The organism is Pseudoalteromonas sp. MMG013 (assembly GCF_018100885.1).
GTDB classification, from domain to species: Bacteria; Pseudomonadota; Gammaproteobacteria; order Enterobacterales; family Alteromonadaceae; genus Pseudoalteromonas; species Pseudoalteromonas aurantia.
Map to the genome: position 1 here is coordinate 1 of NZ_JAGJEE010000008.1, position 115,343 is coordinate 115,343.

82 protein-coding genes and 5 tRNA genes (1 of these 87 running past the window's edge) are annotated in these 115,343 nt (G+C 42.6%); 27 read left to right on the top strand and 60 right to left on the bottom strand.

Annotation, left to right across the window (positions count from 1 at the left end; all coding sequences use genetic code 11):
- Positions 1–210: 210 nt before the first annotated feature.
- Positions 211–678: an RNA-binding protein gene (locus J8L98_RS10060; protein WP_210996302.1), complete on the top strand. Its 468-nt coding sequence runs from the start codon at positions 211–213 to the stop codon at positions 676–678.
- Here the strand turns inward: J8L98_RS10060 and murI are convergent.
- Both murI and J8L98_RS10070 read right to left on the bottom strand, forming a co-directional pair.
- Positions 668–1,456 carry a glutamate racemase gene (gene murI, locus J8L98_RS10065; protein ID WP_210996303.1) on the bottom strand — a complete coding sequence of 263 codons (789 nt, stop codon included), beginning with the start codon at positions 1,454–1,456 and terminating at the stop codon, positions 668–670. The genes J8L98_RS10060 and murI overlap by 11 nt on opposite strands.
- A 73-nt stretch (positions 1,457–1,529) precedes the next feature.
- Positions 1,530–2,624, bottom strand: coding sequence for a DUF5610 domain-containing protein (locus J8L98_RS10070; protein WP_210996304.1), 1,095 nt, complete (start codon positions 2,622–2,624; stop codon positions 1,530–1,532).
- Between the two features lie 186 nt (positions 2,625–2,810).
- On the opposite strand from J8L98_RS10070, the gene trmA reads away from it, so the two are divergent.
- Complete coding sequence (trmA, locus tag J8L98_RS10075; protein WP_210996305.1) at positions 2,811–3,908, top strand: tRNA (uridine(54)-C5)-methyltransferase TrmA; 1,098 nt, start codon at positions 2,811–2,813, stop codon at positions 3,906–3,908.
- 9 nt (positions 3,909–3,917) lie between these two features.
- Here trmA and J8L98_RS10080 read toward each other — a convergent pair whose 3' ends face one another.
- The 5 genes from J8L98_RS10080 to ccoG form a co-directional block, all read right to left on the bottom strand.
- Complete coding sequence (locus J8L98_RS10080) at positions 3,918–4,373, bottom strand: DUF523 domain-containing protein (RefSeq protein ID WP_210996306.1); 456 nt, start codon at positions 4,371–4,373, stop codon at positions 3,918–3,920.
- A 59-nt stretch (positions 4,374–4,432) separates the two neighbouring features.
- Positions 4,433–5,062, bottom strand: a complete 630-nt coding sequence (locus tag J8L98_RS10085) for a thiol:disulfide interchange protein DsbA/DsbL (protein WP_210996307.1) — start codon at positions 5,060–5,062, stop codon at positions 4,433–4,435.
- Between the two features lie 15 nt (positions 5,063–5,077).
- Complete coding sequence (locus J8L98_RS10090) at positions 5,078–5,701, bottom strand: thiol:disulfide interchange protein DsbA/DsbL (RefSeq protein WP_192508989.1); 624 nt, start codon at positions 5,699–5,701, stop codon at positions 5,078–5,080.
- 15 nt (positions 5,702–5,716) lie between these two features.
- Entirely contained in the window at positions 5,717–6,691 is a 975-nt protein-coding gene (locus J8L98_RS10095; RefSeq protein WP_210996308.1) for a serine/threonine protein kinase, read from the bottom strand.
- A gap of 67 nt (positions 6,692–6,758) precedes the next feature.
- Positions 6,759–8,186 carry a cytochrome c oxidase accessory protein CcoG gene (gene ccoG / locus J8L98_RS10100; protein ID WP_210996309.1) on the bottom strand — a complete coding sequence of 476 codons (1,428 nt, stop codon included), beginning with the start codon at positions 8,184–8,186 and terminating at the stop codon, positions 6,759–6,761.
- A 281-nt stretch (positions 8,187–8,467) separates the two neighbouring features.
- Here ccoG and J8L98_RS10105 point away from each other — a divergent pair, with 281 nt between their 5' ends.
- Together J8L98_RS10105 and J8L98_RS10110 are read left to right on the top strand one after the other, a co-directional pair.
- Entirely contained in the window at positions 8,468–8,815 is a 348-nt protein-coding gene (locus J8L98_RS10105; RefSeq protein WP_210996310.1) for a hypothetical protein, read from the top strand.
- 11 nt (positions 8,816–8,826) lie between these two features.
- Positions 8,827–9,030: a hypothetical protein gene (locus J8L98_RS10110; RefSeq protein WP_192508993.1), complete on the top strand. Its 204-nt coding sequence runs from the start codon at positions 8,827–8,829 to the stop codon at positions 9,028–9,030.
- A 197-nt stretch (positions 9,031–9,227) separates the two neighbouring features.
- Here the strand turns inward: J8L98_RS10110 and J8L98_RS10115 are convergent, their stop codons facing one another.
- From J8L98_RS10115 to gspC, 13 genes are all read right to left on the bottom strand, one after another.
- Positions 9,228–9,821: a UPF0149 family protein gene (locus J8L98_RS10115; protein WP_210996311.1), complete on the bottom strand. Its 594-nt coding sequence runs from the start codon at positions 9,819–9,821 to the stop codon at positions 9,228–9,230.
- A gap of 2 nt (positions 9,822–9,823) precedes the next feature.
- The gene (locus tag J8L98_RS10120; RefSeq protein WP_192509207.1) at positions 9,824–10,582 is read right to left on the bottom strand and encodes a type II secretion system protein N; all 759 of its coding nucleotides are present in this window, start codon (positions 10,580–10,582) and stop codon (positions 9,824–9,826) included.
- A 2-nt stretch (positions 10,583–10,584) separates the two neighbouring features.
- Positions 10,585–11,058: a type II secretion system protein M gene (locus tag J8L98_RS10125; protein WP_210996312.1), complete on the bottom strand. Its 474-nt coding sequence runs from the start codon at positions 11,056–11,058 to the stop codon at positions 10,585–10,587.
- Entirely contained in the window at positions 11,055–12,263 is a 1,209-nt protein-coding gene (gene gspL / locus J8L98_RS10130; protein ID WP_210996313.1) for a type II secretion system protein GspL, read from the bottom strand. The genes J8L98_RS10125 and gspL overlap by 4 nt, the downstream gene beginning before the upstream one ends.
- Positions 12,260–13,240 carry a type II secretion system minor pseudopilin GspK gene (gspK, locus tag J8L98_RS10135; protein ID WP_210996314.1) on the bottom strand — a complete coding sequence of 327 codons (981 nt, stop codon included), beginning with the start codon at positions 13,238–13,240 and terminating at the stop codon, positions 12,260–12,262. Before gspK ends, gspL begins: the two co-directional genes overlap by 4 nt.
- Positions 13,237–13,878 carry a type II secretion system minor pseudopilin GspJ gene (gene gspJ, locus J8L98_RS10140; RefSeq protein WP_210996403.1) on the bottom strand — a complete coding sequence of 214 codons (642 nt, stop codon included), beginning with the start codon at positions 13,876–13,878 and terminating at the stop codon, positions 13,237–13,239. Before gspJ ends, gspK begins: the two co-directional genes overlap by 4 nt.
- A 2-nt stretch (positions 13,879–13,880) precedes the next feature.
- On the bottom strand, positions 13,881–14,255 hold the full coding sequence (gene gspI / locus J8L98_RS10145; RefSeq protein WP_192508998.1) for a type II secretion system minor pseudopilin GspI: 375 nt from the start codon (positions 14,253–14,255) through the stop codon (positions 13,881–13,883).
- Positions 14,252–14,839, bottom strand: a complete 588-nt coding sequence (locus J8L98_RS10150; RefSeq protein ID WP_210996315.1) for a prepilin-type N-terminal cleavage/methylation domain-containing protein — start codon at positions 14,837–14,839, stop codon at positions 14,252–14,254. Before J8L98_RS10150 ends, gspI begins: the two co-directional genes overlap by 4 nt.
- A 14-nt stretch (positions 14,840–14,853) precedes the next feature.
- A complete protein-coding gene (gspG, locus tag J8L98_RS10155) occupies positions 14,854–15,279 on the bottom strand; it encodes a type II secretion system major pseudopilin GspG (RefSeq protein ID WP_192509000.1) in 426 nt (141 codons plus the stop codon).
- A 62-nt stretch (positions 15,280–15,341) separates the two neighbouring features.
- Positions 15,342–16,568, bottom strand: coding sequence for a type II secretion system inner membrane protein GspF (gene gspF / locus J8L98_RS10160; protein WP_210996316.1), 1,227 nt, complete (start codon positions 16,566–16,568; stop codon positions 15,342–15,344).
- Positions 16,569–16,570: 2 nt separating this feature from the next.
- Complete coding sequence (gene gspE / locus J8L98_RS10165; protein ID WP_247670991.1) at positions 16,571–18,106, bottom strand: type II secretion system ATPase GspE; 1,536 nt, start codon at positions 18,104–18,106, stop codon at positions 16,571–16,573.
- Positions 18,099–20,168, bottom strand: a complete 2,070-nt coding sequence (gspD, locus tag J8L98_RS10170; protein WP_210996317.1) for a type II secretion system secretin GspD — start codon at positions 20,166–20,168, stop codon at positions 18,099–18,101. Before gspD ends, gspE begins: the two co-directional genes overlap by 8 nt.
- A gap of 27 nt (positions 20,169–20,195) precedes the next feature.
- Positions 20,196–21,092 carry a type II secretion system protein GspC gene (gene gspC / locus J8L98_RS10175; RefSeq protein WP_210996318.1) on the bottom strand — a complete coding sequence of 299 codons (897 nt, stop codon included), beginning with the start codon at positions 21,090–21,092 and terminating at the stop codon, positions 20,196–20,198.
- Positions 21,093–21,304: 212 nt separating this feature from the next.
- Between gspC and hslR the strand changes: the two genes are divergently transcribed.
- From hslR to J8L98_RS10190, 3 genes are all read left to right on the top strand, one after another.
- Entirely contained in the window at positions 21,305–21,715 is a 411-nt protein-coding gene (gene hslR, locus J8L98_RS10180; protein WP_192509004.1) for a ribosome-associated heat shock protein Hsp15, read from the top strand.
- A 10-nt stretch (positions 21,716–21,725) separates the two neighbouring features.
- A complete protein-coding gene (gene hslO / locus J8L98_RS10185; protein WP_210996319.1) occupies positions 21,726–22,571 on the top strand; it encodes an Hsp33 family molecular chaperone HslO in 846 nt (281 codons plus the stop codon).
- A 262-nt stretch (positions 22,572–22,833) separates the two neighbouring features.
- Positions 22,834–24,372, top strand: coding sequence for a phosphoenolpyruvate carboxykinase (locus J8L98_RS10190; protein ID WP_192509006.1), 1,539 nt, complete (start codon positions 22,834–22,836; stop codon positions 24,370–24,372).
- 155 nt (positions 24,373–24,527) lie between these two features.
- On the opposite strand, the gene J8L98_RS10195 is transcribed toward J8L98_RS10190, so the two are convergent.
- Both J8L98_RS10195 and J8L98_RS10200 read right to left on the bottom strand, forming a co-directional pair.
- Positions 24,528–25,643 (bottom strand): hypothetical protein, encoded by a 1,116-nt coding sequence (locus J8L98_RS10195; RefSeq protein ID WP_210996320.1) that lies wholly within the window; start codon positions 25,641–25,643, stop codon positions 24,528–24,530.
- Positions 25,644–25,714: 71 nt separating this feature from the next.
- A complete protein-coding gene (locus J8L98_RS10200) occupies positions 25,715–26,302 on the bottom strand; it encodes a hypothetical protein (protein WP_210996321.1) in 588 nt (195 codons plus the stop codon).
- A 405-nt stretch (positions 26,303–26,707) separates the two neighbouring features.
- Between J8L98_RS10200 and J8L98_RS10205 the strand changes: the two genes are divergently transcribed.
- Positions 26,708–28,738 (top strand): methyl-accepting chemotaxis protein, encoded by a 2,031-nt coding sequence (locus tag J8L98_RS10205; RefSeq protein WP_210996322.1) that lies wholly within the window; start codon positions 26,708–26,710, stop codon positions 28,736–28,738.
- Positions 28,739–28,850: 112 nt separating this feature from the next.
- Positions 28,851–30,221, top strand: a complete 1,371-nt coding sequence (gene hemN, locus J8L98_RS10210) for an oxygen-independent coproporphyrinogen III oxidase (RefSeq protein ID WP_210996323.1) — start codon at positions 28,851–28,853, stop codon at positions 30,219–30,221.
- A gap of 64 nt (positions 30,222–30,285) precedes the next feature.
- Here hemN and J8L98_RS10215 read toward each other — a convergent pair whose 3' ends face one another.
- Complete coding sequence (locus tag J8L98_RS10215) at positions 30,286–31,911, bottom strand: cyclic peptide export ABC transporter (protein ID WP_210996324.1); 1,626 nt, start codon at positions 31,909–31,911, stop codon at positions 30,286–30,288.
- Positions 31,912–32,034: 123 nt separating this feature from the next.
- Here J8L98_RS10215 and fhuF point away from each other — a divergent pair, with 123 nt between their 5' ends.
- The 6 genes from fhuF to dhbA all read left to right on the top strand — a co-directional run bounded on the left by fhuF (position 32,035) and on the right by dhbA (position 38,658).
- Complete coding sequence (gene fhuF, locus J8L98_RS10220) at positions 32,035–32,760, top strand: siderophore-iron reductase FhuF (protein ID WP_210996325.1); 726 nt, start codon at positions 32,035–32,037, stop codon at positions 32,758–32,760.
- A gap of 110 nt (positions 32,761–32,870) precedes the next feature.
- Positions 32,871–34,085 (top strand): isochorismate synthase, encoded by a 1,215-nt coding sequence (locus J8L98_RS10225; RefSeq protein WP_247682503.1) that lies wholly within the window; start codon positions 32,871–32,873, stop codon positions 34,083–34,085.
- Positions 34,082–35,689 carry a (2,3-dihydroxybenzoyl)adenylate synthase gene (locus J8L98_RS10230; protein WP_210996326.1) on the top strand — a complete coding sequence of 536 codons (1,608 nt, stop codon included), beginning with the start codon at positions 34,082–34,084 and terminating at the stop codon, positions 35,687–35,689. Before J8L98_RS10225 ends, J8L98_RS10230 begins: the two co-directional genes overlap by 4 nt.
- 14 nt (positions 35,690–35,703) lie before the next feature.
- Positions 35,704–36,570, top strand: a complete 867-nt coding sequence (locus tag J8L98_RS10235; protein WP_210996327.1) for an isochorismatase family protein — start codon at positions 35,704–35,706, stop codon at positions 36,568–36,570.
- Positions 36,570–37,907 (top strand): condensation domain-containing protein, encoded by a 1,338-nt coding sequence (locus tag J8L98_RS10240; RefSeq protein WP_210996328.1) that lies wholly within the window; start codon positions 36,570–36,572, stop codon positions 37,905–37,907. The genes J8L98_RS10235 and J8L98_RS10240 overlap by 1 nt, the downstream gene beginning before the upstream one ends.
- Entirely contained in the window at positions 37,894–38,658 is a 765-nt protein-coding gene (gene dhbA / locus J8L98_RS10245; RefSeq protein ID WP_210996329.1) for a 2,3-dihydro-2,3-dihydroxybenzoate dehydrogenase, read from the top strand. The genes J8L98_RS10240 and dhbA overlap by 14 nt, the downstream gene beginning before the upstream one ends.
- 136 nt (positions 38,659–38,794) lie before the next feature.
- On the opposite strand, the gene dapE is transcribed toward dhbA, so the two are convergent.
- A complete protein-coding gene (dapE, locus tag J8L98_RS10250) occupies positions 38,795–40,021 on the bottom strand; it encodes a succinyl-diaminopimelate desuccinylase (protein ID WP_210996330.1) in 1,227 nt (408 codons plus the stop codon).
- A 294-nt stretch (positions 40,022–40,315) separates the two neighbouring features.
- Between dapE and J8L98_RS10255 the strand changes: the two genes are divergently transcribed.
- Complete coding sequence (locus J8L98_RS10255) at positions 40,316–41,551, top strand: lysine N(6)-hydroxylase/L-ornithine N(5)-oxygenase family protein (RefSeq protein WP_210996331.1); 1,236 nt, start codon at positions 40,316–40,318, stop codon at positions 41,549–41,551.
- A gap of 252 nt (positions 41,552–41,803) precedes the next feature.
- Here the strand turns inward: J8L98_RS10255 and J8L98_RS10260 are convergent, their stop codons facing one another.
- The 4 genes from J8L98_RS10260 to J8L98_RS10275 form a co-directional block, all read right to left on the bottom strand.
- The gene (locus J8L98_RS10260) at positions 41,804–58,126 is read right to left on the bottom strand and encodes a non-ribosomal peptide synthase/polyketide synthase (RefSeq protein WP_210996332.1); all 16,323 of its coding nucleotides are present in this window, start codon (positions 58,124–58,126) and stop codon (positions 41,804–41,806) included.
- Positions 58,127–58,307: 181 nt separating this feature from the next.
- Entirely contained in the window at positions 58,308–60,398 is a 2,091-nt protein-coding gene (locus J8L98_RS10265; RefSeq protein ID WP_210996333.1) for a TonB-dependent receptor, read from the bottom strand.
- 276 nt (positions 60,399–60,674) lie between these two features.
- A complete protein-coding gene (locus tag J8L98_RS10270) occupies positions 60,675–61,565 on the bottom strand; it encodes a formyltransferase family protein (protein WP_247682504.1) in 891 nt (296 codons plus the stop codon).
- Positions 61,566–62,323: 758 nt separating this feature from the next.
- Positions 62,324–64,471: a TonB-dependent receptor gene (locus J8L98_RS10275; protein WP_210996334.1), complete on the bottom strand. Its 2,148-nt coding sequence runs from the start codon at positions 64,469–64,471 to the stop codon at positions 62,324–62,326.
- 127 nt (positions 64,472–64,598) lie between these two features.
- On the opposite strand from J8L98_RS10275, the gene J8L98_RS25170 reads away from it, so the two are divergent.
- Entirely contained in the window at positions 64,599–65,585 is a 987-nt protein-coding gene (locus tag J8L98_RS25170) for a helix-turn-helix transcriptional regulator (protein ID WP_210996335.1), read from the top strand.
- On the opposite strand, the gene sdhD is transcribed toward J8L98_RS25170, so the two are convergent.
- The 6 genes from sdhD to J8L98_RS10310 all read right to left on the bottom strand — a co-directional run bounded on the left by sdhD (position 65,553) and on the right by J8L98_RS10310 (position 78,857).
- Complete coding sequence (sdhD, locus tag J8L98_RS10285; protein WP_210996336.1) at positions 65,553–65,894, bottom strand: succinate dehydrogenase, hydrophobic membrane anchor protein; 342 nt, start codon at positions 65,892–65,894, stop codon at positions 65,553–65,555. The genes J8L98_RS25170 and sdhD overlap by 33 nt on opposite strands.
- On the bottom strand, positions 65,885–66,265 hold the full coding sequence (gene sdhC / locus J8L98_RS10290; RefSeq protein ID WP_192509027.1) for a succinate dehydrogenase, cytochrome b556 subunit: 381 nt from the start codon (positions 66,263–66,265) through the stop codon (positions 65,885–65,887). The genes sdhD and sdhC overlap by 10 nt, the downstream gene beginning before the upstream one ends.
- Before the next feature lie 64 nt (positions 66,266–66,329).
- A complete protein-coding gene (locus J8L98_RS10295) occupies positions 66,330–70,781 on the bottom strand; it encodes a type I polyketide synthase (RefSeq protein ID WP_247682505.1) in 4,452 nt (1,483 codons plus the stop codon).
- A gap of 2 nt (positions 70,782–70,783) precedes the next feature.
- Positions 70,784–76,030: a non-ribosomal peptide synthetase gene (locus J8L98_RS10300; RefSeq protein WP_210996337.1), complete on the bottom strand. Its 5,247-nt coding sequence runs from the start codon at positions 76,028–76,030 to the stop codon at positions 70,784–70,786.
- Between the two features lie 148 nt (positions 76,031–76,178).
- Positions 76,179–76,382 (bottom strand): MbtH family protein, encoded by a 204-nt coding sequence (locus tag J8L98_RS10305; RefSeq protein WP_192509029.1) that lies wholly within the window; start codon positions 76,380–76,382, stop codon positions 76,179–76,181.
- 60 nt (positions 76,383–76,442) lie between these two features.
- Positions 76,443–78,857 (bottom strand): penicillin acylase family protein, encoded by a 2,415-nt coding sequence (locus tag J8L98_RS10310; protein WP_210996338.1) that lies wholly within the window; start codon positions 78,855–78,857, stop codon positions 76,443–76,445.
- Between the two features lie 212 nt (positions 78,858–79,069).
- Here J8L98_RS10310 and J8L98_RS10315 point away from each other — a divergent pair, with 212 nt between their 5' ends.
- Positions 79,070–79,579: a sigma-70 family RNA polymerase sigma factor gene (locus J8L98_RS10315; protein WP_192509031.1), complete on the top strand. Its 510-nt coding sequence runs from the start codon at positions 79,070–79,072 to the stop codon at positions 79,577–79,579.
- 35 nt (positions 79,580–79,614) lie between these two features.
- Here the strand turns inward: J8L98_RS10315 and J8L98_RS10320 are convergent, their stop codons facing one another.
- Positions 79,615–80,052 (bottom strand): TerB family tellurite resistance protein, encoded by a 438-nt coding sequence (locus J8L98_RS10320; RefSeq protein ID WP_192509032.1) that lies wholly within the window; start codon positions 80,050–80,052, stop codon positions 79,615–79,617.
- 54 nt (positions 80,053–80,106) lie between these two features.
- Between J8L98_RS10320 and J8L98_RS10325 the strand changes: the two genes are divergently transcribed.
- On the top strand, positions 80,107–80,475 hold the full coding sequence (locus tag J8L98_RS10325) for a hypothetical protein (protein ID WP_210996339.1): 369 nt from the start codon (positions 80,107–80,109) through the stop codon (positions 80,473–80,475).
- A 112-nt stretch (positions 80,476–80,587) separates the two neighbouring features.
- On the opposite strand, the gene tuf (J8L98_RS10330) is transcribed toward J8L98_RS10325, so the two are convergent.
- From tuf (J8L98_RS10330) to deoC, 14 genes are all read right to left on the bottom strand, one after another.
- Entirely contained in the window at positions 80,588–81,772 is a 1,185-nt protein-coding gene (gene tuf / locus J8L98_RS10330; RefSeq protein ID WP_192509034.1) for an elongation factor Tu, read from the bottom strand.
- A 59-nt stretch (positions 81,773–81,831) separates the two neighbouring features.
- A complete protein-coding gene (gene fusA, locus J8L98_RS10335; protein ID WP_210996340.1) occupies positions 81,832–83,946 on the bottom strand; it encodes an elongation factor G in 2,115 nt (704 codons plus the stop codon).
- A 27-nt stretch (positions 83,947–83,973) separates the two neighbouring features.
- Positions 83,974–84,444 (bottom strand): 30S ribosomal protein S7, encoded by a 471-nt coding sequence (rpsG, locus tag J8L98_RS10340; RefSeq protein WP_010367661.1) that lies wholly within the window; start codon positions 84,442–84,444, stop codon positions 83,974–83,976.
- Positions 84,445–84,547: 103 nt separating this feature from the next.
- Positions 84,548–84,922 (bottom strand): 30S ribosomal protein S12, encoded by a 375-nt coding sequence (gene rpsL, locus J8L98_RS10345; RefSeq protein ID WP_010367657.1) that lies wholly within the window; start codon positions 84,920–84,922, stop codon positions 84,548–84,550.
- Positions 84,923–85,466: 544 nt separating this feature from the next.
- Complete coding sequence (gene rpoC / locus J8L98_RS10350; protein WP_192509036.1) at positions 85,467–89,648, bottom strand: DNA-directed RNA polymerase subunit beta'; 4,182 nt, start codon at positions 89,646–89,648, stop codon at positions 85,467–85,469.
- A gap of 116 nt (positions 89,649–89,764) precedes the next feature.
- Complete coding sequence (gene rpoB / locus J8L98_RS10355; protein ID WP_210996341.1) at positions 89,765–93,790, bottom strand: DNA-directed RNA polymerase subunit beta; 4,026 nt, start codon at positions 93,788–93,790, stop codon at positions 89,765–89,767.
- Positions 93,791–94,052: 262 nt separating this feature from the next.
- On the bottom strand, positions 94,053–94,415 hold the full coding sequence (gene rplL, locus J8L98_RS10360) for a 50S ribosomal protein L7/L12 (RefSeq protein ID WP_119860665.1): 363 nt from the start codon (positions 94,413–94,415) through the stop codon (positions 94,053–94,055).
- A 71-nt stretch (positions 94,416–94,486) separates the two neighbouring features.
- The gene (gene rplJ / locus J8L98_RS10365) at positions 94,487–94,981 is read right to left on the bottom strand and encodes a 50S ribosomal protein L10 (RefSeq protein WP_010367644.1); all 495 of its coding nucleotides are present in this window, start codon (positions 94,979–94,981) and stop codon (positions 94,487–94,489) included.
- A 340-nt stretch (positions 94,982–95,321) separates the two neighbouring features.
- Positions 95,322–96,023 carry a 50S ribosomal protein L1 gene (gene rplA / locus J8L98_RS10370; protein ID WP_192509038.1) on the bottom strand — a complete coding sequence of 234 codons (702 nt, stop codon included), beginning with the start codon at positions 96,021–96,023 and terminating at the stop codon, positions 95,322–95,324.
- Between the two features lie 4 nt (positions 96,024–96,027).
- Positions 96,028–96,456, bottom strand: coding sequence for a 50S ribosomal protein L11 (rplK, locus tag J8L98_RS10375; protein ID WP_010367640.1), 429 nt, complete (start codon positions 96,454–96,456; stop codon positions 96,028–96,030).
- 180 nt (positions 96,457–96,636) lie between these two features.
- Positions 96,637–97,194 (bottom strand): transcription termination/antitermination protein NusG, encoded by a 558-nt coding sequence (gene nusG / locus J8L98_RS10380; RefSeq protein WP_192509039.1) that lies wholly within the window; start codon positions 97,192–97,194, stop codon positions 96,637–96,639.
- 4 nt (positions 97,195–97,198) lie between these two features.
- Positions 97,199–97,576 carry a preprotein translocase subunit SecE gene (gene secE / locus J8L98_RS10385; RefSeq protein WP_192509040.1) on the bottom strand — a complete coding sequence of 126 codons (378 nt, stop codon included), beginning with the start codon at positions 97,574–97,576 and terminating at the stop codon, positions 97,199–97,201.
- A gap of 134 nt (positions 97,577–97,710) precedes the next feature.
- Positions 97,711–97,787, bottom strand: a tRNA-Trp gene (locus J8L98_RS10390).
- A 131-nt stretch (positions 97,788–97,918) separates the two neighbouring features.
- Positions 97,919–98,662 (bottom strand): deoxyribose-phosphate aldolase, encoded by a 744-nt coding sequence (gene deoC, locus J8L98_RS10395; protein WP_210996342.1) that lies wholly within the window; start codon positions 98,660–98,662, stop codon positions 97,919–97,921.
- A gap of 350 nt (positions 98,663–99,012) precedes the next feature.
- On the opposite strand from deoC, the gene cysG reads away from it, so the two are divergent.
- From cysG to cysQ, 6 genes are read left to right on the top strand one after another with little or no spacing between them, the layout of a single operon-like run.
- A complete protein-coding gene (gene cysG, locus J8L98_RS10400) occupies positions 99,013–100,434 on the top strand; it encodes a siroheme synthase CysG (RefSeq protein WP_210996343.1) in 1,422 nt (473 codons plus the stop codon).
- Between the two features lie 45 nt (positions 100,435–100,479).
- Positions 100,480–101,379 carry a sulfate adenylyltransferase subunit CysD gene (cysD, locus tag J8L98_RS10405; protein ID WP_192509043.1) on the top strand — a complete coding sequence of 300 codons (900 nt, stop codon included), beginning with the start codon at positions 100,480–100,482 and terminating at the stop codon, positions 101,377–101,379.
- On the top strand, positions 101,380–102,795 hold the full coding sequence (gene cysN / locus J8L98_RS10410; protein WP_210996344.1) for a sulfate adenylyltransferase subunit CysN: 1,416 nt from the start codon (positions 101,380–101,382) through the stop codon (positions 102,793–102,795).
- Positions 102,796–102,828: 33 nt separating this feature from the next.
- A complete protein-coding gene (locus J8L98_RS10415; RefSeq protein ID WP_210996345.1) occupies positions 102,829–104,553 on the top strand; it encodes an SLC13 family permease in 1,725 nt (574 codons plus the stop codon).
- Positions 104,554–104,565: 12 nt separating this feature from the next.
- Positions 104,566–105,162: an adenylyl-sulfate kinase gene (gene cysC, locus J8L98_RS10420; RefSeq protein ID WP_210996346.1), complete on the top strand. Its 597-nt coding sequence runs from the start codon at positions 104,566–104,568 to the stop codon at positions 105,160–105,162.
- A gap of 3 nt (positions 105,163–105,165) precedes the next feature.
- On the top strand, positions 105,166–105,939 hold the full coding sequence (gene cysQ / locus J8L98_RS10425; protein WP_210996347.1) for a 3'(2'),5'-bisphosphate nucleotidase CysQ: 774 nt from the start codon (positions 105,166–105,168) through the stop codon (positions 105,937–105,939).
- A 70-nt stretch (positions 105,940–106,009) separates the two neighbouring features.
- Here the strand turns inward: cysQ and J8L98_RS10430 are convergent, their stop codons facing one another.
- Both J8L98_RS10430 and J8L98_RS10435 read right to left on the bottom strand, forming a co-directional pair.
- Positions 106,010–107,338 carry a hypothetical protein gene (locus J8L98_RS10430; protein WP_210996348.1) on the bottom strand — a complete coding sequence of 443 codons (1,329 nt, stop codon included), beginning with the start codon at positions 107,336–107,338 and terminating at the stop codon, positions 106,010–106,012.
- Between the two features lie 85 nt (positions 107,339–107,423).
- Entirely contained in the window at positions 107,424–108,254 is an 831-nt protein-coding gene (locus tag J8L98_RS10435) for an arylamine N-acetyltransferase (protein WP_210996349.1), read from the bottom strand.
- 172 nt (positions 108,255–108,426) lie between these two features.
- Here J8L98_RS10435 and J8L98_RS10440 point away from each other — a divergent pair, with 172 nt between their 5' ends.
- Complete coding sequence (locus J8L98_RS10440; protein ID WP_192509050.1) at positions 108,427–108,597, top strand: DUF6435 family protein; 171 nt, start codon at positions 108,427–108,429, stop codon at positions 108,595–108,597.
- Positions 108,598–108,674: 77 nt separating this feature from the next.
- Here the strand turns inward: J8L98_RS10440 and tuf (J8L98_RS10445) are convergent, their stop codons facing one another.
- From tuf (J8L98_RS10445) to murB, 8 genes are all read right to left on the bottom strand, one after another.
- A complete protein-coding gene (gene tuf / locus J8L98_RS10445; protein WP_192509034.1) occupies positions 108,675–109,859 on the bottom strand; it encodes an elongation factor Tu in 1,185 nt (394 codons plus the stop codon).
- Between the two features lie 127 nt (positions 109,860–109,986).
- Positions 109,987–110,062: transfer RNA gene (locus J8L98_RS10450), tRNA-Thr, on the bottom strand.
- Positions 110,063–110,075: 13 nt separating this feature from the next.
- Positions 110,076–110,150, bottom strand: a tRNA-Gly gene (locus J8L98_RS10455).
- 46 nt (positions 110,151–110,196) lie between these two features.
- A tRNA-Tyr gene (locus J8L98_RS10460) sits at positions 110,197–110,281 on the bottom strand.
- Between the two features lie 46 nt (positions 110,282–110,327).
- A tRNA-Thr gene (locus tag J8L98_RS10465) sits at positions 110,328–110,403 on the bottom strand.
- Positions 110,404–110,527: 124 nt separating this feature from the next.
- Entirely contained in the window at positions 110,528–111,229 is a 702-nt protein-coding gene (locus J8L98_RS10470; RefSeq protein WP_210996350.1) for a type III pantothenate kinase, read from the bottom strand.
- Complete coding sequence (gene birA / locus J8L98_RS10475; RefSeq protein WP_192509052.1) at positions 111,226–112,218, bottom strand: bifunctional biotin--[acetyl-CoA-carboxylase] ligase/biotin operon repressor BirA; 993 nt, start codon at positions 112,216–112,218, stop codon at positions 111,226–111,228. The genes J8L98_RS10470 and birA overlap by 4 nt, the downstream gene beginning before the upstream one ends.
- Entirely contained in the window at positions 112,211–113,224 is a 1,014-nt protein-coding gene (gene murB / locus J8L98_RS10480; protein ID WP_210996351.1) for a UDP-N-acetylmuramate dehydrogenase, read from the bottom strand. The genes birA and murB overlap by 8 nt, the downstream gene beginning before the upstream one ends.
- Positions 113,225–113,381: 157 nt before the next feature.
- Here murB and J8L98_RS10485 point away from each other — a divergent pair, with 157 nt between their 5' ends.
- Positions 113,382–115,229 carry a M1 family metallopeptidase gene (locus J8L98_RS10485; RefSeq protein WP_210996352.1) on the top strand — a complete coding sequence of 616 codons (1,848 nt, stop codon included), beginning with the start codon at positions 113,382–113,384 and terminating at the stop codon, positions 115,227–115,229.
- A gap of 32 nt (positions 115,230–115,261) precedes the next feature.
- Here J8L98_RS10485 and J8L98_RS10490 read toward each other — a convergent pair whose 3' ends face one another.
- Positions 115,262–115,343, bottom strand: partial view of a DUF2057 family protein gene (locus J8L98_RS10490; protein WP_210996353.1) — the final stretch only. It continues 557 nt past the right edge of the window; only the last 82 of its 639 coding nucleotides appear in the window; the start codon falls outside the window, past its right edge — the gene reads right to left on this strand; its stop codon occupies positions 115,262–115,264.

The window sequence follows — 115,343 nt, forward strand, 5'->3', positions numbered from 1 at the left end:
ATCCTTTTTTTGATCAAGCCTTTTTTTAAACTTTTTGTTCGTTCGAACAAAAAAAAAGCAAAGTTCGCAATATTTTCCATTTTCGCTTACTTTTAATGCAGTATTCTTCGTTAATTGCAGTTTTATTATTGCGAAGTTTATATATATCGCTAATATAGCCACTCGTTTTGTTAAATTAATGTTTATCCCCTGTTTATTGGTAGATCAATTATGAAATCATCGGATCAAAAGCCTTTTATAATCACCATTGCACTTGCTGTACTTGGTTTTCTTACGTTGCAATTTGTTTTTCCTAATATTGCATTAAGCGCACCTATCTTATTTGCTGCTGGTATTCTTTTTGGAGGTTTAGTTGTTATATTTACTTCTAATGAGCCGCAAGAAGCAAAGCAAGAAGTTAAAACTAAAACTCTCTACGTGGGCAATTTGCCTTATAAAGCCAATGAAGGCATCGTACGAGAATTATTTTCAGAACAAGGACAAGTTTTTAGCGTTCGTCTATTAAAAGACAAAAACACAGGTAAACGTCGTGGTTTTGGCTTTGTAGAAATGGCTGAGCAAGATGCTGACAAAGCTATTTCAGCATTAAACGACCAAGAGTTCCAACAAAGAACACTTAAAGTAAGAGCTGCAAAACAAAAGCAGTATGATGCGGAAGAAGAAGAGGCTAATAGCTAAGGTTTAACTGCAAGATGACACGATCATCAGATCTTACTTTATCAGGAGCCGTTGCATAAAATTGTAATGGCTTTTTTATTCTCTCTTCGCTGGACCCTTTTGTATTATTTGGAGGTGCCAAAATAGACAACACACGTCGAGCAATTGCCTCTCCTGAATCCACAAGTTTAACGTTACTGCCATAAAATGATGCCAAAGCAGCTTTTAAAATAGGGAAATGCGTACAACCAAGTACAATGACGTCTACACTCTGAGCAATATTGAGTGTTTGAAGTTCAGAAAACACCATATTATTGTCAAGCTCTTGTTGCCAATAAGCAGCTTCAGCTAACGACACTAAAGCGGTTGAATGATGTGAGTCAACTTTACAATTCTGTGCAAACTCCTCAATGAGTCCGTACGTATATGCATTGCTTGATGTTGCGGGCGTTGCCAACAAGGCGATATGCTTTGAGCTACTCAGCAATACACCGGGTTTGATCGCTGGTACGACCCCAACAATTGGAATATTCGTTAATTGACGTGTTGTATTTAGTGCTGCGGTTGACGCCGTATTACATGCAATAACAATGAGATCCACTTGAAGATCTAATTCTTTAATGCGTGTAACTAACGCTGCAAGTCTCGATTTAATAACAGCTTCTGATTGTAAACCATACGGTAATAGTGCGTTATCCATCACATAACTAAATTGTGCATGTGGGAGCTTAGATTCAAGATGCTGTAAAATACTGGTTCCACCAATCCCCGAATCAAATACCAATACATGTGGTGACACAACTATACTCCGCCATTATAAAGTGACGTGCAGTGTGCCACGCACAAAGCAGAAAATGAATCCCTAATTATCGCTAACGCTCTTGAGGCTTATTCAATTGCGTAAAAAAACCCTCAGCATAATCTAAAAAATTATTAAGCCTATCTTGACCATGATTCATCCATTCCAAAATATCTGGCAGTTGGCTCTCTAATCCAAACGACTTTGCACTTTCATTGATCGTTTCTAATTGTTTATCTAGAGGTTGTAGTGCTTTCTCTAAATCTTTAAGCGGATTACTTTGTTGATATTGGCTAATTGCCGCAGTAGTTTTAGTCTGTCTCAAATCCATCGTAAAGTTAGCTATTTGATCACTGCCTATATTCAACTCTTTTGCTTTGTCGAATGCTTCATCATAATCGCCGCCGAAGAAAGAGTCGCTGACGTCTCGAATATCTTTCATCATCTCATTAATGGCTTTTTGCTCATCTTCGTTCAGATCTCCGTTCACACTGATCGAAAAGCTCACTTCTTGCCTATTTTGCTCAGCATACGCAAAGCCTTCTCGGTTGCCCTCTTTTGCATAACTCGCACCTTGGCTCTGAGAATAAGCGTCACTAAAAGTAATTTGTACTTCATCCCCTTCTGCCGTCGTAAAAGTATAATCAGCTTGGTTTGCTAAACTCGCATATTGCGCTGCACTTACTGACATTTTATCTGGTTGAGGTTCAAACAATGACTTTTCGAATTCATCTAAGCCATTAAAAATACCCTCTTTAGACTTCGCAATACCTTCGCCAATCTCATCATTAAAAATACTACTTTCTTTTAGCTCATCCGTTGCTTCGTCTATGCCCATCAGCACACCTTTGCGCGCCTCCCCTAGCATATTTCGTAGTTCGTCATCGTCTTTACCGTCTGCTTTAGCTTTGTTAACTGCGCCTTTCACAAAATCCAAAACATTTTTGACAATCGACTCAAAGTCAAACAGCGGCTTCTCTTTTTCAGGTTTTTTCTCAATACCAAGAGCTTCAGCAAGCTTGTCGTCTAAAAACTTTGCAGCCAATTTACTTTTGTCTCCAGAGTAACTATCTGCATTATTCTGAATGGTCGGCATAAATGGTTTGCTATTACCTGCTCTAAACGAGCTAGCAGGGTTAAGTAATTGATTAAGTTGTCCTATTTTCATGATGTGGCTCCACACGGTGAAACTAGTAGGCTAAAAGAGCCAACTACAATGCCTTCATTATCGGCAGATTTAAATAAAGCTTAAGTTATTTAGTATAGAAAATAAGCGCGTTTTTCGCGATACACTGGACAAATCTCTAACGGTGCCTAAAATAGCGCGTCTCTATACAGTAAGGTAATTCTGATCATGGCCGTCATAACAATTGATACTTCCACTTATGCCCAGCAACTTGAAGAAAAGCAGCAGCGCATTTCTCAACAATTCGCGCGTTTTGATGCTCCTGATTTAGAGGTATACGATTCTCCGAAAACACAGTATCGCCAACGCGCTGAATTTAGAGTATGGCATGAAGGTGATGATCTATACCACATCATGTTTGATCAAGCGACGAAACAGAAAATACGCGTTGAACAATTCGATCCAGCTGCCCCCCTTATCAGTGAGTTAATGTCCGTTATGATGGACAAATTACGTCACAATGAAATACTACGTCGTAAGCTGTTTCAGATTGATTACCTATCTACGCTAAGTGGAGAGATTCTCATTAGTTTACTTTATCACAAACCACTAGACGAACAGTGGCAAGCAGCAATGGAGACGCTACGGACTGAATTAAAGCAAACCTATAAAGTTGATTTTATTGGGCGTGCGAGAAAACAGAAAGTGATCTTCGAACATGATTATGTGACCGAACAATTAAATGTCAATGGCCAGACCTATATCTACCAACAAGTTGAGAATAGCTTTACCCAACCTAATGCCGTTGTGAATGAGAAGATGCTCGCCTGGGCACAGTCACTCTGTGTACCATTAGAGAACGATTTACTTGAGTTATATTGTGGTAACGGGAATTTTTCGATTGCTCTGGCTGGTAGTTTTAATAAAGTGCTCGCAACAGAAATATCTAAACCGTCAGTTCACTCAGCACAATTTAATATTGCCGCAAATAAGGTAAACAACTTGGATATCTTACGAATGTCTAGTGAAGAATTTACCCAGGCGATGAAAGGCGAGCGTAGTTTTTCGCGATTAAATGGCATTGAACTTAAAGATTACAACTGTCAAACAATCCTAGTTGACCCACCCCGAGCAGGCATGGACGAACTAACCTGCCGTCTTGTCGCCAATTACGACAATGTGATTTACATTTCATGTAACCCAGACACACTCGAACGTGATTTAGAGTTACTCTGTGAAACGCATAGTGTTTCGCGTATCGCTATTTTTGATCAGTTCCCATACACCCACCATGTTGAGTCAGGTGTATTTCTACAACGTAAATAAGCGCTTTCATTAAAGTGATCTCAGCGCTTTGCTCAGTGCTGGGATCTGCTCCTCACTAAAAACACGAATACCATTTTGCTCTAAGAGCTTCGCAGTCCAACCCATGCCTGCAACTTTATTACCTGTAAACGACCCATCATAAATCGTATTTCTGCCGCATGATGGGCTCGACTCCTTCAACAAAGCAAAACGTATATTGCTTGCTAAACAGTGAGCTAAAGCCAATTTTGCACCTCTTGCAAATTCATCTGACACGTCAACTCCTGATACAGTAATTATCTGTGACATCAAAATTTCGGCTGCGTCTCTAGGAGTAGGTAACCCACCGGCCACCTCTGGACAAAATGATACCACGCGTTGTTGCTCACACAGCTGAGAGATAAACGGGTCGCTCAGCCGCTGTGCCTGACCATCATATCGAACCGGCTGCCCAAGCAAACAACTCGACACCAAAACCTTTTCCATCGTGACTCTCCTAAACAAAAAACCCCGCTTATGCGGGGCTTTTTAAGTCTAACAAATATTTACTTTGCAGCAAGGTAATTGATTAGTTCACTAATTTGCTCTGGTGTGGTTGTTTTAGACTCGCGTAAACGCAGCTTATATTTACCATTAACAATAAAAGTAGGAACGCCAGTCAAAGCACGCTTATCTTGCATTTGCTTTTGCATTCTGACCATTTTCGATGCTTTTGTACGTACCGAAAAGCTCTTATACAGTTTATCAAACTTCTCACCATCAACGCCTTGCGCGACAAAAATATCTTTCATATCAGCAAGTTCATTAATTTTACCGCGCGTACCGTGTAAATGAGTGAAAATAGCAGTCACGATTTTATCTTTTTGTGGCAGCACCTCTGCGGTAGCTAACGCATTGCTCATAATTTTCTGCAATTTTTCATCTCGCGTACCAACAAAGTCAACATGGCTTTTTTTGAACTTAACACCTTCATTTAGTTTCGGCTTAACTTTAGCAATCAAGGGTTCAAATGCATTACATGCTGGGCAATAGAACGAAAAGTACTCCGTTACTTCTGGTTTTTTAGTACTGCGTTCTGAGATCACTTCATAATGAACGCCCTCTTCAAATACAGCCGCATTGGCCAGCATAGGCATCATCATCGCTATCGCTGCCGCTTTAATTACTTTTAACATTAAATTCTCCAATCCTTATTTTTTTAATAAGTGTTTTACTAAGTCATTTAATTCGTCTTGGCTTTGTAACTCACTCACATTAATTTTATATTTATCATTTACTATAAAAGTAGGTACACCTGTTAGCGCTCCCGCCTTTGAAAACTTTTCTTGTGCATCTTGCATCGCTTTTTCTTCACTGATCACTGGCATGGTTGCTAATGCGGCGTCAAACTGTGCGCCCGTAATACCATTCACCTCTAATAACTTCTTTAAATCAGTAATGTTATCTAATGGCACTTTTTTCACATGAATACTATCGAACAGTTTCGCAGCAATATCATCACCCTTACCGGCATTTTTAGCCACAATGTAGGCATAACTTAAGTTACTTTGTACGTCTGCAGACAAGCCACCAAGGAAATTTACATGACTTTTTTCAAACACAGCCCCTTTTGGTAAATTATCCGCTAAAGCCTTCGCTACAGGTTCAAAACGAAAACAATGAGGACAATAAAATGAGAAAAATTCAGTTACCTTTGGTGAGGCACTTTTTTCAGTGGTCAGTGTTTGGTAATGTTTACCATCCGTAAAATCGGCTGCCATAACAAATAAGGGCAAACAAAATAATAATACTGCAAATTGTAATTTCTTTAACATCGGTCTCTCTCAAATTTATGGAATTAGTTTTATAGCGGGTTCATTTAATACCGCATATTGTTCTTTTAACGCTAAGACCTGCTGCTCCCAGTATTTGTCTGTAGCAAACCACGAAAAGTTCCGTGGAAATGCAGGATCTTGCCATCGAGTCGCAAGCCAGCCCATATAATGCACCATTCGCATCGCTCGTAAAGGTTCAATCAAACCTAATTGACGGTGATCAAAACTTTGAAATTCTTCGTAGCCACACAGAAGTGTATCTAACTGCATCGCTTTTTCTTGTCTATCTCCATTTAACATCATCCAGAGATCTTGAATCGCTGGACCTTGTCGACAATCATCTAGGTCGACAAGTAACAATTTATCATTTGACCACAAGATATTGCCAGCATGACAGTCTCCATGCAAACGGATTTGGTCAGTTTTATAATATGTTTGTTCCGTTTTATCTATCAGCTGATCTAATATTGTCAAAAAAGGCGTTTCCATATATTTTGACAACAACTGGCTAGATAAAATAGCCTCTCGGGCATGATGTAAATAATCTTGTGTGTTAACTGTTGGCCTATGAGTGAACACATGATTTCCTGCAACACTATGTAAACGACCAATATAGCGCCCTAGCATCTCAAGCTGATCTAAGTTATCCATCTCAAATTGTCTTCCCCCCACACTTGGAAACAGCGTAAAACGGTAACCTTGATATTCAAATAAACTGGTGCCATCTCGCACAATTGGCGCAACTACAGGAACTTCAGCTTCAAGTAGATTAAGAGAAAACGAGTGCTCCTCATGTATTTGCTCGTTAGTCCAACGCTGGGGTCGATAGAACTTAACAACATAGCGGCAATTATCATCTGCTTTAAATTGATAGACTCGATTTTCGTAGCTGTTCAATGCTAACAAACCCGATTCTGGATAAATGCCAATGCTTTCTATCGCATCGAGAATTAAGTCTGGTGTTAAATTGGCAAAGCTAAATTCACTCATAGTACTCTCAAATATTAAAAAAGCGGGGTTAACCCCGCTTTTAACTCATACTAGGTAGTGTACTGAATTATCTTCCTTTAAAGAAGTTAGTCTGTTGTGATAACTGCTGTTCTGGGTTATCTATTGGCGCAATAACGAATGTAAACTCTGTTACTGGCTTGTTTAAGTCATACGGATCAATGATCACTGATAAAGGTAAATTCATAGAGCGGCCCGCTTCGACATGAAGTGATAATTTACCAATAACTTGGTAATGACTGAGCCCTTTAATCTCAACAGTATATGTTTGCGCGGATTGTGCTTTATTAATCACTTTTAGTGTGTAGGTATTTTCTACTAAGCCATCAAAGTTAACCCGATAAAGTTGATTTCGATCGCGAATAATATCTAGCTCCATCGGTTTGCGCATAGCAATATTCATCACTAATGCTGCACATAAAACGATGAGGATGAGCAAGTACCCAACCAATTTCCCTCTGATGGGCTTAGTGCGTTCCGCTGAGCTCTCTAAATTCCGCTCTGTTGTGTAAGAAATAAGACCCGGAGCATAGTTCATTTTTTCCATTACGCCATCACAGGCATCTATACATGCCCCACAATTGATACACTCATATTGCAACCCGTTTCGTATGTCTATCCCTGTTGGACAAACTTGTACACACAAATTACAGTCAATACAGTCGCCAAGTTCTAACTCCTTTGGATCTTGCTTACGAGAACGAGGACCTCTCGACTCACCTCTGGCTTCGTCGTAACTTACCGTGAAAGTATCTTTATCAAACATCGCTGACTGAAAACGTGAATAAGGACAAATATGTAAACACATAATTTCTCTCATCCACCCTGCATTGCCATAAGTACAAACCGTAAAAACAGCAATACTCCAAAAGGCATAGCTGCTTGCTGTCAGCGCCAATAACTCAGGTAATAACGTACGAATAGGCGTAAAGTAGCCTGCAAACGTAATTGCGGTATACAATGAAAACAGCACCCAACTAATATGCTTAGCGGATTTTCGCCAAAATTTATCAAAGCTCATTTCTCGTTGATCGAGTTTTTTACGCTGATTAGCTTTGCCCTCAAACTTTTCCTCAAACCAGATAAAAATGAATGTCCATACCGTTTGCGGGCATGTATAACCGCACCATACGCGACCATAGAAAGTCGTGACCAAAAACAAAGCAAATGCGGCAATCATTAAAATAAAAGCCAAAATAGTTAAATCTTGGGGGAGCAGTGTTAAGCCAAAAATATTGAACTTTTGCTCAAACAAATCAAATAATACCGCTTGCTGTCCATGAAAGCTGATCCACGGTAACGCCATAAATGCCAGCATGCCAATAAACCCGATTCTTTGCCGTAGTAACTGATGTAATCCTTTCACCGCACGTACATAAATACGATTACGAGGGTTGAATCTATCAGGTTGGAGGTCATCCGGTTTCTGTATTTTGACCTCGGATGGGATATTCTTAATCTTTATTTGCTTGTCCATCTAAGCTCCTTAAGCCGCTACGATCGACAGGTTACTTGCTACAGTGACCCTATTATTCATATGGATATTATAAGCAAGCTTAGTAAGTTATGGATACAAAATCACACAAGAATCTCTAAACTGAGCAACACTTTACGATAAAACGATGCGCTTGGTGGTTAATTAATAAATAAAATGGCATTATTTGATCCAGTCTCTGAGCACTAAACTTGCTTTTAAAAGCAGCATTTTATTACACTAATAGCCGCAATTAAGCTATCAAGATCAAGGTTACTACCGCTATGAAGAAATTTTTACTACTCGTGATCATTATATTAGGGCTATTTACCATTGATCACCCGTCGATTAAAGGACCTCGCGACACACTACTAAATCAAGGGATAGATGTATTAAGCGAGTCCAGTAAAATAACACGCAGCCCTGCGGCACAACAAGCGAGGGAAAGCGTTACACGCACTGTCTCTCTAAGCACTCAAGAACAAAATTACATTAATGAAGCACTGGCCACCGATGAAAAATTACGTGAATTTCATTTACGTTATTGCGAAGAAAATGGCGTCAACCTTGACTTATACGCGCCTACTCTCATGCAGGTATGTAACGTTACTAGCAGTATATTGAATAAATAAAAAGGCAGATAATGGACTTTAGTCAATTAAATAAGCAGCGCGCGCACTCTTTCGATAAGCAACGCACTATTCTAAAAAAGCTGGGGAAAGGCAAAACTATTTTATGTGAAACGTGCCAACAGCCATTAACGCTTGATCTGGCGACAAGTAACACTCAACAGGGCATTATTTGCTGCGCTCAAGGCTGCACACATATTGAGTTAGAATTAGGTTAGTTAACCTCAGCTCTGGATGATCGACTTTGCCCAATAAAGCTATTTTTCTCACTCTCGGCGTTGCGTTCATTTGTAATAGCCCGCTATTACTGCATAAAAGCGCCTTGATGTTGAACAAAATACCATCATTGGATTGTACGTAAGTTTGTTTACAAAACATTTTCTATTCCAAAACCCTTACCCAAACCTGAGGTTAGTTAAAAGTCATTCTCAGAGTCATATAAACCACTACTTATTGCGGTGGCTTCAATTAACTGTGCATAGCCACCCGCAAACTCGCCCGCCAGTTGCATTTGTTGTTGGATAAATAATGTCATATCGGTATGTGTTTGCTGACAATATGTTTTAACTTGCGACTCTTCTAAGGTAAAAAAGCTCAGTTGCTCAGTAGACATTTGTAAAGCTTGTTTCAACTCTTCACTGACTTCTTGGGCATGTATGAGTCGCTCATAATAAGGGGTAACCCCCAATAAAAACCCTCGACTCCATTGCTGACAATCAAGGTAATGAGTGTCTTCATGCCACTTTAAACAAAAGCAATCGCTATAAACTTGCTCACTAATGTCATGATGTAATGCCATTAATGCAAAGACCACGTCTTCAGAAATCGCATCATCTTCGGCGGTGATTACCTTCATCCATTGTTCAACTTCCGTTGCATCTGGTGAGCAAATTTGAGCAAAAAAATAACCAGCCACCTGTTCTAAATTAAATGCCGTATCACGCGTTGAAAAATACTGATTTAACACCGCTTGTTGCTGTGCAGTATATTTAAAATCAATGCCATCCATAATTATAAGTTCACCGGATAACGGCCATCAGAGTCTGGTCTACCAAGAAACTTTACCGCATCGTGCACTTCTTTTGGTAAAGAGGCCTGTGGCTTTATATTTCCTGCTACACGGAACTGAAAATGCTCTGCAAGTGTCGCATCCGCCTGTAAGCCTAGTGAATTATCTGGATCAACCAAAACCGAAATATTACCTGATTTACAACTCAAAGACCCGCCTAAAGCTCCAATGTCAAACCAACCACTGAGTCCTTGTACGCTAATACCCGGACTACGGATCTCGCCAGCTAACGCATTGCAATAAGGTGCACCGGTATTGAACGTATCAATATCCAGTAATACTCGTCCTTTCGCCTGTACAGGTAACGGCAGCGTAACTTGAGACATTGCTTGTTCAACGCTAAATCTCACTGTGGTATCACTGAGCTCAATAGATTGATTTGTGAGCCCCACAACGAATTGGCCATTTCCCGAAATCTCCTGCTTGTCTCGGGCATTACCAAAATTAATTTTGCCTTGCAAGTTGCCGGTAAGTAAAGCACTCGCCTGAACATCCCAGCGAACATTATTGAGCTGGATATTATTGACACGAATTTCACTCACTTTACCTTGCCAAACAGTCCCTGATACCGAGCCTATATTTAGCGTAGGCGGAAGCTCTTTTTCTAATAACTGTAAAAGTATCGCTGCCGGCATGCTATAGATTGTAAATACAACAAATGCGAGTACAAACGCCAACAATAGACCCATTATATTTTTCATCATCACTTCTCTAAAACCAATCTGCTAACGCGAACAAATCCGGGTAAATCATCTTGTGCAATATCAAGATTTTCAACCGTTAAGCCATGCGTATTCGTTAACTCATCAATCCATGCAATAAGCTGATTAAATTCAACCGTATCAATATTCACCCGCAGTGAGCCATCACTTGGCTGCATCTTACTAATACTAATGCCATATTTCCCACGAGTTCGATTCACCAATTGTGACAAGTTAACACGGTTCGTATTCTTAGTTGAAGCGCTCGATTTTAAGGTGCCAACACTTGCATTTACCCAAGCAACGAGCTCTTGTTGACGAAGTTTGTCTTTTTTTGCTTTTTCAACGCCCTCGTTTAACGGCCTAAAGATCCCCATCACTAAAATGAAAATAATAAATATACCGCCAGCAACCATCACCAAGCGTTGTTCTTGCTCTTTTAGCGAGTGCCAATACTTCATAGCTTGTTGCTTCATGATTCACCTCTCAAGCGGATCTCACCAATAACCACATCGCCATCATTATTAAGTGATCCTTGCTGCACATTTAAGCCTCGTTGTTCTAAAATCGCTTTTACTTGGCCAAATACCTGAAAGCCACCGGCTTGCGCACGTACTCTCAACTCATTAAGACGACGATCATAGCGTATCGTTTCAGGCGTAAAGCTTTTAACCTCACCATACACGGCAACAAAATGATTTGTGAGCTCTAAAAACCCACCCTGCTCTGAGCCGCTCAATCCCGCTAACTCATTTTTTATTTGCTGTCTTAATAAGTGGGGACGAACCACTTTGCCAGGGAACGCTTTTTGATATACCGTCACAGCTTCAGCCTTGTATGCATCCGCTTGTGACTGCAACATAATTAATTGCGTACTTTTCACCCCAATAAACGACACAACGGCAATACTTGCTGCGATAAGCCCACTGCGCCAATCACGCCACCATTGAGGCTGCTTTTTCTTACCAGCAAATATCCCTTGTCTCAGTGTAAAGCCTTGGTGCTTTAGTTGCTTAGCAAATATTGCCAACGGTAAATCATATTCGCTTTCTTTGGCTACCTTGGGGGCAATATCTGGCAAAGTATCAGCAGGACTGTAATGCGCTATTTCAGCAGGAGCAAGTGCATGTAAATAATCTGCACCCCAGCTCTTTTCAATGGCACTCACCTGCCATTGCCCAAATCTACATAACCATTGATCTGCCAATTCAACCATCGCTAAAGCATTTTCTTCCGGTTCTGGCAATAACAGCGCATCAGGCACAATGCTATGTAACTCAATTTCGGCGGAATCAAATATCTCCAGCCAATCTTGTAGCCACTTTTGATCACATAAAGCAATTTGAATACTGTGTTGATCACCATCAGTGACGGGCTTACCTATGGCGATAAAAACATCATCAACATCACAGGCCAGCTGCTCTTCAAGCATAAATGGCAAAGCTTGTTCTAGCTTACGGTTCCATTTAGTGGGCAATGCCACTGACTTGAGCTGCACCTGTGAACTCGGTAATAGCAACACGGTATCTCGTGGTGCTGCTTTTTCTGTCAGTGCACCTATCTCTGCACCCTTTGCCAGTTCACCACTGGCGATTATTTGCTCATCATGCGTTGAAAAGATCAACCAATGCACTGAGTTTTGGTGTGACTGTCCGACTCGGATCACCAATTTTTCTGTCACTGTACGCCTCCAAATTTGCGCGCTAGTATAGTCGCCTGACCTTGGTTTATTTGTATAATTGAGGTCATAGTAAAAAGCCGTTCATCAAACTCGGCCTTCGCGCGTAACTTAAAATAATTACTATCTACGGTAAATACCTTATCCGATTTACTGTCTTTGGAAGCGCCTTGATTGGCAGCTTCCGTGTAAAACTCATCGACTGAATCAAAGCCCTTTTCTGGCCGCGCTGAAATAATCGCTTCAGCTTCGGACTTAGATAGTCCTTTCATCAACGCACTGAGTAATAAAGCTTGCTCTGATTTAATGGTATTTACATTCACTTTTAATTCGGTATTGCCTGGTATAACACATACATAGGGCAACAGCTTTTTCATTACCAACGGATTAAACCCCTTAATCACCCGTAATTCAGAAACTGAGGCAAGCAAGTTATTGGCTGTCAGATAAGGGGTCCTACGAGACATATATTCATCTTCTTCGGCGCCTGAGCGATATGTAATACTGTCTTGATCCAACCAATCAAACACACTATCTGCTAACGCTTCTTCACTCTCATCTAAGGGAAGGTCTTCAATATTTTTAAGCAGCTCTAATAACGCTTTGTGGGCTGGATTCGTTTGATTGTTCGCTTGATTTTTATCTTTTGGCGCTGCTAACGCGTTCAAATTCAAACAAGCTTGTAAGTCTGTCACTTCCCCACTTAATGTCCCTTGATCAACAGGGTAAGGGACTTCTTCACGTGCCCAAGGCTGATCAAGGTGTACTTTTTCGGTGTCTTCTTTCTTACTTTCCAGTAAGACCTTTTTCACTAATTCTTCTGCACCGTAGCTATACCATTTTGCTTGTTGATGGGTTTGAATATTTTGTGCTCTTTGCACTTGTACCATTAAGTTAGCGGCCATTTCAGCTGCGATTGTCGCAGCCAAAGCGACAATAAATAATACAATGATAAGTGCTGCGCCGCGCTGCTGCTTCATGAGCGATCTCCACTGCTCTGCTCATTCCCACTCTGCTCTTTCCCATCTCCAGGGGTTAAAAATAAACGCCTAATAGGATCTGCATCTTTAAGTTGCAGCGTGACGGCAACCGCCAACGGCAAGGCTTTTTTCTTCCAATCTTCTTGCCATTTTTGCTTATCATCTAAAAACTCAAATTTTAGATCTTCCACATTTTTTAATACGATTTGTGAGCGAGGTTCTGAGCCATCAAGCTCATCCACATAAATTCTATAAATACGCTCTAAGTTATCATCAACCACCCGGTACCCAACGGCTTGTAACTCAGACCTTGGTAATAAGCTAATCGGATTTGTCCAACCATCACGAACAAAGACAATACCATCGTATTGGCTATTCATCTCATAACGCCCGTGAATGATATAACTTTCGTTGCTATCACCTGACTCGTTGCGTACTTCACGCTTGGTCATTTGATTAAAGTCTTGGTCCATTAACCTAAACGTCGTTTGTAATGATTCTAATTCACCAATAACATCCTCAGAGGCTTCTTTGGCTTTCAACGTCGAGTCTAATATTTGATGAGTCGCTAAAATAACAAACGCTAAAATGCCCAGCGCAACCATCACTTCTAATAAGGTAAAACCTCGTTGGCGCATCATCATTTGCCTTTCAACATAAAGGTAGTGAGATCATAAACCGACGTTTGTAATGCTTCATCTTGATAAACGGTGACCGTCACCTTAACGAAACTGGGATCTTCTGTCGCTATCACTGATTGCTGCCAAAACCACTTCTGTCCAGCCAGTTCTTCTTCCCCTTTGGCATTATTCTTCCCTGACCATTTTTTACCACTGGCGCGCATCATGACCATTTGATTTTCCGCGACCCAAGAGGCATAAGTTTGTTCTTCTAACGCGCCAATGTGGGTAATGTGCTCTCCAGTGACCTGCATTGCCGCAATACCTGCCATCGCACATATGCTTAGCGCAACCATCACCTCTAGTAAAGTAAAGCCTAATGTATTCTGCTTCATTCTGGCTCTCGGCGTAAATTAACAGGCGCTACAAACTCACCTTCCACAAAGTAAACGCTTTGTGGGTCGTCATCCAACTCAAGGCTTAGTTGAAAGGCACTGACTTCACCCGATGATAACAAGAGGACTTGAGGTACTTTTAGCTTCTTCAGTTCAAGCAAGCTTTGCTCATCGCCAGTCCCCATTAATGCGCGCCAATTTGATTGCTCTAATAAGTTATCTTGTGCCCAATCTAATCCTTCAATGTTCAAGTTCACCTTGTAATCATCTTCAAATTTAATTGGCTTGTAGAGTTCTTCCGCATCAAAAGCTATCCAGTTTTCCCCATCAAACACTAAAAACTCTAGGGTTTTCTTATCTAGGTGAAACCCAAGTTCAACTTGATTCAGCACCGCAAATTCCGATGCTAAATTGATAATACCATGTGTTCTGAGCGCCTGCTTTTCTAGCTCTTCTTCCATGTCGCCGCCAAAACTATAGGTCACCAACTTGGTCGCAAAAGCAATGATCGTCAGTACCACGAGGATTTCGATTAAACTAAATCCTCGTTGGTATTTATGCGTTAGGGTAGGATGCTTTATCATAATCTATGCGGCTTTTATTGCTGCTCTTCTTGATCCCAGTTACCAATATCATCTTCGGTACCCACTTCACCGTCTGGCCCCATTGAAAAGATATCAATTTTACCCATTTCACCTGGGCTAACTAACTGGTAAGGACTACCCCACGGATCTTCTGGTAATTTAGAAATAAAGCCACCATCAGGGAAACGCTTTGGCACAGGGTCTATTGTTGTTTCATTTACCAATGCTTCAAGGCCCTGCTCTGTGGTAGGGTATTTTTTATTTTTCAACTTATACATACTCATCGCATCTTCAAGTTGCTGAATATCTAAGTGGGCTTTATCAATTTGCGCTTCTTCTTGCTGACCCATGATATTGGGTGCCACAATAGACATGATCATACCAATGATCACAAGTACTACCATCACTTCTAATAGTGAGAAACCTGACTGTTTATTCACAATTTATACCTCAAAAGTTATTAATGTCTTTGTATTTTTATATACATTATCGATATTTTTGACTACAAACCAATTGCTTGGTTCATTGCCATAATAGGTTGTAAAATAGCCATAACAATAAACAGTACGATTACTGCCATGCTGGCAATCATTGCTGGTTCTAACAATGCCAATGACACACTAACCATACTTTCAAATTCACGATCTTGGTTATTAGCTGCTCGCTCCAACATCTGTTCTAATTCGCCTGATTTTTCACCACTGGCGATCATATGTAACATCATTGGCGGGAATAATTTCGTTTGATGTAACGCCGCTCTTAAACTTGCACCTTCACTTACTCGGGTTGCAGCTTCAGCCACAGCAAATTTAATCTTTTGATTCTCCAGTACTTTACCGGCAATTTTCATTCCTTCTAATAAAGGGACCGAACTCGAGGATAAAATACTTAAAGTCCGTGCAAAACGCGCTGTATTGATACTGCGACTGACTTTGCCGATACCGGGTAAAATCATAAGTTGACTATCATACCAAAAACGCACTTTCGGACGCTTTAACGCTTGCTTAATACCAAAAATGCCACCCACAATAATTACGAGACTAATCATCCAATAATTTTGAACAAAGTTACTGGCGGCCATGACCCATTCTGTCGTCCATGGCAATACTTGCTTAGACTTTTCGAAGGTTTTTAATATCTGGGGTACCACAGTACCTAGTAATACAGAGACAATGGCAATCGCAAATATCACCAAAATGGTCGGATAAACCATCGCTTGGGTAATTTGGCTACGCATATGTTGACGTTGTTCAGTGTAATCAGCAAGACGATTCAATACTTGATCTAGGTGCCCTGATTTTTCACCCGCAGCAACCATAGCCCGATATAGGTTATCAAATACATGAGGAAACTCTGACATACCATCAGCAAGGGTGTAACCCTCAACGACTTTAGAGCGCACCGACATCAGCATGCGCTTTAGTCTGGGTTTTTCACATTGTTCAGCAACCGCCATCACTGCGGCTTCAACCGGCAACGATGATTGAATTAATGTCGCAAGCTGACGGGTCACCAATGCCAAATCAGCAACTGAGGGCTTATAACCTCTAAATAGCTGTATTCCCTCAGAAGACTGCTGCTTATCTTTCTCCGCCGCAGGTAATACCTCTAAAGGCATCATGGCTTTTTCGCGCAGCATTTGTCTCACTTGCTTAGCGGTATCCGCCTCTAATATGCCTTTTTTTTCTTTTCCCTTGCCATCCAAAGCTCGGTATTCAAATGCTGCCATGCTTATCCTTCCTCGCGAGTCACTCGCAATACTTCTTCTAGCGTTGTTTTACCGTCTAAAACACGCGAACAACCATCTTGACGAATACTCGGACTGTGCTGACGAATATACTTCTCTACCGCCTGCTCACCTTTACCGTTATGAATAAGCTCACGAATATGTTCATCAACAATCAGTAACTCATGAATACCGGTTCGGCCTTTATAGCCATTATAATTACACTCTTCGCACCCTACAGCGCGGTAAATTGTCGTTTGCTGACCGCTCGGTATACCTAACAATTCACATTCACCGTCATCAGCATGATGACCGGCTTTACAGTTTGAACATAAAGTTCTGACTAAGCGCTGTGATAACACCCCTAATAAAGAAGAAGACAGTAAGAACGGTTCTACCCCCATATCTTCCATACGGGTGATGGCACCCGCCGCTGTATTGGTGTGTAGTGTCGACATTACAAGGTGACCCGTTAATGAAGCTTGTACGGCAATTTGGCCTGTTTCTAAGTCTCGGATCTCACCGACCATCACCACATCTGGATCTTGACGCAAAATAGCGCGTAGCCCCCGAGCAAACGTCATGTCAACTTTCGCGTTAACTTGCGTCTGACCAATACCAGGAATTTCATATTCAATTGGATCTTCAACCGTCAGAATATTACGATCTTTTGAGTTTATCTGACTCATACCTGCATATAACGTGGTACTTTTACCTGAACCGGTCGGGCCCGTCACTAAGATGATACCGTGAGGCTTACTAATAATGCCGGCAAATAATTCTCGGTTACGCTCTGTCATCCCTAAGTCTTCTAAGTCTAATCGAGCATTGTTCTTATCCAGTAAACGTAATACCACTCGCTCACCAAAACTTGAAGGCATGGTTGACACCCGCACATCTACCGCACGCCCAGCAATGCGTAAACTAATACGACCATCTTGTGGAATGCGTTTTTCGGCGATATCAAGCTTAGCCATTACCTTAATACGCGACACGAGTAACGAGGCGAGTTTACGGTTTGGTTTGAGTACCTCTTTAAGCACCCCGTCAACCCGAAAGCGGATCACGAGATCTTGCTCAAAGGTTTCAATGTGAATATCAGACGCACCTTCTTTGATTGCTTCACTGAGCATGGCATTGATCAATTTAATGATGGGTGCATCATCATCCGCAGCCAACAAATCTTCTGTTTGCGGTAACTCTTCCGCCAACGAAAACAGGTCAACTTCGTTGCCAATGTCTTCCATCATTTGCTGCGTTTCAGAGCTATCACGCTGATACGATTCTTCAAGCAATAACTCAAATTTATCGTCTTCAAGTTGTACCAGCGTAAAAGGTTCTGCCGCAACTCGGCGTACTTCCAGTAATGCCGGAACTGACAGCTCGCCACGATAAAACACTTTTAAACCATCAGGCGTGTCACTGAGCAAAATGCCTTCGCGGCGCGCATAAGCAAATGGCAAGCGTAAACGAATTACCTGCGCATTATCTAGTTCGGCAGTATGGTCCTCTGCGAGAACATCAACTTGGCTATCAGTCATTGTTTTCTTGCTCTTGCTTGTTTTTGCCACTTAAAAACTCTTCGTAAGTCGGTGGTAATACCAAGGCATCATTCCACTCTGGTAGCACAGGGGTATCTTCTGACGGCATTAATTGAATGCCATCTTCATTACGCTTTACCTGCTCACTGCGAATAAAGTTATATTTCGCATGACTCAACTCATTCATACTGCGACTGTCACGCACAATGGTCGGGCGAATAAAGACCAATAAGTTACGCTTGCTCTTTTTGGTATTGGTTGATTTAAATAAATGGCCAATAAATGGAATATCGCCTAGTAACGGTACTTTTGACACGCTTTCTTGCACATCTTCATCTATCAAACCACCGAGAATAACCATGCCACCGTCATCTGCAATCACCGTGGTATTAATGGCGCGCTTATTCACAGAAATATCAACCGCAGTTGCACCACTGACACTCGACACTTCCTGTTCAATGGTCAGCTGTACTGCGCTGCCGTCATTGATTTGTGGTGTCACTTTGAGCTTAATACCCACTTCTTGGCGGTCAACCGTTTGGAATGGGTTAGAGTTATTGTCACCCGACGTAGATCCGGTAATAATAGGCACTTCTTGACCCACAATCATCGACGCTTCTTCATTGTCCATGGTGGTAATAGAAGGCGTCGCTAAAATATTAGATTTCGTATCAGTCGAAATCGCTTGGACTATTGCACCCCAATCGTTTTTGACAATCCCCATCGCGAGGCCATTTACACCACCAAGCAATTGACCCAATGGGCCTAAGTCACCTTCTTCTGTGCGCACCGTATTAGAAACCGCGTTATCATCCGTCCCGACGATTGTACCTTTAACTTCTTTATCTTGTGCTAATTTTGCCGCAACGGCTAATGACCCTACAGGCACCGTACTGCCATTATTAAACTGCAGCATACCGCCTTTTTCAGAGATCCACTGTAGTCCAAAGTTAACACCGTCACCTTCTTGTACTTCCACCACAATGGCTTCAACCAATACCTGTGCACGGCGAATATCTAACTTTTCAATGACCGAGGTGAGTGAACGCATGGTATCTGGCTGTGCTGTGATAACCAGTGAGTTTGAATCTGGATGCGCTTCAATACTGGTATCGTTACGATTACTGCGTGAACGGGTTTTGTTATTGCTGCCCTTAGATTCTTCTTGCAAGGTTTTACTCACGCCTTGCAATACTTTGACTAAATCTTCAGCCTTAGCATAATTTAAATAAAATACTTTAGTATTACCTTGGCTTTCCAACTCGCCGTCTAATCGTTTAATCAATTCAGTCGCACGGCTGCGTGCTTGAGACTCGCCACTGACGATAACACTGTTGGTTCTGCCATCGGCAACGACTTTAGGAATTAAGAACTCAGGCACGCTGTTTTTACCGGTGCCTTTATAAATACTTTCAACTACTTTAACCACATCATCGGCGGTGGCATGGTGTAGTTTAATAATTTCAACACGCTTATCACCTGCTTGGTCCACTGACTTAATAATATCAACAAGCCTATTAACCGATGCCGCATGCCCTGTTAGCATCATCACGTTCGCAGAACTAAAATTGGTCACATGACCGCCATCTTTTTGGTCACTGAACTGCCTGATCAAGGGCCCGAGCTCTTGCACGCTGACGTTCTTTACACGTACAACGCGCGTCACCATCACATCGCCGTTACCAAATTCTTTGCCTTTGACTAATGGCACATTCCCTTTTTTACCATCAGAACTACGGACAACTTTCAGTACCCCGCTGTCCATCTCCATAACAGAGTAGCCATACACTTCTAACACATTCAGGAAGAACTGATAATAAATTGACTCATCCATCAACTCATAACTACGTACATTGATATTGCCACGCACGTTTGGGTCGATAATAATGGTTTTGTTTAAGTTTTTACCAACGATATTAATAAATTCGTTGATGTCAGTTCCTTTAAAGTTGGCAGCGTACTCAATGGCAGACACCGATAAAGACAGACCAGCGGCAATCATTAGAGCTGCATACTTAGCTAACCCTTTTTTGATTTTTGTGAGGTGTAGCTTATTACCCATTTTATTTAAACTCCAAAAGTAGTAACTTTACAGGCTGAATTGTACTGAAATGGTTTGACCATCTCGTTCAATGGTGATGCTTGCATCTGAGCTATTTCTCAGCTCATTCATTGCAGACATAGCCTGTTTCATATCCGTGAGTTGATAGCCGTTGATGGCAACAGCTAAATCGTTATTTTTGAGCCCCATTTTGCGGAAAAGTTCAGGATCTTTACCTGGACTCAAGCGATATCCGATCAATTGACCTTCCTTCATGGCGCGTGAAATTCTTATATAATCAAATAACTTGCCTGGTTCTTTCAACAGTTCATCGCGCTGTGAAGATATGTCAGCACTGGCAACCAGCTGAGATGATTTTTTACGGTTGGGGCTTTTACCTGTCGATTTTGAAGCCACTGGCATTGCCACATTTTTTGAATACTCAATACCATCTAGCATCAGTGTTTCAAATCGACCACTTACATCCAAAATAACGCGGTCAGGCAACACCCGCGATAATGTTGCGCGCGTACCTTGAATTGATTCTTTGACTTCATATGTTAACTGCTTCCCTTGCGATTCAATAATCGCAAATCCGGCTGCATCATCTAAGCTTACAGCAACAATACCCGTCAATCGCACATTCAACGTTGTTTCTGGTGCATCAGACACAACGGGCTTCGGCTTTTCCTGCGCCTTGGCATCTGCACGGCCAAATAAATGTTGGTTGGTAATCGCTTGCGTATTAATCACATTACTGCTTGATGAATACAGCGCTGATTGACTAGGAAGTGGTTGATTCGCAGGTTGTGGCCACAATAGCCAAAACATTTGTGATAATAAATAAGCAATATAAATAACAGCTAACAATACGACCATGCGGCTTAGTTTAGCGTGAGGCAATCCTAATAAGGCTTTTTGTAACTGTTGTAACTGTAATTCCATATGCAATTTTTCTTATTCTACATTAAGCAGCTCAGTGTACCCTTTAAGCAAAAATTCAACAAGCGCACAAATATGACACGAGTGAGAACTTGAATACACACCTTTTCTACAAGCCTAACACCAATACTGGCAACGATTAAGCCTGCTTTTTTTGAATGCCAAAATATGATAGATTTCAGCTTATACTACACAATCTACATGGTTAATAAATTGTGACTAAAAATTCACCTGTACAAGCAACCAAAAACACCGGAGTAAGACTCGACAAGTGGCTTTGGGCTACTCGGTTTTATAAAACCCGAGCGCTTGCGCGTGAAATGGTACAAGGTGGTAAAGTACACTATAACGGCCAGCGCTGTAAACCCAGTAAAATCACTGAAGTAGGCGCTACTGTGAAGCTTGCGCAAGGATTTGACGAAAAAGAAGTGACTATTTTAGTGCTTTTTGAAAAACGCCAAGCGGCGGCAATCGCCCAAACGGCGTACCTAGAGTCGGAATCTAGCGTTCGTAAGCGAGAAGAAAATGCCATTGCTAGAAAAAATAACAGTTTCTTTGCACCACATCCTGTTAACAAACCAGATAAAAAGCAAAGACGTGAACTATTGAAATTAAAATCAAGCTAGGATTTTATTAATGCAACCTGATTTATTACATCGCTATATTTTTGACGAACTAGACGTACGCGGCGAATTGGTACAAATTGAAAAAACATTCAGTGACATCATTGCAGGCCACAATTACCCAGAGCCCGTTCAGCAATTGCTTGGTGAGCTGCTGGTTGCGACCAGCCTTTTAACGGCCACACTCAAGTTCGAAGGCGATATTGCCGTGCAGCTGCAAGGTGATGGCCCGGTGAAATATGCCGTGATCAACGGTGATCATAAACAAAACATGCGGGGCATTGCGCGCTTACAAAGTGACGTAACGGGTAACAAAATTGCAGACTTAATCGGTAACGGACATATGGTCATTACTATTACCCCTGTCAAAGGTGAGCGCTACCAAGGAATCGTACCTTTAACTGCCGACACGCTTGCTGGCTGTATTGAAGACTACTTTACCCAATCAGAGCAATTAACCACGCGTTTATGGTTCGCAACCAAAACGGGCTCTGAAACGGTAAAAGCAGCAGGTTTGTTCTTACAAGTATTGCCGGTCAATAAAGAAAAGTCACAGCAAGACTTCACCCATCTAGAAGCACTTAGCCACACAGTAAAAGATGACGAATTATTAGAGTTAGATGCACAAACAGTGTTAACGCGTTTGTATCATGAAGACAATCCGCAACTGTTCGAGCCGCAAGAAATCAATTTTGTGTGCGGATGTAGCAAAGAGAAAACCATTGCTGCCTTAGTGAATGTTGGTCAAGAAGCGCTTTTAGAAGATGTGCAACAGCACGGTAACGTGACCATCAGCTGTCATTATTGCCTCACCGATTACCGCTTCAATGAACAAGATATCAAGGCTATTTTTAACTAAATACCCACTTGCACCTAATTTGAATACCAAGCCATCATTTTGATGGCTTTTTTATGTTTAAAAAATGATACCGGTGTCATTTAAAGTCTCTTTTTTATGACACCGGTATCATTGAAATTATTCAAGTTTTTTCACAAATTAATGTGATTTCAGGTCCTCCAAAGGCTCGAATATCTCAATATCATCTGTTACTATAAATTCAGCTTAAGGTTAGTAAGAACTCAGAGCTATCCCGTTCAATTCTCACATTTTAGGTAATAACATGACTTCAAGCGCTACTCGTTTTGTCGATTTAACTGCAGCTGAACTTGTCGAACTCGCTATTTCTCGTGGCGAGGGTACTTTGGCCGCAAACGGAGCTTTCGTTGCAAAAACTGGTCGTCGCACAGGCCGCTCTCCAAACGATCGTTTTATCGTTAAAGAGCAAAGCACTGAAAATGACATCCAATGGGGCAAAGTAAACCGCCCATTCGATGCTGATAAATTTGATGCCCTTTGGACACGTGTGGAAGCACATGTACAAGGCGGTGACCACTTCGTCTCTCACCTTGAAGTGGGTGCTGATCCTGAGCACTATTTACCAGTTGTGGTTACAACCGAAACTGCGTGGCACCACATTTTCGCTAAAAACATGTTTATTGAACCTAAAAAATATAACACGGCTGATTTACCGCAGTGGCAGGTAATGAACGTACCTTCATTTGTATGTGATCCAGAACGCGACGGCACAAACAGTGACGGTACCGTGATTATCAACTTTGCAGAGCGCAAAGTCTTGTTAGCTGGTATGCACTACGCTGGTGAAATGAAAAAATCAATGTTCTCTGTCCAAAACTTTTTGTTACCAGCAAAAGGCGTTTTACCTATGCACTGTAGTGCAAACGTGGGTGAAGCCGGTGATACCGCATTGTTCTTTGGCCTATCTGGTACAGGTAAAACAACCTTATCAGCGGATCCAACGCGTTTTCTTATCGGTGACGATGAGCACGGTTGGGCACCAGGCAGTGTTTTCAACATTGAAGGCGGTTGTTACGCAAAATGTATCGACCTATCTCAGAAGAACGAGCCTGTTATTTGGAATGCTATCAAGTTTGGTACCATCCTAGAGAACGTTGTATTAGACGAAAATCGTGTTCCTGATTTTAACGATACCAGCCTAACGCAAAATACCCGTGCTGCTTACCCACTTGAGCATGTTGAGAAGCGTAAAGTAGAGAACCGTGCCGGTGAGCCGAAAGCAGTTGTATTCTTAACGTGTGATGTCAGTGGCGTATTGCCTCCTGTTTCTGTGTTATCTGAAGAAGCGGCGGCATATCACTTCCTAAGTGGCTACACTGCAAAGGTTGGCTCAACTGAAATAGGCTCAACGTCAGACATTGAATCAACCTTCTCGACTTGTTTTGGCGCACCGTTCTTCCCACGTCCTGCTGGGGTTTACGCTGAGCTACTGATGAAACGTGTGCGTGAATTCGACGCTAAAGTATATCTGGTTAATACAGGTTGGACTGGCGGGCCATATGGTATTGGTAAGCGCTTTGATATCCCAACCACACGTGCAGTGATTGATGCGATTGTATCAGGTACGTTAGCGGGTGTTGAAACAACGCATATTGAGTCATTAAACTTAGACGTGCCTGTTGCGGTACCTGGTGTTGACAGCAAACTGCTTAACCCAATTAACACGTGGGAAGACAAAGCGAAGTATGCTGAGTACGCTGCAAAATTAGCGGCTGACTTCCAAGAAAACTTTACCAAGTATGACGTCTCAGACGCCATCAAACAAGCAGGCCCTCGCAGCTAACTTGTTATCGAGTTTGACTAAAAACGCCCTCAGTGGGCGTTTTTTTGTTTGTACAACACCCCCACCCATCATTATCAGGGTCAGCTCACATAAGCTTTAGTTTGCGCTATTTGTTTAAACACGCACAATAATGATGTGACATCGTCATATTCCGCTTAAGGCACTGTATCGAAATGGTTTTGTAAACTGCGGATCTCTTCTTGTATCGCCGGAATTAAATGAAAATTAGCCTCTCGTGTGGCAATACGCCGTTTAATACAAGGTGTATCCAAATATTGAACTTGCCAATAACCTGGGAATAACGTTTTATCTTGCAGTAACCTTAAGAACTCTGCATTACCGCCTTCATCGTACATCTTTGCAATTGACTGTTGAAAAACACTTAACGCGACTCTTGGTACTGTCATCTCTTCAAAAGGCCTTAACCCCTCAGCCAGTCTGGTCTTATCAAGTTCAGCAATTAAACGGCTTACTGACCCCTCAACCAGACTCTCATCAATTCGACTCATCAACCTCTGTAGCTGCGGGCTATCTTTAAGCACAATCAGTAAAGAAGATAACCCTGCAGTACTGGCTTGTTGAAACGCTATTTCGGCATAGCTGAGTGCACGAACGATATGCTGCTGTGCTTTGGTCGCATCTTCGTCCATGATAAATTCGGCTTCAGAAAGATCATCAATAACTAATGTACTTATTCCTGCATCCCACTCGCCAATTGCCGTTAGCCTTTGTGCTGCTTTATACGACAATGCTCGGCTTATTTCATCATTCACTCCTGAAGCCAAAGCGCGTAATGCACCTATATCACCGCCAAATGCAGCGTCCTGCAGCGCTTTAACATCCATTTGTAGATAATTCTGCATATTGTCAGAGACAAGGTTGTTATTTACATATGAAAGAGGCCCCATTTCTTTCTTTTTTAACCAATCTTGATATTGATTGTAAGCATACGCTTGATCCTCTTTTGACAGGTCTTCTGCCGCAATACACCACAGCTCTTCATAAGCCAAAGTGTTGGTGTTTGAGCGTCCACCCATTATTCGAGCCTGTGCATAAATATCTTTCATTTTCTGCTCTAACGCTAGAATTCTTTGGTTAGTAACGGCTTTGACATCAGTATATCTTGGTATTGATACCACTTTTGTGTTCAATGAAGTCTCTATTTTATGCTGAATAGCTTTATCAGGCTCCTCTAGCGCTTTACACACTACGTATACAATGATAGATATTATAGTTGCACTAAACATGCCTAGTAACACTTTGTTTTTCATATTTTTATGATCACTTTACAATCTAAAGTAGGGTGAAAACACCCTACTTATTTTGATAACAAATACCACGTTTACTTCATGCAGTTTAAAACTCTGACCTCTTTACTGTATTCACAGAGTTTATTATTTTCTCGAAGTGTGCCTTCAATAGGCGCTTTACATCTGTTGTAATTACTCCAAGAAACACTTCCTCCCCCTCCTATCACACCAATGCCACCATGGCCATCTACCGATGTTGAATCTGGCGCATTACCACATGCAGACTCTATAGAAGAGTTTGCAGATCGCAAAGCACTGTATTCACACGCTCTTAATTTAACGACCGCGTTCTGAATACATTTTTTTTCTTCTTCCGCTTTCTGCTGCTCCGGTGTTGGCTCATTCGTACCTGGGGAGCCACCACCACCGCCTCCGCCTCCGCCTCCGCCAGTATTACTAGAGCCGCCACCGTTACCAACGCCAATCACTGGAGTTGCCCCACCACTACCACCTCCACCACTGCCTCCACCATCTTGCTTCGAAGTACATTGCTCCTGCATGATTCCACCTGGGCCAGGTATCATTTTACACGTCATTTCAGCATGAGTGTATGTTGACGCACAGCATAGTAGTGCGGCGACAGCGAGTTTAACATCGCTATTCAGGGTTCTTTTTTTCATTATTTTATTATTAATCCTTTTGAATGATGATTCTCTATTGAGGTTGTTAACTCCTTGAGCTTCAATCTATTCCATGATTTGTACTCATTTTAACAACGCGCAAAGTATATTGTATACAATTTAAATCATCAACCTTAAAAAGGAACAGTTTTCGCTGTCGTCATGGATGGTGGTGGTAATAGTCAAAAAGTGACTCTCGATTCTGTGGTTTAATACCTAATTGTCATTTGAAAGCGGGTAAGATCTTTATTTCACTGTAAATAATGCAATAAACAGTTACAACTGTGAACAAATACTGACAAAACGTGTCCCTATATTGTTCGTCATCCATACCTAAAAAGTGGTAAAGCAACCTCAGTTATGCTTTGATTAAGGTTTGCTCAACCCTAATAAAAAGAATATGTCATGCTTAAGAATTTATCTTTGAGGAAGAAGATCCTCTTACTGATTGGCGGCACCATTTCCATTTTACTTGTCATCGCCTCTAGTTATTTTGTTAATCATATTGCCACTTTGTCACGGGATAGCATCCAGCGAGAAGCACAAAGCTATCTTTATTCTGAAAAGCTCTCAATGGAAGGCTTCTTTGCACAATATGGCAAACTGGTGAGCACTTTTGCCAACAGCACCCACTTAGTCAATTTTTTCAGTGACTATAACCAACGAGAAAGCGCTCTTGATAATCAACTAGGCTATCAAGAAGTCAACCAAGATTTTGTCAATCTGACCGAGAACGATGAAAATGTCCTGTCTACTTTCTTTGCCTCTGCCATTACCGGGGAGTATTTCAAGGAAAATGAACGGACATCGCGTTTTGCTGATGGCCGAGAATACTATGCTTATAAACGCGGGTGGTGGCCAGAGGCCATGAAAAAAGGCGGCTTACATGTGAGCCCAGTGTCGGTTGATGCCAATACGGGGGATGTTTCTGCGGTTATCAAAGAGCCCATCTATAATGCAGAGCGCACCCTCATTGGTATCGCAGGTATCGACTTGCAAATGAACAAGGTCAATGATTTAGTTGAAGATATTCGCTTCAATAATCAAGGTTATGGATTTTTATTAGACAGTGACTTAAAAGTTGTCCATTTATCAGCGCAAACCAGTCATAAGCTCTCTATTACAGATGAAGGCCCCAAAGGAAAAGAAGGCTTAGATGGATTAGAGACACAATTTAACGATACATCAGGCTTCCAAGCCCTTAACCGTGCAATCAAAAGTACGCAAGCGGGCACCGCCTACGTGACCTTAAAAGGCCGGCAGTATTACGTTATTTTCAATAGCGTCAAACTCGACAGCCCCATTCTCGATTGGCATGTGGGCATTATGATCCCTGTTAGTTTAATCGAAGAGCCGGTAGAAGCAGCAGTTATGACCACCATCATTGCGGTGCTTGTGATCATTTCAATTATTATTTTGATGATTTTGTGGGCAACGCAGTTAATCACCAAGCCAATAGAAACACTGGCTGAAACCATGAGAGAAATAGCCTCTGGGGATGGTGACCTCACTCGTCGCATCGATATTCACAGTAAAGATGAAGTGGGCCAGCTGGCGGAACACATGAATACCTTTATTGATAAGTTGCGCGCCATGATGCTAGATACGGCTGCGCAGGCATCCCAACTGGGTAATGCCTCTGAACAACTCAGCGCGGTATCTTCAAGTACCAACAATGAAATACAACAAGAAAAAGAGCAAGTGGATAGTGTGAGTGCAGCAGTGACCGAAATGGCCGCCACGGTCACTGAGATATCGCGTAATGCCCAAGAAACCAATCAAGCTGCTGAGCTTGTCCAACGTATAACCACCGATGGCACCACCCGCTCAACCCGTGCTCAAGCCGACATGACTGAGCTGGCGGGTCATATTGGAGAAGCCGCCAAAGTGGTGGCCGGATTAGAGCAAGAAACCAGTAATATCGGTGCCGTGATTGATGTTATCAATAGTATTGCAGAACAAACTAACTTACTGGCATTAAATGCCGCGATTGAAGCCGCTCGGGCCGGCGAACAAGGCCGTGGTTTTGCTGTTGTTGCTGACGAAGTCCGCTCTTTAGCCAGTCGCACCCAAGAGTCAACGGACGACATCCAAAAAATGATTTCACGGTTACAGCAAATTGCGCAACAAGCTTCTACCATGATGCAACAAGGCCAAGAACAAGCTGAAGGCTCGGTATCACAAACTCAAGGCGTACTTGACTCACTGCGTGATATTACCAGCTCGGTAACGACGGTGCAGGAACAAAGCCACCAGATTGCCACCTCAACAGAGCAACAAACCGTCGTTGCAGAGGATATCAATAGCAGTTTAAGTGCCATCAATGATTTGGTAAACAGTACCGCTCATCACGCACATACCTTAGCCGATGAAGCGAAAGATCTGAATGATTTAGCCCGAGCACTTAATAGTACGGTCAACCAATTTAAGCTCTAATGAAAATGACCAACACGTGCCGAACATTGGCATGTGTTGGTTTGCGATAGATCAAAGCCTCCACCTACATTCCCTTTTACACTACCCTCTTCTAGTAAGAGTGAGTGCCGTCGTGATAAATTTACCTACATGGGATGATTCCCTAATCAAAAAATACAATGTCTCTGGTCCAAGATATACGTCCTACCCCACCGCATTGTCGCTGCAAACAGGCTATCAACAAGCCAATCTTGAGTCTGCCATTACGCAATCGAACAACCGGTCTTTGTCCTTATATATTCATATTCCATTTTGTCATCAGCTCTGTTATTACTGCGGCTGTAATAAAATAGTGACCCGCCATCAATCTAAAGCTGACCTTTATCTCGATAAGCTGGAACAAGAAGTCCACGCTCAATCAAAACTGTTTAAACAGTACACCATAGAGCAACTTCATCTTGGCGGAGGCACACCCACCTTTTTAGATGAGGCGCAAATGACCCGACTCATTGCCCTACTTGAGCATCACTTTACCTTTGCAACAAACGCACAACGCAGTATTGAAATCGACCCGCGTTCATTGGCTGACACCATGCTTTGTACTTTAAAGTCGCTGAATTTCAACCGGGTCTCATTCGGTATTCAAGACTTTAATGACCAAGTCCAAGCCGCTGTCAACCGCCCTCAAGATGTTGATAAAGTCATAGCCTTAGTACGCCAAGCGCGTGCGCTGGGGTTTAAATCAATTAATGCAGACATGATTTATGGTTTACCACACCAAACTCCTGACAGCTTTGCGCAGAGCATAGAACAACTCATTGCGCTTAACCCTGATAGGGTCTCTGTGTTTAATTATGCGCATTTACCAGAACGATTTGCTGCACAGCGCAAACTCAAAGAGGAAGATATGCCAACGCCTCAGCAAAAGCTGCAAATATTCAAAAATACCCTGTCACAAATGACCCAAGCCGGTTATCAATTTATTGGCATGGACCATTTTGCTAAAAAAGATGACGCGCTGGCGATTGCACAACGCCAAGGCAAGCTGCATCGCAATTTTCAAGGATATACGACGCATGGATCGTGCGACCTACTAGGGCTGGGCGTATCCTCTATTTCTCAAATAGGGCATGCGATTTTGCAAAACCATAAAGAACTAAAAGCGTATTATCACGCGGTCTCTGATACAGGCAGTGCAATAACGAAAGGCATGCAATTAAACCACGACGATACACTCAGAGCTGATGTGATAAAACAGCTTATTTGCCACTTTGAGCTGAACATCAATACCATAGAAAGTCGTTACAACATTCATTTCCCAGACTATTTCTCTAATGAACTACTCGCTCTACAGCCACTTGTTGATGATGGCTTGGTACAACTGTCTAACACACACATCACCATTACCAGCAAAGGCAATTTATTCATTCGTATTATTTGTATGTGTTTTGATGCCTATTTACAGAAGCAATTACAACAAACCCGCTTTTCACGGGTCATCTAAGCAGTTAATGCATTAAAAAAGCCCACTGGATTCAGTGGGCTGTTACTTAACGTCTGCACATTAACTACGCAATACTTTGCTGCTCTTTGCCCACGGCAACTTCACTTAAGTGGCCATTCTCCATTCGTAACAATCTATCAGCCATATGAAAGTACTTATCATCATGGGTGATCACTAAAACGGTTTTTCCTCTGGCTGTCAGTTCTGGCAATAACTCCGTATAGAATACATCTTTAAATAACGGGTCTTGGTCAGCGGCCCATTCATCAAATAAGTAAAATGCACGATCTTCCAAATAAGCCACTACCAAAGCCAAACGTTTTCTTTGCCCTTGCGAAAGCGCTCGTGTGGTGAATGCGCCATCTTTAATGGCCACTTTATGATGCAAATTCAGTTTTTTGATCAGCGCGTTGCCTTTGTCTTCTAATGCTTGATTGGCAACGCCCAACAAACGGTCAAACAAATAAAAGTCGGTAAATACCGTGCTAAAGAGTTGACGATAGTTATCTAAACTTGGCGCTTCTATAATAGTGTTATCAACAACAATATGGCCATCGTTAGCAGCATACAAGCCACTAAATACTTTCGCAAAAGTGGTTTTTCCGCTGCCATTGCCACCCACTAAGTAAATCAACTCACCGGCATTAATCGTCAAATTAATGGGCGAAAGCGCAAAGACTTCATCACTTTGTTCATGATAATAACTATGGCTCAAATCTTTAATATGCAGCTGAGTGAAACTGTCTATTTGCTGATGCGAATTTTGCTCTATTTGTTCAAGGTCATCTTGAAACTCCGCAATGGTCTTCGCCGATGCTTTGGCTTCAAAAGCACGTGGGATCGCTTCCAGCATCACCTCCAATGGCGTTAGCATATACAAAAATAACAATGCAAACCCAGACATTACCTTGCCACTATCTGAGTCAACGCCTGACAAGTAATACAGTGTCCCGCCAATGAAAGCAAAAATACTGAACCCACCCCACGAAGCGGCTAAATGATAAATACTCGCGCCTGCTACTCTACGCGTTTTCAGTTTTTCAATGGCTTGGTCCAATACATCATTCAAAAATACCTGTCGTTTACTCTGGTTCAATTTAAGCTCTTTTGCGCCTTCAACAATCGCATCAAAGTGCACGAAGAGTTCATCCTGCAACTTTGCTGCTTCTGAAACCTTCTTATACGCTTTGGCATTTGCCAGACTGTAGCCTGCCGAGCCCAAAAATAACGTTAATAAGGCGAATAAAAATACCTGCCAATCTAGCCAAGCCATATATCCCAGGCTGCCCAGCACAATCATTGCATTCGTAAGTATGTTAGGTAAATTTTTAAAGAAGGTAGCTACTTTTAAACTATGTTCCGTGAGACATGATTTAATTTTAGCGCCACCTTGCCTTTCCATACTCTCTAATTTAGCGGAAATAACCAGCTCTGCCACCTGGCTTCTTATCACTGCCTGACTTTGTTCACTCAATTGCTCAGAAATAAGTTTAGAAAGTAATTGTAAGCACACCCCTGATATCGCCAAAATAGCAAAATAAATAAACTTTTGATCTAGCTGGTCACTTTCACTATTAATGATCTCATTAATCAATGCGACAAGTGACACACTGATCAAACCAAACAGCACACTGCTGGTTGCGGTAGCGAGAAAACGCCAACGCGTTTTTTTTATTAAATGCCCTAACACAATTAACCCTAACTTAGTTCAATTAGATACAAGACGAGGATCCAGTAAAAAAATTCAGGGCCAATTCGTCTTTGTCGTAGAAAGTTCACTTATCCACTTAAACTAAAGGCCTAATACCGTCATATGCTGCCCATTCTATCCCCTTATTTAAGCGGTCCTTTTGCCAACTATGGTAAAGGGGTCGGCTTACACACTGAACATACCTCGCTCACACTGGATGAACAGATGAAAAATGGCATGTTACGTCATGAAATTAGTACTTTTTCGCAGCGTAAAGGAGTGGGGAAATCAAGAAGCCAAGCCTCGGTTTGGCATATGCATTACACTTTGCAAATACTCCCCAGTATTATTGTCGCACAGAGTGTTTTACAGCAATCGCTGCCTTTATCGTTAAAAGATGTCCTTTGGCACACAAAATTACAGCAACTACAACTGCCAAATCAGGGCATAAATTTATCTGGAGGCCCAACAGAAATTCGATATTACGACCTTATTTTCAAGCACCTAGCGCCATTGCATACATGGTTAAATCAGCAATTTGGGATCTCAAGCAAAGTACTTTGGAGTAATTGTACTTTCAGGATCAACCAGTTTTTACATGCTATCGAGCACGCACTTGGTCATTCCGAACATTTAAAAAACGAAAGACGCATATTGCTGAGCGAATGCCATATAAACGACCAAACTAACCCACTGTATAGTAAACCCATTATGCTCACAGACTCTCTCAACACCTATCGGATCCGTGATCACTGCTGCCTATTACATGATGTACCGAATAAATCTCACTGCAGTGACTGCCCTAAATTGCCAAAACATATTGCCCATTACAGTGCAAATCGTATCTAAGAGACTAAATCTTTTGCAATGACCCTCGTCTTGAAAAAATAATATTTGCGTCAGATTACCACGGTTAATCTGCGCACAGCTGTACCATCACGACAAGGTGACTTATGTATATGAAGCATGCTTTTGAAATGCCAGAACCCAGTAAAGCATTAAACTTTCAGAGTAATCGAGATTGTTTATTTATGTCTGGTGAACGATGTATCGTCACTCACGGTATTAAGAAACGCTTCTCTTCTTCTATTACACAAACAACACAGTTGGTCACTCGGGTACAGTCTGAACTGGCCAATCAACCCGATGAAGCTATCGCGTTTGGTGTACTGCCTTTTTGCAAAACCCAACAAGCACACTTTATCATCCCAAGTAAAACCACATATTGGGAAAAGCCAGCTATCAGTAGTTGGCTCAATGCCGAGCTAAGTACACTCACAAAGCAGCCGAACCCTTTACAGTCTGTCGAATATCTACAAGGTCAAACACAATTTGAATCATCTGTGAATGCTGCAAAAAAACTCTTTGATGCCCAACTTCTTGAGAAGATTGTATTGAGTAAACAGGTTGATATGACCTTTGAAAATACCATTCAAAAAGAGCGGGTGCTGTGTCAGTTATTACAGCAAAGCCGCAGTGGCTATCACTTCTCTTTTCCTGTTACTGATAGCGCAACTTTAATGGGCGTCAGCCCTGAATTATTACTGGCAAAACACCACCAACATATTATGACTAACCCGTTAGCCGGCTCTATCCCTAGAGCATCTACAGAAGAATTAGAAGCGGCAAATAAACAGGCACTATTTAACTCAGGAAAAGACCGATTTGAGCATGCTGTTGTCATTGAAGATATGGAAAAAGTACTTGCGCCATTTTGTACAACTTTAGAGGTACCTGCGCAACCTTCTTTACTTAGTACGGCCACTATGTGGCATTTATCCACTGAGTTAAAAGGCACCCTTAAAAATGCACAGACCCATATCTTAGAGATTGCAAATCAATTACACCCTTCTCCTGCGTTGTGTGGAAAACCAACTAATCCAGCCTACCAGCATATTCAATCTTTAGAGAAACATAGTCGAGCTTTGTTCTCAGGCATTATTGGCTGGTGTGACAAACACGGTAACGGTGAGTGGGTTGTGGTAATTCGATGTGGTCAACTTGAGCACAATCAAGCAAGGCTATTTGCAGGTGCTGGTATTGTTGCAGCTTCAGATCCAACATTGGAATGGCAAGAAACAAACGCAAAATTAAAAACGATGCTGAATGCATTGGGTTTAACTTTAGATGACATTCAACAACTTTCGAACCCTATAGAAAAGGCTGAATTATGAGCATTGAATATACGCCTTGGCCGGCCGACTTAGCAAAACTATACCGTGAACAAGGGTATTGGCAAGACAAGCCATTAACCAGCTTATTAAGTGAGCAACTGACAAACAATAGCAACGGTATTGCGCTTGCGGATGGAAAACGCTCAATTAGCTATCTACAACTGTCGCAATACAGTGATAACTTAGCCGCTAATTTGGCGTTAAAAGGGCTGAAAAAATATGATACCGCGTTAATTCAATTACCTAATTGTATTGAATTCTACATTAGCTATTTTGCGCTGCTCAAGTTAGGTGTCGCACCGGTTTGCGCCTTATTTAACCACCAAAAAACAGAATTGCAAAGCTACTGTGAAATTTTACAGCCCAAGCTCATCATTGCTTCATCGATGCATGATCTGTTCGCTGATGAACAATTCAGCAACGAATTATTCAATCGTTTCAACTGCCTAAATACATTAATCGTTGACCACCACAAAGGGAACAGTGAATTAAAACAAGGCTACTTATCAGCGCAACCCTTCGAAGCACAGCCGCTAAACCCTGAAGACGTTGCATTTTTTCAACTAAGTGGTGGGAGTACAGGGACTCCAAAATTGATCCCACGCACACATAATGACTATTTATATAGCGTGGTTGCCAGTGCCGATATTTGTCAGCTAACGGGAGAAACTAGGTATTTATGTGCATTACCAGCTCCCCATAATTTCCCGTTAAGTTCCCCCGGCGCACTTGGGGTTTTTCATGCCGGCGGAAGCGTTGTATTGGCATCAGACCCCAGTCCAACAACGTGCTTTGCACTTATTGAGCATTATCAAATTACTCACACAGCTTTAGTACCGCCAGCACTGCAATTGTGGCTGAGTCATGCGCCTCACGCAGCGTATGATTTAAGCAGTTTACAGCTGATTCAAGTCGGTGGTGCAAAACTCAGCATTACAGTTGCAGAGCAAGTTAAGCCTATTTTAGACTGTGAATTACAACAAGTTTTCGGTATGGCTGAGGGCCTTGTAAATTACACTCGACATGATGACGACAGATGGTCTGTGATCAACACACAGGGCAAGCCAATTAGCCCCCATGATGAGATAAAAATTGTCGACGAAGCGGGCAATGAAGTTCCGCCTAATACCGTAGGTAGGCTCCTAACCCGTGGTCCTTATACGTTTAGGGGGTACTATAAATCTCCCGTACACAATGCCGACGCCTTCGATGAGGCTGGTTTCTACAGTTCGGGGGATCTCGTTAAGCAGCTCCCTTCTGGGCATTTAATTGTTGAAGGTAGAGATAAAGATCAAATCAACCGAGGCGGAGAAAAAATTGCCGCTGAGGAAGTAGAGAACTTACTGTTGGGGCACAATGACATTGCCCACGTTGCTATTGTGTCTATGCCAGATAGTACCTTAGGTGAGAAAAGCTGTGCATTCATTGTTATTCAAGACGCAGCGACAACCAAACTAACCGCATTAATATTACGTAAATATTTACGCCAGCTTGGCATCGCCGATTTCAAGGTGCCTGATAAGTTTCAATTCGTTGCAGCATTACCACTGACTGCTGTCGGTAAAGTCGATAAAAAAGCACTCCGTGCTACATTTGAGCAATAATAAAAAGATAAATTATGAGTATTCCAAAGCTAAGTCACTACCCACTACCACGCACAGCACAGCTGCCAGAAAATCGTGTTGATTGGCAAATAGAACCAGAGCGTGCTGCATTGTTAATTCATGACATGCAAAATTACTTCATTGGCTTTTATGGTGATAACAACCCGCTTATTGACGCGGTTGTTGCCAATATACAAGCACTCAAAAGCCATTGTTATGAAAACAACATTCCAGTTTACTATACTGCCCAACCAATTAAGCAGGGATTTAACGAGCGTGGACTACTGCGTGATATGTGGGGCGATGGTTTACAAGACCCAGCCCAGCAGCCTGTGATGGATGCGCTACAACCTACCGAGAAAGACATTGTATTGACCAAATGGCGCTATAGTGCCTTTCAAAAATGTGATTTTGAAACCCGCTTGAGCGATTCAGGCCGAGATCAATTACTCATTGTCGGGATTTATGCGCATATTGGCGTGATGACAACCGCTGTTGATGCGTTCATGCGAGACATACAACCATTTGTCATCGGTGATGCTGTTGCTGATTTTAGCTATGACGAGCATACAATGGCATTAAACTTTGTTGCAAAGCGCTGCGGTAAAGTGATAAACACAGCCGAAGTTTTAGGCAGCGAGAGCCTCGACATAACCACTTTAGAAGGCTTAAAAGCACATATTGTCCCGCTCATAGATTGTGAACCTGAGGAGTTTGATGAATTTGAAAGTCTCATCGATTATGGACTAGATTCGGTGCAAGTCATGAATTTAATTGCATTATGGCAACAGCAAGGTATTGAAACTAACTTCATCGAACTGGCACAGATCCCGACTCTATCAGCTTGGGTTGAATTACTAGAAGAACGAAAGGACGACTAATGACGCACCATATAGCAGATTCTCTGCCATTGAGTGCGTCTCAGCACGCGATGTGGTTATTACACACCATCAGCGGTCGAGGTGAGTTATTCAATGTTGCTGAATGCTTGGCATTTCAAGGAAAAGTTGCAGCCTCGGTGCTGCAACAAGCATTCGATCATGTCTGGCTCGCAAGTAATACATTAAGCTGCTACTTTCCACATGATGATGCTTATACACCCCAGCTTCAACCGACTGACAATACCCCGGCGATTGAATTTATTCAGCTCGACTGCGATATAGACGATGTCGCTCAGTACGCTCAGCAGTTTATGGCTCCTAAATTAGGTCAATCATTCGACTTATCCGCGCAGCCATTGATGCAGTTATATTTACTCCGTGGCACGTCACAAGATTACTTGATGATTTTGGCCCACCACTTATTACTTGATGGTTATGGTTTTGGTTTATTTAGCCAAGCATTAAATCGTACCTACAATGCGCTTATGAAAGGTAAACCCTTACCAAATTTGCGCTTTTCCAATCAGCAAACATTACTACAAGCCCAGCAAGAAACATCATACCTTACGGCCCAAGCCGCCGCGGGGGTGACTTTGAATCGATGGTTAGATGATATAGACGTTATACATAGTTTTAGCGACAGCAAAGCCGATGTAAGCATGGCGAATACGCGTTTAACCGAACAGTTCTCTCGTACCCAATGGCACACGATTCAATCAGCCGCTGCGCAAGTAAGTGCAAGCAGTTCTGAGGTATTACTCGCTGCGATTGCGGCGTCGTTAGTGGCAAAAACGAAATACTATCATGTCACTTTAGGGTTGATCATGATGAATCGCCAATCGATGGCTGAGCTGTCGACCCCTTGTGTGCAAAGCAATGTGCTACCGCTGCCACTACAACTGTGTGAGAATATGACCTTGCAAGACCTCACTGTTTTGATCAACCAACAAATTAGGGCATTAAAAAACCTACAAAGCTACCGTGTTGAATCATTAAAACGTGACAGACAAAAACAAGGAAAGTCACTCACCGTATTTGGCCCAACGATTAACCTACTGCCCTTTTCAAGTAACCCTAAATATGCCGGCGTCGAAACACACAGCCATATTTTAAGTGCAGGGACCACAGACGATATTATGCTGCAAATTCATTTGCTGGGTGATACGCCCGCCAAAATAGATTTTGATGTGAATCAAGCAAGGTATCTGCCTGAGCAAGTACATACAATACAATCACATGTCTTCTTTGCTGCAACCTACTGGGCTGATCATCCTCTGATATCACTGAATCAACTAATTCATGAATTAGAGCAAGGAGCACACCATGTCGCTAGATAAGCAGCTTAAAGCTGAATATCAAGACAAAATTGTATGGATCACCGGCGTCGGGCAAGGTATTGGCCTTAGCACCGCAAAACAATTTTCGGCTCTGGGCGCTAATGTGATTGGCTTTGACAAACATTTCAGTGACGCATCTGTATTATACAAAAGTGTTCAATGCGATTTATCCAACTTACTAGAACTTGAGCAGATATTAGCAGAGCTTATAGCGTCTGGTTTGGCGCCGTATAACTTAATCAATGTCGCAGGGGTTTTAGAATACGACTCCATCGATACCATAACCACTGACCAGTGGTTACATTGTCATACCGTTAATTGCAGTGCTGTGTTTCTGTTCATTCAGGCGTGCTACAACAATTTCAAACAGAATAAAGCCGGTAGCATTGTTACCGTAGGTTCCAATGCAGCACAGACGCCGCGACAAAAGATGGCCGCTTATTGTGCGTCAAAAGCAGCGGTAACCCAACTAACATTAACCGCAGGCTTAGAACTTGCAAATTATGGTATCCGCTGTAATGTTATTGCCCCAGGATCTACATTAACCCCGATGCAAACCGGTATGTGGCAAGATGATAGCGGAGCTAAAAATGTCATTGATGGATTTGCTAAAGAGTACAAGTTAGGGATCCCTTTACAAAAAATAGCGACCCCAGATGAAGTGGCACACAGTATTGTCTTTATTGCCTCAAACTTGTCTTCACATACCACAATGCAAATCATCACCATTGATGGTGGCGCAACTTTTTAAACACTATAAGCATACTCAAGGAGGCCGTAGCCTCCTTATCTTTTAACTCATAATCTGAGCAACTCTCTTTACAAAAGCCCTGCTTGGAATACCAAATAAGGCGTGAATAAAACTCTACCAAATACGTAAATTTCACTCACAGTATCAACGCTTCATCAATAGATTCAAACTGTATATTAGCGCGCATATCGCTCACACAAAATGCTGCAATCATGTGTTTGTAAATTAATGCTAAATCGCCAATATCGCTTAAAGATGCAGATTCATTAACTTGATGAATGTTTTCATTACGCAGCCCGAATTCAATGACTTCAGTTCGTTCTGAGGCGATAAATCGACCATCCGATGTGCCGCCATCTGTGGTCAATATCGGACGAATACCCACTGTGTTTTCAATCGCCAAGTTCAATGTATCAACAAATTTATTTGCTTCATTAAAGTAGGGGGCACAAGGACGCTGCCATTCTATTTCACAGCGGATCTCATCTGAATTTAATGTGTCACTTATGAGCTTTTTCAACGACTGCTCTGTGTGTCGACTACTGTATCTAATATTGAAGCAAATATCTGTGGTTCCAGGGACTGTGTTATCGACAAACTCTCCGCTATTTAACTGCGTGATTTGTAAACTTGTGCCGGGCATTGTTACTGTCCCACTGTCCCACTGTAACGCGACTAAACGGCGACTTAATACAATGGCACCATGGGCGGCATTTTGGCAATTATGAGGATACGCAACATGGCCTTGTTGACCAAATACACGCACATGACCTGACAGCGAACCTCGTCGACCGATTTTCACCGTATCCCCTAAACGGGCTTTACTCGATGGCTCACCAACTAAGCAATAGTCCGGCAAATGCTCATCCCCTAACGCATTAAGTGTGTCCATAATAGAGGCCGTACCATGCTCTGCCTCCCCTTCTTCATCACAGGTAATTAGTAACATGAGAGTCCCCGTATCACAGCGAGTCAATAGAGATTCTACCGCGGCAATAAAACACGCAATACCGCCTTTCATATCTGCAACCCCACGCCCATACACACGCTCTGAAATGATTTCTGCAGCGAAGGGAGGACTGGTCCACAACTCTAGAGGACCTGCTGGCACAACATCTAAATGCCCTGCAAAAGCAAAGGTTTTACCTGCCCCAAAAGATTTTGACGCAATGAGGTTTCTAATCCCCTGTCGTGTTACTTCTTTGCACGTGAATCCCAGCTGTTCTAAATATCTACATATATAGTCAAAACTGCCAGCGTCATCTGGTGTAATGGACGGGAATCGAACTAAGTTTTGCGTAAGTTCAATGGCTTTTTCTTTGAGTGACACATCATTTAACTCAGTATCTCGCACGCTTGTCATAATTATTTCGCTAATCACTAGTAAAGAGTTTAAAGCACACAAGTCACTTGATAATTTGCATGGCTTTATTTGCTTAGATCCTCTAGACGAAGCAACAGAGCATAAAGTTAGCGATCGCAGACTTGATTACTGCATTTCTATATAACCAATCTGTCGTACATACCTGTACTCGCCCGTTACTTGCAATAAACCACAAAGAAACTAAGGAAAACCTAAATAATTATCATAAGCCTTCGTCTCAGGATGAATACTAATCGTTAAAGCGCCACACATACGCGCTCTGTTGAGGCAAACATGAAATTATACGACGTTATCGGGATAGGATTTGGCCCTGCTAATTTAGCTTTAGCCATTGCGTTACAAGAGCAAGGTAAACTCACCGACAAGGTTTGCTTCATTGAGAAACAACCCAATTTCTTATGGCATGGTGGGATGTTACTTGATGATACGACAATGCAAATTTCTTACCTGAAAGATCTTGTTACCCAAAGGAACCCAACCAGTCACTTTAGCTTCGTCAACTACTTGCATCATCACAACAGACTAGACAGTTATATTAACTTAAAAACATTTTATCCATCTCGATTAGAGTTCAATAGTTACTTAAGCTGGGCCGCATCACACTTCAATGAACATTGCCATTACGATGAGCAAGTCGTTGAGATTACGCCTGTAGTGGAGCAAAATCATGTTGAATATCTTGCAATAACAACGAGAAATAAAGAAGGTTTAGAGCACACTCGTCATGCTAAAAATATCATTTTAAGCCCTGGTGGTAATGCAAAGGTCCCTGAGGTATTTAGTGATGCCTTTACACATGAGAATGTGTGGCATTCTTCTCAATACTTGATGAATAAACATAAAATTAAAGCAGGTGATAAGGTCGCCGTTATTGGTGCGGGTCAAAGTGCCGCTGAAATATTTGTCGATGTGCAAAATATTTTGCATCAACCAAAAGTTGACCTTATCTTCCGCGCTGGCGCTATGAAGCCTGCTGACTCAAGTCCCTTTGTCAATGAAATCTTTGACCCACGCTACACCGATTTAATGTATCAAAACACACCTGAGCAACGCAGTGCGTTTTTAACTGAATTCAGAAATACCAATTATGCGGTTGTCGATGAGCCATTATTAGATGACATATACGGTCGCTTATACACACAAAGGCTAAAAAACGAAACCCGTTTTTCCCTCAAAAATAATACCCATATTGACGCAGCGACTCTCTCTGGGGATCAGATCTGTTTAACCCTTCGTCACGGCCAGCACAATAGTCAGCTTGAAAAGTATGACCACATGATACTTGCAACAGGCTATCATTATTCCTCGCGCCCACCTTTATTAGAGTCAGTAACTCAATGGTTGGAAAATGACATTGCCCGAGACTATCAATTACGGACTGTCGATACCTTTAAACCGAAAATATTTACGCAAGGAATTAATGAAGCGACACATGGGATCAGCGATTCTCTTTTATCGATCTTAGCGATTCGCTCTGCTGAAATTGCGGATGCACTCAATCTAAGCTAACAACATCTCAACAGTAACCCGATCGTCAGTATTGGGTTACTTAACCGCTCTCACTTCACCCGTCACTCTTTTCCTTATTGTACATCTTGATATAGTGCGCCTTTTCGGCCCTGTAATATTTATGGTCATTGATACCACTTTCAACACCTTCTAGTCATTGCTTGCGAAGGGTAAAAAGAGGACAATAAAAAGTGCCGCTTTCTATAAGAAAGCGGCACTTTTTACCCAGCTATTTTTGATAGTAATGTACGCCTATAAAAATTTTTCCATCGCTTGTTCAATACCATCCAATACTTCAGAACTCATTACTATGCCTTGGTGATCATACTCCAACCTCGTTTCAGGGAGAGATTGGCCCAACCCACAGTAATAATTGGCAGTGCTCTCTGTGGATGTGTCACTCGACCACCAACAGTGCATGCCTGCAGAGTTCACCACTTTGTAATTCATCGGTCGACGTGAGATAGTGTACAAATGATATGCAACTTGAATTAACGTTACCAATTCTGTCACAGGTAAATTAATAACCTCTTCGCTAAAGCTCTCTTTATACTGCATCAATAAGTCAACCAATGGCATAACCGCTTCAGTATTCGTTGCAATATAAGTTTCGACAACAGCTTCAACCTCATCTTCTCGTGCAATAACATGTTGCATAACCCACTTTGAGATCCACTGGTGCCACATTAAGATCTCGCTGTTTTGATACTCAAATGGATTCCAACTGTCGATAAGTTGCACCATTGAAACTGTATGGCCCAAATCTGAAAGTGTATTTGCTACCAATAAAGCGATGGGAGCCCCCATTGACCAACCGGCTAAATAATAAGGCCCTGATTGCTGATACCGTAAAATTTCACTCGCGTAGTGATTTGCCAACTGTTGCAGATCTGATTGCATATCAAAAGCATCATCAGGTGCAATACCAATACAATTTACTCGCCCTTCTAAACGCTGAGCCAGTGGTCGGTAAGCTATGGTGAGTCCACTTCCTTCATGTAAGCAAAAAAGATTTGGCCCCGTCGCAACAACTGAATTCAAACTATGTACACTGGGGATCGCATCACTCAATAACGCGTTTACTAATGAGCTCAGATCTGGCGCTTGCCACAATAATCTAATATTGAATGGTAGGTGATGACGCTGCTGCCATTGACTGGTCACCTTTAATCCATTAATTGAATCCCCGCCCAGCGCAAAGAAGTTATCAAAACGTCCTACTTGCTCAACACCTAACACCTCACGCCAAATTTCAGCCAGTAATGTTTCAAGCTCCCCTTCTGGCGCAACATAAGCTTTCTCGCTTTCTAATTGCGCCTTTGGTAACGCTTTTCTATCTATCTTACCGTTACTATTCGTTGGCAACTCCGCCAGTGCCATCAACACACTGGGTACCATATAATCTGGTAATTGCTGTGCTAGCGTCGCTTTTAGGGCAACCACATCTAATAAGCCTTCGTCATGCCCTGATACATACCCCACTAAACGCTTGCCCGACGGCGTATCATCCGCTATGACAACCGCTTCATTCACCCCCGCTGATTTACGTAATAACGACTCTATCTCACCTAGCTCTATGCGGAAACCTCGGATTTTCACCTGATGGTCAGTACGACCTAAATATTCCATTTGATTATCCGCATTCCAGCGCACCAAATCTCCGGTGCGATATAAGCGTGAGCCATCTTCTTTAAACGGGTCCGCCACAAAGCGCTCCGCGGTTAAATCGGGACGATTCAAATACCCTCTTGCTAACCCGACCTCTTCCGCCATGTATAACTCACCTATCATACCCGGCAGTACTAGATTCAATTGGTCATCCAATATCCATGCTTGACGTTGTCCTAACACCTCACCTATCGGCGCATACACGCTGTCAAAGCTGCTTCCTGGTAACGCTTTCCACGTCAGCGGCGTTACCACTGTCTCTGTTGGACCGTAGCCATTAATAAAGAATGCCGGTTTTAAAACCCGTTGGGCTAGTTCAAAAGACGCTTGTGGCATCGCATCTCCACCAAAGCAATACACTCGAACCGGTGGAGGATTACCTATTTGTTCAACATACGCAGCCAACTCTCGTAAAAATACCGGTGGGAATACCACCACACTCACGCGCTGTGCGTGCATGTTTTCATACGTCTCTTGTAAGTCCCACTGCTTTTCTGGCCTAATGACCACTGTACCGCCATGTGTCACGGCTGATAACCACCGTTCATGTGCCCCATCAAAACAGAATGACATGAATATCAGCTCTCTGTCTGACGCGCTTAAACCATAACGACGCCCTATTGAACGACAGTGCATACCAATCGACCCCCGGCTTACCAACACCCCTTTCGGATTGCCCGTCGAGCCCGAGGTATAAATAACATACGCCCCTTGTGCTGGGTACACCGTTTCCATTTGCCAACTATCATTGAGCGTTATCTCTGGCAAACAATGTAACTGCGCCTCTCCTGCCAATTCAGCAATGCGGTTATCTGACACCAGTATATGCTGCATCTGACTGTCTTTTATCATGTAGGCTAAGCGTTGCTCTGGATAGCTCAAGTCCATTGGCACATACACCGCTCCCGCCTTTAATATCGCCAAAAAGGCCACTGGTAAGTCGCGGCTACGCTCTAGTGCAACCCCCACTTTTTGCTCTGCAACCACCCCTTGCTCACGCAAGTAATACGCCAGTTGCGATGACTTATCATACAGCTCTTTAAACGTATAACTGAGACCATCACATGCAACGGCTTCTGCATCCGGTGTCTGCTCAGCCAGCTGGTTTAATGTTGAAACAACATCTTGATATTGCTCAGCTCGTAAAGTCGGTGCTGCACCATTGGGAATATATATCGGAGTTTCTGTGCCCGATATATACGGCACAAACTCATCTCCAAATCCTTGTGTGCGTAACGACTCTGCTTGAGCTGGCGTGACAAGTGATAGCGCTGATAATAATTGGTTTTGGTTAGATACCATTGCTAAAATCAAAGACTCCAACTGCTTTGAAAGCATGTTTGCACTTACCGTACTTACTTTGTCATGTTGATACGTCAATGTGATTTTCAATAATGCTTCGATTTCAACCCCGAGAGATACCGGATAGTTGGTTTCCTCAGCTGAATTAACAACATCGAATGCAGTGTCTTTTCCTTCTCCATTTTGGAGTGTCTCAGAGACCGGGTAGTTTTCAAATACCATTAAGGTATCGAATAAACCTTCTATATTCAGATCTAAACGTTCCCCTGCTTGCTTCTGAATATCATAAAGCGGCGTAAACTCAAATTCTCTCGAACGAACACTCGCGGTTTGAATTGACTGTAACCAAGTACTTAACGACTGTGCCGGATCTATTTCAGCAATCACAGGAATGGTATTGATAAACATCCCCAAGCATGCACCACTACCAGCCATATCGGTTGGCCTACCTGAGGTGGTTGCACCAAAGCATACTGTATCCCGATTTAAGTATCGCGACAGCAGTAATGCCCATGCACCTTGAATAACGGTATTTATTGTCACATGATTTTGCTTTGCAAACGCTGTTAAGCTGACAGTTTGTGTTTCATCAAAATGAATATACTGCTTACCATACTGCCTAAACTCAGAATCCCCATTTAATACCGAAGTCAGGTAACTTGGGCCAGTCAGTCGATTTGTTTCATGCTGCCAATAAGCTAGGTTAGTAGAAGCATCTTGCTCTTTTAGGTAAGTAATATAGTCTTTATATTGCACTGTATCTTTCGGTAGACTCATTCCTTCGTATGCTTGTAGTATCTCCCCCATCATGACAGATGTACTCCAACCATCTGTTAATAAATGGTGACTTGTCCATATTAAATAATGCTCTGTCGCTCCTGTATGTATCAGTGTTAACCGCGTTAAGCCTGGATCGTTAATGAAATCAAACCCTCGCTCTCGATCCGCTTGTGCTTGTGTGATGAAGGCTGCCTTATCTAACTTGCTATTTTGCCAATCCAGTTCCTGCCAAGATTGAGCTGTTTCTTTTGCAACAAACTGCAAATTAAAGTTATCAGTACACACAAAGCCGGTTCGCAATACATCATGACGCGCGATCACTGATTGCCAAGCCTGTTTAAAGCGCGCTACATCTAGCCCTTTCACCTCAAAACAGGTTTGATTTATATACGCACTGCTTTGTTCAAACATACTGTGAAATAACATGCCTTCTTGCATGGGTGACAATGGATACAGATCATCCACATTACTCAGATTAAGTGGTAACGTATCTAATTGTGTTTGCGATAATTTAGTTAGTGGCACATCTGATGGGGTTAATGTGCCTTGTGCCGTTTGGCAATGCTCTACAACCTGCTGTAATGCAGCCTCAAAATGTGCGGCAAACTGTGCCACATCTTCATTATTCAAACGCGCTTGTGAGAAGCTTATCTCAAAAGACAGTGCCCCATTTAATACTTGCCCATTAATCGCCAACTCACTATTCAAAGCGATATTGTCACTCGTTGCTTTCCCAGAGCTTTCAGATGCTAAACGCCAAACCGAGGTACTATCGTGCACTGCGCTATTGTCGAATTGCCCCAAATAGTTGAATTCAATTTGACTGAGTGAGCTCTGCTGTAACTGCGCTTGTTCTTCATCTGTACCATTAAACTTAAATGCACTATACCCTATCCCCTTGTTTGGAATAGCCCGTAAGTTTTCTTTATTGGTAATGATTGTGTGTGCCAACGAAGGCATACGCTGCAATACAATTGGATAGAGTGTTGTAAACCAACCCACAGTCCGGCTTAAATCTACGCCTTGCTCCCATGGCTCTCGCCCATGACCTTCCAAGTTGATAGACACTTCAGATTGGCCTAACCATTGATACAAAGCTTCACTTAATGCGCTCAGTAACAAGTCATTTATCTGTGTACGATATACTTTTGGTGCATCATGTAATAATGACTCAGTACACACTTTATCTAAATTGACACTGACTGCTGCACGATGCAATGCAAGTGCACTGCCCTGCGCATTTAAGGTAGGTAATTGTAATGGCTGAGTGACTTGCTCAGACCAATACGCAAACTCGTCTTTAAATTGACTCGGGTACTCACGTACACGGTCAGCCCAGTATTGGTAGCTGTGACTTTTTAACGCCAATGTAAGGCTTTTACCTTCAATAGCTTGCTCATATGCAACGGCTAAATCATCTAATAAAACCCGCCAAGATACACCATCAACAACCAAATGATGAATAACGAATAACAGCCTATATGTGCCATCATTCACTCGCATTTGCACGACTCTCATCATTGAGCCATGGGTAATATCTAAACTTTCTTGAGCCTGTTGTGCTAATTGCTCTATATCGGCCACATCAACATCATGTAACCACATATTTTGCTCAACAAAATCCTCTCGATACTCTGTATACTCTTGACTCCATCCCCCCATTTCATCTTGATAGTATCGCATTCGCAACGCATCATGACTTTCAACCAACTGGCTTATCGCCGCATTAAGTGCAACATCATCTAGCGCTTGGTCACTGTGCAGCATTACAGCTTGGTTCCAATGAGAGCGATCGACCATCTCATTTTTAAAGAAGCTGGATTGAATCGGCAGTAACTCTACTTCCCCAAAAACACTTTGCTCAATTAAATCTTCATCTTCCATAACAATCAAACAGTTAACTAGGCGCGCTATGCTTTGCTGCTCGAACACTTGTTTAGGGGTTACCAAGTACCCAGCCTGACGAAGTTTTGCAATTATTTGTAAGCTGACTATGGAGTCCCCACCTAATTCAAAGAAATTGTCATGACGACCCACTTGTTCAACACCCAGGATTGAGCGCCAAATAGCGGCTAACATAATCTCTAGTTCACCCTCGGGGGCAACAAAATCAAGCTCCGCGGCTCGGTCCACTTTAGGTAAGGCACTTCGATTAACTTTCCCGTTATTAGTTAAAGGAAAGCTTGCTAGTGTGACAAATATATCGGGGATCATGTAACTCGGTAAATTATTCCGCAATATCTCTTTTAATGCGTCATACTCGATGTCATCATCAGCCACAATATAAGCAACTAATTGTGTCCCATTTTCGGTTTCATCTGCGACGACAATGGCTTCATTTACGGTTGGGATATTACATAAATTGGCTTCTATCTCACCCAATTCAATTCTAAAACCTCGCACTTTCACTTGATGGTCTGTGCGTCCTAAATACTCAAGCTCTCCATCAAAGCTCCAGCGCACCAAATCTCCCGTTCGATATAAACGCGCACCATCGTCGCTAAAGGGGTTTGCTATAAACCTTTCTGAGGTCAAAGCACCTTGGTTTAAGTAGCCACGTGCAAGCCCTTCTCCGGCGATATATAATTCACCTGGCACACCTATTGGCATCAGGGTTAACGCATCACTTAATACGTAAAGCTGAGTATTTTCAATTGCATCTGTGATAGGGATCACATCCCAGCGCTCATTAGTCTCATTATCAATGTTAAATACTGAGCATCCAACGACAGTTTCTGTCGGTCCATATTCATTAATGATCTGTGCATTAGGGAACAAGGCTTTCAATTGAGCAACCGTTGAGCTCAATAGCTTGTCTCCCCCTACGACAAAGCAATGTGCTTGCTCATTTGTCGTGAGTAAATCACTGGCAAGCATCGCATCGATATGGGCAGGGGTTATTTTATATAACGTCGCATCATTACTTTGTTGTAAATGCGCAATTAAATTACTGAGCTCCTCGTCCCCTGATGCCAGCAATGTCACTGTTTTACCGCTATATAACGGCACTAACAAGCTCGTTACTGTGGCATCAAAAGAGAGTGTTGAACTCACTAAACTCGATGATACATTTGGTAAATAGGCTGCCTGCGCATAGGATAAATAGTTAGATAGCCCTTGATGCGTTACCGCAACGCCTTTAGGCTGCCCAGTAGAACCTGAGGTATAAATCACATATGCTAAGTTATCTTTTGACATGTGCGGATAGTGGTGAGGCTCATCCGACGAATAAACGATATCCTGTAACTCGTGTACTCCAGACAATTGTGCTAACTCAGTAAAGTTAGCTGCTGAACCATCAGTAAGAATAAGCTTTAAAGTACTGCTGCTAACAATATATTTAACACGATCATTCGGCAAATTAGGGTCAATAGGCACATATGCTGCACCCGCCTGATGGATAGCGAGTAAACTCACAACCATATCGATATTACGATTAAAAATCACCCCAACTTGGTCTTCTACAAGCACATCATTCGCCTGCAAATAAGCGCATAGCCGACTCACTTTTAGTGCCAGCTGCGCATAAGTAATAGACTCTTCTTCATCCCTCAAAGCAATCTGATTCGGTGTATTCACACTATGGTATTCGATGCTTTCATGTAATAACATTTTAGACTTATTGCATTCATTACCACGGCCAAAGGCAATAAGATGACCAACCGTGTGCTCTAATAGTAGCTCGACACTACTCACAGTTTGCTCTGGACGTAATGCAATATCTGTGAGTATCGACATAAAGCCATCAAGAAGCTCTTGAACTCGGTTGTCACTATAAAGTTCAATAGCGTAATTTAAGTATAACGTCACTTCGCCTTCAGTATCTTCAATCGCTTCAAGTAACAATTCAAATTGTGCACTATTGGTCGGTAACTTTGCTTCACTAATCGTCAATTCAGGTAATTGTGACAACAAGTTATCTTCTTGACGCTGATAATTTAGCATCACTTGAAACAACGGAGAGCGGTTTAAATTACGCTCTAATTCAAGCCCATCAACCAGCTTTTCAAAAGGGAGGTCTTGATTCGCCTGAGCCCCTTGTAAACTTTCCGTAATAACATTCACGACTTGTCCCAGTGCCATATCTGCTGATAACACACTGCGGATCACTTGCGTATTGACAAAAAAGCCAACAATGCTCTGACTTTCAATATGCTGCCTATTCGCTATAGGCATACCAACTCGAATATCTGATTGACCAGAGTAACGATGAAGCAAGACATGCCACGCACTCATAAGCAAAGCAAATAAAGTACTGCCTTGGTCTTTGGCGTAATGACTTAATTGTGCTTTCAATGCCTTTGGAATAGCGTGAATAGCAATACCATTACTATATTCTTGTTGATCACTTTGCAAATCGGCAGGTAATTCCAGAACTGGGTGAGAATCACCTAAGTTTGCTTTCCAATATGCCAACTGTCGTGCATCTTCTCCTTCTTCCAGCCACTGTTTTTGCCACTGAGCATAGTCGCTGTATCGTGGTTGCAATTCGACTGCCAGTGAATCCCCTTTTAACGCCGCTGAGTAACCAGCTACAAAATCGGCAATAATCAAATTTAACGACCAACCATCAGACACAATATGATGCATTACCACAATCAACTCATGCTTATCTTGCGCATGCGTAATTAAGCCAACGCGTAACAATTTATCTGTCGTTAAATCAAACGGCTTTTTCACTAAATCAGACTTAAATGTATCTGACTCTACATTTTTAGTAGAACCATCTAAACGTTGAATATTTGCTTTCACACCTTGTTCGACTACTTGTGTCACACTGGCATCTTGATGCTCAACAAACCTTGTACGCAATGCATCGTGTTTCTCAAGAACATAGTCAAATGCCGTTTGCAGTGCAGTAAAGTCCAGTGTGCCTTCTAAGATCAAACCACCGGTAATGTGGTAAGCATCACTGTCGGGTGCTAACTTCCACAAGAACCATTGACGCTCTTGCGCATAAGATAACGTTTGCTGTGCACGCTCAGCCCTAAGTAAAGGCGATATAGTGTTCTCGCCCGAACTCAGGCTTTGTAGTGCAAGTGAGTATAAGTCAGTACTGGTGAAAATATCCTGCACACTCAATGTAATATCATGACTTTTTGCTAATGCAATTAAGCGTAAGCTGTTAATTGAATCCCCACCTAGCGCAAAGAAATTATCAAAACGTCCTACTTGCTCAACACCTAACACCTCACGCCAAATTTCAGCCAGTAATGTTTCAAGCTCCCCTTCTGGCGCAACATAAGCTTTCTCGCTTTCTAATTGTGCCTTTGGTAACGCTTTTCTATCTATCTTACCGTTACTATTCGTTGGCAACTCCGCCAGTGCCATCAACACACTGGGCACCATATAATCTGGTAATTGCTGTGCTAGCGTCGCTTTTAGGGCAACCACATCTAATAAGCCTTCGTCATGCCCTGATACATACCCCACTAAACGCTTGCCCGACGGCGTATCATCCGCTATGACAACCGCTTCATTCACCCCCGCTGATTTACGTAATAACGACTCTATCTCACCTAGCTCTATGCGGAAACCTCGGATTTTCACCTGATGGTCAGTACGACCTAAATATTCCATTTGATTATCCGCATTCCAGCGCACCAAATCTCCGGTGCGATATAAGCGTGAGCCATCTTCTTTAAACGGGTCCGCCACAAAGCGCTCCGCGGTTAAATCGGGACGATTCAAATACCCTCTTGCTAACCCGACCTCTTCCGCCATGTATAACTCACCTATCATACCCGGCAGTACTAGATTCAATTGGTCATCCAATATCCATGCTTGACGTTGTCCTAACACCTCACCTATCGGCGCATACACGCTGTCAAAGCTGCTTCCTGGTAACGCTTTCCACGTCAGCGGCGTTACCACTGTCTCTGTTGGACCGTAGCCATTAATAAAGAATGCCGGTTTTAAAACCCGTTGGGCTAGTTCAAAAGACGCTTGTGGCATCGCATCTCCACCAAAGCAATACACTCGAACCGGTGGAGGATTACCTATTTGTTCAACATACGCAGCCAACTCTCGTAAAAATACCGGTGGGAATACCACCACACTCACGCGCTGTGCGTGCATGTTTTCATACGTCTCTTGTAAGTCCCACTGCTTTTCTGGCCTAATGACCACTGTACCGCCATGTGTCACGGCTGATAACCACCGTTCATGTGCCCCATCAAAACAGAATGACATGAATATCAGCTCTCTGTCTGACGCGCTTAAACCATAACGACGCCCTATTGAACGACAGTGCATACCAATCGACCCCCGGCTTACCAACACCCCTTTCGGATTGCCCGTCGAGCCCGAGGTATAAATAACATACGCCCCTTGTGCTGGGTACACCGTTTCCATTTGCCAACTATCATTGAGCGTTATCTCTGGCAAACAATGTAACTGCGCCTCTCCTGCCAATTCAGCAATGCGGTTATCTGACACCAGTATATGCTGCATCTGACTGTCTTTTATCATGTAGGCTAAGCGTTGCTCTGGATAGCTCAAGTCCATTGGCACATACACCGCTCCCGCCTTTAATATCGCCAAAAAGGCCACTGGTAAGTCGCGGCTACGCTCTAGTGCAACCCCCACTTTTTGCTCTGCAACCACCCCTTGCTCACGCAAGTAATACGCCAGTTGCGATGACTTATCATACAGCTCTTTAAACGTATAACTGAGACCATCACATGCAACGGCTTCTGCATCCGGTGTCTGCTCAGCCAGCTGGTTTAATGTTGAAACAACATCTTGATATTGCTCAGCTCGTAAAGTCGGTGCTGCACCATTGGGAATATATATCGGAGTTTCTGTGCCCGATATATACGGGACAAACTCATCTCCAAAGCCTTGTGTGCGTAACGACTCTGCTTGAGCTGGCGTGACAAGTGATAGCGCTGATAATAATTGAGTGTTATTCGCTATGAACGCTAGAAGCAGCCCTTTTAGCTGCTTAGCAATTGTTTCAACCCCTGCTGCTGATATTTTCCAGCCTTGATAGGTAAACGTTATGCTTAAGCTAGAATCAACTAAAACGCCAAGGGTGAGTGGATAGGTTGTTTCTTCGCGCGCTGCGAGTACTGAAAACTGAGTGTCTTGTTCATCGCGGGTTTGTACAGCTTTTGATATTGGATAGTTTTCAAACACCATTAAGGTATCAAACAAACCTTCTTTATTTAGCTCTAAATACTGCCCAGCTTGCTTCTGAATATCGTAAAGTGGAGTGAATTCATGTTCTCGAGCTTGTAAATTATCGTTTTGTAAAGCTTGTAACCATGCAGAAACAGTCATAGCAGGATCAACAGTAGCAACAACAGGAACTGTATTAATAAACATCCCCTGACTTGATTCAGAAGCAAATAAATCAGTGGGCCTACCCGAAGTCGTTGCACCAAAACATACACTGGCGCGATTTAAATAACGGCTCAGTAAGAACGACCAGCTACCTTGGATCAACGTATTCAGTGTGACTCGGTTCTGTTGACTAAACTCAATTAGTTTCTGTGTTTGCGGCTCGTCAAATTCAATAGCATATGCATTATATTCCCCATCCGTATGCTCATCACCAATGACCGATGTAAGGTAGCTTGGCTCTGATAGGCGGGCTGTTTCTTTCGCCCAGAAAGCAAGATTACTCACCTGATCTTGCTTCATTAAGTAAGCAATATACTGTTCGTATTGACCTTGTGCGACAGGGAGTGTCTTACCTTCATACGCCTGTAGTACCTCACCCATCATGGCTGAGCTACTCCATCCGTCGGTAAGCAAATGATGCGTAGTCCATATGAAATGGTATTTCTGAGCCGCTAATTTCACCAACGTTAAACGTGTTAAACCTGGATCATTAGTTAAATCGAATCCAGCTTTACTGTCTGACTGCGCTTGCTGAGTTAACAGCTGAGGGAGTTCATGTTCGTCGTAAGATTGCCAATCTAATTCATGCCACTGCGCTATAAGGCTACGCATTACATACTGCAATGTTTGTTGTCGCTCGGTCAAAAAACCGGTTCTCAATGCATCATGGCGTGACACGACTTGCTGCCAAGCATGCTTAAAGCGCTCCACATCTAAATTTTCGATTTCTAAGCAAGTTTGGTTTATGTAAGCTTCACCTTCATCATAAAGGCTATGAAACAACATCCCCTCTTGCATGGGTGACAATGGATATAACGTCTGTAATTGACTGAGTTCAATTGGGAGCTCGTCAAGTTCTGCTTGACTCATTTTCGCCAGTGGAGCATCTGATGGCGTGAGTGTAGGTCTTGCTTGTTGGCAATGCTCAACCACGGCACACAAAGACTGATATAATTTATCAGCAAATACCTGAACATCATGATGTAATAAGCGGGCCGTTGAAAAACTAATATCAAACTGCAATTGACCCGCAAATACTTTGCCATTTATCACTAACTCTGTCTGTTGAGGATACTTAGGGCTAAAAGAAGCGCCTACGGATTCATCAGCCAATGTTAATGACAGTCCTTGCTCCGTTTTTTCAAATGTATTATCGGTTTGACCTAAATAGTTAAACTCGATTTGACCCATCGGTTGCTGTTGCAGTTCCGCTTGCTCCTGTGGGTTTCCGTAATATTTAAAGGCCCCATAGCCTATGCCTTTATTTGGCACCGAGCGTAACTGCTCCTTCGTGTTTTTAATGGTATCTGATAGCGCTTTTGCTCGAGTAAGAGAAACAGGAAACAAAGACGTATACCAACCAACAGAACGACTTAAATCTGAAGTATCTTCCCATGTCTCTCGACCGTGCCCTTCTAAGTTAACACATATGTGTGTGTCTTCGGTCCACCCATAAACTGCCTCACTCAGCGCACTCAATAATAACTCATTAATTTGAGTTCGATATGCGTGTGATGAATTTTGCAAGAGTGCTTGCGTTGTGGCCTGCTCCAATACCACACTGATTACGCCACTCTCAGACATAGCCTGACTACCTTGCGCATTTAAATTAGGCAATTGTAAAGGCGTTACTGAGTGTGATTGCCAATATGAGAATTCGTCCTCAAAAAGCTGAGGATACTGACTAATTTGCTCTGCCCAATATTGATAGCTATGGCTTTTCAGCCCCAATGCTATCTCTTCATTGCGCTGAGCTGCCTCATAGGCTGTCATAAAATCATTAATTAATGTACGCCAAGACACGCCATCTACCGCCAAATGATGTATAACAATTAAGAGTCTCGCACTGCCATCATCAAGCTGCATATTCACAAACCGTGCTATCGGCCCAGACTCAATATCGAGGCTGCGCTGCGCCTCTTCTGCTAATGCCGTGACATCTTTTTCTTGTACCGAACGCGACCAGTAGCTACTTTCAAGCAACAACTCATCAAAAGCACTATAGTCCTGCTGCCATTGGTCACTCTCAGAGCGCGTATATCGTAAACGTAATGCGTCATGATAAAGCAATATTGCAGAGACCGCATTTTGCAATGCTGGTTCATTAAAATGCTGTTCAGAACGCAGCATAATTGCCTGATTCCAGTGATTATACTCAATCATTGGTTTAGCAAAAAACTCTGCTTGGATGGGTAATAACTTAGCAGTCCCTGTGACCATCTGTTCCGGAATTGATAACACATCAAGCGCTTCCAATTGCAAGGCTAAACGCGCAATATCTTGCTGCTCAAACATTTGCTTCGGCGTTACTACATAACCTACTTGGCGGACTTTAGCGACAATCTGCAGACTGATGATCGAGTCGCCTCCCAGCTCAAAAAAATTATCTAATCGCCCGACCTTATCAACACCTAATGTCTCCTGCCAAATATTGGCCAACATTGCTTCGTTATCCGATTGTGGTGCTTGATAGATTTGTGAACTCGTTAATGATGCTTGTGGCAACGCATTTCGATCTATTTTTCCGTTGCTGTTTAACGGCAGCGCTGGTAACACCATCAATAGACTTGGTACCATGTAATCTGGTAACGCTTCAGCCAATTGGTTTTGTATTTGCTCTGAGTCAAGTTCAATACTTTCTGCAGCAGAGACATAAGCGACCAAACGCTGGCCTGAAGGGCCTTTATCGGCAATAACAACCGCTTCATTCACTTCATCAATCGCATGCAAACACGCTTCAATTTCCCCCAGTTCGATACGGAAGCCGCGAATTTTTACTTGATGGTCAGTTCTGCCTAAGTACTCAAGTTGCCCTTGCGCATTCCAATGCACCAAATCACCAGTACGATACAACCGCTCACCATCGTTAGAAAACGGATTAGCTATAAAACGTTCGGCTGTTAGGTCTGCACGATGTAAATAGCCTCGAGCCAAGCCAATACCGCCAATATACAATTCGCCGGCAACTCCGATAGGGCTCAATCGTAATCCGCTATCTAATACAAGTAACTTTATACCATCAATCGGACTCCCGATTGGCACTGACACATTGGCATCTCCATGACATGTGAAATGACTCACATCAACCGCGGCTTCTGTCGGGCCGTATAGATTATAAATCTCAGTATTTGGTAATAGCTGTAGCGCCTTTGCCTGCACTTCGCTGGGTAACGCTTCACCACTGCACAAAATGCGCTTAATACTACTCGCGCTGCTAACACCTTCGTGATTAATAAACGCTTGAAGCATTGAGGGTACAAAGTGCACAGTCGTAACACGCTCTTTGGTAATGACTTCAAGTAACCGTGAGCTATCTTTGTGCGCTTCAGGCTGTGCTACAACCAATTTAGCCCCATACATCAGCGGCCAGAAAAACTCCCATACAGACACATCAAAGCCAAATGGGGTTTTTTGTAATACCACATCATCTACTGATAAGGGATACGCCGACTGCTGCCAAGCAATTCGGTTGTAAATTGCTTCATGCGTGTTTCCCACACCTTTTGGGTTACCGGTGGAACCTGATGTGTAAATCACGTAAGCCAATTGGGTAGCATGCGTAACTAAATTAGGTACGCTCGACTCATATTGATCTAACTCCAGTGTATCAACTGGCACCATTGGCGCTATCTCTGCAAGTTGAGACAACGACTTGTGCGAGTCGTCTGTGAGGAACAATGCTAAAGCACTACTTTGCGCTATGTAATCAATGCGCTCTAATGGTAAAGTAGGGTCAATCGGCACATAAGCAGCCCCAGCTTTTAACACAGCCAATAAGCTAACGACCATACCCACGCTTCGTTCGAATACCACCCCCACTTTATCTTCTGCACAAACACCTTTAGCTAATAAACAATGTGCCAAGCGATTAGCACGAATATCAAGCTGTTCATAAGTCACCGTTTCGTCCTTAAAACTAACAGCTATCCTTGTAGGGGTTTTTTGACTTTGGTCATGTATGATTTGCTGCACAGGTGTGATGAAGCTATGAGGTGAACTTCCCGCATTCCAAACAGCCAGTCTCTGAAGATCTTTTTCTGCAAGTAAAGGTAAGTGGGCCATAGGCACATTAATGTGCTCTAATACTTCAGTCAAAACCATGTGGAATGTATTCAAGCACTGGGTTGCAAATTCAGGGGCATATAACTCATTTGCGTACATCAAATTTAACGTTGTTTCTTGACCCACTTCTTCAATGACATCTAGCTGTAAATCAAACGGCATACCAAAGCGGTAAAACTCAAAGTCCAGTAGTGCTACACCACCCAGTTGCTGCAAACTCTTTTTGTTGCGACGCAAATAATTAAACATCACTTGAAAAATAGGGTGAACACCCGTTTGACGCTCAGGCTTTAATGCTTTAAGCAAATGCTCAAATGGTAAATCCTGATTACCCTGCCCTATTTTTGACACATGTGACGCTTGTTCAAGTAACGAACTAAAGCTCTCATGATGTTCAATGGTGAGCGGGTAAGCTTGGGTATTAACGAAAAAGCCAACAAGATTAAATGTTTCACTGAGATGACGATTCGCAACCGGTACCCCAACTTGAATACGCGTTGCATTAGCAAAACGAGATAAGAGCACTTGCCAAGCAGTCAGTAACACCAGATAAGGCGTCACATTGTTTGCTTTAGCGAGCATAGATACTTTATGCCATACTGGTTCATCTAAAACTTGGATCTGGGTCTTAACACTATATTGCCCAGAGTGACGCGCTTGATTATTAGCAGGTAGGCGTAGCGGCTCATCGGCTTGCAATAACTTCTGCCAAACCTCTAACTGTTTCGCATATAAGTCTTGTTGGTCTTGCTTGTTTAACCATTTTGCAAAGCCCAGATAACCCACTTTTTCAACCGTTTCACTCGACGCTTTCCCTTCACTCAATGCAACGTAAATAGCGACGAATTCATCCAGCAGCTGCTGCATTGAAGTACCATCAGCAATAATATGGTGTAACGTGACCACCAAACTACTATCATTACCTTGGTTGACCACACCCACTCGCAACAATGGTCCTTCAACCAAGTCAAAGGGCTGGACAACTATTTGCCTTAACTGTGCATCTCGTTGCGCTAAATCAACCGCGGTTGTTTCAAAAAAAGTGAAGGTTTGATCACCACCATCGATTTGCCAAACATCTTGTAAATCACCCTCTACAAATTTAATCCGCAAAGCATCATGTCGCTGACAAAGCTGTTCAAACGCACTGTTTACGCGATGAGTATCAAGTAAGCCTTCAAAATGTAATGCCCCACCCAAGTTATATGTGACATTGTCAGGGTCTAATTTCCAAGCATACCAAAGAATTTTTTGAGCAGGCGTTAAAGGAACTAATTCTCCATCCGCGATATGCTCTGAAATATGTGTGCCGACGCCAGAGTTTGCACCGCTGATCATTTGTTGTAACTTATTTTTATCAGCTTCCGATAAAGAAGAAAGTTGTCTGTTTTTTCTGGTACGTCTTTGCCGTGACATTCTGGCTCCACTCAACATAAATTGGTTCAAATTTAATATGTGAGCTAGACGAATAGAAACCTGAAAAATCAAGCATTGCAGTGCTTTATTTTATTGATGAGTAAGACAAAAGCAATGTGAGTTGGCGCGCAAGATGTACGCTGTGGTTATTTGCCTCACAGCGTACATTAATTATAGAGAATTACAGATTATATGTTACAGAAAAACCAACTGTTCGCGGCTCTGTTAATTGACCAGAGGTAATTACACCTGTCACTGGTGCACGCTCAATTGCTGTTTCATTCACTTGGTCAAATGCATTATTAACATACGCATCTACTCGCCAATCTTCCGCAATATAAGCAACTGAAACACGAGTTTCTGTGTAACTATCCGTTTGATATAAATCAGCCTGACTAATTTGGACCTGAGGGTTATTTGCCAAATGACTGCGTAGTAATTTGCTTTGATAGTCACTTGTATAACGCGTATTTAAACTGAATTGAACATTATCTGTTAACCAATAATCAGCGCCAATACTTGCCGTCACGCTCGGTGCCATAGGTAACTCTTGACCTAGCAAGTGCTGATTATTGCTATCTGCACTTTCAACACTCGTATGTAATGAGCCGAAACTACCTGACAAGATCAGCGAGTCTGTGGCTGCATAGCTTAACTCAGCTTCAAATCCATAACTGTCCACTTCGTCAATGTTATGAATAATTGTATCCCATGGCTGACCTGATGCACCAGTTGCAAGCACTTGGTAATCCGAGTAATTGTTATAGAAAACATTTGCTGCGAGATTTAACGCGTCTCCCCATGATTTACGTACACTGACCTCGAACGTATCAACATATTCTGGATCATAGCTATATACAGTAGAAGAAGCCCAGCTAAAATCACCGCCACCCGAGTTGTACCCTTTTCTGAAGCTCACGCCAAGCGTGAGTTCTTCATCAATAGTATGTAAATAAGCGATTTTTGGTAAGTAAAGCGTCTCATCATTGGCAATAATAAATGAGGCACCTGATGCCGCTCTAAATTCGCGATGTTGCTTCTCTTTCTCAATTCGACCACCAGCTATCACTTGGCCTTGCTCGGAAACACTCACAGTAACCTCACCGTAAATCGCATCAGATGACGAGTCATCATCTCCTTCATATACACCTTTATTAAAGAAAGCTTGCTCACGATCATACTTATACACACCAAAGTGTCCACTCAACCCATCATCAAAAGCAAAGCCAAATTTACCATCGATAGTTTGACTTTCATCGTCCATGCGAACGTGCCACACGAGTGGGTATTGATGAAATTCATAACTATAATCAACGTCAGATACCAATAATTCAATGTCAAAGTTATCATTTATTTCATAAGACGTTTTTAATGAGGTATGCTGACTGTCTACGTCTTTGTCACGGGCATATGATGTATCACTGTCCCAAGGTGTTGAGATAGTACGATTCGCAAGATCCGGACCATCTAAATACCAGTAACGGAATCCCTCTTCTTGTGTATCAACATAACTCAATAACATGTCTAACCCATCAACTTGTGATGGTGTCCATTGTAACTTAGCATTAATACGCGTCATGCCAATCGGCTTTGGATCAAAAGGGTATGCGTCACCGTCAGCCAACTGAAACTGAGAATGGTGTTCTCTATCCACATTTTGTACCGTGAAGCGATATGCGAGTTCATTCTCTATAATCGGCGCAGACACCATAGCTGAAAGCTCTTTGCTTTGCGTTTTATTGGCGTATCCTGCTCTTACCGATGCTTCTAGTCTATCCATGGAAGGCGTATTTGTCGTGACGTAAATGATCCCTCCCATGCTGTTTCGACCACTATTAGACGACTGTGGTCCACGTAATACTTCAATTTGCTGTACATCCCACAAACCAAGATCACCGGTTAACGTGGCTACAAACGGTTCCGCTACACCATCTGTCATCACCGCAACACGTGCTTTAGCGCCTGAAGTGAAAGAATATGACCCTGTAGCAATACCTTCCCCTTTCACCCCCCGAATACTTGGCAAACTATCTGAAAAAACTACATTTGCAATATCCGATAAAATATCGACGTATGAATCTGACTGCCCATTGGCCAGCTCTTCACTCGTAATTACCGCAACCGAAGATGTGGTGTCTTTTAAAGAGCGACCTGCTTTCTCACCATAAACAACAATATTCTCTATCGACGTAATTTGTTCTTTTTCATCCGCTGAAACAGCTGCCGATACTGCCAAGGCAACCGGAACCATACAAAATGCCAGTTTATTCATTATTTCATCCTAAATTATAGTTAGCCGACCAACAGACGAACTAAATGAAGAGAAATTTAAGAATAATAGGAACTAATTTTATTTATCATTACAATTCAATATGTAACATTAAAGCCTCACTATGGACAGCACTTCATATTGTGTAGAAAAGCAACCATAAATGCACAAATACAATACTGCGTTGTCTGAGTGGAAATTGCATCATTTAGTGTTCATGATGCAATAATTAATGCCTGATACGGTCCTATATTCACCAATATTGGCATTTGAATGAGGTTACACTTTTTCTTCTGAGGTTATCTTGGTCTTAGCTAATACATGAAGCCCTTGAATCATGGCTGGGAATAGACTCTGCTGAAAGTTATTCCAACGTAGTTCAAAAATTGTATCGGTAGGTGTGATCTTGGTATTTAGAACATCATGAATAACTGGACCTGAATCAATCCCCTGATCAACATAATGCAGTGAGGCACCCGTTTTATCAATCACTTTTGTGTCAACCATTTCCATTGTCTGCCAATTAATAACCTGTTTACCTTGCGCACCATACAGGGCATCCAGTGTAGCAGTTGCACCTCTGCGCTGATAAACAGAGTCATCTTTTGTGATCCCTGGGTGAATATTAACAATACGCTTTGCGTAAGCACTCTCTTCACTCGCCAATTGATCCAAAATAACAATCAATCCATCTAACAACACCACATCAGCATCCAACTCATCCAGCTTACTTTCTAATCGCAGCTCAAAATCTCGCTTTCCTTCTCGCCATAGTTGTGACCCTTTTGGCAACTTACGGTAACTTGAAGGTACGCAACATAACAGCTCATCGACAGGCGTATTACCCACTTTGAGCGTTTCAGGATAAATCCATTCACCGTTACCAGCCACCCTCGATGTTCCGTAGTCTTGCAATTTTTGACTATCAAGCGAGTGTGTTAAATCGTCGTCAAAAATAACGCCGCTCAACTCATACAGCTCCCCCAAATCACTGCTATTTAGCTGCATCACTAGATGCTCTAATGGTGAGGTCATGTAACGTGTTTCATCTTTATATGCAATCATTCTACCCGCCATATCTGCCGCAGCATTACGCAAGGAGCACACATATACTAGTTTTAATCTACCCATAGTCTCATCACCCATTTTTTTGTACTTTTTTAAACCCATAACTCACCTGTTACGAATTACACTGTCCCATCATCAGACGCTGTACTCAGGTAAATATTTACTTAACCTCAGATTTGGATAAGGGTTTTGGAATAAAAAGTGTTTTGAAAACAAACTTACGTACAATCCAATGATAATATTTTGTTCAATATCAAGGCGTTTTTATGCAGTAATAGCGGGTTATTACAAATGAAAGCAACGCCGAGCGTGAGAAAAATAGCTTTATTGGGCAAATTCGCTTATCCAGAGCTGAGGTTACTTACTCTGTGCTCTATTGATACGCTCCACACATCAATCTCACTAGACCAATACAGGCATAAAATCTGCGATGCGTGCCAGTGCGTGTGTTATTTTGTTACTCATTATCAATATTGATCACCTGCTCGACGGCATAATAGGTAACTTGGATTAAGATAAAACCCATGCATCAAGACGGGCGCTCAATGCATGGGTTATTGTAGGAAACACTTTTAGGGGCTGTTGATCTTTCAGGTTCATTTTTGCAGCAGTTTGATTGGCTTTTATACAAGGCAGAGGCTGCGTAGCATGGTTATTCCATGTGAGTCAGCCGATAACATAGTAGAAAAGCCAATCAAGCGCTGCCTACTGGTTCTTTTGAGCACCCTTTTCTCTTTGTTGCTTAATATTCGCTTAGATCACTAAGCCACACATTAAGCGCCGCGATAAAAGCACGCTCAAAGAGAACAAAAATAGAACAGCAAAGATCAACAGCCCCTAGTTAAACAACTTAAAATCCCTTAAAACTGATAAGCAACACTGGCTTTTATGTTACGCCCTGGTTCGTAATCCATTAAAAACAACCCCTTTTCGCCCGCTAATGGGTGGCCAGTCACGCCTGTTTTAGATGACTGAGAGGCATAAAATTCATCGAATACATTGTCAATGCCAACTCGAAGGTGCAGTGCATTTATCGTCTGTGGCGTCCAATGCACCGACAAATTGTGTACCGTATAACTGCGCTTTTCACTGTTAATACTAGGGCCACCTAAAAATTGCCCTTCAGCCACACCGCCAACCATCATACCTTCCCAAGCAACATCAAGGTCATAACGCTCGAATTGGTAAGCCACACGCGTCGTAATTGTATCGCCTTGCTCTCGCTCTAATCGTGAGCCATCTAATACTTCATAATGCGAAAATGCCGACAAATCACTATTCGATTGAGCATAGGTAAATTGAATTGATAGCCGTCTATGAGTAAATTCAGAATACGCTTCAAAGCCATCAATCTGCATATCACCGATATTATCCTTCCATTGATCCCAGCGATGTTTTGGCTGTGGTTTCATTGCACTATCGTAAATATAGTTATCTATATGCGTTGAAAAAGCAGTCACCCCTGCCGACCAAGTGATTGAGTCACCTATCGTCCGTTGATAAGCAATCGCCAGTTCTGTGTTAAGCCCCGTTTCAGCTTCAATGTCATTATTTTCACTATCCCTAAGGCCTGCGCCAGCGAACACCTCGCCAATCTCAGGTCCTTTAAATAGTTCCGTGCTACTGATCTTAATCAAGAAATTCTCGGTTAGATGGTATTCCGCTGCAAGCGACAAAGACAACTCGGTAAAGTCGTTGGTGATCACTTTTGAATCAATCTTATAACTATCATGGCGTATACCTGGCATGATCACCAAGCCACTATCGAACTCAATGCGATCCTGCACAAACAGCGCTAAATTTTTAGCTTCTTCTTGTGATTGACTGAGCGTGTTATCTGGGGCCAATTTATGGAAATCCGTTTCATGTTTAAGGTAATCAGCCCCATAAGTGATGAGATGGCTTTCACGTGAAAAAAGCGCCTCAAACGGCGTCTGAGCTATGAGATTCAACCCACTATTTTTTGCCTCCCCAGTGACTTGACCCGCATTCCCCCTAAAACGCGGACTCGGTGAAAGTGCCCAACCGGCTTCATCTCGGTAAAGTTCACTGACATTGCTAAATATACTCACAGTTAAGGCAGAGCCTTGGCCCCACTCTAAATCATAGCTTAAAGTAAGCGTGTCACGAGTAAACTCTGTAGGCCATAACAAAGGCGTACCTAACCCTTTCTCAAACACAAGGTCAGTTGCCAGCCCCATATCAGGGCGGTAGCTATAATGACCTTTGTCCTCATAGGTCTCATAGCTCAACGCCAGTCGCTGATTAACATCGATGTTCCAGCCGACCTTAAGTAATGCATCATTCACATCCCCCTCAAGACCTCGGACAGTGCCATCGGTGCCCGCTATGGCCCCACCAGTTTGATCGGTAATTTCTCCGCCACCCACATCGTAGTTGTCTCGTGTGACTTGATTATAATACGCCAAGAAATCTAGCTGTTCAGTCAAGACCCCATAACCTGTCAAAGAAAAATTATGCCCTGCATTATTTGCCACACCAGCCGATACTCGCCCACCTACAGAAGCTTCAGGTGCTAACAAATCGGCGGCTTCTTTTGTTTCAAACCGTACAGCGCCACCTAAGCCACCATTTATAACCGAATTTGTGCCTGTTTCAATATCCACTGATTTAAGAATATCTGCATGGATCTGTAAATTCCCCATGTGATGGTACATATAAGAATTTTGCGCTGCACCATCAATGGAAATTTTCAGATCTTTATCATCCATACTACGAATCGTAATACGTTGATTTAAAGAGTGTGCGCCGCCCACATCAATACCTGGGATGCTGCGCAGTAAATCAGAAATATGATCTGCTTGTTTATCGGCAATATCTTGCTCTTGCAAGTAAAGCGCTGACGTTTTAACTTGCGTACTCCACACGGCGATTTTCTCTATATTATCAGCCGTTGCGTACACTGATGGCGCGATAAATACACTTGCTAAAGCTAACGTTAGGCCCGTTTTGCGAAAACCCATTTGTTGAGCCGCTAAAATCAACATACAACATCCCTTAAATGTAAATAAGAATTAATATCAATATTGTACATAGATTACAGGTTGATATTTGCTGTTCTATTTTGCAAAATCGTCTAACTTATTTGCAAAAACATCAATAAGGATTGACGTTGTGACAACTTGTATTTATGCCGATGATCTATCTTATGCCTTACAAAAAATTGGCTTAGAGTCCCGTCAACACTCGCCATCTCAGCAAACACGCGTAGCACAGGGTCATTTAAGCTTCATAGAGTTACAAAAAGGGTGTTATTTACACCGCGCTAATATCATAGAAAATAGTAATACCAGTAGCAGTGCTATCTTACCCGCAGGCTGCCATATAACAGTATTATTAGCGGGAGCTGTGTCGTTTAGAGTGGCACAAAAACGTTATCACTTTAGTGCTGATAAGGGGCCTGTTGCCTTTGTTAATATAGTCAACAAACAAGATATTTTTACCCGTTTTATGCAGGATGGGCAGCCTGTAGAAAAAGTCACCCTCAGCTGTGAGCGCAGCTGGTTTTTACAAAAGATGGCCAGTGAACAAGCCTGTCAGCAAATAGACAAGCAGCTTTTTCATTCTCAACATGTCTATATTACACCACTCACTCCCTTGCTACTCCAACAAGCCAAAACCATTGCTAATCATGATGACAGCACACCATTTTTGGCCCCGCTATTGTTAGAGCAACACGCTCTCGCATTATTGTATAATGTGATTAGCCAATTTTATCACCCTGATTCAAAACCAAATCAAGCACACTATTCACACGCACCTGTTCAAGCCAGTGAGGCTAAGCTGAGCGCATTATTATTACTTTTAGAGCAAGACTTTACCCTCACTGACATTGCCGAACAGTTAGGCGTTAGCATCAGTACATTACAGCGAAATTTTAAACGCAGTTTCAACACCACGTTAAAACAATACGTCAAAATAAAGCGCTTAGAAAAAGCCAGAAAAGCATTACTCATAGAAGGTTTAACGATAGGAGAAGCTGCATATTTAGCAAAATATACGCATGTGGGCAATTTTATTACCGCCTTTAAAAAGCACTTTGACATTACACCTATGCAGCTGATTAAATTACATCGTAATACCACCCCAGAGCAAGCCTAGGCCAAAACCCCATAATCCGAGGTTAAGCGCAACCAAAATGATATTAAAAAGTGTGTTAAAACCCCCTTTGATGTAGTCTCCAGCGATTTGCCAAGCGGCTAAAATACCATTCATCATGGTTGCCGTAAGTACCACTGTCGCGATCATTTTAAAGCACAGTGCACCGTGCAGGGATGACCACATCAAAAATGTAATTGGCCCACAAAACACCAAATACCCGATCATCGCCGCCACAAACAAAATAATGATCACGTTACAAATGCGCTGTAAGATCCATTGCTGTGTGCCGGATAAATTTATCATAGCCATATCCATACCCCTGATAACATACTCAGTAATACGCCGATAGCAATACATGCCCATGAAATTTGCGCCCCACCTTCTAAGCTCTCAAAATGCCCTGCCTCTTGAATTAAGTGCTTAACACCGCCGCATAAGTAATATCCCATTGCGGTCAAAAAAGCCCATAAGAATAGCTGGATAATCGTACTTTCATCACGTAATGCATGCAATAAAGCAAAATTTTCTGGAGATTGTAGTGAATACCATAAAGTTGGTAAATAAAAAGCAAAGCCAACCCACATCACCACGGCACTGATCCTATGTAGAATTGATGCATAAGCAGTAATCGGCAGAGCCATGGTCTGTATTGCTAAATTCATAGGCCGTTGTTTTTTCATTTTCACCTCTGAGTTGATGTTACAAAAAGCCCAAACCGATTTGGCTTGGGCTTACGGGGTACGCTTATTCCGAAAGTTGCTCGATTAACTTCCCTTCAATGATGTACGCCAAATTATCTATGCTCGGGTCTTCAAAAAATTCAGCCGGCTCTAATTCAATTGAAAACTGCTGCTTCACCTTAGCCAACATCTGAATGGCAATCAGTGAATCTCCGCCTAGCGCAAACAAGCTATCAAATACACCTATCTCATCAAAACCTAGAAACTCACGCCATACAGCCACCAGCTTATGCTCTAGTTCACTCTCTGGTGCTTCATATTCGGTGTCTAAATCTGGACGACCATGACCAGTTGGTTTGGCTGGCGCATTTAATATAGCCTGCTCGGCTTCTCGTGTGACACGAACCAATTGCGCCCAATTCATACTAGCAGCATAAACTTGTGGTTGAGCACTTGTGAATATGTCGACTAACATCGCTGCTCCAGCGTCTCCTTGTAGCCCTAAACCTTCGGGTAATTGGAACTTCGCAGCCATCCCAGTTTTAGCCCACGCATCCCAATTGATACTCACCACGGGAAAACGGTGGGATTGATGTGCCAAAGTATCTAGATAAACATTCGCAGCACAGTAGTCACTTTGACCGTATGCGCCTAATACCGAGGCTAAAGAAGAACACACCGCAAATTGCTGCAAGTTATGATGATTGAAAATGGTTAATAGGTTTTGCGTACCTTCCACCTTCGCCGATAAAGTCAGTTGGGCTTGATCTAAATGCATCGTACGAATAAAACCACCACCAGGTAAACCCGCACTATGGATCACATGAGTAATTGCACCAACTTGCTGCTCTGCTTTTTTCACTGATTGTGTTAATTGTGCAATATCAAGTACATCAGCGGTAACCACCACAACCTCAACTTGTGTTTGTAAGGCTAGTAATGTGGTTAGCTGAGCACGTAATTTATCATCTGTGTCACTGTTTTCTGCCAATGCCTGCCATTGTGAAGCCGGGGCAAAATCACTACGCGTTTGCAATACTAAAGCATGCCCTTGGCTTGCAAGAAACTGTGCTAAATGTAAGCCAACACCTCCTAACCCTCCCGTAATGAATGTGACTCCCACATCTATCGACGCATTTGCCATAGCTGGCAATTCACATTCATTGAGTACAAAACGCTGCTTACCACGATAAGCCACCTCATTGTGTTCATCACCAGTCGCATCGACTAAATCTTCAACCACCTGGCTCAATAGATTATCTGAAAGAGATAAGTTTGCCGCGCTAAATTCAAACACTCGAGTCGATATTTGATGCTCGAGTGGCAAGCCCCGAGTTAACCCCAGTAACGTTGATTTCTCTGGTGATAAAGTTTCATCAGCTAACACCGAAAATAACTCTGTCGCCAATACACTTAACCGAATATTAAAGGTATTAACCAAATTTTGTACTAAGGGTAATAACCGATGATACCCCAGCGCATCGTGCGGCTTTGCTACATCCAGAAAGCGCGCATCAATAAAGTGTGTCACGACAGGCTGCTGTGATAGCAATGTTTGTAGCTGAATCCAATGTTCAGCGTTACTATAGTCGAAATGAACATGCCCATTTTCTTGCACACTCACACCTTGTTCACTACCGTGTTCCAAATACCAAAGGGTGGTTACCTGAGCACCTCGTTCCACCAAACCATGACTAATCGTACTACAGACCTCTGAGTCAGAAGCCAAGAGTAAAAAGTGTTGTTCAGCTAAGTTACCAGTATCCGAAATCAAAGGTTTTTGCTGCCAAACTGGCTGCAATAGCTGCGGCTTATGCAGGGGTAATTCCACGTTATTGACGTTGATAGAGTGATCCGTAGATTTTGCTTCTACCCAATATTCATTATTACTAAATTGATATTCAGGTAAAATATTTTCCCCTCTGGGGATAAGCTCACCACAACGCTGCCAATCAAGTGTCATACCTAACTGCCATAATGTAGCGACAGTTTTTGCAAAGGGCGCTATAGGCTCTTTAACCTCTCTGACATGCGCAATTGAATGTAATACAGTAAGTTCATCAGAAATAGTACACTGCCGTGCTAATTTTTGTAGTGTATCCCCAGGTCCAGCCTCAATAAATACATCACAATGGTTTGCCAACGTTTCTACGCCCGCCACAAAATTAACGGGCTGACGGATATGGTCTAACCAATATTGTACTGAAGTTGCCTGCTCATCTGAGATCAATTGCCCTGTCACGTTACTCACAAATGGTATTTCTGGCGCATTCAATTGTACCTGCTCTAATGCCACCCTAAATTCCGGTAATACCGCATCAGTCAAATGACTATGAAAAGCATGAGAAACATGTAAGCGCGTACAACTAATTTGCTGTGCCTTCAATTGCGTTTGGAGTGCTTTAATCGCTTCTTTTGTTCCTGATACAACGGTATTTGTTGGGCTATTCAATGCCGCAATATCTAACGCGTCAGTCAAATATGGTCTGAGTGATTGCTCATCGCCTACGACTGATAGCATGGTGCCAGGTGCCATGCTTTGTAACGTTTCACCTCTGGCAGTAACCAATGTTACAGCTGTGTTTAACGACATAACATTTGCCAAACATGCAGCCACATACTCACCAATGCTGTGGCCAAGCATTGTCGTAATTTTTAACCCGATATCTTGATACGTTTTTGCCATCGCATACCCAACAACAAACAAGGCTGGTTGCGTTACACGTGTTTGATTTAATAACTGATTAGCCGCTAGTACTTGATCATCTTCAGGCATGAAGACGGTCAATAGTTGTGCTTGCAAAGTGGCAGAAAAGCAGCCCACAACTGCATCGAATGCGGCTTTAAAAGTAGGGTTGTGCTGTAGTAATGGTTGCGCCATTGTCACATATTGCGAACCTTGCCCTGAAAACATCAAACCAACACGAACATCTGAAACTTTCTTAGCAACCACTTCGCGGCTCAATAAAGATACTGCTTGCTCATGATCTCGTACTACAAATGCTTTTCGATAAGCAAGTGCTGCACGTTTATGCTGCAATTGTGCAGCTGTTTCACGCAAACGACTAGGCTGAGCAACTAACGTTTTTTGAACGGCAGCCACTTGTGCTTCCAACCCCTCACGGGTAGTACTGCTAATGGGTAATATATACCAAGGCGTGCGCACTTTATTATCGTCATCTTTGGTCTGTGATGTAGACTCGTACTCTTCTAAAATCACATGTGCATTGGTGCCACCCATCCCTAAAGAACTTACGGCGGCTCTGCGAGGTCCATTGCTATCCCATGCTTTTAAAGCGGTATTAACGTAAAATGGACTGTCAGCGAAATTAATTGCAGGGTTGGCAGGCTCGCTATGAATACTCGGTGGTAGCTGCTTGTGCCGTAAAGCTTGCACCGCCTTGATCAAGCCTGTAACCCCTGCGGCCGAGTCTAAATGGCCAATATTGGCTTTAATCGATCCAATGGCACAATATTGCGTCGCATTTGACTGGTAGGCTTGACGTAATGCAGCTATCTCAATCGGATCTCCTAACTTTGTGCCTGTACCATGCGCTTCAATGTATCCAATTGAATCCGGCTCTACGTCAGCGAACGCCAGCGCAGCGCTTACAGCATTGGCTTGCCCGGTTACACTCGGCGCGGTATATCCTATTTTATCTTTGCCATCATTATTGATCGCCGACCCTCTGATCACAGCCAAAATATTATCGTCTGCGTGCAATGCATCTTCCATACGCTTTAGCACCACCGCAGCGCTGCCACTGCCGATTAAAATGCCATCCGCCTTTTCTGAAAATGCACTTAACTGTCCAGTCGGTGATAAACTCCCCCCTACAGGAGCATGATAGCCTTGATCTGCAGCAAGATTTAACCAAACACCGCCAGCCAGTGCGGCATCACTTTCAAAGTTCTGTAACGAACGACATGCCATGTGAACCGCGACAAGTGACGTAGAACACGCAGTTTGTACTGTTACAGATGGACCTTTAAGATTTAATTCATAACTTACGCGAGTCGCCAATGAATCTTTGTCATTACCATTGGTCAATGCTAATAAGCTGGTAATATCATTTTGGGTGTTATTTGATAATAAGTTTTGCAACAAATAACTGGGTACACCACATCCAGCAAACACGCCGGTCAAATTATCTGAGCTTGGCATGACACCTGCATTTTCAAGTGCATGCCAACATGTTTGCAGAAATATGCGCTGTTGTGGATCAAGTTGCTCTGCTTCTTTTGGGCTATAACCAAAAAAACCAGCATCGAACTCTCTCATACCCGAAAATGGGATGCCGGCTTTCACATAGTCAGGGTCTAAAAGGACGTCCGAGTCTACACCCGCCTCTCGCAACTGTGCATCACTATATGGCGTAATACTACAGTGCTGGTTCGCCACATTTCGCCATAACTCATCAACATTACTTGCATCAGGAAAACGTCCCGCCATGCCTACAATGGCAATATCTACGCTGCTATATTCTATTTGCTGCTCTTGGGTCATATCATTCATTATTAAGATCCTGTCACTTTACGACGACGTGCAGCAATTGCGCCCATACCGCGTCGTTGTTTTTCTCTGTTAGGTTGCTGCTGTGATTTTATCTGTGTGTTAGTGCTCTGAAGTGCTTCAGCTAAACCTGCTATCGTTGGATAGGTAAACAGTTCTGTTACCTCTAAATTGGGGTGATCGACCTGTAAGTCCCCATGTACCGCCAATAACAATAAAGAATGCCCACCAATATCAAAAAAGTTAGCATTGCGGTCTATTTGAGTCTGACGTAATTGTTTCGCCCAGATCTCATGAATATACTGTTCCATTGCATTACTGGCTGGCGTGATGGTGTGTCCTGTTGATAGGTCTGTCAGCACTGGTAAGTTTTGACGATCAACTTTACCACTCGAATTGATCGGCAGCTCAGCCACAACCTCAATATGCTCAGGTACCATGTAACTAGGTAATTGGTTTTTCAATACGTGTTTAATTTGCTTGCTCGTCACATTCCCTTGTGCATTTGCAACATATGCACAAAGACGAGTACCGTGCTCACTCTCTCGTGGTACAACAACCGCAAATTCAACGTCTGGAAGCGTTGCTAGTACATGTTCTATCTCGCTCAGTTCAACTCTAAAGCCGCGCACTTTGACTTGATGGTCTCGACGACCATGGTAGTGAAGTTGTCCGTCACGCCAACTCACAAGATCTCCGGTTGCATACATTCTCGCACCCAATTCATCTGCGTATGGATCCGCAACAAATACCTGCGCTGTTTGCGCTGCACGTTGCCAATAACCTCGTGCTAGTTGCGCACCTCCGACGTAAAGCTCTCCAACTTGTCCATCACACACTAAATCCAATTGTTCGTCTAAGACGTATAGCTGGCGTCCGGCAAGTGGGCGACCAAGCGGCACCGCCTCTTGTTCACGGGTGTTATGACGTAACTGCGCACAATCATAAATCGCCACCTCAACGAGCGCCTCCGTTGGCCCATAGGTATTCAATAACTTAACGTGACTCAACCCCGCAGCATGCCAATCTTGAATTGCAGCCAGTGACATTGCCTCTCCGCCAGAATGCACTTGACGCAACTGAGGTAAAATTAACGACCCTTGGGATGTTGCCATTTGAGCCCATGATTTAGCCACTGTACGCCAATACGCTGCGCTCAAATCCATTACGCTAATATGATGTTTTTGTGCCTGCGTCAGTAGTTTTTTAGCGTCCCACAAACTATCATCGCGCAACACAATGGCCCCACCAACGCACCAGGTAGGGAAAACTTGTTCAACAAATGCGTCAAAATTCGCGGTGGCAAATTGCAGTACCACATCACTTTCTCGTAATCGAATAAACTCCACAGCAGATTCAATATACTGTGCTAGAGGTCCATGAGGGATCGCTACTCCCTTAGCCTTACCCGTTGATCCCGACGTGTAATTTAAATACGCTGTTTGCTGCGGGTGCACCGCGATATTTGGCGCGGTCATGTTCAAGTCACCATTTACCAATAACGCAGTTGGCGCAAGCCAAGTACCCGCAAATTGCAGTGTACATTCTTGGTGCTCACTAAAAATAACGACACAACCACTATCATCAAGCATGTGTTGCAATTTTTCAGCGGGAAATGCCCTATCTAAAGGCAAGTATGCAGCACCCACCTTTAAAATCGCTAAAATTGACGCCAGCATATTTGGTGTCCGTGCCAACATCACACCCACAACCGATTCCGCTTTCACATTATTGCTTAATAAAATATCGGCAAGCGCATTACTGTGTCGCTCCAACCAACTATAGCTATAATGTGCGTCCTGAAATACCAGTGCAGTTCGCTCTGGCTCTCGTTGCGCAATGTCAGTTACAGTGACCAACCAGTGTCTATCTGGCGCTACTTGTTTTTCACCTTTACCTAGTGTTAAAAGAGCTGCATGTTTCTCTTTCGACAATAATGTAACCTCTGAAATTGACGGCACCGATGATTGACTTAGCTGTTCAAGTAATACCGCAAAGCTTTCTTTTAGACTCTCTATTGTTTCATGGTGATACAAATTTTCGGCATATTGAAACTCGATATGTAGCTGTCCATTGGCCATTAACCTTGAGTCTAAGCTCACATCAAATTGTGCCAAGGACTGCAATGGCTGCACCTGTACCAACTCAGCGTCAGGCAAGCTCGACAGTATTGAAAAGTCATGCTCTACATGGTTAAACATCACCTGGAATAAAGGGGTTTCACCGAGATTTCGTACTGGGTTAATCACTTCAACTAATCGTTCAAACGGTAACAATTGGTTTTTTTGCGCGGCAATTGAGGTCGACTTACATTGCTGTAAAACATCATTAAATGACATCTGAGAATGTAATCGCGCAGTATAAACTTGTGTATTAATAAAGTAACCGACCAAGCGCTGTAACGCATTTTGGTTTCTATTAGCAATCGGTACTCCGATGCGCGGTGCGGCCAACCCTGTACGTCGATAAAACAGAACTTGTAATGCACTCAACAGCAACATAAACAAGCTTGCCCCTTGCTGATGTGCACGCTTTTGCAGTTGTTCAACTTGCACATGACCTAACGACAATGTGGTTGTCTGCATTGGAGAGGCTTGATTACCTGAGCGCGGTTTATCAGGTACAAGTAATACTTCATCTCCTGTTTGCATTAACTGTGCTTGCCAATACTCTAATTGAGCTTGCGCCTCACCTGATGCGAGCCAACCTTGCTGCCAGCTTGCATAGTCACCATATGCAATTGCATTACTCGTTATCGCACTTTCACGCTCACCTTCGCTTAAGCGAATATAATTTTGCACGACGCTTTCTAGCATTAGATCAAATGACCAGGCATCGCCCGCGATATGGTGTAAAATAATTACCCAGTGAAAAGTATGTTCCGACGTTTTAATTAAAGCGATACGGCAATTTTCACCTTGTGATAAATTAAAAGGCTGCTGATTAAACTCTGTTGTCCATTGCAAGGCCGATTGAGCGCTGGCACTTAAATCCACATAACGCCAATTTAGAGATTGCTTTTGCGGGGTTTGCACCACTTGACTGGCGCTCGTCTTATAATAACGGTGTGTTAGTATTGGGTGTTGTAGCAACAACATTTCACAGCTTGCTTGAAACAGTGAAACATCTATCTGCCCTGCTAAGTCAAACATTCCACCAATATGATACGCGTTACTTTTAGGCTGTAATTGCCACAAGAACCACTGTCTCAACTGCTGTGCACTCAATGGGGCTTCGGTAACATTTAACACTGTAATATCATGTAATGTTTGTTGTCTGGCATGTGTCACTAGGTCATAAAAGGCACCAAATCGAGTGGCTTCAAAAACGCTTGCCGGTTCGATGTAACAGTTAAATTGCTGCTGAACCTGCGCTAACAATTGCGTTGCTTTAATTGAGTTACCACCCAATGCAAAGAAGTCTGCGTCTTTGCTGCGCACAGGATAACGCAATACTTGCTGCCAAATATCAACCAGCCGTTGCTCATCTTCATTCCACAGTGTTATGTCACTTGGAGCCCCATTTTCCAACATCTGTAACTGGTGTTGGTCAAATACACCATAGCTTGGCAATGAGTCTTGTAAATGTAATTTTAAACACGCACTACGCTGTAGCTTGCCGCTCGACGTTTTTGGTAACCCTCCTTGATCAAGCAACAGTAATAATTTTGGAGCAACCTTAAATTCACTGATAATAAAATCACGAACGATTTGTGCTGTGACTTGCTCTGCGGTGTCATTGCGATAACTATTGCTGGTTTCGATTGCCAGCCCTATCCCTTCTCCACTTTCATGACTTTTGACTGGAAATGCAGATACGCGACCCTTGCGTACAAATTGCAGGCTATCCTCAATCGCACGTTCAATATCTTGCGGATAAATATTGTGGCCATTCATAATGATCAAGTCTTTTTGCCGACCTGAAATATACAGCTGCCCTTCGAAAATGTAGCCCACATCACCAGTTCTTAGCCAACGCTTGCCATCTAACTCAACAAAAGTATCCGCGGTTGCTTGTGCATTTTGCCAATATCCAACAGCAATACTTGGTCCAGCGGCCCAAATTTCACCAATAGTTCCATCATCTACCTTGGCAAGGGTATTCACATTGGTAATTCTCAATGTATGCTTCGAAGGTGTATACCCACAGCTCACTTGGTGACTATACTCATGACTATTGCGATTATCTTGTGGTACTACCTGACGCGCTTTTCCTGCACTTAACGCGTTATTACAAAATGCCTCAATTTGTGCGCCAGCTCCCGCTTTACTCCCCGTCACTAACAGCGTCCCTTCCGCTAAACCATAGCAAGGATACAATGCCTCTTCTTTAAAACCATTAACGCTAAAACTGTCCGCAAAGTCATACAAGGTGTCATGCCTGATCGGCTCTGCACCTGAAAATGCAACGCGCCAACTGGATAAATCTAACGCGGCTCTTTGCTTGTCTTTAATACGCTCCAGGCATAACCGAAAGGCAAAATCAGGCCCACCAGAGATAGTGCCTTTATACTCGCTGATTAACTCTAACCAGCGTACTGGCTTCTCCATAAAGTAACGCGGAGATGCCAAAACTAACGGAAAGCCCGAGAATACAGGTTGTAATAAACCACCAATAAGGCCCATATCATGGAACAACGGCAACCAACTCACGAATACATCTTCAGCAGATGTTTCAATGACTTCCGCTATTGCTCGTTCATTCGCTATTAAATTGCGGTGACTGACCATCACCCCCTTTGGCTTCGCTGTCGATCCTGAGGTGTACTGTAAAAATGAGATATCATTTTCACAAGCGTCATACCTTTGTACTTGGGCGATCGATTCATCCAATGTATCAACCACTAACATGGTGCTATTGCTTGTTTGTTCTACCATTGCATGCACCGTCTCAGCAAAGCGTGTCGTCGTTAATACAACAGCGGCTTGAGAGTCTTCTGCAATGCCAACGGTTCGAGCAATATGCTGCTCTTTTGTCGATTCTGGCGGAAAACTCGGAATGGCGGTTACACCTATGTATTGACATGCAAAAAAACTCGACACATAGTCAATACCAGAATCCATTAATATTAATGCGCGATCTCCCGCTTTTGCTTGTGTGTGAATGTGGTTAGCTAACCAGATACAGCGTTGGTACAAAGCATGATATGTCCAAGAAGTACGTTGCTTCCGATCAACACAAATGAGTGCAACGCGATCGGGGGTTTGCTCAGCATGCTGAGCTAAATAATCCATGATGGTAATGGCTGACATATCAGGCTCCATTAGAAAATTAACTGGCTATGTTATTGGTAGGAATGTGTAAGATTTGAATACAAAACAATAGATTATGTCTTATGTAGTAGCGATATAAACACAGCGTACGACTACCATACCGTTTTATATCACTACTAATTTGACTTTACTTAGCCATTGCTTCACGTAGGCTAGCTGGACGCATATCGGTCCAGTTTTCATTAATATACGTTAAACATGTATCCTTACTGCCTTCAATGCCGACATCTTTCCAACCACCAGGAACACTTTTATAACTCGGCCAAAGTGAATACTGCTCTTCGTGATTCATAAGTACTTTAAAAGTGCCATTCTCGTTGTCAAAACTCATCGTGTTTCCTAAAAATCATTTGCGACTAATGGCTTTGTGACGCTCGACAATGAAAGATTTTTAGTCTTTTTCTATCTTTAATGTGATTTTACTTTTTAGCTGCTTAGCTAAGTCTTCTCTCCTATAAGGCAAATCAACCAATTGTTGCATTTGGCTGTACTGCAAACTCTGATCAGTAAAGTGCTTTGATCCTGCTAAAGTTGATTGGGAAAAGCTCAATAAGCCTCGCGCTTTTGGACCTGTACTTTCAAACCCCACCACCATCATCCAACTTGATCCAAAATGTACGGGAATACCATCTTGATTTAACCCTGACCAAGTTGGAGCTTTGGTAAGAGGGTTATTAACTCCCGCACGTACAGATGGCGAAAATGACGTCATATCCATATGGTTACTTGCAGCATAAATATTAAACCCTCCAACATGATGGGTAGCTCCAGGCCAGCGGATCCGACGTGCGTCTTTTTGTAAATACTGCACATCTCCCCACTTAGCGTCTAACGCAAAACCTGCACTTGTAACCAATTCAGCTGCGACCGCTAAACGTTTCAAAATATCACTGTTTTTCACTAAATCTCTAGGCGTGTTAATTGGATCTTTGGAATCAAATTTCACATTAAAGTCTGCTTCTAAATCAATCATATATACTAATTCATTGATTAAATGCGCCGCTTTAGAGTCTAAATTAAACATTCCATCCCATAAGGTCACTGCACGGCATGCAGCGTCCACATTCCCAGCGACTTGACCCGCAAATAGGATGCAAGCAGTTTGCAAATCAGATTTAAAACGCGAGAAGAATGTACTATTGTCCAACAGGGCATGCTCCACTTCAGCAATAGTGAACTTGCCATCTTGGCCTGCTCGATTAGACAACATATCGAGGCTAAGTCGTGTACGCATTGATTGCATCACAGCAAACTTGCCATATAACGGTGAGTGCTCCACTAGTGGTTCTAAAGCATTGGTTAACCAATAGGAATCATTTGAGTTTTGCACGTAATCATTTCGCTCTAACTGTGGGGCATGTTCAAACTCCACCTCTGCATTAAAAATGAAGCTACGCTCTTTTGCGGGTAATACAATTAACCCCGATCTTGCAAAGGTGTTTGCGCTGATTGGATCCGTTTTCAAAAAGGTAATCGCCTTTGATGACAACAAAGGCACGTTGGAGTCATCAATGTAGAATGTATTTCCATCCTTATCAGCCATCAATGTGTTATTAAACATCATGCCATCAAGATCTTGAAATGTTTGTTTAAACTCAGCCAAATCATCTGCTTCATTCATTGCTAACCAATGGTCTATTGAGTCAAAGCTATCTAAGTTGGCATCTTTTAACACATACACAAACTGATCATCCCAAGGGAAGCGTTTACTATCCTCAATAACGATGCCGATATCTGTGTAAAAAACTGTTTTTCTGAGCGTTTGTGTGCCATTACCTATTTTTACCTGAATATCAATATCGCGTGATTCGATGGTTTGCCATTGTCCATCTAATTCATAACTGAGCTTATCATTAGGCTTCAGTGACAAACGATAAAACACCGCATGTTTCGCGGCTGAAAACGTATGAGTCCAAGCTAATGAGTCATTAAAACCTATATTAACAGGGCCTGGAAATCCTATAATTGATGCCCCCATTGCATTTATCCGATCTGTTACCGTTGCCTGATTGGCCCAGAACCTAAAATTACCGTTAAACGGAAAATGAGGGTTCGCCATCACAATCCCACGACTATTTTTAGTTTTTTCTTTACCGAGTGCCCAACCATTCGAGCCCTGTTGATGTTCTGGTATTGAAAAGTCAGTTTGGACGAGATTCATTTCCCATGAATTTCTCACCATATTTTTAACCAGATAAGGCCGCCACTCATCTTGCTCCCCCGGATGGGCTTGAACAAAAGCAGGAACAAAGCGTCCTGAGCTACTTTGTATCCCCAGCGATAATATACCCGCCACAACATCCACTGCGTCAATCGGCATCACCCATGATGCACCTAAGCACTCTTTTCCCAATTTTTCATGACCTAAATTCACCTCAGCTAAAAAATGGTTATAACCAGCGGCAAACCCTTCAGCTAAAGCTTGTGTGTCATCGGAAAGCTCAGAGTAATGTCGTTGAGTTCGTCCGTAGACGTCCAAAATGCGATAACCAAAATCGGAAATAACATGTGCGTTATCGTTAAGCTGTCGATCTGGACCCAAATACTCAGCGCGCTGTCCTCTATTACGTAAATATCCATCGGCTAAAATACAAATATGATCTTGAGCTTGAGCATACGCATTACCATAGGCTAACCCGTACAAACTCGTCGCTTCAATATGTGCCATGCCATATTGGCTACGCATCACATTCACCGTTTCGGATAATATTTTTGAGGATGTATTTTCGGATGCTACAGCAAGTTGTAAACCGAAAAATAAGAACAATATACTCAATACTTTGACCATAACCTTATGTGTTGCCATTACTTTCCTTAATTACTAGTTCTTTCAATAAAAGCGGCATTCAAACCACCTAGTGGACAAAAAGCCTACATCGCTTACCTGTTCTGGTTAAGTAAATGTAACTTTGTCTACTATGACCATTGACAAAGAGTGAAATTTATAAATAATACACAACTGATAATCATTTGCATTTTCACTATTGTTATAATATTGAGTACAATAAGGAGTATTTCGTGTCGCAGTTCGCAAATAAGTGGTCTCAGGTTATTGCACAAAATCAAGCTAAGTTGCTTGCTTACTTAAGTAATATTTTACGCTGCCCTTATCTTGCGGAAGATGCCCTTCAAGATACATTTATTCGGTTATCTGGTATGTCTGAGAATCAAAACTACCAAGTAAAAAATGCGACAAGCTATGCATACCAAGTAGCAAGAAATATCGCGATTGATATGTTGCGAAAACAAACACGGGAAGCATGGGTTGATATTGAATGTGTGCAAACTGAACAGTTCAATGACGATAATTCAAATATTGAAAAGCGCTACTTACAACGCCAAGTGTCACAGCAAGTAAATAAAACAATCAATAAATTATCTACAAGGCACCAAAATGTGGTGAGTTTTTATAGAAGTGGAAAAATGAAGCAAAAAGACATCGCTAAAATGTATCAGATCAGTCCAACATTAGTTAACTTTATGCTCAAAGAAGTGGTGCAATCATGTAAGTCAGAATTAGCGCACTAGCCTACTTTTTAACCCTAATTTTGATCGCGTAGTATTCATTGAGCGGCCAATTTGGCCGCGATAAAATCTGCATGACTGACATATAATAGCCCTGCAATTTTACGAATAATATGGTCTTCATAACGGTCAATATCATTATCTGCATATGCAACAAACCACAGTAGTTGCACAATTTCAATACGCTCGATATCCGATGTATTATTATTAATTTGTTTAACGAAGGCATAGAGATCTATCGCCTGCTCAACGAGTTGCTGTGCTAACGTGATCAGCGCATTTACCTGTTTATCATCGAGCTCACAGCGTTCCACAAGCACTTCAGTGACTTTAATTAATTCTATTTCAAGTACCTTGCCGTCAGCACGCATTACCTCAATCAATAACGCAGCCAGCGCAGTATTAAAATCAATCGTATTTTTTTCTCTTGGCTGCTCAGATAATTCCTTTAATAGTTTTTTTATTTGTTTAAACAATCCGGACTCTCCAATATGTTATTCTTAAAAGTAGCAATATTTTTAAGGAAATTCATGTTTGCGCTCAATGTATCACCCCAATTAAAATGTACCAGTATTGCCGTGCTACTTTTTCTAGCAGGGTGCCACCACACTCCAGCTAAGTTAGGTGAAGTGCAAAAGCTATATGACTTCGACCATAAGGTGCACTATAGACTAGTACAATACAGCGAGAGACGGTTTGCCATCAGGATCCTCGCGGACAGCTATCAGGCATTTACCCAACAAAGTGTGTTTTTACTTAGACATAGTAGACAGTTATGTAAAGAGTTAGTTCCACAACTGACACTCAGAAAGGGGATTCAGCGCTTTGAAAGGCTACCTACAGAGCCTAGACCATATAAGCCTGATCTGTACGCGGAAATCAAGTGTATCACTCCCTGAGGTGATTGAGAGCACAATCAATTATCTACGAAGGTTGAAATCGCAAGCATAAAAAAACCCAAGCCTAAGCTTGGGTTTCTTATGAATGCTTATGCATTAACTATGGTCGATATTACTCAACGATAGTTGCAACAACACCTGCACCAACTGTACGACCACCTTCACGGATAGCGAAGCGTAAACCTTCGTCCATCGCGATTGGTACGATTAGGTCTACAGTCATCTTGATGTTATCACCTGGCATTACCATTTCTACGCCTTCTGGTAACTCAACGTTACCTGTTACGTCAGTTGTACGGAAGTAGAACTGTGGACGGTAACCTTTGAAGAATGGAGTATGACGACCACCTTCATCTTTCGAAAGTACGTATACTTCTGAAGTGAACTTCGTGTGTGGAGTGATTGAACCAGGCTTCGCTAGTACTTGACCACGCTCAACGTCTTCACGCTTAGTACCACGTAGAAGTGCACCAATGTTCTCACCCGCACGACCTTCGTCTAGAAGCTTACGGAACATCTCTACACCCGTACAAGTTGTCTTCGTAGTTTCTTTCATACCTACGATTTCAACTTCGTCGTTCACGTTTACAATACCAGCTTCAACACGGCCAGTTACTACTGTACCACGACCCTGGATTGAGAATACGTCTTCGATAGGCATGATGAATGGCTTATCGATGTCACGCTCTGGCTCTGGAATGTAAGAATCTAGTGCTTCTGCAAGCTCTACAATCTTGTCTTCCCACTCTTTCTCGCCTTCTAACGCCTTAAGCGCTGAACCTGCGATTAGTGGTAAGTCATCACCTGGGAAGTCATACTCAGAAAGAAGTTCACGAACTTCCATCTCTACTAGCTCAAGTAGCTCTTCGTCATCAACCATGTCACATTTGTTCATGAATACGATGATGTAAGGTACGCCAACCTGACGAGAAAGTAGGATGTGCTCACGTGTTTGTGGCATAGGGCCGTCAGTTGCAGCAACTACTAGGATTGCGCCGTCCATTTGTGCAGCACCTGTGATCATGTTTTTAACATAATCCGCGTGTCCTGGACAATCTACGTGTGCGTAGTGACGAGTCGGTGTATCGTACTCAACGTGAGACGTTGAGATTGTGATACCACGCTCACGCTCTTCTGGAGCGTTATCGATTGCTGCGAAGTCTTTTGCTTCACCACCGTATACTTTTGCAAGTACGTTAGTGATTGCTGCAGTTAGGGTTGTTTTACCGTGGTCAACGTGGCCGATTGTACCAACGTTTACGTGCGGTTTTACGCGTTCAAACTTTTCTTTTGCCATCTTAAAAATTCCTATAAAGAAATTAAAGTCCAGCCCTTAGAGACCGGACCGAACTAAAATTACTTAACAGCGCGAGCTGCAATTATTGTTTCTGCTACATTTTTTCCGGCTTCAGCATACTTGGAAAATTCCATTGAGTATGAAGCACGGCCTTGTGTAGCGGAGCGAAGATCGGTCGCATAACCAAACATTTCAGAAAGCGGGACTTGTGCATTAACCTGCTTTAAGCCACCAAATGCTTCTTCCATGCCTTCAATTATGCCACGACGACGATTTAAGTCACCTACTACATCACCCATGTTAGTATCAGGGGTGATAACCTCAACCTTCATCACAGGTTCCATAATAACAGGATTCGCTTCAAGCGCCCCATTTTTAAAACCTATTGACCCGGCAATTTTAAACGCCATTTCGTTTGAGTCTACATCATGAAATGAGCCATCAAATAATGTCGCTTTAACACCCAATAACGGATAACCGGCAAGGACACCTTGACGCATCTGTTCTTGAATGCCTTTATCAACCGCCGGAATATACTCTTTTGGAACTGAGCCACCTACGATTTCGTTGACGAATTCGTAAGTTGGTGCCTCATCATCTGAGATATCCATTGGTTCAAGCTTGAGCTTAACGTGACCATATTGACCGCGACCACCAGATTGACGTACGAATTTACCTTCAGCTTCTACCGAGCTACAAATTGTCTCTCTGTATGCCACCTGAGGCTTACCAACGTTACACTGTACGTTGAATTCACGTTTCATACGTTCAACAATGATATCAAGGTGAAGTTCACCCATACCAGAGATGATCGTTTGCCCTGATTCTTCGTTCGTTTCAACACGAAACGATGGATCTTCTGCGGCTAATTTACTTAGCGCCAGACCCATTTTGTCTTGGTCAGCCACCGTTCTTGGCTCAACCGCGACTGAAATTACTGGCTCAGGAAATTCCATGCGCTCTAAAGTAATAACAGCTTCTTGTGAACATATTGTGTCACCTGTGGTGACATCTTTAAGACCAATAGCTGCCGCGATGTCACCAGCGCGTACTTCTTTGATCTCTTCACGAGAATTCGCGTGCATTTGGACGATACGGCCCAAACGCTCTTTTTTGCCTTTAATTGGGTTGTAAACCGCGTCACCCTGTTTAATAGTACCAGAGTAAACACGGAAAAAGGTTAAAGTACCAACAAATGGGTCAGTGGCAATTTTAAATGCCAACGCCGAGAACGGCGCATTATCATCTGCGGCACGGGTGTCTTCAGATTCATCTTCCAACACACCTTGAATTTCTTTAACCTCTGTAGGTGATGGCATGAATTCAACAACCGCATCAAGCACAGCTTGTACACCTTTGTTCTTGAACGCACTACCACATGTCATCGGCACAATTTCACTGGCCAATGTACGTTGACGAAGTGCAGATTTAATCTCTTCTTCAGTCAACTCACCGTCTTCTAGATATTTGTCCATTAGCTCTTCAGTTGCCTCAGCTGCGCTCTCAACCATGTGAGCACGCCATTCTTCGGCTAAATCCTGAAGATCTGCTGGGATCTCCTCATACGTAAACGTCATACCCTGGTCTTCTTGATTCCAGTTTATGGCTTTCATTTTGATGAGATCAATAACACCTTTAAATTCGTCTTCAGCACCAATTGGTAACTGAATAGGCACAGGTGTCGCGCCAAGGCGCGTTTCAACCTGCTCCACGACAGCTAAAAAGTCAGCACCAGTGCGATCCATTTTATTTACGAAGACCATGCGAGGTACTTCGTATTTGTTCGCCTGACGCCAAACAGTTTCTGTCTGTGGCTGCACACCTGATGAAGCACATAACACCACAACCGCACCATCAAGTACGCGTAAAGAACGCTCTACTTCAATGGTGAAGTCTACGTGCCCTGGAGTATCAATAATATTGATACGATGGTCGTCAAATTGACTTTCCATGCCTTTCCAGAAACACGTGGTCGCAGCAGAAGTAATGGTAATACCACGCTCCTGCTCTTGCTCCATCCAGTCCATAGTTGCAGCACCATCATGAACTTCACCGATCTTATGAGACAGACCTGTGTAGAACAGAACTCGTTCTGTTGTGGTGGTTTTCCCTGCATCTACGTGAGCACAAATACCGATGTTGCGGTAGCGCTCAATAGGAGTTGTACGTGCCATATTATCCTCTTAAAGGGTCTTAGCAGATTACCAACGGTAATGAGCGAATGCTTTGTTCGCTTCAGCCATACGGTGAACGTCTTCACGTTTCTTAACCGCAGTGCCTTTGTTATCAGCAGCGTCAACGATTTCTTGAGCCAAACGAAGGCCCATAGACTTCTCGCCACGCTTACGTGCAGCGTCAACTAACCAACGCATACCTAATGCGTTACGACGAACTGGACGTACTTCAACTGGTACTTGGTATGTAGAACCACCAACACGGCGAGATTTAACCTCTACCGTTGGACGTACATTTTCAAGTGCAGACTCAAAGATTTCTAGGTGCGACTTACCTGATTTCTCAGCAGCCACGTTTAACGCACCGTATACGATTTTTTCAGCAGTAGATTTCTTGCCGTCTAACATTACTACGTTAACGAATTTAGCAAGAAGCTCCGATCCGAACTTAGGATCTGGAAGAATTTTACGTTGACCTATTACGCGTCTTCTAGGCATTTTATATCTCCGGTATCTTCAGGTTCGTTATTTAAAACGATTCCCCAAAACAAATTATTTAAAAATTAAAACTTAAGTGCTTGGCCTTACTAACGGAGAACCATTAGCCCTTAGGGCGTTTTGCACCGTATTTAGAACGAGCCTGTCTACGGTCGTTTACGCCTGCACAGTCAAGTGCACCACGTACTGTGTGGAAACGCACACCTGGTAAATCTTTAACACGACCACCACGGATTAGGATTACACTGTGCTCTTGAAGGTTGTGACCTTCACCACCGATGTATGATGTAACTTCGAAACCGTTAGTTAAACGTACACGCGCTACTTTACGTAATGCTGAGTTTGGTTTCTTAGGTGTAGTTGTATATACGCGAGTACATACACCACGCTTTTGCGGACAAGCTTTAAGCGCGGCTGAGTTACTTTTAGTAACTTTGCTACGACGTGGCTTACGCACTAGCTGGTTAATAGTTGCCATTAAATAGCTCCTGATTAGTTAAAATTACTGCTGAAAAAAATAAAAAAATCTGACCCTATTTTTCATTCTAAGCTTTGAACGAATAAATGGGTGGCCGAATTTTAATGAGCAAAGTTTGAACTGTCAACAAAAAGCATCTGTTGAAGCAATAAGAATGATAAGAAAAGGGAAAACTCGCCCTTTTTTATACTTTTTTTGTCAAATTCACTCGTAAAAAACACATTTTAGTAATTTGAGATATGAAACGTTTAAAACCATCCCAGCCTAAATTAGTCCGCTTGTTGGGAAGTACTATTCGTGAATTGATACCAGATTAATACACTTAAGATGACAGCGATACGTTTGCATATAAAAAAGCCAATTGGGTTTATAAAAACCAACCTCTCTTTTTCTTACCTTCACAATATCTATCCATAAACGTATCGATAACACACTCTAAACGCACACCAGACACTTTAGCTGTCATATGAACATCATGCACAAAAAAGCCGCCTTGCGGCGGCTTTTAAAGCTGATGGTATTTACTACCTAGCTGATAATGCGTTTAGTCATTACCGCCTAATAAGTCAGCGTTAAGTGCATCAGTTAGTGCTTGAGTTGCCTCTTCAGCGCTTACTGTTTGCTCCTCTACAGGCTGTTCAGCTTGCTTACGACGAGCCATACGTTCTTGGTGATAAGAGAAACCGGTACCCGCTGGGATCAAACGACCCACGATTACGTTTTCTTTCAGACCACGAAGTTCATCACTCTTACCATTTACTGCGGCTTCAGTCAGAACTCGCGTTGTTTCCTGGAACGATGCTGCTGAAATAAATGATTCAGTGGCAAGTGATGCTTTAGTAATACCCATAAGTTGTATTTCAAACTTGGCAGGGATCTTACCTTGCTTTTCAAGTTCACGGTTCGAGATATTTACTCGAGCCACTTCAACTTGTTCACCAGCTAAGAACTCAGTGTCACCACCGTGCAGGATGATACATTTACGTAGCATCTGGCGGATGATTGTTTCGATGTGCTTATCGTTAATCTTTACACCCTGTAAACGATATACTTCTTGTACTTCGTTTACGATGTAATTAGATACATCCGTTACACCACGTAGGCGCAAGATATCATGTGGAGATTCAGGACCATCGGCGATGACTTCACCTTTAGACACTGATTCCCCTTCAAACACGTTAAGCTGACGCCATTTCGGGATCATTTCTTCGTAATGATCACCTTCATCTGGTGTAATAACTAGACGTTTCTTACCTTTAGTCTCTTTACCGAAGCTAATTGTACCTGTGATCTCAGCAAGAATTGCTGGCTCCTTAGGCTTACGAGCTTCAAATAAGTCCGCAACGCGCGGTAGACCACCGGTGATATCTCGAGTTTTTGAACCTTCTTGTGGGATACGCGCAAGCGCTTGACCCGGTGCAGCTGTTGCACCATCAGAAATTTCAATTGTCGTGAACGATGGTAAGCGTATCTCTTGTAGTCCACGCTTCTTACTTTCAACGATTAGTTTAGGCTCTTTCGCATTTACTTTAGAAAGGTCCTTAACAACAACCCGTGTTAAACCGGTAAGGTCATCTGTTTGCGCTTCTGTGTTGCTATCATCAATGTCTGAGAAAGACACTTTTGATTCATGCTCAAGAATGATTGGGTGACTATGCGGGTCCCATGTTGCAACAACATCATTACCTTGAACGTCTGCACCGTCTTGGATTGTTAATACCGCACCGTAAGGTACTTTATAACGCTCTTTCTCACGACCATGTTCATCGATAACTGTTATTTCTGTTGAACGTGAAGTAATAACGATTTTGCCATCAGTATTAAGTACATACTTAGCATTGTGTAGCTTCATGCTACCGTTATTTTTAACTTGTACGCTGTTTTCCGCAGATGCTCTTGATGCCGCACCACCGATGTGGAATGTACGCATCGTAAGCTGTGTACCCGGCTCACCGATTGATTGAGCAGCGATAACACCCACAGATTCACCTGCATTAATGATGTGTCCACGTGCAAGGTCACGACCATAACACTTAGCACATACACCAAAGTCGTTATCACATGTGATAACTGAACGTACGCGTACTTCATCAACTGAGTGCTCTTCTAGAAGGTCACACAGTTTCTCATCAAGCATAATATTACGCTCAACCAACACGTCATTCGTACCTGGTATAACAACATCTTCTGCAACTACACGACCTAATACACGTTCGCGTAGTGGTTCAACAACATCACCACCTTCGATAAGCGGTTTCATTGTTAGACCGTCTAATGTGCCACAGTCATCATCATTGATAACCAAATCTTGTGCAACATCTACTAGACGACGAGTTAGGTAACCCGAGTTCGCTGTCTTAAGTGCCGTATCGGCTAGACCTTTACGCGCACCGTGCGTTGAGATGAAGTACTGTAGTACGTTTAGACCTTCACGGAAGTTAGCCGTGATTGGTGTTTCGATGATTGAACCATCTGGACGTGCCATCAGACCACGCATACCTGCTAGCTGACGGATCTGAGCGGCACTACCACGAGCACCAGAGTCTGCCATCATAAACACGGAGTTAAATGACGGTTGCTCTTCTTCTTCGCCTTTGGCATTGATAACGGTGTCTTTTGACAAGTTCGCCATCATTTCACGTGATAAGTTTTCGTTAACACGTGACCAGATATCGATTACTTTGTTGTATTTCTCACCCGCAGTTACAAGACCTGATTGGAACTGTTGGTTGATTTCATTCACTTCTGCTTCTGCATTGTCAATGATTTCGGCTTTAACTGGTGGAATAACCAAGTCATTAATACCGATAGAAACACCAGATTTCATCGCGTAATGGAAACCGGTATACATTACTTGGTCAGCAAAGATTACAGTATCTTTTAGACCTAAACGGCGATAACACTCGTTTAGAAGATTTGAAATCTGCTTTTTACCTAATGCTTTGTTGATAAGCTCAAACGGTAAGCCTTCAGGTAATACCAAAGAAAGTATTGCACGACCAACCGTCGTATCAATGATTTCTGTTACTTCAGAACGCTCACCAGTTTCTTCATCTATGCGTGTTTCAGTAATACGTACTTTTACACGAGCATGAAGTTCAGCAGTACCTGTACGGTATGCTTTTTCAGCTTCTTTCTGATCTTTAAAGACAATGCCTTCACCTTTACCATTGATGCGATCACGCGTCATATAGTAAAGACCCAATACAACGTCCTGTGAAGGTACGATGATTGGTTCGCCGTTCGCTGGAGATAAGATGTTGTTTGTAGACATCATCAGCGCACGCGCTTCAATTTGAGCTTCGATTGTCAACGGTACGTGTACCGCCATTTGGTCACCATCGAAGTCGGCGTTATAGGCCGCACATACTAATGGATGTAAATGGATTGCTTTACCTTCGATCAGTACCGGCTCAAATGCCTGAATACCAAGACGGTGAAGTGTTGGTGCACGGTTAAGTAATACCGGGTGTTCACGGATCACTTCATCAAGTACGTCCCAAACCTCAGGAACTTCACGCTCAACCATCTTCTTCGCAGCTTTGATAGTCGTAGCCATGCCGCGACGCTCAAGTTTACCGTAGATAAATGGCTTGAATAGCTCTAATGCCATCTTCTTAGGAAGACCACACTGGTGAAGTTTAAGCGTAGGACCTACTGTGATTACAGAACGACCAGAGTAATCTACACGCTTACCTAGTAAGTTTTGACGGAAACGACCCTGCTTACCTTTGATCATATCAGCAAGCGACTTAAGTGGACGCTTGTTAGAACCGGTAATTGCACGACCACGACGACCATTATCAAGGAGCGCATCAACCGCTTCTTGCAACATACGCTTTTCGTTACGTACGATAATATCTGGTGCCGCTAAGTCTAATAGACGCTTCAAACGGTTATTACGGTTAATAACACGACGGTATAAATCATTCAGATCAGACGTCGCAAAACGACCGCCATCTAGTGGTACTAGAGGACGAAGATCTGGTGGAAGAACCGGAAGTACACTCATGATCATCCACTCAGGGTTGTTACCTGATTGGTGGAAAGATTCCATAAGCTTAAGACGCTTAGTGATTTTCTTACGCTTAGTCTCAGAGTTAATTGTTGGTAACTCTTCACGCATTTCTGCGATTAACTGACCAAGATCAAGTTCACGAAGTAAGTCTAGTACTGCTTCAGCACCCATCTTAGCTTCGAACTCATCACCGTGCTCTTCTAATGCATCTAGGTATTCTTCTTCACCTAATAGCTGACTACGTTCAAGCGTTGTCATACCAGGCTCAGTTACCACGAATGATTCGAAATAAAGTACACGTTCGATATCACGTAACGTCATATCTAGCATTAAGCCAATACGAGACGGAAGTGATTTAAGGAACCAAATATGCGCTACTGGGCTCGCTAGTTCAATGTGACCCATACGGTCACGGCGTACTTTAGTTAGCGTTACTTCAACGCCACATTTTTCACAGATCACACCACGGTGTTTTAAGCGCTTATATTTACCACATAAACACTCATAATCTTTCACTGGGCCGAAAATACGGGCACAGAATAAGCCATCACGCTCAGGCTTGAAAGTACGGTAGTTGATTGTCTCAGGTTTCTTTACTTCGCCGTAAGACCATGAACGAACCATGTCTGGTGAAGCAAGACCAATTCGAATCGCATCGAACTCTTCGGTCTTATTTTGTTGCTTCAGAAACTTAAGTAAGTCTTTCACCTTAGCTCTCCTGTCGGAGGTTAATCTTGAGGGCAAGCATTGCTCACCCCTACATTCTTTTAATCCGGTCACTCAATTAAGAGTCACTGCCGCACCTTAATGATGCGGCAATCGGATTAGTGTTCTTCCAACTCGATGTTGATACCGAGTGAGCGGATCTCTTTGAGCAATACGTTGAATGACTCTGGCATACCCGGTTCCATTTTATGGTTACCGTCAACGATGTTTTTATACATCTTAGTACGACCGTTTACGTCATCCGACTTAACTGTCAACATTTCCTGAAGTGTATAGGCAGCACCGTATGCTTCTAATGCCCATACCTCCATCTCACCGAATCGCTGTCCACCGAACTGAGCTTTACCACCTAGTGGCTGCTGAGTTACTAAGCTGTAAGAACCTGTTGAACGTGCGTGCATCTTGTCATCAACCAAGTGGTTAAGTTTTAACATGTACATGTAACCTACGGTTACTTGACGTTCAAATGCATCACCAGTACGACCATCATAAAGCGTAACCTGACCGCTTGATGGGTATCCACCTAGCTCAAGTAGCTCTTTGATTTCGCTTTCTTTTGCACCATCAAATGCAGGTGTTGCAATTGGTAAACCACCTTTAAGGTTTACAGCTAAGCGTTGGACTTCATCATCAGAGAAGCTAGCAATATCTACTTTCTGACGACAATCACCGACTTCGTATGCTTTTTTGATGAATTCGCGCAATTCGTGAAGTTCACGTTGCTCTTTCATCATTTCTTCGATGCGCTCACCAATACCACGAGCAGCAAGACCCATATGTGTTTCAAGGATCTGACCGATGTTCATCCGTGATGGTACACCTAGCGGGTTCAACACGATATCTACAGTACGGCCTTTGTCATCATAAGGCATGTCTTCAACAGGTACGATAGTCGAGATAACACCTTTGTTACCGTGACGACCAGCCATTTTATCACCAGGCTGGATACGACGTTTAACGGCAAGGTAAACCTTAACAATCTTAAGTACGCCCGGCGCTAAGTCATCACCTTGGGTGATCTTGCGACGCTTGTTCTCAAACTTTTTGTCGTACTCTGCTTTAAGCTCATCGTACTGTGCAGCTAACTGCTCAAGTTCAGATTGTTGACCTTCATCAGCAAGACTTTGCGTTAGCAATCTCTCAGTGCTTAGCTCTGCAATGTTGTCTTCACTAAAGCCTGCTTGAACAAGTAGGTTACGTGCACGATTTAGTACACCACCTTCCAGAATCTTAAATTCTTCGTTGAAGTCTTTTTTCGCTTCACGAAGCTGCATATCTTCCACTTCAAGTGCACGTTTATCTTTTTCAACGCCATCTCGAGTGAATACTTGTACATCGATTACAGTACCAGTAACAGAGTTTGGAACACGCAAAGAGCTATCTTTTACATCAGACGCTTTCTCACCGAAGATCGCACGCAGTAGCTTCTCTTCAGGTGTCAGTTGTGTTTCGCCTTTAGGGGTTACTTTACCAACTAAAATATCGCCGCCTTTTACTTCAGCACCGATATACACAACACCTGATTCATCAAGCTTACCTAACGCAGATTCACCAACGTTTGGAATATCAGCTGTGATTTCCTCTGGACCTAACTTAGTATCACGGGCAATACACTGCAGCTCTTGAATGTGAATAGTCGTTAGACGATCTTCTTCAACAACGCGCTCAGATAATAAAATCGAGTCTTCGAAGTTGTAACCATTCCAAGGCATGAATGCCACACGTAGGTTTTGACCGAGTGCTAAATCACCTAAATCGGTTGATGGACCATCTGCAAGTACATCACCACGTACAACCGGCTCACCAACCATACAAGTTGGCTTTTGGTTAATACAGGTATTTTGGTTTGAACGTGTGTATTTCGTTAAGTTATAAATGTCGATACCGGCTTCACCAGGTACACGCTCACCTTCATTAACGTTTACAACGATACGGCTTGCATCAGCGTATTTCACTACACCGCCACGTTTTGCAACAATGGTTACACCTGAATCTTTCGCAAGTGTAAGTTCAATACCTGTACCTACTAACGGCTTATCTGCTTTTAACGTCGGTACTGCTTGACGTTGCATGTTTGAACCCATCAATGCACGGTTAGCATCATCGTGTTCAAGGAACGGGATAAGCGCAGCTGCCACAGAGATAACCTGCTGTGGAGATACGTCCATATATTGAATGTCAGCACGACCCATAAAGGTTGATTCACCTTTGTGACGACACGGGATCTGCTCATCAATAAATTCGTTATTTTCGTCTAAGTTTGAGTTCGCCTGTGCGATTACAAACTGACCTTCCTCAATAGCAGAAAGGTAATCAACTTCATCGGTTACAACGCTATCGACAACTTTACGGTATGGTGTTTCTAAGAAACCGTAATCATTTGTACGTGCATACGTTGACAATGAATTGATTAGACCGATGTTCGGGCCTTCCGGCGTTTCGATTGGACAAACACGACCATAGTGCGTTACGTGTACATCTCGCACTTCGAAGCCAGCACGTTCACGTGTCAAACCACCCGGACCTAATGCAGAAATACGACGCTTGTGCGTTACTTCTGAAAGCGGGTTGTTTTGGTCCATAAACTGAGAAAGCTGTGAAGAACCGAAGAACTCTTTAACTGCTGCAGAAATAGGCTTAGCATTAATAAGATCTTGAGGCATAATTGCATCAAGGTCACCAAGACTTAGGCGTTCACGTACAGCACGCTCAACACGCACAAGACCAACACGGAATTGGTTTTCAGCCATTTCGCCAACAGAGCGAATACGACGGTTACCAAGGTGGTCGATATCATCTACTTCACCTTTACCATTTCTGATGTCGATTAATACCTTCATCACAGAAACAATATCAGTTTTGTTTAATGTACCAGGGCCTGTATCTGTATCGTAACCTACACGGCTGTTAAACTTCATACGACCAACAGTCGATAAGTCATAACGCTCTTCAGAGAAGAATAGATTATCGAATAATGCTTCAGCAGCATCTTTCGTTGGCGGCTCACCTGGACGCATCATACGGTAGATTTCTACCAATGCTTCTAGGCGGTTGCTAGTAGAGTCAATGCGCACAGTATCAGAAATGTAAGCACCGCTGTCTACATCATTGATGTACAGGGTATCGATCTTAGTGTGGCCGGCTTTTACAAGCTCTGCCATCAACTCAAGAGATAACTCAGCATTTGCCTCAACAATTACTTCGCCTGTTGATGTATCAACGTAGTTTTTAGCAACAACACGACCTATGATGTACTCATGTGGTACTTCAAGGTGTTTGATTTCTTTCTTTTCAAGTGTTTTGATGTGGCGCGCTGTAACACGACGGCCAGATTCAACCAACACTTCGCCTTCATCATCTTTAATATCAAAAGCCGCTGTTTCACCACGAAGACGTGATGGTACTAGCTCCATTAATACTTTACCGTTAGACACTTCAAATGCAGTCGTCTCGAAGAACATTCCTAGAATTTCTTCGGTCGTGTACTCAAGCGCACGTAAGATGATTGATGCAGGTAATTTACGGCGACGGTCAATACGAACATAAAGATTATCTTTTACGTCGAATTCGAAGTCTAACCATGAACCACGGTAAGGAATAACACGTGCATTATAAAGCACTTTGCCAGACGAATGAGACTTACCACGGTCGTTATCAAAGAATACACCAGGTGAACGGTGTAGCTGAGAAACGATTACACGCTCAGTACCATTTATAACAAACGTACCAGTGTCTGTCATGAGCGGGATTTCGCCCATATATACTTCTTGCTCTTTAATGTCTTTTACTGTGCCTGGCGCTTCTTTATCCATTAGCACAAGACGAAGTTTTACGCGAAGTGGAGCAGAAAAAGTCACACCGCGAATTTGACATTCTTTTACATCGAATACTGGCTCACCAATACGATAACTTACGTATTGAAGCTCAGAATTTCCCGAGTAGCTTTTGATTGGAAAAACAGAACGAAATGCTGCTTCCAAACCATGATCACCATCGGCGTCCGGATTCAAGAACTTTTTGAACGATTCTAACTGCGTAGACAGTAAGAAAGGTATGTCCAAAACTTGTGGACGTTTACCAAAATCCTTACGGATACGTTTCTTTTCAGAATAAGAGTAAGCCATGGGGTTCCTCAGCTTGCTGATCTTTGACCCAACCTGTTCTTGTATGAACAGACTTAACTGGCATCTAAGCCAGGATAACAACATCTAATTGTCACTCTACATTTTAACTTCATTAACAAAAATATAAGTCATTGAAAATAATGAAAAAACATAGAGGTTTTGCGCTAAACGAATACTCACGCTATAGCGCAAAAGGGCCGGTGATTAAAAAATCACCAGCCCTTGCCTGATTTCTCAGACAGCGAACCTAGCAAAAGCTAGATTACTTGATCTCAACTTCAGCACCAGCTGCTTCAAGATCAGTTTTAAGTGCTTCAGCTTCTTCTTTAGAAACAGCTTCTTTCACTGGAGTTGGAGCAGCTTCAACAAGTGCTTTAGCTTCTTTAAGGCCTAGACCAGTTGCGCCACGTACTGCTTTGATAGAAGCAACTTTGTTAGCGCCAGCAGCTTTAAGAATAACGTCAAATTCAGTTTTCTCTTCAGCAGCTTCAGCAGCAGGACCAGCAACAACAGCAGCTGCTGCAGTTACACCGAACTTCTCTTCCATTGCTTCTACTAGTTCAACAACGTCCATTACTGACATTTCAGCAATTGCGTCAAGGATTTGGTCTTTAGTTACAGACATTTCAAATTTCCTAATTATTTACGAACCCATGTGGTTCAAAAAAATTTATTTACGAAAGGAGCGGCCTTAAATTAAGCAGCTTGCTCAGCTTTCTGTACACGTACTGCTTCAATTGTTTTACACAATTTGCCAGCAGACGCTTCTTTCATAGCGCTCATTAAGCGTGCAACAGCTTCGTCGTATGTAGGTAGCTTAGCAAGCATATCTACGTCTACAACTTTACCTTCGAATGCAGCAGTCTTAAGCTCAAATTCTTCGTTCTTTTTCGCGAAATCAGCAAAGATACGCGCAGCAGCACCTGGGTGCTCTGAAGAGAAAGCGATAAGGCTTGGACCAACTAGTGATTCGTTTAGGCATTCGTAATCAGTGCCTTCAACAGCACGTTTAGCTAGCGTGTTACGGACTACTTTCATCCATACACCAGCTTCACGAGCTTCTTTACGAAGAGCAGTGATTGCACCTACTGTTACACCACGAGAATCAGCAACAACTGCTGATAGAGCACCTTTGGCAGCTTCGTTGACTTCAGCAACAATTGCCTTTTTGTCTTGAAGATTTAAAGCCATGGGTGTTACTCCTGGTTTATTGAAAAACGTAATGTTTTTCAGTTCTACTCTACCCTGTCGCTAATGCGACAGAGATGCTTTTTACGGCGAGAGCCAGAAGATTAGGAAAAATCTAGCTGGGATTCACACCGTCTACGTAGGAATAATATTAAGACCCGAAAGCCTCCTACGGTCTTGGACGGAAGCACAATTTATCGTCTTGCTATTAAAGCTTAACGAAATTATATGCTTCAACCCGAATTCTTTACATTGTTGGTCAATTTACAAGTAAATTTCTCAACAAAATGGCGCGAAATTATAGTACAAATTTTACGCCATGTAAATGCTATTTTCTAAAAACTTATACTACAGTATTTAGAGTAGCTTGATCTAGAGCAACACCTGCGCCCATAGTTGTAGAGATAGTTACCTTCTTAAGGTAAGCACCTTTTGCTTGTGAAGGCTTAGCCTTCTTAAGCGCTACAAGTAAAGACTCAAGGTTTTCTTGTAACTGAACAGCTGTGAAATCCACTTTACCGATAGTAGTGTGGATGATGCCGTTCTTATCGTTACGGTAGCGAACCTGACCAGCTTTAGCATTTTTAACTGCTTCTGCAACGTTAGGCGTAACAGTACCAGTTTTAGGGTTAGGCATAAGACCACGTGGACCTAGGATTTGACCTAGTTGACCAACAACGCGCATTGCATCTGGAGAAGCAACAACAACGTCAAAGTTCATTTCGCCTTTTTTAACTTGCTCAGCAAGTTCTTCCATGCCCACTAAATCAGCACCAGCTTCTTTAGCAGCATCAGCGTTTGCACCCTGAGTGAATACAGCAACGCGCACTTCACGACCAGTACCGTGTGGTAGTACCGTAGCACCACGAACGTTTTGGTCAGATTTACGTGCATCGATACCAAGATTAACTGCAACGTCAACACTTTCAACGAACTTAGCTGTCGCTAGCTCTTTTAGAAGCGCAACTGCTTCGTTGATTTCGTAATCTTTAGATACTTCCACTTTTTCGCGGATAGTACGCATACGTTTAGTAAGTTTAGCCATTATATTATCCCTCTACATCCAAGCCCATCGCACGCGCAGAACCTGCGATAGTGCGAACCGCTGCGTCTAAATCGGCAGCTGTAAGGTCAGGACGTTTAGTCTCAACAATCTCTTCAAGTTGAGCACGTGTAACTGTACCCACTTTTTCAGTGTTAGGACGGCCTGAACCAGACTTGATGCCAGCCGCTTTCTTAAGCAAATAAGAAGCTGGTGGAGTTTTCATGTCGAACGTGAAAGAACGATCATTGTAAACTGAGATTACAACAGGAACTGGTGCGCCTTTCTCAATAGACTCTGTACGTGCGTTGAACGCTTTACAGAATTCCATGATGTTAACACCGTGTTGACCTAGTGCAGGACCTACTGGAGGACTTGGATTAGCCATACCAGCAGCAACTTGTAGCTTGATTAGAGCTTCAACTTTTTTAGCCATGATAATACCTCATTAGGTGGGTCTTAGCCTTGTGCGCGCGAGGACGCGTACTCAAACGGCTTCCCAAATTAATAAAAAACTTTTTGCCACTTACACTTACAAAATAGTAAAGGAGCGAATACAAAAAGGCCGCTGATTATAAGTTAACCAACGGCCTTTTTCAAGTCAGTAAAAGAAAAATTACTTATCTTTCTCTACTTGACCAAAATCTAGATCCACCGGCGTTGAACGGCCAAAGATCAGAACCGATACTTTTACGCGGCTCTTTTCATAATCTACTTCTTCAACAACACCGCTGAAATCAGCAAATGGACCATCAGTAACACGAACCACTTCACCCACTTCAAACAACGTAGCCGGCTTAGGCGCTTCTGCATTTTCTTGTAAACGATTAAGAATACGATCAGCTTCTTTTTTGCTAATAGGTGCAGGGCGATCAGATGTACCACCAATAAAACCCATTACACGAGGCGTACTATTCACCAAGTGCCAGCTAGCATCATTCATGTCCATTTCAACTAGCACATAACCTGGGAAGAATTTGCGCTCAGATTTGCGCTTTTGACCTGCACGCATTTCTACAACTTCTTCCGTTGGTACTAACACTTCACCGAAACTATCTTCCAAGCCTTCGATTTTAATATGCTCATTAATGGTTTGAGCTACACGTTTTTCATATCCTGAAAACGCTTGAATTACGTACCAACGTAATTTCTTTTCTTTGTTCTCATCCGACATGGGATCAGATCTCCAATCCAGTTAAAAAGCCAACAACTCGGAATAACAGGCCGTCTAAACCCCAAAGGATTAACGCCATTATTACAGTCGCAATCATAACAATAAATGTTGTGTGAGTCGTTTCTTGACGCGTTGGCCAAACAACCTTACGAACTTCAATGCGAGCTTCTTTTGCAAACGCAATGAAGATGCTCCCTTTTCCCGTTGTAGCAGCGATACCTAATGCCACTGCAACTGCGACCACAACGCCAACTGCACGTATCAATACTGACATATCAGCGTAGAGGTAATTAAATACCACTGCGCCAGTCAACAACGAAATTGCAACTAGCCATTTAACCATGTCCATCGAGCTTGACGGCGTTTCAACATTAGTGCTCATAATAATTTACCTTAAATACAGACACAACAACCCTGCACCAAGACAGGGTTAATCCATTAAATCCAAATGTATAAATAAGCGCTAATGTGTAAGAAACCAACACCTTATTTTAGATTTGGACTCATCAATATGAATGGCAGGGGCGGCAGGACTCGAACCCGCAACCATCGGTTTTGGAGACCGCTGTTCTACCAATTGGAACTACGCCCCTGCAAAGTGGACGCCCATTATACTGACGAACAAATTGAAAACAAGAGTAAAAGATATGCAAAAGCAAAAATCATTGTGTAAAAATACGCTATCCGAGCATTTTTCCCACAAACAAACCTCAATACGAGACCGTCACTCCATTTTCAACACATGATAAACATCTTTCAGTAAACTGGATGCGCCAAAACGAAAATGCTCACTACAAATCCATTCCGTACCCATAGTTTTTTCTACGAGGCATAAGTATGCTTGTGCATCTTGTACGGATTTTACGCCACCGGCGGCTTTAAAGCCCACATCACGGCCCATTCTTTTTATTGTGTTTAATATAACTTCAGCAGCTTCAAGTGTTGCGTTTACTGGTACTTTTCCAGTACTGGTTTTCACAAAGTCGGCTCCAGCTAAAATAGCAATTTCACTCGCTTGAGCAATAAGCTCAGCATCAGCCAGCTGACCGCTTTCAATAATCACTTTTAAGGTTGCTTTACCCACACATAATTGCTTACTTGAATGCACATACTCCCATGGTGTATCAGGGTCCCCAGCGATAAGCTGTTTATACGGTAGCACTAAATCAATTTCAGAAGCGCCATCTTGCAACGCCTGTTCAGTAGCGTGTAAAACAGACTCTAATGAATCTTCCCCACTTGGAAAGTTGGTTACTGTTGCTATCTTAATTTGCTGCAAGTTTTGCAACTCTAAAGTCGCACGGGCATGTTTAATAAATTCTGGATAAATACAAATGGCAGCAGGTAACGTATATTGTACATCAATACTATTTATAAAGTCTGAGATACTACTTTCTGAGTCACCCTCATTTAACGACGTTAGATCCATTAAACTAAGCGCCAGCAAAGCAGACGAGTGTCGTGTCATACGTTATATCCATTCATCAATTGTGTCTCTGCTCAGTTAAATGCATCTTGCTTTATTGCTACAGGACATTTGTCCTTAATATGGCAAACTTTAAGGCGCAATCACAAACGTACCCTCAGCATAACTCATAACCAAACACTCTAAGCCTTAAATGAGAAACCGTAAATGCGGGTAATCCCTTGTAACTTAAGCCTTAGGTCAAAATCACACCCTTTATATAACTTTTAGTTATAACAATTTAGTTTAAATTCTTTTTTCTTATGCTAGTCCCGCTATATTCTGCTCATCTGCTCGCTACCAACAACCATCATGTGGGCTTAAGCATTCGTATTAAGAAAGAGGTTACTAACGTGCAATACTTACCTATATTTACCAAGCTTGATAATAAACCGGTGCTCGTCGTCGGTGGTGGTGACGTTGCACTAAGAAAATGCCGAGCTTTTTTAAAAGCCCGAGCAAAGGTGACACTTGTAGCGCCTGAGTTTTGCGATGAATTATTAGAGCACGCTAGCAAAAATGAAGTCTACTTAATCACTGCTTACTTTGAAGAATCTCATTTAGATGGAAAAATGCTCGTCATTGCTGCAACTGATAACGAATCTGTGAATAACACCGTCTTCGAATTAGCTAATAGACGCAATATTTTTGTCAATGTAGTTGATGATCAACCAAAATGTAGCTTTATTTTCCCGTCAATTGTCGATAGAGACCCAATCACCATTGCTATTTCTAGTGCGGGTACCGCCCCCGTCTTAGCAAGACGTCTGCGTGAAAAGCTAGAAACGCTTATTCCACAGCATATAGGTCCATTAGCAACATTAGTCGGTAGTTTTAGAGACAATGTAAAAGCCCGCTTTAAACACTTCGCCGATAGACGACAATTCTGGGAAGGTGTGTTCGACTCAAGTGTTGTTAGCAAAGTGCAAGTAGGTGATACGCAAGGCGCGAGCGCGCAATTGCACGATATGCTCGATGCTAAAGCAGAACCTGAAGGTGAGGTATATGTTGTCGGGGCTGGACCTGGTGACCCTGAATTGCTTACTTTAAAAGCCTTGCAGCTTATGCAACAAGCAGACGTCGTCGTCTATGACTATTTAGTTTCTGACGAGATTATGGATCTCGTGCGCCGTGATGCAGATTTGATTTGTGTTGGAAAGCGACTCGGCAGTCACAGTGTGAAACAAGAAGACACCAATCAAATATTGGTCAATTTGGCACAACAAGGTAAGAAAGTCTGTAGAATAAAGGGGGGAGACCCTTTTATATATGGACGAGGTGGCGAAGAAGTTCAAGTACTTGCACAACATAATGTAAGGTACCAAATTGTACCAGGAATAACTGCAGCAGCTGGATGTAGCGCCTATGCAGGTATACCTCTGACGCATAGAGATCATGCTCAAGCAATTCAATTTGTTACTGGTCACTGTAAGAAAGATGGTCAAGAACTAGATTGGCCATCTCTGGCTAAGGCAAATCAAACCCTAGCAATCTATATGGGCGTACTAAAATCGCCACATATACAAGCGCAATTAATAAAATACGGTCGCGGTGGCGATACACCTGTCGCGATTGTTGAAAATGGAACACGAAAAGAGCAACGTGTGGTACGGACTCAATTGAGTCAATTAGCTGAGCAAATTGAGCACCATAAAATTGTATCACCTGCACTACTCATTATAGGGGAAGTTGCAGCATTACATGAACAATTAGCTTGGTTTGGTAGCACGGCTCAAACGAGTAGTTATGCACAGCCATTAACAGAAGTAGCATAAATTACTTTTTATAACGATTTTTTATTTTTAAGTAGGACGACGACAATGGCTTTAACACATCTTCAGCAACTTGAAGCTGAGAGTATAAAGATTATTCGCGAAGTCGCCGCTGAGTTTGAGAACCCAGTGATGCTTTACTCTATCGGTAAAGACTCTTCGGTGCTTTTGCATTTAGCGCGTAAAGCGTTTTATCCAGCTAAAATTCCGTTCCCTTTATTACACGTGGATACGAATTGGAAATTCCGAGAGATGATTGAATTTCGCGATCGTTTGGCTAAAGAGTATGGCTTTGATTTATTAATCCACAAAAACCCAGAAGGGATCGAAATGGGCATGGGCCCATTTACTCATGGCTCAGCGAAGCACACCGACGTCATGAAAACCCAAGGTTTAAAACAAGCGTTAGATAAATATGGATTTGACGCCGCTTTTGGTGGTGCTCGTCGTGACGAAGAAAAATCGCGTGCTAAAGAGCGCGTTTATTCATTCCGTGACAAACACCATCGCTGGGACCCAAAAAATCAACGTCCTGAACTTTGGAATACATACAACAGCCAAGTAAACCCTGGTGAAAGTATCCGTGTTTTTCCATTGTCTAACTGGACTGAACTAGATATTTGGCAATATATCTATCAAGAAAACATTGATATGGTGCCATTATATCTTGCAAAAAAACGCCCTGTCGTAGAGCGTGACGGTACATTAATCATGGTAGATGATGAACGTATGCCGCTCGAGGAAGGCGAAGTGCCTGAAATGAAATCGGTTCGATTTCGGACTCTAGGCTGCTACCCACTCACAGGTGCGGTCGAATCAACGGCAAGCACTTTAACTGAAATTATCGAAGAAATGCTGCTATCTACATCATCTGAGCGAGAAGGCCGCGTGATTGATCATGACTCGTCAGGGTCAATGGAGAAGAAAAAACGTGAGGGGTATTTCTAAATGACGACTGCAAATGAAGTAAAAGAGCTAGGCATTGACGCTTATCTAGCACGCCAGCAAGACAAAAGTTTATTACGTATGATGACCTGTGGCAGCGTTGATGATGGTAAGTCGACCCTGATTGGCCGGCTACTGCATGATAGCCACCAAATTTATGAAGATCAGTTAGCTGCTCTGCATAAAGATAACGAAAAAGTCGGAAATGCTGGTGAAGATCTTGACTTAGCTTTGCTGGTTGATGGCCTCCAAGCTGAACGTGAGCAAGGGATCACAATCGACGTTGCATATCGTTACTTTTCAACAACCAAACGTAAATTTATCATCGCTGACACACCAGGGCACGAACAATATACCCGAAATATGGTAACAGGCGCGTCAACCAGCGACTTGGCTATTATCTTGGTAGATGCCCGCTATGGTGTGCAAATACAAACTAAACGTCATAGCTTCATTTGTGACTCTTTAGGTATAAAGCAATTTGTTGTCGCTATTAATAAGATGGATATTTGTGACTTTGATGAAGCCGTCTTCGAACGCATTAAAGCACAATATTTAAAATTTTCGGAACAACTAAATGTCACAGATATCAAATTTGTACCAATGTCAGCACTTAAAGGTGATAACGTTGTAACACGCTCTGAGCATACGCCATATTATACTGATAAACCATTGCTAGAGTTATTAGAAGACTCACCAGCTGCAGCGGCTAACAATGAATTTGAAGCCCGCTTCCCGGTACAATACGTGGTACGCCCAAATTTAGATTTCCGTGGCTTTCAAGGTACTCTTACTTCAGGTACATTAAAAGCTGGACAAGCGATAAAGGTATTACCGTCAGGTAAAAAATCTACAATTAAAGAACTTGTTACATTTGATGGCAATCTAGATAATGCAGAAGCTGGCCAAGCATTTACCATCACACTTAATGACGAAGTCGATGTTAGCCGTGGCGATGTCATCGTTGCCGCTGACGCAACTGCGATAGCAACCAACCAAGTTCAGGCTAAGCTTGTGTGGATGCATGAAGCACCATTGGTGTTAGGCAAAAGCTATAACTTTAAGCTGGGTAGTAAAAATACTGCTGCTATTGTTAAGAAGATTGATTACACCATCGACGTTAATACATTAGAGCACGGCGCAGCCGATAGCCTACAACTCAATGAAATAGCGGTTGTTACACTTGAGTTAACAGAAAGTCTTGTCGCTGATAGCTATCGTAATAATCGTGAAACAGGCGCATTTATCCTTATCGATCGATTGTCTAACTTAACGGTAGGTGCTGGTATGATAGAAACACTACTGAGTGAACAAGCAGCAAATCAATCACAATACAGTGAATTTGAGATCGAGTTTAATGGGTTGGTACGTAAGCACTTCCCACATTGGCAAGCCCTAGACATTTCAAAGTTAAAGTAATGTCAATATACCTGTTATTAGGAGCACTCTAGGATGTACGAGAAAATCATTTTAACAGGTATAATGCTGACTTTAGTAGGGTGCCTATTTGGCACTCGCCTAAAGCCTGCGTGGTTATTTGTTGGTGCCATCGGCACCAGCTACTTAACGGGATTAATCGACCTTGAGAGTATGCTCGTTAATTATGCTAATCCATCTTTAATCACGCTTCTTTTGTTAATTCTGGTATCCGTTGCAATTGAAAAAACCACCTTAGTACAAAAGCTCGCGCAATCATTGGCGAAAGGCAGTTTATCAAAATCAGTGATGAAGCTCGGCTTATCTACCGCCTTTTTATCATCATTTACGAACAATACCGCCGTGGTTGCCTCGTTGATTTCTGCAATCAAAGACAGCCCAACTCACTCCCCTTCAAAGCTGTTATTGCCACTGTCATATACCGCAATTCTAGGGGGAACGTTAACACTCATAGGTACTTCAACCAACCTTATTGTGAATGGTTTTGCCGTTGATGCAGGCATGCAGCCCCTCGGATTTTTTGATTTTACGCTTGTTGGTTTAGGCGCATTATTTGTTGGTTTATTAACAATTATGGTTATGCTGAAGTATTTACCTGACAACGGTAAATCCGATCAAGAGGTTGTGCCATTTTATCTGGAAGGCAAAGTACAAGCTCATTCGAAGCTCGTAGGTCGTACTGTAGAAGAGAACGGATTACGTGATTTGAAAGACCTGTTCTTAGCCGAAATAATTCGTGGTGAGCGCCGTATTTGTGCTGTCACCCCCCAACAAGAAATCCTTAGCGGTGATGTATTACTGTTTGTAGGCGATATTAAGTCAGTACCATTACTGACTCGATTTGATGGTTTAAAAATCGTCCATGACAAACATGAAAAAGACGTTGAGCACCTCGTAGAAGTAGTGGTCAGCCAATCATCAAAATACATTGGCAAAACAGTTAAAGAAGTCCGCTTTCGTGAGCAGTTTCACGCTGCCGTTATCGCCATACGCCGCGGACATGACCGTTTACAAGGCGGCTTAGGGAAGGTACAACTGCAAGCAGGTGACTCTCTTATATTGGCCCCTGGTAACCAGTTTTATGCACTGCCAAATTTAAAACGCGAGTTTGTTTATATCTCGGGATTAGACTTACAAACCCACCTAAAACCAAAACAATCTAATCTTGTACTCATAAGCTTCGTGACGGTTTTAGGACTCAGTATTTTAGACATTGTACCGTTAGTGAAGGGTCTATTGGTATTGCTCGTCGCGCTGGTATTTATGGGTACCATCAAAGTTAATGAGCTCAAGCGTCGTTTCCCTATCGAGCTCATTGCCATTGTTGGCAGTGCCATCGGCTTAGCAAAGCTAATGATTGGCACTGGCCTCGCTGCGCAAATCTCCGATGCCCTCTTTTTTCTATTGGGAGACTTTGGGCCATATGGTGCGTTTATCGCCATATTTGTGATGACCGTTGTGTTCACTGAACTCATCACCAATAATGCCGCCGCCGCTTTATCCTTCCCTGTCGCCTATGCGCTTGCTGCTGGGTTTGGGGTAAACCCTTTACCTTTTGTCATGGCCGTTGCATTTGGTGCGTCAGCCAGTTTTATTTCTCCATTTGGTTATCAAACAAACCTAATGGTTTATAGTGCGGGCAATTACCGCATCAAAGATTATGTCGCGATGGGTCTCCCCTTATCGATAATTTATTCAATCACGGTTCTGACTCTCATCCCCATGGTCTTTCCGTTTTAGTAGGCGTATATAATGGACGAAAATGTAGTTTGGCATAACTATGCTGTTGATAAAGCACAGCGTAACGAGCACAAAGGTCATAAACCTTGTGTTTTATGGTTTACTGGTTTTTCTGGCTCTGGAAAAAGTACTGTAGCGGGCGCACTCGAAAGTGCTTTACATCAGCAAGGCATTCATACTTACTTACTCGATGGTGATAATGTTCGCCATGGGTTATGTAAAGATTTGGGATTCAATGACGTCGATCGGATTGAAAACATTCGCCGTGTTGGTGAATTAAGCAAACTTATGGCCGATGCTGGTTTAGTGGTACTCACTGCTTTTATATCCCCTTTTCAAGCGGAACGAGACATGGTGCGTGATTTACTTGATGATGGTGAGTTTATCGAAGTGTTTTTAGATACCCCACTTGATATCTGTGAGCAACGAGACCCAAAAGGGCTATATAAAAAGGCCCGAGCAGGAGAAATCAAGCACTTCACAGGTATTGATTCTGACTATCAAATTCCACTCAAGCCTGAAGTCATTTTAGATACCAGTAAAAATTCGCTAGACCAATCAGTACTTCAACTGATAGCGTATCTAAAAGAAAGAAACATTATAGGATAAGTCATGAACCAAACTGACCTGCTCGAAGAAATTTTGCATCTAAGCCGTATGGCAGGTGAAGCGATAATGTCTATCTACGCGAAAGACTTCGCGATTGATTATAAAGCAGATGAAAGCCCAGTTACAGAAGCTGACATCGCCGCACATAAAGTCATTGTTGCAGGGTTACAGAAGTTGACCCCCAGCACCCCGATTCTCAGTGAAGAAAGTGCACATATCCCATGGGCAACTCGTCAAACTTGGGATGAATACTGGCTCGTGGATCCGATTGATGGAACTAAAGAGTTTATTAAGAAAAATGGTGAATTCACCGTTAATATTGCATTAATCAAAGATGGAAAGCCTGTTTTAGGTGTCGTTCATGCGCCAGCACTCAACCTAAGCTATTTAGCTGCAGATGCGATTGGAGCATTTAAAGAATGTGGTGAGGCCCGTATCGAACTCAAGGTAACTAAAAAAGCAAACATAGGTAGGATCAACGTGGTTGGCTCTCGCTCGCATCCATCCCCTGATTTAGCAGCTTACTTAGCGCAGTTCGAAGACGTGGAGATGATCCCTAAAGGTAGTTCACTTAAGCTTTGCCTAGTAGCAGAAGGTAGCGCTGACATTTACCCTCGTTTAGGCCCTACGAGCGAATGGGATACTGGTGCAGGCCATGCTGTTTCGGCCATTGCAGGAGCAACTATTACTCAAATTGATGGCTCCCCATTAACCTATAATCAAAAAGACAGTTATTTAAACCCCTACTTTATCGTTTCTCGGTTAGAAAGCCAGTAGTACCAAAATAGCTGCCTGTATTAACAAAAAAGGCACCTGTTGGTGCCTTTTTGTCATTCGCACTATATCTCTATAATGCGTAAAGTGATTTCATTGCTCGATAATCAACACCAAACTCTTGTCTAAACCAGTGATTCACAAAATCTTCTTGAGGGTCAACCTTACCGCAGCGCAGGGCATTTTCAGCAACAGACTCAGCGGCAGAATGTTGGCAATACTGTCGATGCCAAAGGGCATTAAGATCTTCCTCAAATTTTTCTTGAATGGGATCCAACTGACTTTTTAGTAAATCGGTAAGATTTAAAAATTGTGCAACTAACGGCTCTAAATCAGCTTCTTTAAAGTTTGCTGAGTGGCTTTTAGTACTATTCACTTCACTGCTCGACTGCTGATGGCTTAACATTTGTCCAGAAATTAGGCCTTCATATCCCAAACGTGCTGAGTAATATTCTTGATACTCTGTAACTGGGTAAATATAAACACGTTCAATGTCGACCTCAACACGCTTTTCCTGATCAGCTGGGTCCACTCTATATTCAGTTACCATATAACGCTTTTCTTGCTGGCTATGACGCGCTTGACGCTCGTAACTAATATCTGTGTTAAATTCAAAGCGTGCCGTTTGTTTGGCTTGTGATGTGTACCATAAGCTTGCTTGAAAGACATTACGTAGCTGAGCTGTTGTATTTTCAACTAAATAGCGTTGTGCGGTACTGTCATATGTACCTAGCTTTAAATTTTCCCGGATCTTCACGTTTCTAAAGCGACTTTGATCATAATTATCAAGCTGTAAAGAAACAGGTTGCTGCCAAGCTAGGCAATATTTATGGACAAACTGCCTTAAGAAAAAACGTTGACCATATACATGCTCCGCGAGAGACAAACACCGTGCTTTACCATCTTTAGCCAAAATTGACCGATAACGCGATAATTCAGACGTGATCTGAGCATTATTCAATAAATAAGCGTATTGGCTTTCGAACCAACGAAAGCGATCTGGCTGTTGAGCATGCGCTAAGTTCTCAGCTTCACGACGCAGCCATACTTGCATATGACCGAGCTCTTCACTTTGAGTCGCAGCTTGAGCGCCATACGTTTGTAAATTCCAGAGAGACTGATTTCGCAAAATGGTTTCTAACTTTTGCGCGGCACCGGTAAAGTTGCTAGCAAGACGTAGCATTCTTACTTCAATTAACCCTCGGTCTATAATTTTATTCCGTGCAACTGCAAGGCCCTGTCTTGCTTTGATATCTTCAGAGTCTTCACCTAATGCTTGCTCATATAACTCTGCGGCTTGTTGGTAAAGTCCTTGTTTATACAGCTTATCGCCTTTTTCTACTAAGCTCGTGCATGCTGACAAACACAGAGCTAAGGTCAGAATATATAACGGTTTACGCATATCGCTCCACAATCCTTTTGGTTTTCTATCATCGATAGTTAATATGCCAAGACTCTACCTTAGTTTTTGGTCAAAATCTACGCCTTTACTTGAGGCCTTTCTCCACCATATTGCGCATTTTTTTGAACACCTGTTCTGTTTTTTTGGCATTGATTTTTAACTTAAACTGCTCAGTCAACAGTGTGTGGAGTTGCCCGGCATTATCTATGACTTGCTCACTATGTTCAGCAGTATTTTCATTGCAGTATATATAACTGTTATTACGAATTAAATAACGCTCCCCCTGTTCAATGCGCGACACAACAAGGTTGTTTACAAACCCTGCATTTGGATGTTGGTGACTATAGAAGTGCGCAACATCACAGTCGCCTTCATACACGATTGACAAATCAACTTCATATAATGAAATGGGTTCTGGTGCAAGCATTTTGACTGTAACAGCATTTTCAGTGCGCTTGATTTCGTATTCGTTGTTTTCTTGTCTCATCACATTATTACGATTAATCGACAAAGGTATAATTGGCGTGTTCACCCCAAACCCGACATCCACCAAGTATTCATTGTCTTCAAATGTTAAAAGCGTCAAACGGTGTGTTCTTGGGTTTGTTTTTGCTCCATTTAACATGACTCGCGCTAACACAGGCCGCACTTCAAATCCCAATGCCGATAATGCCACCCCAGCCACTTTATTGTGTTCAAAACAGTACCCGCCTTGATGCTGACTAATGAGACGATCAAATAGCAGTTCTTCATCCAGTGGCAACAATGTGTCAGACATCGCGTTAATACTACTAAAACTAAACTCAGCTAAATGCCGAGCTTGTAGCGCACCAACCAATGCTAATCCCGTTAAATCACCCGCTAAGTCAAGCTGTGCCAAATATTGCTGTATATATAACGCATCACATTTTTCCATTATAAAACCTATCGTTTTCAATTTAGTAGCACGTAAGATAAAACCTCAAGTTAGATTTAGGTCAATACTTATTTGTTACTATTTATGTTATTTGCCTATTTATTTGATAAACAGTCGATCGAATCGCTTCGACAAAGCGTAGGTATATGGTCTTGTTTATAGGAGTAGGTCCATGTTTGGAGTGTTTAAATCTGATCCACAAAAGGCACTGAGAAAGCGGTATGACAAAAAACTTGAAGAAGCAATGCATGCCCAGCGACGTGGCGATATTAAAAGCTATGCATTTTTGAGTGCCGAAGCGGAAAGTATTTGGATTAAAATCAAGAAACTAAATCGCCCATAAAAACAGTTCAAGCATAAAAAAACCCAAGCCTAAGCTTGGGTTTCTTATGAATGCTTATGCATTAACTATGGTCGATATTACTCAACGATAGTTGCAACAACACCTGCACCAACTGTACGACCACCTTCACGGATAGCGAAGCGTAAACCTTCGTCCATCGCGATTGGTACGATTAGGTCTACAGTCATCTTGATGTTATCACCTGGCATTACCATTTCTACGCCTTCTGGTAACTCAACGTTACCTGTTACGTCAGTTGTACGGAAGTAGAACTGTGGACGGTAACCTTTGAAGAATGGAGTATGACGACCACCTTCATCTTTCGAAAGTACGTATACTTCTGAAGTGAACTTCGTGTGTGGAGTGATTGAACCAGGCTTCGCTAGTACTTGACCACGCTCAACGTCTTCACGCTTAGTACCACGTAGAAGTGCACCAATGTTCTCACCCGCACGACCTTCGTCTAGAAGCTTACGGAACATCTCTACACCCGTACAAGTTGTCTTCGTAGTTTCTTTCATACCTACGATTTCAACTTCGTCGTTCACGTTTACAATACCAGCTTCAACACGGCCAGTTACTACTGTACCACGACCCTGGATTGAGAATACGTCTTCGATAGGCATGATGAATGGCTTATCGATGTCACGCTCTGGCTCTGGAATGTAAGAATCTAGTGCTTCTGCAAGCTCTACAATCTTGTCTTCCCACTCTTTCTCGCCTTCTAACGCCTTAAGCGCTGAACCTGCGATTAGTGGTAAGTCATCACCTGGGAAGTCATACTCAGAAAGAAGTTCACGAACTTCCATCTCTACTAGCTCAAGTAGCTCTTCGTCATCAACCATGTCACATTTGTTCATGAATACGATGATGTAAGGTACGCCAACCTGACGAGAAAGTAGGATGTGCTCACGTGTTTGTGGCATAGGGCCGTCAGTTGCAGCAACTACTAGGATTGCGCCGTCCATTTGTGCAGCACCTGTGATCATGTTTTTAACATAATCCGCGTGTCCTGGACAATCTACGTGTGCGTAGTGACGAGTCGGTGTATCGTACTCAACGTGAGACGTTGAGATTGTGATACCACGCTCACGCTCTTCTGGAGCGTTATCGATTGCTGCGAAGTCTTTTGCTTCACCACCGTATACTTTTGCAAGTACGTTAGTGATTGCTGCAGTTAGGGTAGTTTTACCGTGGTCAACGTGGCCAATTGTACCAACGTTTACGTGCGGTTTTACGCGTTCAAACTTTTCTTTTGCCATGACGGAACCTATCGTTTATGTGTCTAGATTACATATAAAAACAATCCACAAAATGCGGATTAGAATTTTTCAATAAATGAATATTTTAGGACAAATCAAAGGAAGCGTTTGAGAAGATTCAGCAGCCTGGTGCTGATAGGCAGATTTGAACTGCCGACCTCACCCTTACCAAGGGTGCGCTCTACCAACTGAGCTATATCAGCAACACCAGAAAACTGGAGCGGGCAGTGGGAATCGAACCCACATCATCAGCTTGGAAGGCTGAGGTAATAGCCATTATACGATGCCCGCTTTAGCAAACTGTTTTCTTAACTACCTCTAACCGTCAAGAATAAAGTGGTGGAGGGGGCTGGATTCGAACCAGCGAAGGCAGTGCCGTCAGATTTACAGTCTGATCCCTTTGGCCGCTCGGGAACCCCTCCACGAAACAATTCTTTGTCTAAAGCTTCTACATAAGAGTGTAGAAAATGGTGCCGACTATCCGAGTCGAACGGATGACCTACTGATTACAAGTCAGTTGCTCTACCAACTGAGCTAAGTCGGCACTGCTTTAGTACGGGGCAGGATTCTAGAGCAAGGTTCGGGGTGATGCAAGTGTAAAATCAAAAAAAATCAAAGTTTTTTGATTGAATGCTCATTATTACGGCAAAAACGCTAAAAAACAGCAGTTAACGAACAAAATCAGACCAATAATTGAGTCCTCGAAGCACTAAGTCATCGACAAACACACTTGGCTTATCAAAATGCTGTTGTAATAATTCACCATATCCACCAGCAAAAATAACTTGCACCTGACTAAAATCGCATGGCAAACGCGCTATGCCTGAGTAAACCGCACCTAATGTCGCAACCAACGCCCCATTTTTAACTGCATTGGGTGTGTTTAAGCCTAGGCTTTGCTCAAAGGCACTAACATCATCACTAAAAACTTTCTCTGTATTAGCAAGTAAACTGGCAATCATCATATCCAATCCGGGCAAAATCCACCCGCCTAGATGCCCCCCCGCACGAGTCACCACATCCACTTTAGTGGCCGTGCCAGAATCAATAATTACACAATCTTTACTATCATATAAATAATGCGCTGCAATGACCGTTAACCATCGATCAATACCTAGATTTTGGTATTGTTTATATGCGCACTTTATAGCCCCAAGCTCAGGACTAACACAGGCATGTCTCAGTTCAATACCATGCTGTTGTGCTTTTAGCTCTATTGCTCTGAGCAAATTAGAACTACCGACCTGAGCCACAACAATTTCTTCAATGTGTTGCCAAGGGATGTCAACTTCATCAATTCGCGTTATTTTCCCTTGTTGCTGTATACCGACCTTAACTGCCGTATTACCTACATCAATCAGTAATCTCACGCTTCATCCTTACGTAATGATATTTCTCCACCATAATAACTTTTCAACTCTCCATCTTGACGCAAGACAATACCACCTTGAGGGTCAATACCTTCACATATCCCACGCCATGTGCGCATACCGGTTGATAAAGTCACCATTTCATTTGCAAAAGCATTGACCTTATTCCATTGTTCTACCATGGCGGTTAAACCTGACTTTTCATACAGTGACAATCGCTGTGCCAAACTGTGTGTTAGTTGAGCAACTAACACATTTTTATCCAAGCTATGAGTGTGCGAAGCCAAATCAGTCCAAGGCTGATCAATCCCTTTGGAAGCGTTCTCAGGCATTTGTAAATTAATGCCTATGCCAATTACTAAGTGGCATGGCCCTTCTACTTGGCCTTCAAGCTCCACAAGTACGCCTGCTAATTTACGACCATTTAAATAAATATCATTGGGCCACTTAAGCTCAACTGATAAGCCATATAACGCTTCGATGGCATCATAAACTGCCAAGCCAACTGCAATTGAGACGCCCATCGCGGCTTGTAAACCATCATCTAAACGCCAATAGTAACTATAATACAAATTGGCACCAAAGGGAGATTGCCACACTCGACCACGGCGTCCTCGACCCGCTTGCTGCATTTCTGCCACAAGTACTTGTCCCGAGTCCAACGCCTCCCCTTGTTGAATACGGCGCATTAACTCACTATTGGTAGAATCAATGATCGGCTGTACTTCAACGCTATTTTGGCAACTTAAACGCTGCAAACTCGCCACAATATTTTGAGGATTTAATAGCGGCAGACTTTCGTTTAAGCAGTAACCTTTTCCATTGAGTGAAAAAATATCAATGCCCATTTCTTGCAATGACTTTATATGCTTAGAAATAGCAGCTCGACTAATCCCTAATTGTGTCGCTAGGAGTTGACCGGAAATAAATCCCCCTTGATTTAACGCATGTAGAATTGCCAATTTATTACCTTGCGGTGCATTATTCATTGTTTGACTCCACAATCGTCACTTCGCCATCATTGCCAATTAACCTAACTTCATGCTCTAACCGCACTGCGAACTTATCATTCACACACTTTTGAATATGCTGAATAACCTGACACAATACAGTCCCTGAGCTGTGCCCTTCATTGACAAGCACCAAGGCCTGTTTTTCATATACTCGCACACCTGCGACTGTATATCCTTTGAGGCCTGATTGTTCTATCAGCCACCCGGCTGCTAACTTATGACTATCATTACCCGCAGGATACGCAGGCATTGATGGATAACATGCCAATAGTTGTCGGTACTGAGTATTTGCAACAATAGGGTTTTTAAAAAAACTCCCTGAATTCGCTAACACGTGTGGATCTGGCAACTTACTTTGCCGTATCGCTATCACTGTGTCACAAACCTGCCGTGCTGTTATCTTGTCCGGATCAAGCGTTTGTAGAGGCCCATAACTGAGTGTTGGCTGCCAACATTTAGGAAGACACAACCCAACACGCGTGATCACAAATTGATTTTTAAGTGCATGTTTAAAAATCGAATCCCGATAACCGAATTGACACTGGGTGTTACTGAGTCGTTCAAACTTGGCCTGTGATATATGGTAGCCCTCGACAAAATCAACAAACTGCGCCAGCTCTACGCCATATGCACCAATGTTTTGTATCGGTGCAGCACCAACCGTACCTGGGATCAGCACCAAATTTTCGAGCCCTGCAATCCCTTTATCTAGCAGATGAGTTACCACTGCATGCCAATTTTCGCCCGCAGCAAGCGACACCTTCCAATGGGTATCCATTTCATCGATCAGTATGCCTTTATTTGACATTTTAATCACACACCCTGCGAAGTCAGTAATAAAAATGGTATTACTTCCCTCCCCTAATACACAGAATGGTTCAGTGAAGTCCAGTGAGCGCAATTGTTCTGCATTGTCTATCTCAATAATTCGTCGACAATGATGCGGTAAAGCAAAAGTATGAAGTGACTGTAATGCTTGCACGTACGTGCCCTAAACCTTAACTAGTAATATTAAATAGTTTACCCCATTGGTTCGCTGGGCGCATCCATATGTGACTTTCCTATTCAGCATGGTATAACATAAGCTTATCGTTCACTTTTCACATTAATTTATTACAACAATAATGAGCAAGGATCCTATGAAACTTTCTGCCTTAGCTACCAGCTTCGTATTTGCTGGCCTCTCTCACTCAGCATTGGCAACCCAAGCTGTTGATGAACATACTTACGCCAATCTAAAAGATGTTATCAGTACCCACTTGCATTTAGATCTAGATGTTGATTTTGATGACAAACAGCTGGAAGGCTTCGTCGAACACACTCTTGATTGGCGTAATAGCCAAGCGCGTACCTTGGTACTTGATACGCGCGATCTCGAAATTGATAAAATCATGTATTTAGATGGTAATGGTCAATGGCATAAAGCGACGTTCACCCTAGCAAAACGTGATAGCGTAAAAGGTGCCAAACTAACCATTACCTTTAATACACAAGCTAAAAAAGCGCGCATTTATTACAACAGCTTACCAAAAGCATCTGGTCTACAATGGCTAACGCCTGTACAAACCGCCAGTAAAACTCACCCATTTATGTACAGTCAATCACAAGCAATTCACGCGCGCAGCTGGATCCCTGTGCAAGACACACCTGCAATGCGTGTCACTTACTCAGCACGTATCAACACGCCAAAAGACGTCCGTGCGGTCATGAGCGCTGATAACTCTGGGGCATTTATTAAAGATGGTGATTATTGGTTTGACATGCCACAAGCCATTCCTCCGTACCTTATCGCTATTGGCGCAGGCAACCTTGAATATAAAGAAATGTCTCATCAAACAGCCATTTTTGCGGAGCCACAAATCTTAGATGCGTCAGTTGCTGAGTTTGATGATACACAAGCGATGATCGATAAAACAAATGTCATGTACGGTGAATACGCATGGGGGCGCTATGACTTACTGATGTTACCTCCTAGCTTTCCATTTGGTGGCATGGAAAATCCACGTCTTTCATTCATTACACCAACGGTTGTGGCAGGTGATAAAAGCCTCGTTAATTTAATCGCACATGAGCTGGCACACTCTTGGTCTGGCAACCTTGTAACAAACGCCACTTGGGAAGACCTCTGGTTAAACGAAGGTTTCACCTCTTATGTTGAAAACCGTATCATGGAAGAAGTATTCGGCCGTGAACGTGCAGTAATGGAGCAGGCATTAGATATCGCAGGCCTAAGAGCTCAGTTAAAAAACATCGCCGCGCCTGATACGCGTCTGAACCTAAAACTCAATGGTCGAGATCCAGATGATGCATTTAGCTCTGTACCCTATACAAAAGGGCAATTATTTTTAATCTATCTTGAAGAGAAGTTTGGTCGGGCCAAATTTGACGAATTTGTCAAAGGCTACTTTAGTAAATACTCATTTAAGTCATTAACAACAGCTGAATTTAAGGTTTACTTAAATACTCACCTGTTACAAAAATACCCAGGTATTGTCAGCTTAGAAAAAGCCAATGAATGGATCCATCAACCAGGTCTACCTGTTGATGCGCCAAACCCAACTTCAGATGCATTCATTAATGTCGATAAACTTTCTACGGCATGGCTAAAAGGAGAAGGTACCGTCAATGATTTACCAACAAGTAGTTGGACTGTGCATGAATGGTTGCATTTCATCAATAACTTACCTAGAGATTTAAGCCTAGATCGCATGGCTGAACTTGATAGTGCATTTAACTTAACGACATCCACCAATGCCGAACGCGCTTTTGCGTGGTATATGTTAGGTGTAGGCAATGGCTATAAAGCAATTTACCCTGCACTTGATGAGCATTTATCAGGGATCGGACGTCGTAAACTGATAGTTCCTCTGTATAAAGCACTTGTAAAGAATGGAAAGCGGGAATGGGCACATAAAGTATATACAGCGGCCCGTCCAGGTTATCACCCGCTTGCTCAAGGCACTATTGATGCTATTTTTGCAAAGTAATACCCACTGAGTACACAAATTGATAAGGGCCGTTACCGGCCCTTTTTTATTTTTTCTAAAAATGCCGCGCGCTGCCCTGAACTTGCTTGTTGCCACCAAAAATCGAGCATCGTT

Excerpts from the sequence above, each read along its gene's own strand:
- J8L98_RS10240 (WP_210996328.1), top strand. The coding sequence starts at position 36,570 with ATGACGCACCATATAGCAGATTCTCTGCCATTGAGTGCGTCTCAGCAC.
- J8L98_RS10085 (WP_210996307.1), bottom strand. The coding sequence starts at position 5,062 with ATGTTAAAAGTAATTAAAGCGGCAGCGATAGCGATGATGATGCCTATG.
- hslO (WP_210996319.1), top strand. The coding sequence starts at position 21,726 with ATGCAACCTGATTTATTACATCGCTATATTTTTGACGAACTAGACGTA.
- gspD (WP_210996317.1), bottom strand. The coding sequence starts at position 20,168 with ATGGGTAATAAGCTACACCTCACAAAAATCAAAAAAGGGTTAGCTAAG.
- rpsG (WP_010367661.1), bottom strand. The coding sequence starts at position 84,444 with ATGCCTAGAAGACGCGTAATAGGTCAACGTAAAATTCTTCCAGATCCT.
- deoC (WP_210996342.1), bottom strand. The coding sequence starts at position 98,662 with ATGACACGACACTCGTCTGCTTTGCTGGCGCTTAGTTTAATGGATCTA.
- nusG (WP_192509039.1), bottom strand. The coding sequence starts at position 97,194 with ATGTCGGATGAGAACAAAGAAAAGAAATTACGTTGGTACGTAATTCAA.
- J8L98_RS10190 (WP_192509006.1), top strand. The coding sequence starts at position 22,834 with ATGACTTCAAGCGCTACTCGTTTTGTCGATTTAACTGCAGCTGAACTT.
- J8L98_RS10235 (WP_210996327.1), top strand. The coding sequence starts at position 35,704 with ATGAGTATTCCAAAGCTAAGTCACTACCCACTACCACGCACAGCACAG.
- J8L98_RS10115 (WP_210996311.1), bottom strand. The coding sequence starts at position 9,821 with ATGGATGGCATTGATTTTAAATATACTGCACAGCAACAAGCGGTGTTA.
- tuf (WP_192509034.1), bottom strand. The coding sequence starts at position 81,772 with ATGGCAAAAGAAAAGTTTGAACGCGTAAAACCGCACGTAAACGTTGGT.
- J8L98_RS10435 (WP_210996349.1), bottom strand. The coding sequence starts at position 108,254 with ATGGAAAAATGTGATGCGTTATATATACAGCAATATTTGGCACAGCTT.
- sdhC (WP_192509027.1), bottom strand. The coding sequence starts at position 66,265 with ATGAAAAAACAACGGCCTATGAATTTAGCAATACAGACCATGGCTCTG.
- birA (WP_192509052.1), bottom strand. The coding sequence starts at position 112,218 with ATGAATAATGCACCGCAAGGTAATAAATTGGCAATTCTACATGCGTTA.
- J8L98_RS10110 (WP_192508993.1), top strand. The coding sequence starts at position 8,827 with ATGGACTTTAGTCAATTAAATAAGCAGCGCGCGCACTCTTTCGATAAG.
- J8L98_RS10305 (WP_192509029.1), bottom strand. The coding sequence starts at position 76,382 with ATGAGTTTTGACAACGAGAATGGCACTTTTAAAGTACTTATGAATCAC.
- fusA (WP_210996340.1), bottom strand. The coding sequence starts at position 83,946 with ATGGCACGTACAACTCCTATTGAGCGCTACCGCAACATCGGTATTTGT.
- rpoB (WP_210996341.1), bottom strand. The coding sequence starts at position 93,790 with ATGGCTTACTCTTATTCTGAAAAGAAACGTATCCGTAAGGATTTTGGT.
- J8L98_RS10270 (WP_247682504.1), bottom strand. The coding sequence starts at position 61,565 with ATGGGTTTAAAAAAGTACAAAAAAATGGGTGATGAGACTATGGGTAGA.
- cysC (WP_210996346.1), top strand. The coding sequence starts at position 104,566 with ATGGACGAAAATGTAGTTTGGCATAACTATGCTGTTGATAAAGCACAG.
- J8L98_RS10205 (WP_210996322.1), top strand. The coding sequence starts at position 26,708 with ATGCTTAAGAATTTATCTTTGAGGAAGAAGATCCTCTTACTGATTGGC.
- cysQ (WP_210996347.1), top strand. The coding sequence starts at position 105,166 with ATGAACCAAACTGACCTGCTCGAAGAAATTTTGCATCTAAGCCGTATG.
- ccoG (WP_210996309.1), bottom strand. The coding sequence starts at position 8,186 with ATGGACAAGCAAATAAAGATTAAGAATATCCCATCCGAGGTCAAAATA.
- J8L98_RS10150 (WP_210996315.1), bottom strand. The coding sequence starts at position 14,839 with ATGATAAAGCATCCTACCCTAACGCATAAATACCAACGAGGATTTAGT.
- J8L98_RS10300 (WP_210996337.1), bottom strand. The coding sequence starts at position 76,030 with ATGTCAGCCATTACCATCATGGATTATTTAGCTCAGCATGCTGAGCAA.
- dapE (WP_210996330.1), bottom strand. The coding sequence starts at position 40,021 with ATGACAAGCGTGCGAGATACTGAGTTAAATGATGTGTCACTCAAAGAA.
- rpsL (WP_010367657.1), bottom strand. The coding sequence starts at position 84,922 with ATGGCAACTATTAACCAGCTAGTGCGTAAGCCACGTCGTAGCAAAGTT.
- gspC (WP_210996318.1), bottom strand. The coding sequence starts at position 21,092 with ATGGAATTACAGTTACAACAGTTACAAAAAGCCTTATTAGGATTGCCT.
- J8L98_RS10090 (WP_192508989.1), bottom strand. The coding sequence starts at position 5,701 with ATGTTAAAGAAATTACAATTTGCAGTATTATTATTTTGTTTGCCCTTA.
- secE (WP_192509040.1), bottom strand. The coding sequence starts at position 97,576 with ATGAGCACTAATGTTGAAACGCCGTCAAGCTCGATGGACATGGTTAAA.
- J8L98_RS10325 (WP_210996339.1), top strand. The coding sequence starts at position 80,107 with ATGTTTGCGCTCAATGTATCACCCCAATTAAAATGTACCAGTATTGCC.
- gspI (WP_192508998.1), bottom strand. The coding sequence starts at position 14,255 with ATGAAGCAGAATACATTAGGCTTTACTTTACTAGAGGTGATGGTTGCG.
- trmA (WP_210996305.1), top strand. The coding sequence starts at position 2,811 with ATGGCCGTCATAACAATTGATACTTCCACTTATGCCCAGCAACTTGAA.
- J8L98_RS10430 (WP_210996348.1), bottom strand. The coding sequence starts at position 107,338 with ATGCGTAAACCGTTATATATTCTGACCTTAGCTCTGTGTTTGTCAGCA.
- rplL (WP_119860665.1), bottom strand. The coding sequence starts at position 94,415 with ATGTCTGTAACTAAAGACCAAATCCTTGACGCAATTGCTGAAATGTCA.
- J8L98_RS10310 (WP_210996338.1), bottom strand. The coding sequence starts at position 78,857 with ATGGCAACACATAAGGTTATGGTCAAAGTATTGAGTATATTGTTCTTA.
- fhuF (WP_210996325.1), top strand. The coding sequence starts at position 32,035 with ATGCTGCCCATTCTATCCCCTTATTTAAGCGGTCCTTTTGCCAACTAT.
- sdhD (WP_210996336.1), bottom strand. The coding sequence starts at position 65,894 with ATGGCTATGATAAATTTATCCGGCACACAGCAATGGATCTTACAGCGC.
- dhbA (WP_210996329.1), top strand. The coding sequence starts at position 37,894 with ATGTCGCTAGATAAGCAGCTTAAAGCTGAATATCAAGACAAAATTGTA.
- J8L98_RS10295 (WP_247682505.1), bottom strand. The coding sequence starts at position 70,781 with ATGAATGATATGACCCAAGAGCAGCAAATAGAATATAGCAGCGTAGAT.
- J8L98_RS10105 (WP_210996310.1), top strand. The coding sequence starts at position 8,468 with ATGAAGAAATTTTTACTACTCGTGATCATTATATTAGGGCTATTTACC.
- J8L98_RS10275 (WP_210996334.1), bottom strand. The coding sequence starts at position 64,471 with ATGTTGATTTTAGCGGCTCAACAAATGGGTTTTCGCAAAACGGGCCTA.
- J8L98_RS10255 (WP_210996331.1), top strand. The coding sequence starts at position 40,316 with ATGAAATTATACGACGTTATCGGGATAGGATTTGGCCCTGCTAATTTA.
- rplK (WP_010367640.1), bottom strand. The coding sequence starts at position 96,456 with ATGGCTAAAAAAGTTGAAGCTCTAATCAAGCTACAAGTTGCTGCTGGT.
- rplA (WP_192509038.1), bottom strand. The coding sequence starts at position 96,023 with ATGGCTAAACTTACTAAACGTATGCGTACTATCCGCGAAAAAGTGGAA.
- J8L98_RS10195 (WP_210996320.1), bottom strand. The coding sequence starts at position 25,643 with ATGAAAAACAAAGTGTTACTAGGCATGTTTAGTGCAACTATAATATCT.
- J8L98_RS10225 (WP_247682503.1), top strand. The coding sequence starts at position 32,871 with ATGAAGCATGCTTTTGAAATGCCAGAACCCAGTAAAGCATTAAACTTT.
- gspE (WP_247670991.1), bottom strand. The coding sequence starts at position 18,106 with ATGACTGATAGCCAAGTTGATGTTCTCGCAGAGGACCATACTGCCGAA.
- J8L98_RS10095 (WP_210996308.1), bottom strand. The coding sequence starts at position 6,691 with ATGAGTGAATTTAGCTTTGCCAATTTAACACCAGACTTAATTCTCGAT.
- J8L98_RS10200 (WP_210996321.1), bottom strand. The coding sequence starts at position 26,302 with ATGAAAAAAAGAACCCTGAATAGCGATGTTAAACTCGCTGTCGCCGCA.
- tuf (WP_192509034.1), bottom strand. The coding sequence starts at position 109,859 with ATGGCAAAAGAAAAGTTTGAACGCGTAAAACCGCACGTAAACGTTGGT.
- gspJ (WP_210996403.1), bottom strand. The coding sequence starts at position 13,878 with ATGCGCCAACGAGGTTTTACCTTATTAGAAGTGATGGTTGCGCTGGGC.
- J8L98_RS10260 (WP_210996332.1), bottom strand. The coding sequence starts at position 58,126 with ATGTCACGGCAAAGACGTACCAGAAAAAACAGACAACTTTCTTCTTTA.
- J8L98_RS10060 (WP_210996302.1), top strand. The coding sequence starts at position 211 with ATGAAATCATCGGATCAAAAGCCTTTTATAATCACCATTGCACTTGCT.
- J8L98_RS10125 (WP_210996312.1), bottom strand. The coding sequence starts at position 11,058 with ATGAAGCAACAAGCTATGAAGTATTGGCACTCGCTAAAAGAGCAAGAA.
- cysD (WP_192509043.1), top strand. The coding sequence starts at position 100,480 with ATGGCTTTAACACATCTTCAGCAACTTGAAGCTGAGAGTATAAAGATT.
- rplJ (WP_010367644.1), bottom strand. The coding sequence starts at position 94,981 with ATGGCTTTAAATCTTCAAGACAAAAAGGCAATTGTTGCTGAAGTCAAC.
- J8L98_RS10230 (WP_210996326.1), top strand. The coding sequence starts at position 34,082 with ATGAGCATTGAATATACGCCTTGGCCGGCCGACTTAGCAAAACTATAC.
- gspF (WP_210996316.1), bottom strand. The coding sequence starts at position 16,568 with ATGGCAGCATTTGAATACCGAGCTTTGGATGGCAAGGGAAAAGAAAAA.
- cysN (WP_210996344.1), top strand. The coding sequence starts at position 101,380 with ATGACGACTGCAAATGAAGTAAAAGAGCTAGGCATTGACGCTTATCTA.
- J8L98_RS10415 (WP_210996345.1), top strand. The coding sequence starts at position 102,829 with ATGTACGAGAAAATCATTTTAACAGGTATAATGCTGACTTTAGTAGGG.
- gspK (WP_210996314.1), bottom strand. The coding sequence starts at position 13,240 with ATGAAGCAGCAGCGCGGCGCAGCACTTATCATTGTATTATTTATTGTC.
- J8L98_RS10440 (WP_192509050.1), top strand. The coding sequence starts at position 108,427 with ATGTTTGGAGTGTTTAAATCTGATCCACAAAAGGCACTGAGAAAGCGG.
- J8L98_RS10080 (WP_210996306.1), bottom strand. The coding sequence starts at position 4,373 with ATGGAAAAGGTTTTGGTGTCGAGTTGTTTGCTTGGGCAGCCGGTTCGA.
- J8L98_RS10265 (WP_210996333.1), bottom strand. The coding sequence starts at position 60,398 with ATGAATAAACTGGCATTTTGTATGGTTCCGGTTGCCTTGGCAGTATCG.
- J8L98_RS10120 (WP_192509207.1), bottom strand. The coding sequence starts at position 10,582 with ATGAAAAATATAATGGGTCTATTGTTGGCGTTTGTACTCGCATTTGTT.
- J8L98_RS10070 (WP_210996304.1), bottom strand. The coding sequence starts at position 2,624 with ATGAAAATAGGACAACTTAATCAATTACTTAACCCTGCTAGCTCGTTT.
- J8L98_RS10485 (WP_210996352.1), top strand. The coding sequence starts at position 113,382 with ATGAAACTTTCTGCCTTAGCTACCAGCTTCGTATTTGCTGGCCTCTCT.